We start from the raw sequence: 115,343 nt of genomic DNA on the forward strand, positions 1-115,343 counted from the left end.
CGGCCCGGCGGATACGTTCGTCGCCGCAATGAACGAAGGACTGCTCGCGCCTTATAAATCGCCGGCCGCCGAGAAGGTGGATGCCAAGTATAAAGACCCGAACGGTCACTGGACCGGCATTTATGTCGGTTTCCTCGGCTTTGCGTCGAACAAGAAGTTTCTGAAGGATCATAACCTGCAGGCGCCGCAAACGTGGGAGGATCTGCTCAATCCCGCGTATAAGGGACAAATCGTCATGGCGAACCCGGCTTCGTCCGGCACGGCCTACACCGCTCTTTATACGGTACTGAAAGTAAAAGGATCGGAAGACAAAGGATTCGATTACTTGAAAAAGCTGCACCCGCAGGTTCAGCAGTACACGACCAGCGGCTCCGCTCCGGGGCGTATGGTCGGGATGGGCGAAGCGGCCGTAGGCGTGCTGTTCGCGCACGACGTCATCAAGTACCAAGAGGAAGGCTTCGACACGATGGAGCTGACGATCCCTAAAGATGGGACAGGCTATGAAACCGGCGCTGTCGCGGTCATCAAAAATACGAAAAACCAAGAGCTGGCGCAAAAATTCGTCGACTGGTCGCTCGGCGCAAGCGCGCAAGAAGTCGGGCAGCGCACAGGCAGCTACCAGAACTTGACGAACCCGGATGCGAAAGAGCCGAAGAAGGCAATCAAGCTGTCCGACATCAACCCGATCCAATACGATCCTACGGAAGCGGGCAAAGAGCGCAAACGCCTGCTCGACAAATGGAATAGTGAAGTGAAGAAATAATACTCCGGGACGGTCTTTGGATTTTCTCGGGCACGGGAAGATATGTTTAGATTTTCTCTGCGAAAAAGTGGAGTATATCCCGGAGGAGTTTACGTCCGCCTTTGAAATCCGTGAAAATACTATAGAAAATCTAATCAGACTTTCACGGGTTTCAAGAGCGGCCGGAGGGATATACTCCACGGCATAGCCGAAGAGAATCCTACATCTCCTCGCCCCAAACCCAAAGACCGTCCCGGCCCCACCCAAGAAAGGAGCCTGTGGCCCATGTCATGGAACCGTACCGCAAGCGAGCTCCGCAGACTGACGCGGGAACCGCTGCTTCTGCTCTGCATCCTGCTCGTCATGGCGTGTCTGGCGGTATTTATCGTTTATCCGCTGTATCAAATCTTAAAAAGCAGCTTTATCAACCCGGACGGATCGGTTTCGCTCAGCGCGTATGTGGGCGTTTTGTCGGGCGGACAACTGTTCGAAGCATTGAGAAACTCCTTGCTCTTGGCTGTCATCGTATCCGTTCTGTCGACGGCCATCGCCTACATGTTCGCTTATACGTTTGCGTACGTGAAGGTTCCGTTCAAAAAACTGTTTAACGCCGTCGCGATTTTGCCGGTCATTTCCCCGCCGTTCGTCATCTCGCTTTCCGCGATTTTGTTGTTCGGCAAGCAAGGCTTCGTTTCCAAGCATCTGCTCGGTTTGGAAAACGCCAACATTTACGGCTTCAAAGGCCTGGTGCTCGTCCAAACGCTGACGTACTTCCCGGTCGCTTTCCTCGTGCTGGCCGGCTTGCTGCGCTCGATCAGCCCGTCGCTGGAAGAAGCGAGCATGAACATGGGCGCGGGTCGCCTGCGCACGTTCCTGAACGTGACGCTGCCGCTGACGATGCCGGGGATTGCGAATGCGTTTTTGCTCGTGTTCGTGCAGTCGCTGGCCGATTTCGGCAATCCGATGACGCTCGGTGGCAACTACACGACCGTCGCCCGCGAAATTTATCTGCAGGCGGTCGGCAGCTACGACATTCAAGCCGGCGCGGCGCTGGCGATGGTGCTGATGAGCATCACGTTCCTTATCTACGCGCTGCAAAAATTTTGGATTGGCAAAAAAAGCTACGTCACCGTGACCGGCAAACCTGCCCACGGCCGCCGTCTGATCGAGAAGGGGGCAACCCGGCAGGCGCTGTTCGTACTGTGCATGCTGCTGTCGGTTATCGTCATCGCGTTCTATTTGCTCGTGCCGATCGGCTCGTTCATCAAGCTGTGGGGCATTAACAACAGCTTCACCTGGGATCATTACAAGTACGTATTCTCGCTCGGCCAAAAATCGATGAAGGACACGCTGCTGCTGTCGATCATCGCGACGCCGATTGCCGGCCTGCTCGGCATGATCATCGCCTTCCTGGTCGTCCGCAAGCAGTTCATCGGGAAAAAAGCGCTCGAATCCGTCAGCATGCTGTCCATCGCTATTCCGGGAACGGTCATCGGGATTTCGTACATTTTGGCGTTTAACCAAGCTCCGCTTGCGCTCACGGGTACGGCGCTGATCATTATCGTCGCGTTCGTCGTGCGGGCCATTCCGGTCGGCATCCGGTCCGGGATCGCGTCTTTGCAGCAGATCGATCCGTCGATCGAAGAGGCGGCGACCAATTTGGGGGCCGGGCAGGCGCGCAACTTTTTCACCGTCGTCCTGCCGCTCATTAAGCCAGCTTTTTACAGCGGACTTGTGTATGGATTCGTCAAAAGCATGACCGCGATGAGCGCCGTCATTTTCCTCATCTCGGCCAAATACAACCTGATCACGGCTTCCATCCTCACGCAGGTGGAATCCGGACGGATCGGCGTCGCCAGCGCGTACTGCACGATTCTGATCGCGATCATGATCGCAGCCTTGCTGCTGCTTAATCTGCTGCTTCGCTTCGTCGGCGGCAGCAAAGAAAAAACGTTAATGTAGGGGGAGAAAGACTTGGCAGCCAAATCGGTCACGCTCAAACAGGTTACGAAAGCTTATGCGGGCTTGGGCACCAAGCAGTCGTCGAATGCGGTATCCGATGTCAATCTGGTTATCGAAGAGGGGCAATTCGCCACGCTGCTCGGTCCGTCCGGCTGCGGCAAAACGACGACGCTGCGCATGATTGCGGGCTTCGAAGAGATTACCTCCGGTGAAATTTTGTTCGGGAACCAGCCGGTAAACGAGATTCCGCCGAATAAACGGGATTGCACGATGGTGTTTCAGTCGTACGCTTTGTTCCCGCATTTGAACGTTTGGGACAATGTCGCCTACGGGCTTAAAATCAAAAAATTCGATCAAGCCGCCATTCGGGAAAAAGTGTCGCGCGTGCTCGAAATCATGAACCTGAATGAGTATAAGGAGCGCATGCCTTCCCAAATGTCCGGCGGCCAGCAGCAGCGCGTCGCGCTGGCCCGGGCGCTCGTGATGGAGCCGAGCGTGCTGCTGTTCGATGAGCCGCTGTCCAATCTTGACGCCAAGCTGCGCATCGTCATGCGCGATGAAATCCGCCGCATTCAGCGGACGCTCGGCATCACCGCGGTCTATGTCACGCACGATCAGAGCGAAGCGATGTACATGAGCGACGTCGTCATCGTTATGAATAAAGGGCGGATCGAGCAGATCGGCACGCCGCAGGAAATTTACCAAAGACCGAAGACGAAATTCGTCGCCGACTTTATCGGCTCGGCCAACTTCGTTGAAGGCAAGGTGGTGCGGGTCGTCGAGGATCGCTTGGAGATCGATACGCCAATGGGTATAATGGTAGCAGCGAACCATGCGGAAGTGACGGCTGGACAGCAGGTAGCGCTGGTCATCCGGCCGGAATCGGCCGTCGTCTTGAAGACGGCAAATAACAACGCGGTCATTACGAAAAGCGTCTTCATGGGACAAACGCAGGAATACGAGATTGATTTCGGTGGTAAAACATTTCAGGTCACCCAGCATAATCCGGTCGCAGGCTCAGTTTTCCCGACCGGAGAGCACGTGACACTCGAATTTCCCGAGCATTCGATTCAAGTCGTTCCGGCCTAATCTACAGACAGCGAGGGGGCAGCAGGCATGAACAAGAGATGGCGGGGAGCGTTAAGCCTTATCCTTTGCGCGGCCGTGCTGACCTCCTGCGCTTCCGAGCGCAAAGGAACGTTAACCATTTATGCAGGATTGTACGAAGACCACGCGATTAAAGTTGTGGAAGCGTTCCAGAAGGAAACAGGAATCAAAACCTCCTACGTTCGCATGTCGGGCGGGGAGATTCTGGCGCGCATACGCGCGGAGCGAGGCGCCCCGAAAGCGAGCGTCTGGTACGGCGGTCCCGCGGATACGTTCGTTCAGGCCAAAGCGGAGGGGCTGCTGGCTCCCTACTTGTCGCCGAATGCCAAGTGGATCGACGAAAAATACAAAGACCCGGACAACTATTGGATCGGCGTTTACGTTGGCGCTCTAGCCTTGGTCTCCAACCGCAAATGGCTGCAGGACGTCGGGTTGTCGGTGCCGCAAACCTGGGAAGACTTGCTCAATCCGAAGTACAAAGGGATGATCGTCATGGCCGATCCGAGATCCTCGGGTACGGCTTATACGATATTGGCCACGCTTGTGCAGCTGTGGGGCGAAGAGAAAGCGTTCGACTACTTGAAGAAGCTGCAAGGACAGGTCCGCAGCTATACGACGAGCGGGAGCACGCCCGGGCGCAGCGTCGGGATGGGCGAGGCGGGAACGGCCATCATGTTCGCGCACGATGCCGTCAAGTTTTACAAGGAAGGCTTTCGCGATCTGCTGATCCATTACCCGGGCGAAGGCACCGGATACGAAATCGGCGCGATGGGCATGATCCGGGGCGGTCCGAATGAGAAGGAAGCGCAGACCTTTATCGACTGGGCGCTGACGAAGCAGGCGCAGGAGCTCGGCAAGCAGGTCGGCAATTACCAGTGGCTGACGAACCGGGAGGCGGTATCTCCCGAGGATGCGGTCTCTTTGGACGCGCTGCGCGTCGTGCCGTACGATCAGACTTGGGCGGGAGCCAACCGGAGCCGACTGATCGAACGGTGGGTAAAGGAAGTGCAGGGCAGCCGATGAGCTGCCTCAGAACAAAAAACAAAACCCGGCGATTTGGCCGGGTTTCGCTCTAGTCAGGTCCGTTGACCTGGCTTTTTGCTATACGAATGCGTGAATCAAGAACAAAATGGCGAATGCCAGTCCAGACCGCAAATGCCACTTTCGGTCTATTCGCCTATATCTCAACAAGCCGGAAACCGGTACCGGCAGCAAGACGAACAGCGCAAGCAGCCCGCTTATATTATGGAAATCCAATTTAAAGCCATACATAAAGACGGCAACCGCATGAAGTAAAATAAGAGCAATGGCCACAATCGCGATAGGAGTATGCCACTTTCTCGCGAAGCGAAGCAGGGTAGCTATCCACTTTTTCGGGTTGCCCAATCGATCCCATATGCGCTGTTTGATTATAAAGGCAAGCACGTAATTCGCCAAAACGAAGAACAAAGCTATTCTCGCCATCGAGCCATAGTTCTTAAACGTATGCTGGAAACTCCGGCTATGCAGGGTTGACGACGGAAGATGCAGCATACTCCGGAGTTCCCATAGCACAAGCAGCACGGATACGGCAATTGCAGCTGCTACCCACAATCTATCTCTACGGGGGATCCATGGTTGCTTTATACCGTTGGCTTCCTGCGAGTACAATTCTATTTCCCCCTCTGATAGGATAGGCATACTATACTCTATTTTTCTTAAAGTCTGATGAAAAAATACGTTATGTCCAGAAAATAGAACGCTGCCAATTTTCCGCGTATGCAATTTCCTATTTGCCTGTAAGAATGCGCTATGTTACACTTTAATTGGTATGTTAACATAACAAGCAAGAGGGATGAAATGATGGGGACTCCGATCTACGAGAAAATAATCCAGCATTTGTTAAAAAAAATTGAACTCGGACAGCTTCAACCGAAAGAAAGGGTCCCGTCGGAGAAAGAACTGGCGGATCAATTCGGAGTCAGCCGGATCACTTCCAAAAAAGCGCTGGAGAAACTCGCACAGTACGGCGTCGTCACAAGAATTCGCGGCAAGGGGTCCTATGTTTCGGAGCATTTCGACAGCGCGCGCATCCCTGAATTTGGTCAGTCTACGGACAAGGAAGAGTCCTTCCATCAGAGCGGCCCTTCCGGCGGTGCCAAGGAGCAAGTAACAATCGGCATTATTGCTTCGTACTTTTCCGCTTCCTTCGGCCTCAACATTCTTCGGACAGTGGAAAAGACGCTTTCCGCGCGGAATTATCATTTGATCGTCAAATGCACGTACGGCAAGAAGGAGCTGGAGGAGCAATTCATCCGTTCGCTGCTCGACTACGGCGTAGACGGTCTGATCATATCTCCTGTCAACGGAGAGCATTACAACGAGGAACTGTTAAAGCTGGTTTATCGAAAGTTTCCCCTCGTGCTAATCGATAAATATCTCCCCGGGATTCCGGCTTGCTCCGTATATACCGATCATAAGCAGGCGGCTGGCGTGCTGACGGACTACTTGCTCGACCAGGGGCATGAGCAGATTGTTTTCGTTTCGGCTCCGGCCGAAAACACGTCGTCGATTGAGGAGCGGATTCAAGGCTTCACCAACGCCTTTTTGAAGCGGGGGATGGCGATCGGGGTAAACTCTATCTTCACGGACATGCCCGCCCTGAATACAATGGCGTACGACGCGGCCGATCCTATGGAGTGGGATAGCGGACCGCTGAAAGCTTTCTTGGACGAGAATCCTTCGATTACGGCCATATTCGCTTGCGAATACGACAACGCGATTCTCCTTTCCCATGTGCTTCGCCAGCTCGGCAGACATCGCGACTGCGAAGTCGTATGCTTCGATATGATCTATTCCCGCCATGGTTACTTTCCTTTAACCCACATTCTTCAAGATGAACGGGAAATCGGACAAAAGGCCGCAGAGCTTCTGTTGGCGCAATTGGAACGCCGGGAAGTCCCGCTGCTGAATCCGGTCGGCTTTAAGCTGAAGGTCAAATCACACGAGATCCGATATGAAAATGAATATTGATTCTATGATATGGTATGTTGGCATACCATATTTTTTGTGAAAAAATATCGGGAAAGATCGTTTCTTTAATAACGAGAGTCGGCAAAATATGCTAATTTTTATTGTTTTTTCATGGAAATCAATGAATTGACACAAATAAAAGATGATGTTAATATAATTAGTATGTTGATATGTCCAAGTTGATATATCAATGTGATTTTATTTTTTAGCAAAGGGGGAACTCGAAACAGAAAGAAGGCATCGTTCATTATGAAAGCCTTTACAGGTTGTGCAGCCGATTAACAAAATGGGGAGGCAGTCCGGTGAAACCTATGAACAAATGCTTAATAGTATCGTTCGCATCGTTGATAGCGCTTTCGACTGTTTTAATCGGATGTTCGTCGGGCAACGGGGATTCCGCAAACGGAACCGGCGCCAAAAAAACAAAGGTGACCTTTTGGCACGGCAACACGGATACGGAGAAAGAGGCGCTTGAGAGAATCGTCAAAGCGTTCCACGAGCAAAATCCCGATATTCAGGTTGATATGACTTATATCGCTCAGCAGGGCGAAGGCCAGAACGAGAAGCTTCTTGCCGCCATCGCGGGCGGAAATCCTCCCGATGCGGCTTATTTCGACCGGTTCGAAATCGGTTCCTGGGCGGCACGCGGATCATTGACCGATCTGACCGATAAAGCGAAGGCCGACCAGATCAACGCCTCCGACTACTATGAATTTGCAATGGCCGAAGCGACGTACAAAGGAAAGCTGTACGGGCTTCCGAACGACACGGACTCCCGGCTTTTATATTATAACAAAGATCAATTCAAGGAGGTCGGGCTGGACCCGGAGCACCCTCCGAAGACGATTGCCGAGCTTGAAGCCGCGGCAGAGAAGCTGACCAAAAAGACAGGGAAGCGGTTCGAGCGGATCGGATTTATCCCCTGGTACGATCAGGGCTGGATATACACGTGGGGCTGGGTCTTCGGTGGCGATTTCTATGACAAATCGGCCGACAAAGTAACGGCGGATCATCCAAATGTGGTCAAAGCGCTCGAATGGATGCGCGACTACGCCAAGAAATACAACATTGAGGATGTCGCCGCCTTTACCGATTCGGCAGGTTCGGGAGCGGATAATCCCTTCCTCACGGGGCAGCTTAGCATGACTGTCAGCGGGCCGTGGCGCATCGCCGGAATCAAAAAATACAAGCCGGATTTAAATTACGGCGTCACCCCGATTCCTACGCCAACAGGCGACAAGTTTACGAGCTGGTCCGGCGGATTCAGCTACATCATCCCCAAAGGCGCGAAAAATGCGGACGCCGCCTGGAAATTCATTAAATTCGCAGCAGGGAAGGACGGGCAAAAAATATTCAGCGAGACGACCGGAAATTTGGCCACGATCCAGTCGGTCAACGAAGGAATTAAAGATCCGGCTACGAAAAAATTCGCAGAGATCCTTCCGCAATCCCATAACCGGCCAGTCATTTCAGCAGGCTCCTTGTTGTGGAACGAGTTATCTAGAGCCAGGGACAGCGCGATTCATGATAAAGGGACGCCGAAAGACATTTTGCAGGAAGTTTCCCAAAAAGTGAACTCCGAATTACATAAATAGTATTGGAGAGGACACGGTAGGGAGCCGTCTTCCGGCTCCTCTATCGTTGTCGCCACAGGAGGTTCGGCGATGAAAAGACAAAGTGTGGAAGCGGGCGAAAGGTTGTATGGCTGGTTGTTTGCTTCGCCCTGGCTGATCGGCCTGCTGATCTTTTTCCTTCTCCCGCTGGCTGCTTCCATCTACTTCAGCTTTACTACTTACAGCATTTTGGAGCCGGGGGAGTTCATCGGTCTTCGCAATTACCGCGAGCTTATGCAAGATAAAGTGTTTTGGGCGGCAGTCTTTAATACCGTATATTTCGCCGTGTTCTTTGTTCCGCTCAGCATCGTCTTCGGCGTGGTGCTCGCCTTATTTTTGAACATGAAAGTGAAAGGGATGGCCATTTACCGGACGCTTTATTTTTTGCCGACGCTCGTTCCCCAGGTCGCTCTGGCCGTCTTATGGATGTGGCTGCTGAATCCCCATTTCGGCCTAGTCAACGGTATGCTGGATAAGCTGGGAATTGCCGGGCCCGCTTGGCTGGGAAGCGAATTTTGGTCCAAGCCGTCCCTCATCCTGATGTCTTTGTGGGGAATCGGTCAGGCCGTAGTCATCTATTTAGCCGGCTTGCAGGATATTTCGCAGGACTATTACGACGCGGCGGAAGTGGACGGGGCCAGTTGGCTGCAGAAAGTTCGAAACGTAACGCTGCCGCTGCTGACGCCGGTTATTTTTTTTAATCTGGTCATGGGCGTCATCGGGGCGTTTCAACAATTTACTTTGCCGTATGCGCTCACCAAAGGGCAAGGAACGCCGGCCCATTCACTCATGTTTTACGTGATGCATTTATATGATAACGGATTCAAATATTTCAAAATGGGCTATGCTTCGGCAATGGCCTGGCTCCTGTTCTTGGCGATCATGCTGCTGACCGGAATCTTGTTTGCGACCTCCAAGCGATGGGTTCATTATCAGGGGAAATGAGGGGGGCGAATCCACGGTGAACCGAAAATCGAAGAACAAGCTGGCAAACGTGTCGGCCCATATCGTTTTGCTTCTGGCTTCCGTCTTTTTTATTACGCCGTTTATATGGCTTGTCTCCACCTCGCTCAAGCCGTCTACGCAAATTTTCACCTGGCCCCCGGAATGGATTCCGAAGCCGTTTACTTGGAAAAATTACTCGGCCGCCATAGAGTACATTCCGTTCTTCACCTATCTCAAGAACACGATCCTGATTACCGTTCTTAGCACAGCCGGCGCCGTTCTGTCGTGTCCGCTCATTGCCTACAGCTTCGCCAAACTGAGATGGAACGGCAAAAAAGGGCTATTCGCCCTGACGGTAGCGGTGATGATGATTCCCGGCCAGGTGACGATGATTCCGCTATTCGTCTTGTTCAACAAGCTGGGCTGGGTCGGTACGCCGCTTCCTTTAATCGTACCACTGTTTTTCGGCGCTCCGTTTTTTATTTTTTTGCTCAGACAGTTTTTCCTGGGGCTTCCGGATGAATTGCTGGACGCAGCCCGGATCGACGGGGCGCACGAATTCACGATTTATTGGAAAGTGATTCTTCCGTTAGCCAAGCCCGCCATTTTATCGGTTGCGCTGTTTCAATTTATGAACAGCTGGACGGATTTTATCGGTCCGTTGCTTTACTTAACGAACGAAGCTTCGTATACGATGTCGCTCGGGCTGCAGCAGTTTCAGAATCAGAAGGGCTCGGAGTGGGGGCTCATGATGGCGGTAGCTACGATGATGACGATTCCCGTCGTGATTTTGTTCTTCTTCACCCAGAAAAAATTCATTCAAGGAATTACGTTTTCCGGAATTAAGGGGTAGCTGATTCAATAGGACATGTGCTGTTTAATAATAAAAAGATCGCTCTCGTTGGGAACGGAGCGATCTTTTCGGTTAAAGGTTATATAGATGAAAAGATTTTTACAATTTCATATTGCTGCTGTGGCCCGGGGACAGCTTGGCTGTCGGATCGATGTACACCTTCGCGTTGTTGATGGCGGTTGGCGCTTCGCCGAAACCGACGGCAATGAGCTTCAGCTTACCGGGGTACGTCGTAATGTCGCCGGCAGCGAAAATGCCTGGGATGCTGGTTTCCATCCGCGAGTCGACGATGATGGAGCCGTTGTCGATGTTGAGTCCCCATTCGGCAATCGGGCCGAGGGAGGAGACGAAGCCGAAGTTGACGATCACGGCATCGACATCGATGACGCGCTCTTCGCCCGACTTGCAGTCGGCCAGTACGACTTGCTCGATTTGGTCGCGGCCTTCGAGCTTCTTGATTTCCGTCGGAGTGATAACTTCCACCTTGGACTTCATCAAATTCTCGACGCTGTGCTCATGCGCGCGGAATTTGTCACGGCGGTGAATCAGCGTTACTTTCTCCGCGATCGGTTCCAGCATCAGAGCCCAGTCTACCGCAGAATCGCCTCCGCCGCTGATCAGTACCTTTTGGCCAGCGAAGCGGTGAAGGTCGCTGACGAAGTAGTGCAGGTTTTTCTTCTCAAATTGCGCGGCTTCCGGAAGTTCGAGCTTTCTCGGTTCGAACGCACCGACGCCGCCGGTAATGATGACCGCTTTAGATTGATGCACGCCTTTGTCCGTCGTAACTTCGAACAGGCGCTCGTCTTTTTTCTCCACTTTCAATACCTTTTCTTCCAGGCAGATGGAAAGCGGGAAATGCTTCATTTGTGCTTCCAAATTATTAACAAGCTCTTGCGCTGTTACCTTCGGAAAGCCGGCTACGTCATAGATGTATTTCTCCGGATAAAGCGCTGCGAGCTGACCGCCCAGTTGTGGCATGCTTTCAATCAATTTAACGGAAGCTTGGCGCATTCCTCCGTAAAACGCCGCAAACATCCCTGCTGGGCCGCCGCCCACGATAATAATGTCGACGATTTCGCTGCTCATGGTGGGTCAAACACCTCCGAAACATAGTAAGGTCCATTCTAATTATAATCGTACGGCTACGGCATTGAAAATATAAATTAGACTTTTCAATGAGTAATATAATTAATTAGCCTGATAAAGTTTTTATATGGCAAAAGGCAGCAGCCGAAGGAATCGAGAAACCCATCGTTAGTCTGGCGATTTTCCTAGGTTTTTAACCAAAATAAAACTTGCTATTTGCCTCGTATCATTATATTATTGCATTTGAATTGGTTAAAACTGTTGGTATAAATACACATCATTTGCTTATATTTTCAAACGCCGAAGGGAACCATGTAGGAAGAAAAACCATTTTTCGGCGTCGCTTGTGTAATTTTTCACAAACAGTTTTCAAACTCATATACTATATAGAAAAATATGTGATGGAAGGGATAGAACCATGAGTCGAATTCCAAGAATAGTCATTTTAGGCGCAGGCTACGGCGGGATCGTAACGGCTATTCGGTTGCAAAAAGAGCTGAATTATAATGAAGCTGACGTCACGCTTGTAAACAAACACGACTATCATTACATTACGACCCATCTGCATATGCCTGCTGCAGGGACGGATAATCCCGAAAATGCACGCGTGAACATTCTGAAGCTGATCGACGAGTTCAAGATCGATTTCGTGAAATCGACCGTCGTTCAAATTCGGCCGCAAGAGAAAAAAGTCATTCTGGAAGAGGGCACGCTCTCTTACGATTACTTGGTCATCGGCCTGGGCGGCGAACCGGAAACGTTCGGCATTCCGGGGCTGAAAGAATATGCGATGAATATTCGCTCCATCAATAGCGTCCGCTTCATTCGTGAGCACGTGGAGTACCAATTCGCGAAGTTCAAGCGCGAGCCTTCCCGTACGGACTATCTGACCTTCGTTGTCGGCGGCGCCGGGTTCACCGGGATCGAGTTTGTCGGTGAACTGGCCGACCGGATTCCGGAACTGTGCAAAGAATTCGACGTGGACCCATCCCTCGTAAAAATATATAACATCGAAGCGGCTCCGACGGCACTTCCGGGCTTTGACCCCGAGCTTGTCGAGTACGCGATGAACGTACTGAAAAACAAAGGCGTCACGTTCAAAATCGCGACCGCGATCAAAGAGTGCACTCCGGACGGCGTCGTGCTTGCGACCGGTGAAGAGATCAAATCCGCTACCGTCATCTGGACAGGCGGCATTCGCGGCAACCATATGCTGGAGGAAGCCGGCTTCGAGACGATGCGCGGCCGCATTAAGGTCGACGATACGCTGCACGCTCCAGGGCACGACAACGTATACGTGCTCGGCGACTGCTCGATCGTGATGAGCCCGGAAGGACGTCCATATCCGCCAACGGCGCAAATCTCGATGCAGCAAGCCGATGTGTGCGCGCACAATCTCGTAGCGCAAATCCGCGGCTCCGAACTAAAGAAGTTCGAGTATAAGCCGAAAGGCACCGTAGCTTCTCTTGGTCGCGGCGAAGCGATCGGGATCGTCGGCTCCAAGAAGATCAAGGGCGGTACCGCGGCCGTGATGAAAAAGCTCATCGACCTCCGCTACTTGTACATCATCGGCGGTATTCCGCTCGTGTTGAAGAAAGGCCGCTTCTAGACCGATGCGCAATTGCAGCATTCAGGTTCGGGGGTTGCTTACTCGGGAGGAGCTTGACCGGTACAACGCTCTTCTCGATGTAGGTCATTATCTCGAATCGCAGAACCGTTACGACCTGTCGTATATCGTGCAGAAAGAAATCGACATTCTCATTCTTCCGGCCATCGAGCGTCTGAAGGAAAAATCGCGGCAGCGCGACCGGGACACGGAAGAGTACTTGCGGCGCAAAGAGCTGGGGCTCTTGGATGAAGACGACGAATAAACGAGCAAACCCTTGCAGCTTTCGTTTCGGCGAATGCCAGCAAGGGTTTTTTCGGCGGGTTGGCCCGTTACAGCTTCAGCATCGAAGCCATTTTCTCTTGATTCAGCAAGTTGCCGACATAGAAATCGCCGAACTCCCCGAAGCGGGCGCTCGTTTCGTCAAAGCGCATTTCATGGACGATTCTCTTGAATTGCAGCGCATCGTCCGCGAACAGCGTAACGCCCCATTCCCAATCGTCCAAACCGATGGAGCCGCCGATGATTTGCTTCACTTTGCCGGCGTAATTGCGGCCGATCATACCGTGTCCGCGCATAAAGTTGCGGCGCTCTTCGGCAGGCAGCATATACCAGTTGTCATTGCCCTCGCGCTTCTTGTTCATCGGGTAGAAGCAAATATGTCCCGCTTTCGGCAGGATCGGTTTCAGACGCGCCACGACATCCGGGTCCTGCATCGGATCGGTTCCCGGCTTGGCCATATAAGCGCCGAGCTCGACTACGGAGACGTAAGAGTACGTCGGAATCGTCACTTGCGCGAACATGGTTTTGTTAAATTCGGTTTCCAGCTCGTTCAATTCTTCCAATGTCTCACGCAAATGCATGAAGACGAAATCGGCTTTTTGTCCGACAATGGAATAAAAGGCGGTGCTGCCTTGTTTTTGGTCCTCGGTGCTCTGATATTTGCCGAGCAGGGTGTACAGCTCGTCCTCGGCGCGCGCTCTTTCTTGAGTGGTCAAGCTTTTCCAGGCGTTCCAATCGATTGCACGGAAATCATGCAAGCTATACCAGCCATCCAATGGATGTACGACTTCACTCATTAACGGACACTCCCTTATTCCTTCAAAATGGGCACTGCTGCCAGCTGCTTGTTTTATTGTAGCGAAATCGGCCGCAAAGGGCAAATGCCGCTGCGTGACGAAACGGCAAACTTTTTGTGAACGGATTGCCGGAAAAATACTATTATAATTCGAAGCCCGTATGCCGATGTACCTGTTAAAGGAGGCGTCCGTCATGACAAACCGGTTAGCGCTAGGCATTTTGATGGGGACGCTTATCAGCATCCCGTTTTGGATCGCGGCGATCGGCTGGTACCGTTTTGTTTGTTCTCTTTTGTAGCTCGCGCCTGTGATTTTTTTCATATATCGTTCACAACGGCTCACTTTACCGCGCCTTTGTTTTTTTATACAATATAGGCATATGGAAAGGAGCTGTCCGCTTTGCTGCAATTGATCATCGTAACCGTGCTGCTGTTCGTGCTGTTTTTCGGGCTCGGTTTCATTTTAAACATGCTTATGAAAACGACTTGGTTCCCCATTTACGGATATATAGCGCTCATGATCGGCTTGGTCATTTATTGGGGCTGGGGCACCGGCTCGCTCGCTTCGAACCTGGCCGAATATTCCATCGCCGATTACGTCCCTGCCATCGGCGGCCTGATCGGCGCCATCCTCAGCGGCTCTACGATCAAATCCTTGCGTCAAAAAGGCTTTAAAATGTTTTAGTATTTCGGGTTTTTGGTTTTATGGTTTTTTGTTTTGGATTTTGCTTATTATTACTCTTTTCAAAGCAGGCTCTGCCGTTTGGCAGGGCCTATGTTTTTTTATGGGGGAACGGGGTGTGGAGCGGAGAGTCGTGTGACTTGCCGGAGAGTTTACGTGCCGCCTTTAAAATCGGATTCTTACCGCAAGGTAAATTTAATAGAATCCGATTTTAAGAGCGGCCGGAGGCAGTCAGCACGACTCGCAGCGTAGCTCCCCCAATGCTCTCTACCCCGAAAACATCTCTCTGCCAACCCAACCAAAAAGCCTGCTTTTTCCTCCTATCCTCTTTGTCGATTTGTGTGATAAAATGGAGGGTAAACACTTGAATCACGGATGGAGTTTTGACTGAATGCGGATAACGAATTTGCTGCATTTTTCCGAATATCACCGTTTCTATGTCGTGCGGGATTTCGCTTTAAGCAGCTTGGATTATAAGATGATGGCCGCAGTGTATCAGCCGATGATCGGCGCTTACGCCGTCAGCGTATACATGACGTTGTTCCAGCAGCTGCCTGCGGACAAAGTCGGGCATTCGGCGATGGAGCAGCAGCGCAAGCTGTTTCTGGCGCTGGAGCTGGAAGCGAGCGAGAATGGGCGGAAGCTGTTCATTGAGCAGACTTCAAGGCTGGAAGCAGTCGGACTGCTCAAGACGTCGCGTCGGTTTGCGGCCGCTTCGGACGATTACGTGTACGAGTACACGCTGTTTGCGCCGCTGCCACCGACGGAATTTTTCCGGAATCAGCATTTGACGCTGCTGCTGCGGGATAAGGTCGGTAAATATGCGGTGTTTGCGCTGCGGGACGAGCTGGTGCTGCCGCAAGCGCAGGAAATGGCGGACGCCAACACCGAAAATTTGTCCGTTCCGTTCTATGAGCTGTTCCGTCTGAATACGCAGGTGATCGATCACGAGCTGGAGAAGGCGTTCTTCGAATCGGCGGCGGCCAAGCCTGCCGAAGCGAAGCCGGAGGTCATGTACAAGGGCTACCAATATGCGGAGATCATTATGCACTTCCCGCGGGAGTCGGTAAACCGGGACTTCGTGGAGCGGCTCAAATACGAGCCGGAGCAGTTGGCGACGATCAATTTTGTGGCAAAAAAGTACAACCTGTTCCTGACCGACGTGTGCCGGCTTTTGGACGAAGACGGCGTGTTCGACGAAGACGGACGGATTGTACTCGAGCTGCTGCAGCACAAGGCGAACCAAGTGTTCCGGCAGGACAAAAAGCGGACCGAAGAGCGGACGCGATATATGGCGAGGATTGCGGACAAAACCGGCGAGGCGGAACGCGCAAGCGAGAGCCCGGCACCGGCGGGAGACAAAATCGTCGAGATGGAATATTACCTCGAAGTGCCCGACCTGTTTCAAGGGGAGTGCAACCAGCACCAATACAACTACATTTTGCGCAATGAGCCGTATACGTTTTTGCTGGAGAAGATTTTCAGCCAAGGCTCGATCCCGGACGGGCTGCTCGATACGCTGGCCAAGGTCGATTTAAACTACGGCCTGCGCGAGGAAGTCATGAACGTGCTGATTCATTACATGTATGTTAATAAGCGTTCCTGGTCGAGAGCGTCCATCGAGTTCAGCGTCACGGACATGCTGGCCAAGCAGGTCAATACGTTCGAAGAAGCGGTGCAGTACATTCGTGAGCAAATGAAGTTTCAGGAACAGCAGCGGACGCGCCGCAGCGGAGGCGCAAGCGGTACGAGCGCTCCGGCCCGGGGAGGCCGGGGGCGGCAGAAGCCGGTCATTCCGATCGTCAAGGATACACCGGCAGCCAAAACGCTGTCTTCGGCCGAGCGGGAAGCGCTCCGTAAAATGGCGCAGCAGCTCGACGGCAAGCTATAGAAGTCCTGTGAGAGGACTGTAGAGGACGCGATCGTACTAGAGAAGCAGCGTCAGCGATGCACGGCTGGCAATCAATGGGGAGGTGCAGCGGATGGAGTCGCTTGGGGAACTTTTGCGGGGCGGCCAGGGCCGTCAATTGCTGCAGCAGGCGGAAAATAAGGTGCGGGAAGTCGCATCCGATCCGCTGATCGTCAAGCTGAGAGCCAAACACCCGGAGCTCGACAGCCAGACGATCAAGCTGAATTTGAACAAGCTGCACCAATATATTACGGAATATAACAATTGCAACAATTGCCCGGGGCTGGATCGATGCCCGAACGATATGGAAGGTCATTACACATTGCTCAACGTCGAGCCAGGTGAAGATTGGACCCGAGTGTACGACCAGAAGGTCGCATGCAAGAAATTTATCGCCAAAGCGACGCAGGATTCGGTCCGCAGCCGCATTCGCAGCTTCTATGTGGACGAGCGGGCGCTGTCCCAAGGGTACTCGTCGCTCGAAATTTTCGATAAAGATCCGGACAGGGAAGAAGCGGTCGGCCGGATTATGCAATATATCGTAACCATTCGTCAGCAGGGGCTTCAGCCAACAGGCCTCTACTTAGCCGGTAACTTCGGAACGGGCAAGACGTTTTTGATGTGCTATTTGCTTTATGAGCTGGCAAAAGAAGGCTACAGCGGGGCGATCGTGTACATGCCGGATTTTGCCGAGGATCTGAAAACGATGTTCCAAGATCCGCTTAAGCTCAAGGAAACGATCGATGTGCTGAAGGAGACCGACCTGCTCGTCTTCGACGATATCGGGGCGGAAAATTTGAATCCGTGGCTTCGCGACCACGTGATGGGAGCGATCCTGAATTACCGGATGAACCGCAAGCCGACGTTTTTCACGTCCAATCACGATCTGGACGCGTTGGAGAAGCATTTCAGCTTCACGAGCAAGGACGGGGACGAGGAGTTCAAAGGACGGCGCATCATGGACCGGATTCGGCCGTTCGTCGACGTGGTCCTGGTAAACGGGTATAACAAACGGGGAGCGCGATCCTGATCCAGAAGGGCCGCGTTCCTTCAGCCAAACATGGAAAATGCACAAAAAAGCCTCTGCCGACCCCCGGAAACGGAGATCAAGCAGAGGCTTTTCGCAACGGTAGGCCCATCATTACTTCATCATAAGCGAAGCCGCTGTCGCGATGATGCCGACCACGAGCAGGATGGCGAAGAAGACGCCAAAGCCCGTCGCAACGTCGATAAAGTCATTCCGTTGTTCTTCGTACACGTGCAGTTCGGGATTTCTTGTCGAGTCGTTCATACAAGGTTCCTCCTTAGGGTTGTGCCGGGCAAAGCCGCCTGACGGCACAGCTTAGGCAGCTTAGCGATACTCATATACGGCTAGTATACCCAAAATCGCCTTCCATTGTAAAGGATGTAAAGTGACAATTGTGCAAACTTTGGCTCGGTTGAAAAAGGCTCTCGATGTGGTATACTTTACATGTTGACATTATTTCCGCAAAAGGAGAAATTGAATCATGGCTATCGTTAATGTGTCTGACCAATCTTTCTCAACTGAAGTAGAAGGATCCGGTACGGTTCTTGTAGATTTTTGGGCACCTTGGTGTGGACCTTGCAAAATGATCGCTCCCGTGTTGGAGGAGCTGGATACAGAAATCGGCGAAAGCGTGAAAATCGCGAAAGTGAACGTGGACGACAATCCGGAGTCCGCTTCCCGTTTCGGCGTAATGAGCATTCCGACGCTGATCGTGTTCAAAGACGGCCAGCCGGTCGATAAAATCGTCGGCTTCCAGTCCAAAGATGCGCTGAAAAACGTATTGAGCCGCCATCAATAATTTGGCAGCCTGCGGATCGCGTGAGAAAAAGCTCTTTTTCTGCTATGCTGGAAAAAGAGCTTTTTGCCGTTGGGAAAGGGGAGGTATTCGTTGACCGAATATACAGGGGAACCGGATCGCCAGGACCGGAAAAAAATACTGGAAGCGATTAAAAACAAGCTGTCGCTCGTCCCGGAGCAGCCAGGCTGCTACCTGATGAAAAACCGGGAAGGCACGATCATCTACGTCGGCAAAGCCAAGGTGCTGCGCAACCGGCTGCGGTCCTATTTTACCGGGAGCCATACGATCAAGACGCAGCTGCTCGTAAACGATATCGTCGATTTCGAGTACATCGTTACGGCCAATAACATGGAAGCACTCATTCTGGAGTGCAATCTGATCAAAAAATATTATCCGCGATACAACGTTCTGCTGAAGGACGACAAGTCGTTTCCATACATCAAAATTACGAACGAAAAGCACCCCCGGCTGGAAGTGACGCGCCGGGTGCTGAAGGACAAGGCCAAATATTTTGGCCCTTATCCGAACCCGTACGCCGCAGGGGCAACGAAGAAGCTGCTGGACCGACTGTATCCGCTCCGCAAATGCAAGACGCTCCCGGACCGCGTATGTCTGTACTATCATCTCGGCCAGTGCATCGCGCCCTGTGAGTACGAGGTCGAGCAGGAGACGTACGACAAGATGGTGCATGAAATCAGCCGCTTTCTCAGCGGGGGGCATAACGAGATCAAGCAGGAGCTGACCCGCAAAATGCACGAAGCGGCCGAGGAGCTCAACTTCGAACGGGCGAAGGAGCTGCGAGACCAGATTCAGCATATCGATACGGTGATGGAAAAGCAGAAGATCACGACGACGGATACCGTGGATCGCGACGTCTTCGGCTTCGCCGTGGACAAGGGCTGGATGTGCGTGCAGATTCTCTATATGCGCCAAGGCAAGCTGATCGAGCGCCATGCGTCATCCTTTCCGTACTACGGCGAAGCGTATGACGATTTCCTGACGTTCGTGACGCAATATTACAGCGAGAACCCGGCGCTGCCGAAGGAAGTGTTCCTTCCGGCATGGACGGACGGGCAGCAGCCCGCGGTGGGCTCGGAAGCGGCTGCAGCAGTCGAGGCGCCAACGATGGAAGACAGCGCTGCGCAACTGGGTATGGTGGCCGAAGCCGGAACAGCGTATTCCGCAGACGCCGATCCGGAGTCGGCCGATGATCCGACGGAAGCGGACGATCCCGCCGGATCGGGGTCCAAGGCCGATGTGAAGGAAGCGCTGGAAAGCTGGCTCAAAGTCAAGGTGCACATTCCGCGGCGCGGACTCAAGAAAAATATGGTCGATATGGCATGTGACAACGCCCGCGTATCGCTGGAAGAAAAATTCCGTCTGATCGAGCGTGATGCGGACCGGACGGTCAAAGCGGTCGAGAATTTGGGACAATGGCTTGGCATCGGAATGGTGCAACGGATCGAGGCGTTCGACAACTCGAACATTCAAGGGTCGGATCCAGTATCCGCGATGGTCGTATTTACGAACGGCAAACCGGACCGCAAGGAGTACCGAAAGTACAAAATTCGTACCGTCCAAGGACCGGACGATTACGAAACGATGCGCGAAGTGGTGCGCCGCCGGTACGAGCGGGTGCTCAAGGAAGAATTGCAAATGCCCGACCTGATCGTCATCGACGGCGGGCGGGGCCATATGTCCGCGGCGATCGACGTATTGGAGAACGAGCTCGGGCTGTACATTCCCGTCTGCGGGCTGGTCAAAGACGCGAAGCACAAAACCGCCCAGCTGTTGATCGGCGATCCGGCCGAAGTGGTTCCGGTGCCGCGCGACAGCCAGGAGTTTTACTTGCTCCAGCGCATTCAAGACGAAGTGCACCGCTTCGCGATCACGTTCCACCGGGAAACCCGCGCCAAGTCGATGACCGTCTCGCAGCTCGACGCGATCCCCGGCATCGGCGAGAAGCGGCGCAAGGCGCTGCTCAAGCATTTTGGCTCGCTTAAAAAAATAAAAGAGGCCGAAGTCGCTGACTTCAAGCCTCTGGGGATCGGGGAGAAACTGGCGGGCCAAATTTTAGCGGCGTTAAACGGCCGGGATCCGGATTCGCCTCCGGAAACGGGGGAGCTCCAGGAAGAGATGCAGCAGGCGGGCGCCGATGAAATCGGCCGTGAAGCCACGCAATGATCCATCCGACCGCTGCGGGTACAAGGAGATATAGCGCTCCGAGGGCAATCTGCAGCGGCTCTCCCGTATACATAAGCGATAGTCCCATCAGGATGCTGTCCATAGCGGCATGGGCGAACATGGCGGTCAGGAAGCCGTACCGCAGAAACGCCCATCCGAAGATCAAGCCGAGCACCGTTACCTCGATTAGCCGCGTGTACACCGGATAGATCGGATACTGCGTATGGCTCATGGCCCAGATCACGCTGGGCAACAGCACGGCCAGCACCCGGCTGCGGGTCATTCTGAGCACGAGCGCAATGCCGAGCAGCCGGTAGACGGCTTCCTCCGAAATCGCGGCAGCCCAAGCCATTAATGGGAATAAGCCCGGTACGCGCATATTGTAGATGGAATCCGCCGGTTCGCTGACCGCCCATACGTCGAACGCTTCGGAGGCGATGAAGAGCAGCACTTGCTGAACGCCAAGGATGAACAAGCAGATCAAGTAGCCGCGTACCATGGCCGTTCGCGTCTCGCTTCCGAACTGCGGATCGTGCCATACCGGCCACGCATTCCGGCCGCGGTTCAGCCAAAGCTGCCGCCCGGCCAGGAAGGAAAGGTAAGTCGAGCCGGCCATTAACGTAATGAAAATATTCATAATGACCAAATAGATAGCGGCCTCCGGTTCCGAGGGGCCGCTTCCGTGCATCGTACGGAAGGCCGGCAGCATATTGAAGTTGTTCGTCAGGTAGATGGCTAAAAACAGCATCGTCAGCACCGTACCGCGCCCGAAGCGGACTTCCTTCCGATAGCGGATGATAACGATCAGCGCGGCAAACGTCATCATCAGGGACACCGCCATGCTGATTCTTGTCATCAGGGCCGACCGCTCGTCTTGGGCTTGCTGCCAGGAAATAAAGCTGTCCGGAACCGGAAAAGCCGGTTTAAAGGACGCGATTTGTCCGCCGGACACGTCGAGCCGCAGCTCCAGCTTCGCCCCGCCAATTTGCTCCGTTTTGCTCACATAAACGAGAGCCCCGTTGCGCTCCTTGCCTTTTTCACTAGATAGTACAAATTGCTCTGGCGTGTAGCCCATATCCCGAATCGCGTGCTCCGCCAATCGGGCGAGGTCGGTTTCGGCCGAGCTTACCGTTTCGCTTTTCGCAACCGGAGATTTGCTGCGCGCCCAACCGAAGATTTGCAGCGTTTTGTAATTTACGGCAACATAATAAGTGGTTTCGTTCGGCTTGTCGTTGATCTCCACCTCGTAAAACTCAAGCGGATACTGGTCGCCGTAGCGCTTCGCGAATTCGTCGTACAGGTGTTCTTTTTGCAGATAGCCGCTAATGGCCGTGTACGCTTGATACAGCACGCTCGTCTGCGACTCCGGGGACAGCTTGAACTTGCCGCGAACAAAGTCGGTTGCCGCCGCGGCCGCTTGCTGTTTGGATACTTCCGGGACGTTTGTTGGGGCTTGGTTCGCCCGCTCCGTATCCCGAAAAAAAGGAGAGACGATAATGATGCCAAAGTACAACAGCAGACCGACAATGGCAAGCAGCGGAAGGGGAGTTGCGGAATTAAATCGTTTCGGCATAAGAGCTCCTTATCGGATCCGGAATAATAACAGTGTATTCTTTTAAATTAGCATACATGCTCCGGGAAAATCCATCGATATTGCGAGCATGTCAGGGGAAAAACGCGAAAAGCGAAGCGACATAGGTGTAAGAGCGCTTACATCTGTCCAAAGGTTCAAATTCTGGTGTCATTTCAGTCTAAAACAGCTTTGTACTTCCGCCGAAACGGGATTATAATTCATTCATATCAATTGAATAACAAGCCGAATTTCTTTACGAAAACGGGGGAACCATGATTTTAGGGGTGAATTCCGCAAGTCCTTGGAGGGCTTGTAGATAGGGTGCCTGTAAACCCGAATCCGTCAGCTAACCTCGTAGGCTTTTTTTGCAGGAACCTTTACAACGACACTAGGGTTTCCAGTGTCTTTTTTGTTGCCTGAAACCTGTTAACAGAGGTGTATGATGAAATCCATCGCCAAAAAAATCGAGCTGACGCCGCCGCAAATTTTAGTAATCGGCTTTGCGGCGATCATTCTGCTCGGAGCTACTCTTCTCTCCCTGCCGATCTCCTCAGCAAGCGGACAACCTACGCTCTTTATAGACGCGTTGTTTACGGCTACGTCCGCCACTTGCGTAACCGGATTGGTCGTTGTGGACACGGGCAGCCATTATTCCATGTTCGGACAAATTGTCATTATTTCCTTGATTCAGGTCGGAGGCCTCGGCTTTATGACCATGGCGACGTTGTTTGCTTTCGTGCTAAGAAAGCGCATATCGCTCAAGGAACGGCTTATCTTGCAGGAAGCGATGAACCAAGGGAGTATGGAAGGGATCGTCCGCCTGATCCGGCGCGTCATCGTCTACTCACTTACGATCGAATTCGTTGCGGCCGTTATTTTCTCCATTCGCTGGTCATTCGATTTAGGGATCGCCAAAGGCATTTATTTCGGCATATTCCATGCGATCTCATTCTTTAACAACGCCGGCTTCGACTTATTCGGCTCCGTCGTCGCTCCGTTCACGAGTCTGACGACGTACGCGGACGATTGGATCGTGAACATCGTATCGATGGGCCTGATCATATTGGGCGGCATAGGCTTCGTCGTCATATCCGACGTCGTCGATTACAGGAAGCATAAACGGTTGTCCTTGCACTCCAAGGTTGTGCTGTCCGCCACCGGTCTACTGATTGTGGTCGGGGCGATCGTTTTCTTTATTTTCGAGTTTACGAATCAGAAGACGCTGGGCTCGCTGAACTGGTCCGGCAAAATTCTCGCTTCGTTTTTTCAATCGGTTTCGCCGCGGACGGCCGGGGCGAACACGGTCGATATTGGTGCCATGCGCCAGGCGTCGCAGTTTTTCACCATCATTCTGATGTTTATCGGAGCATCTCCGGGATCGACCGGCGGCGGGATTAAGACGACGACGTTTACCACGCTGATCGGAGCGATGATCGCCATGATCCGCGGGAAAGAAGATATCGTATTGTTCCATTACCGGCTCGGCAAGGACCGCATTCTTAAAGCGATTACGCTGACGATGATCGCCTTGTTTCTGGTCATTTTTGTTACGATGCTGCTGACCACGACGGAGAACCAGTCGTTTCTGAAGCTGTTGTTCGAAGTAACCTCCGCCTTCGGTACGGTCGGACTTACGATGGGCGTTACACCAGACCTTTCTTTCTTTGGAAAAATTATGATTTCTCTCACCATGTTTGCCGGCCGTCTCGGACCGCTTACGCTCGCCTATGCGCTAGGGCCGAAAGCGGAAAAAGAGTTGTACCGATACCCGGAAGGAAAAATTACGATCGGATAGGGGAAGCTAACGAATGAAACGTAGTCAGTATGCAGTCATCGGCCTCGGCCGTTTCGGTTCCAGTCTTGCAAAGGAACTGATCAAGCTCGGTTATGAGGTGCTGGGCATCGACAAGGATGAAGAAGCGGTGGAGGAGATGAGCGACGAGCTGACGCACGTCGTGGTGGCGGACGCTACCGACGAGGATGTGATCCGCTCGCTCGGCATCCGGAATTTCGATTGCGTCGTCGTTTCCATCGGCGATAACATTCAAGCGAGTATTTTAACGGCGATTCTGTTAAAAGATAGCGGTGTCGGCATGGTGGTAGCCAAGGCGCTGTCCGAGCTGCACGGCAAAGTGCTGCAAAAGATCGGCGTGGACCGCGTCATTTATCCAGAGCGGGATATGGGCATCCGAGTGGCGCATCAATTGGTATCGCCCAACCTGCTCGATTACATCGAGCTGTCGAAGGATTATACGATTGCCGAGCTTGCGGTGCCGCGCAGCTTGAACGGCCGTTCGTTGAAGGAGCTCGATCCGCGAGCGCGGTACGGCTGCAGCGTCGTTGCTATTAATAAGAAGAACGGCGTCATTATCGCTCCGACAGCTGAAGACATGGTGGAAGAACGAGATGTGATGGTCGTCATTGGAACGAATGAGCAGATCGAGACGTTCGAGAATGAGGTTATCCGGTAGCAGACCGCGGTCGACCGAAGCAAGGCCGAGTTTTCAGGAGGCGAAGAGCACTAATGGAAAATAGCGTTATGATTGAACACGTACTCTTTCTTATTATATTTATCCTCCTCGTCGGCATGATTTCCGGAAAAGTAGCGAGCTGGCTGAAACTGCCGGACGTCGCTCTTTTTTTGATCGCGGGCGTTATCGTGGGGCAAGGGATGCATTTGGTCAATGAGCCCAGCAGCTCGTTTATGAACCAGTTTATTTTGACGGCCGGATCGGCGCTTATTCTGTTCGATGGCGGTCGGAATATCAAGTTGTCGGGGCTTCGCAAAGTATGGATCACTGTATCGCTGCTCAGTGTGCCCGGGGTTTTGATTACTTGTGCCGTCGTAGCTTTTGCCGCACACTGGCTGCTCGGCATCCCGATGATGTACGCGGTACTGCTCGGTGCAATCATCTCATCGACGGACCCGGCGACGCTTATCCCCGTTTTCAAGCAGGTGCGCATTCGTACGAAGGTGCGGGAAACGGTCGAAAGCGAATCCGCCTTTAACGACGCCACCGGCTCGATCCTGACCTTTTCGGTGCTCGGGGCGATCACTGGCGGACAAGCATTGTCGGTGGGCGCCGGCGTGATTGGTTTTGTGCAGACTGCCGTGGGCGGTATTGTCGTCGGTTTGCTTGTCGGCCTTGTTCTGGTCTTTGTCACGGCTCACCTCAAGCTCGGCTGGCTGCGGGATTATGCGACCATCGCCTTGATCGTTACGGCGCTCGGCGCCTATTGGCTCGGCGACGTGCTGCACGTCAGCGGGTTTATGGCGACCTTCGTTGCCGGACTCATCTGGGGCAATCACGAGCTGTTCAAGCTGGAGTTGGACGACAAGCTGCATGAAATGGGCCATTTTACCGAAAATATGACCGTACTTATGCGGATGCTCATTTTTATTATGCTGGGCAGCCAAGTGAATTTCCGGGTCATTTTCGATCATTTGTGGCCGAGTATTGCCGTGATCGTCGTGTTTATGCTGATTGCCCGCCCGTTGACCGTACTGGCATGCGCGCTTCCCGACCGCAAGGCCGGATGGAAGCGCAACGAGATTGTATTCATGTTCTGGGTGCGCGAAACGGGAGTAATCCCGGCGGCATTGTCGGGCATGGTTGTCGGGATGGGCGTGAAGTATGGGGACGTTATCGCGTCGGTCACGTTTCTGGCCGTGTTGCTGACCATCCTGCTGCAGGCCGGAACGACGGCGTATGTCGCCCGCAGGCTCGGATTAGAAGAGAAGGGGGACTGACGCTTCGTCCCCGGCTCTTATAATGTATATTCGTCCGCCGTATGGTAATGCCGGACCGCTTGATCGATGAAGCGGCGGATGGACGGTTCAAGAACGGCTTCCTCCGTGAACAGGAGGGAGGTCGTTCTTTTCGTTTGCTCCAGCTCGGGGATGAAACGCACGCTCAGCTCGTTGTCTTCGATCAGATTGCGGCGCAAATACGATTCGGGCAAAAGCGTTGCCGTTTTGCAGGTGGATACGAGCCGGGTAATCGCTTCGAACGAGTCGATCTCCATTTTAACGTCAGGGTGTACCCCGCAGCGGTGAAACATCTCATCCATCAAGACACGGTACCATGTGCCCCGCGAAAACAAGATCATCGGCAGCTCATGCAGATCTTGAATGAACAGCTCCTCCTTGTCGGCGAACGAATGCCCTTCGGGCAGCACAAGACAGAGCGGGTCGTCGAATAAGGGCACACAGACGATGGACGGATCTTCGATCATGGAGGCGACGAGACCGATGTCCACGCGTTTTTCTTTGATGAGCGGGACGATCTCGTGCGTTTTGCCGGTAACGGCCTTGATATCCGTATTCGGGTATTCACGGGTATAGATCGTAATCAGGTCGGGCAGTGTCGACTGAAGCGTCGTCAGGCTTGCTCCGATGACGATGCTGGCGGGCTTGACGTTTGTTTTGAACGCCTGCAGCTTCTCGTGCAGCCGGCGCTCCAGCCGCTTTTGCTCCAGAGCGAACTCGTAGCACACCTCACCGGCGCGGGTCAGTTCCAGCCGCTTGCCTTTGCGGACGAAGAGCTGAATGCCGAGCTCCTCCTCCAGCCGCATAATTTTACGCGACAGCGCAGGCTGGGAGACGTTGAGCAACTGCGACGCTTTATTCAAACTTTGCTGCTCGACGACAGTAGCAAATACATCAATAAGCTCCATAGAAAGTATCCGTCCTTCATATGTTAATAAGTTATAAGCATATATAAAAAATCAGCACTTCCATTATAAGCGATTCAGGAGTAGTATGGAATGTGTCACTTCTTGTTCACATTTTTTGCCGCAAACGGTATAAAAGCTTGTCGAAACATCGAAAATAGGCATAGCGTTTCTTGTTGACGCTCCCGATATGCGGGAGTACAATGGTAAATGGTTTTGACGAAGCGGTGACAAGCTTTAATTTGAGGGGGGAACTAGTTTCAATGTTTAAAAATTCTTACTTTTCACGGAAGCTGCATTCATTGCTTGGTGTCATTCCGGTCGGCTTCTTCCTGATCGAGCACCTGCTGACGAACTACAAGGCGTTCAGCGGCGGACATGCGGCTTTTTTGGATCAAGTGTTCTGGCTTCATGAACTGCCGCTCGTGCTGCTGCTGGAAATTGTCGGCATTTGGATTCCGCTCGCCTATCACGCCATCTACGGGTTGTATGTGGCTTATACGGCGCGCAACAACGTGTCCAACTACGGCTATTTCCGCAACCAAATGTTTTTCTTGCAGCGCGTAACCGGTGTCATTACGTTCTTGTTCGTGGCCTTCCACTTCTTCCAAACGCGTCTGCAAATCTCGTTCGGCAACGTGGAGCAAGCGGCGATTGGCGTTCACATGCATGGGATCGCTACCAACACTATTTACTTCATTATGTACTGTATTGGCATCGTTGCGGCCGTGTTCCACTTCAGCAACGGCATGTGGTCTTTCCTCGTCAGCTGGGGAATTACCGTGGGGCCGCGCGCGCAGCGAGTTTCGACTTACGTGTGGATGGCCGTATTCGTGGTGATGTCCGTCATGTTTATTTTGTCCTTGACGGCATTTATGAATCCGGATTTCAGTCAGCTGCCGAAAATGGCGAAAGGTTAAGGGGGAGGGACGATCATGGCGAATTCAAAAATCATCGTAGTCGGTGGAGGCTTGGCTGGTTTGATGGCCACCATCAAAGCGGCAGAGGCTGGAGTTCACGTCGACCTGTTCTCCTTGGTGCCGGTTAAACGTTCCCACTCCGTGTGCGCGCAAGGCGGCATCAACGGAGCGGTGAATACGAAAGGGGAAGGTGACTCCCCGTGGGAACACTTTGACGATACGGTTTACGGCGGAGACTTCCTGGCCAACCAGCCGCCGGTAAAAGCGATGTGCGAAGCGGCACCAGGCATCATCCACTTGATGGACCGGATGGGCGTTATGTTCAACCGTACGCCGGAAGGACTTCTCGATTTCCGCCGTTTCGGGGGAACGAAGCATCACCGTACGGCGTTTGCCGGAGCGACGACAGGCCAACAGTTGCTGTATGCGCTTGACGAGCAAGTACGCCGTTGGGAAACCGCCGGTCTGGTGAAAAAATACGAGCATTGGGAGTTCATGGGCGCTGTGCTCGACGACGACGGCGTATGCCGCGGGATTGCCGGACAAGACCTGCGCAGCATGGAAGTCAACACCTTCAAGGCTGATGCGGTTATTTTGGCGACAGGTGGTCCTGGGATCATCTTCGGTAAAACGACGAACTCGGTTATCAATACGGGGACGGCGGCCAGTGCGGTATATCAACAAGGCGTTTATTATGCGAACGGCGAGTTCATTCAGATTCACCCGACGGCGATTCCGGGCGACGACAAGCTTCGTCTCATGTCCGAATCCGCGCGCGGTGAAGGCGGACGCGTATGGACATACAAAGACGGCAAGCCGTGGTACTTCCTTGAAGAAAAATATCCGGCATACGGAAACCTGGTACCGCGGGATATCGCGACACGGGAAATTTTCTCTGTCTGCGTCGATATGAAGCTCGGCGTGAACGGCGAGAATATGGTGTATCTCGACCTGTCGCACAAAGATCCGAAGGAGCTTGACGTTAAGCTGGGCGGGATCATCGAGATCTATGAGAAATTCATGGGCGACGATCCGCGCAAAATTCCGATGAAGATTTTCCCTGCCGTGCATTACTCGATGGGCGGCATGTGGGTTGACTATAACCAAATGACGAATATTCCGGGGCTGTTCGCCTGTGGCGAGTGCGAGTACCAGTACCATGGTGCCAACCGTCTGGGTGCGAACTCGCTGCTTTCCGCGATCTACGGCGGTATGATCACCGGTCCAAAGGCCATTGAATATATCAAAGGCTTGGATAAGCATGCCGAAGACGTTTCGTCGACGGTTTATGATCGCGCGAAAAAGGAACACACGGACAAATACGAAGGCATCTTGAAAATGAACGGTACCGAGAATGCTTACGTGCTCCACAAAGAGCTGGGCGAGTGGATGACGAACAACATGACCGTCGTGCGCTACAACAAGCAGCTCCAACAAACGCTCGACAAAATCAACGAGCTGAAGCAACGCTACAAAAACATCAACATCAACGACTCGGCCCGTTTCAACAACCCGGGTGTGGCATTCACCCGCCAGCTGTGGAACATGCTTGAGCTGTCCCATGCGATGACGCTCGGCGCTCTGCTTCGCGACGAAAGCCGCGGCGCGCATTACAAGCCGGAGTTCCCGGATCGTAACGACGAGCAGTTCCTGAAAACGACGAAGGCGAAATGGACGCCGGACGGTCCGCAAATCGATTGGGAAGACGTTGACGTATCGCTGATCGAACCGAGAAAGCGTGACTACACGACCGACAAGAAGAAGGGAGGTCATTAATCATGGCCGAAGCAACTGCAGCAGCGAATAAAAAGGTCAAGTTCATCGTAACGCGTCAGGATTCTGCGGAAAGCAAACCGTACACGGAAGAGTTCGAGGTTCCTTACCGTCCGAATATGAACGTGATCAGCGCGTTGATGGAGATTCAGCGGAACCCGGTGAACGCGAGCGGCAATAAAACGACACCGGTCTGCTGGGAATCGAACTGTCTGGAAGAAGTGTGCGGCGCCTGCTCGATGGTCATTAACGGCAAGCCGCGGCAAGCTTGCTCCGCGCTCGTCGACAAGCTGGAGCAGCCGATTCGCATCGCGCCGATGACGACATTCCCGGTCGTTCGCGACCTGGTGATCAACCGTGAGCGCATGTTTGCCGCTCTGAAGAAGGTTAAAGCATGGATTCCGATCGACGGTACGTACGACCTCGGTCCGGGACCGCGGATGGCCGAGTCCAAGCGTCAATGGGCCTATGAGCTGTCCAAATGCATGACCTGCGGCGTGTGTCTTGAGTCCTGCCCGAACGTGAACGATAAAACGACGTTTATCGGTCCGGCAGCCGTTTCGCAAGTGCGTTTGTTTAACGCGCATCCGACAGGCGAGATGAACGCTCACGAGCGTCTGGAAGCTTTGATGGAGGACGGCGGTATTGAAGGCTGCGGTAACTCGCAGAACTGCGTGCGTTCCTGTCCGAAAGGCATCCCGCTCACTACGTCGATCGCGGCGATGAATCTCGATACGACGAAGCACTTGTTCAAGAAATGGCTTAGCGTGTAATCATACTCGTAATAAAATTCTCCCTTGCTGCGATCGCAGGGGGGAATTTTTTTGTTTGGGAATAGGCAGTTTAGATCATCTTTTTCCAATTTATGTCCTTGTCGAAATTTGTAAATGGAAGTATATTAATACAAGGTATAATCAGGGAAATTCTTTAAGATAGCCATTGTAGGAGCGCGGTTGCATTGGTCGATTTTATATTGTTCATGGTCTTTTCGATAATGGAAACAATGGCGATGTATTATTTGATGTTCCGTTTGTTCAAGTTCGATATGTACCCGGCTTCGATTGTATTTGCGAGCGCGATAGCGTCATTTATTTCGTATACGAATCGAAATGTATATGAGATCCAATCTATAGATGTTCTCGTGCAAATTTTTTTGATGTTTATGTTTGTTTGGCTGTTATTCAGAGTTCATCCATTTTACGCCGGGATTATGACATGCAGCACATATTTGGGGTATGTGATCATACAAGCTACTTGCTATTTTATCTTAGAGGCAATAGGTATATTTGAGATTAGAACCTTGACGAACAATATAGTAGGAACGAATCTTCTTCAAATCCTTACAGCTTTCTCTGCTTGGTTATTGGGATGGTGGATTAAAAAAGGAAGGAAAGGCTTTGATTTTGTTCCGCATTCACAATTCGTCATGGTTAAAATGAGCAAAATTAATATTATGTTTATAGGTATGAACGCATTGTCGGTTTTTGTCTTATCGTTTGTTTATAATTTTTTTGCAAATGATAATATGAAATTAGTCTATATATTTTTTGTGCTGATTCTAATTATGTACTGTATATTATATTTTTCGTATAAGAAGGACCGCAGTGATGATTAATAGGCCTGCTCGTGCAGTATCAGTTTGGATAAAGAATGCGAATCCGGAGAAGACGACAACTGTTGAAATTATGGAATATGCATTAAGTATTTTATTTAATACGTTGTCGATTGTGTTGATTACTTTATTCGTCGGTTACATATTTGGAAAGTTTTATGAAACGTCTCTTGTTTTGTTATCGTTCGCTTGGTTAAGATTTTTTTCGGGCGGAGTCCATTTTAAGTCTAGCATAGGTTGTATACTTGTTTCTGTTTTCATATGTACATCGTTACCCCATCTTCCAGAATTGACTGTTTCAATTGTGACGTTTGCTAATGTTACAAGTATTATTTTACTGCTTTTTTTTGCTCCAAATATCGATCAGGAAACTAAATTGAAGGCCGTTTATCGTCCTATATATAAATGTTTAGCTGTAGGCATTGTAAGTATCAATTTTATATACATGTCTTCGTTACTAGCTATTACATTTTTTGTTCAGTGTTTGACCATCATTCCATTAAAAAGGAAGGGGTAATTTTTTGAAAAAGCATATTGCGCAACTAGTTTCAGCTATTTTAGCCGTATGTGCTTCGGTTTTTATCGTTACTTTAAAACCAATGGTCTTCAGTCCCAAAGCCCCGAAAGAATTGATGGACAAAAATAAGGTTTAGTTTGGAGTTGGATTTACAATGCGAGTGCTTCGGGAGGACGGTTCGGGTTACGAACTTGACGACGATGAGATCGTTTTTTTCACCACTCATAATAATGTCATCAGCGTACATACCCGCACTGAACGATATATCGTTCCGACGACCCTCGACCAGCTGAGCAAAGCGTATCAAGACTTGTCGTTCGATAAGGTGGATCGATCTTATAGCGTAAGAATGGACCGGATCGAAGGTTACCATGCCGTTCGTAAGGCAGTTTATTTTGAGGAGGAGACGACGGACAATACGAAATTCGCTCCCGTTTCCGAGCCCAATATGAAAAAAGTGTTAAAGCATTTGGAAAAGAAAAAAGACCAACCTTGAAAGGCTAGTCTTTTTTCGGCAGCGCTCCGGGGATCGATTGACATCGGTTATGGTTGATGCGCTGATGAACGATGTCCTGCAGCAGATGCATGAACATCCAGCTGATGGAAGCGAACTTGCTTCGCTCTGTCGGGAAGTCATCAAAGTAGGCCTTCAAATGGTGTCCGACCCCTTTGACCTTCGACATGTTCACGACATTGGAGCCATCGAGCTGCCAGAAGTCTTCAATATGATTTTCCAGATCGTCCAAATCCGCGATAGCCCGGTATTCTCCGTGTAAAGTATGGAAAATAAGCCTTCCGGATTTATCCTTTTCGGTATAAAGAACATCGCTGTGGAGATCGATAACGGCGAGTCTGCTTTCTCCCGTTGGCAAAGTTTGAATAACCGACATGGGCGATTTCATGGAGGTTCTCCTTTTGTGTACTTTTTAACAAAAAATTAGATACTAAATAATGGTTAACCATGGAATTGTTTACTAAAAAGGATAACATAGATTTAGTAATTTTTTTACATTGGTTTAAAATTTAAATCCTCTATTGACAAAATAAGCCAAGCCTATCTATAAAATTCCGTTGACGAATCGGTAGGTTAGAAGGTAAAATAGACATTAATTTAAACGTTTAAATCATGTTAAAGAATTGGAGTGCCGGTTATGAGCAAAAAACGCCAAATTACGATCGTAGATCTGGCAGAGGCTGCCGGCGTATCGATTGCTACGGTGTCGAATGTGCTGAACCGACGGAATGTGCCGATGTCGGTGGAGACGATCCGGAAGGTGGAAGCGGCGGCAGAGCTTCTCGGTTACCGCCGCAATGTGATGGCTGCCAGCCTCAGCAGCAAAAAGTCCTACGAGCTAGGAATGCTCGTACCGAGCTTCGGCGGGTATTATGGGCGTTTTGCCGAAGAAATGCAGCGTATCGCTCACCAGTATGGGTACCATCTGTCGGTATTTTCAGCGGCGGGCTTCGATCCGGAGATCGAGAAGCGTCACTTGGACGTACTGCTGCAGCGCAGGGTAGACGGGTTGTTTTGCCACGGGTTGGCGATGTCTCAGGAAGCCACCAGACAGATCGTATCGGATGGCACCCCGTTGGTTCTATTTAACGCTTGGGGGTGGCCGAGCGACATCGCGGCCGGCGCGGTCAATCTCGATTTTCTGGAAGGCTGCGATACGATCGTGCGGCATTTGTACGAGCAAGGCAGCCGGAAGATGGTTTACTTGGCGAAAGCAAAATCGCTCGGAACGGACCGACAGCGCCGGATCGGCTTCCGCAATGGGCTGGACCGGCTTCCGGAATCGATCCCGTCCACAATCGTGGAGATGGATGATGGGCTTACGATGGATGAAGCGGTGGAGCAGGTGCTTGCTTTTTCGGACGGGGTACGGCCGGTCGGGGTAATGGGATTTGACGATAATGTGGCGTTGGCGTTCATGTTTGCCGTGTTGCGTCATGGCTACAAAGTTCCGCAGGACGTGCAGATTGTCGGGGTCAATAACGATCCGTTCACATCGGTCTGCTATCCGTCGATGACGACGATGAACATTCCTTACGACAAGCAGGCCCGACTGGCCATCCGCTTGATGCTGGAACAACTCGGGGAAAGCGATACGATGGTGCGGATCGATGAGAATTCCGATCGAGTCGAGATTACCGATGCGCACGAGGTTCGCGTTCCGATGCAGCTTGTCCCGCGCATGTCTAGCCAGTCGGTCTGACGATGGGCTTCATCGGCCTCCGGGCCTTACATAGACGACAACCAGAAAAAGGAGCTTGATCCTCATGAGTTTATGGCAAAAGGCGATTGAAGACGCGGTTCAAAAAACAAAAGCCAACATCGGCAAATTCGGCGGCCTGTTTCCTCATGTCAGCGAGAACGGAAAATATATCCTAAACGATAATTGCGATTGGACGGAAGGCTTCTGGTCCGGGATGCTATGGCTTTGCTATGAGCATACGAAGGACGAGGCGTTCCGCGAAGCGGCCGTGCGGACGGTCGAGAGCTTCAAGAAACGGCTCGAAGCCCATCGGGTGTTGGACCATCACGATATCGGGTTCTTGTACTCGCTTTCTGCCAAGGCGCAGTGGATTATCGAGCGGGACCCGGCTGGCAAGCAACTGGCGCTGGAAGCGGCCGATGTGATGATGCGGCGTTGGCGCCCGAAAGGCCGTTACATCCAAGCGTGGGGACCGGAAGGCGACCTGGAGAACGGCGGACGCATCATCATCGACTGCATGATGAACTTGCCTTTGCTGTACTGGGCTTACGAGCAGACGGGCAACCAGGAGTACTTGGACGTAGCGGTTACGCACGCCGACAAATCTCGGCGTTTCCTGGTCCGCGGGGACGATTCGTCGTATCATACGTTTTACTTCGACCAAGAGACGGGCGAGTCGCTTCGAGGAGGGACGCATCAAGGCTACCGTGATGCCTCTACATGGACCCGGGGTCAAGCTTGGGGCATCTACGGGTTCGCTTTGTCTTACCGGTATACGAAAAATCCGCTGTATCTGGAAACGTCCCGCCGTATGGCCCGTTATTTCCTGGAGCGGCTGCCGGAAGACGATGTGGTGTACTGGGACTTCGATGCGCCGGTCACCCCGGAGACGAAACGCGACAGCTCCGCGTCTGCGATCGCCTCGGCCGGGCTTGTTGAGCTCCTGTCTCATTTGGACGCTGAGGATGCCGACCGGGCCTTCCTGGAGGACGGGCTGCACCGTTCGATGAAATCGTTGGTGGAGAATTACTCCACGATCGGACAGCCGGATGCGGAAGGGCTGCTGGAGCACGGTTCGTACAGCGTGCGCGGTGGGTCAGCGCCGGACGATTATATGATTTGGGGCGACTATTACTACCTCGAAGCGCTGCTGCGTATGGAAAATGGCATCACGGGCTATTGGTACGAAAGAAGCTAGGATGAATGTGGAGGCTCCCTTACGTCGACTCGCTTAGGATGACGTGAGGGAGTTTTTTGCGTGAAAGGGGGAGACTCATCGTGAAAAAGTGATTGTTATTTTCGCAAAATGGCAGCGATTACAATTTTGTTACACAAATGAAATATTCCTGTTACGTATTTAACATGTTAGGGGTGTAATATAATAAGCAAGACCCCCTTTTTAATATATAAACCTTTGAAGACTCGCCCCGTTGGCGGGTCTCTTTTTTTGTTTTCAGTTGGGAAAATATATTTGCAACACGGATAAACAGGATTGAGGGAGTAGAACCAGGAGAGTTACAGTCTCTGAAATTCCTTGTTCCTACTAAAAAAATGTAAATTAGGGTAATTTGACTTAGACGTAAATGAAAAAATATGGTAATTTAATGTTGTTTTCGAATTTTTAATTAAAAAATGGGAGGCGCTATTATTGGATTGATGTCATCAAGTGTTTATGCATTTTGAGTTAGTTAGAATCGAGATCTAATTAAAGTGATTTAAAAATGACATTAAAAATTTCAAGCAGAAACAAAGATAACTAAAAGAGGTGAAAGTATGAAACGTTATTCTGTAGTTGGATTAATTTTTTTCTTGTTATTTAATATTTTACCCTTCAGTGCTTTTGCTGCAACAGCACCACAAGATATTTTAATGGACGCTAAGTTCAAACTGGGGAAATCTGTTACCGATTCATCTTTGGGGGAGGTTATAAATAGTTGGGGAAGCCGAAAAATGATCCCGCCTCTTTCGTATATGTGGTACGAATTACCATCGGTTGCAAATGTGGTTTTTTATGAATCCTTTGGTCCTTCGAATCCTGAGGGGTTTTTATTATTTAACGAAAATGATGAAGTGATTTATAAAGGACCTAGTTCAATATCAAAATTGACAATAAACGTTTTAGGGGTGAAAAAAGTAGCAATTTATAACAAGGAGACAAGCTCTCCGGTTCCGGTGGATTTTTTCCGATTATGGGTTACTGACGATGATTTAACTCCGCCCCCGGCTCCAAAAAATCTGCAGGTAACGCCTTTGAATGCTTCAGCTTCGTTGAGCTGGGATCCTTCACTGGCTGCCGATCTAGCTGGATACAACGTATACCAAAACGGGGTTAAGATAAACACTTCTTTAGTTGTAGACAACAGAACGACTGTGGCATCCTTGGCTAACAATACAACCTACACTTTTAAAGTAACTGCTATGGACAAAAGTGGAAACGAATCCTTACCTTCTAACGAGGTAAGCATCAACTTTGATACGCTTCCCCCAACAGCACCCATCTCGCTTACAGCGGTTACCGGTTCCCTTCAGGGTACTGTGGACCTGACTTGGAAAGCAAACAGTGAAGCGGATCTTGCAGGCTATAATCTTTACCAAGATGGTGTGAAGGTCAACTCAGCACCTTTAACGACGAATTCATATCAGGTCTCTGGCATCCAAGCAAATACGTCGTATACATTCACCGTTACGGCTGTTGATGCGTCGGGAAACGAATCCGCTCATTCGGAATCAGTCGTTTATTTCAATCGGGTCGCACCTGCGAAACCAACCCAATTGGAAGCTGTGGAAGGTAACGCAAAAGTAGATCTTTCGTGGAATGCTGTTGACAATGCAACAGGCTATAACGTGAAGCGCTCCACAAAATCGGGAGGACCATATACTACTGTAGCTGACAACATTTACGGCAACATCTATACTGACAGTGATGTAATTAATGGAACAACTTACTTCTATGTGGTCACCGCGCTTAACAAAACTGTGGAAAGCGAACCATCCAATGAAGTATCTGCGACGCCTCAAGTAACATCTACACCGACTTTAGTTGTAAGCATTGCAGAAGAGAAGGTAAAGGTAGGACAAGAATTTACATCGAACATCGCTCTAAAAAATGTGAAGAATATTTATGCGGAAGATTTTACACTTAATTATAATAACAAAATATTGGAATATGTTGGGTTCGAGGAAGTGCCCGGTTATAAAATCTACAATAAGCCAGTCGATCAAAATGGAAATCTCCGTTTTATTATCGCAAGTCAAGGTAAAGAGCATGGCATTAACGATGAAAAAACTTTTCTCAAGCTCAAATTCAAGGCAAAAACTGCGGGAACAGGTAAAGTTGATGCTCTCAAATGCAGAATAGCTGATACTGAACGGGAATTTGACTTGGACGAATCATTTTGTTCGGAAGACTCCGTAACTGTTGAAGGGGTTAAGGACGTCAACAGATCGGGGGAGTACACGCTGCTTGATCTTGCAATTGACGGATACTATTACGGTCAGTTGGCTTCGAATGCCGATCCCTCAAAGTATGATGCGAATCAAGCAGGCGACGAATTCGTAAGAGATGAAGACTTGGTTTATATTGTTAATCAAATGCTGTTAAATACGAACTATCCTCCGAATAAATAGGCAAAAATAAAGAGTCCCCACTAGCTTAGCTGGTGGGGATTTTCATTTGTTATGAAGCGAAAATCACTATGTATTTTTTCGTATATACCAAGAAGGAGCAAGCTATTTTCTAAAACTGCGTACTGGTTCCGGGCTAAGGATATATAGGATTTTTATTGATGGGAATATAAATTAATTTATGAATATTTTTTAAAAATTTACTAAATAAGGTTGAAAGTGCTTTGTTCATTGTATATCATACGGATATCCCCTACGAAATATTTGGAGGATGAAAGGGGGGACTAGCAGTAAATCGTGCAGTAGTGGTTTTTAAACAACATTTAGCAATTAAATGAAAGGGAGTGTATTTCATGGTTAAAAAAAGAACGGCAATCTTAGCATTATGTTCATTGATGGCTATATCGGCTTTATCTATGGATGTTCAAGCTGCAAGTGCGTCTCAAGCGGCTCCATCCTCTAGTGTTCAGCTGGAACCGCCATTTTCGAGTCCGTTCCCAACCCAATGGGTTATGGTCGGATCTCCTATTCCTGAAGGATGGGTTATTACAAAAGTGGGAGGAAACATGATCGAAATTACGAATGTCAAGAGCGCCACTTATGGCCGTGAAATTTGGGTGATGTTAGGCTCGCCTATTCCTAAAGGATGGGTAATTATTAGGCCGACAGGAAACATGAATTTAATCAAGTTTTTGGGATGATTTAATGCTATTATTATAAATCGGCATAGTTAAAGAACGAGAAATAGACCGTTACCTTTATCTGGGACGGTCTATTTTTTTTGTAACCTTTTCCGTACTTGAAAGATCTAATTATTGAACAGAGAGAAGAAGTTTGCAAAAGGGATCGTTTTTTATGGAAAGGTGGCTGTATTGGTGGATTTGAAAGAAGACTACGTCCTCAAAGCGCAAGCAGGGGATAGCGAAGCATTCATCGATCTGATGAAGGAATTGGAGCTGCCCATGTATCGAATGGCCTTGGCAATCGTCAAGCAGGAGGCAGATTGTGCCGATGTCGTGCAAGAGGCGATACTGAAAGCTTACAAGTCGCTGCATACGTTAAAAGATCCTGCTTTTTTCAAGACGTGGATCTACCGGATTTTGATTAACGAGTGCAATAAACTGCTGAAGAAGCGGATGCTGTTGATGACGGGCGACGAGCTTCCCAGCCGTCCTTCGGGTATGGCGGATTATGAAAATATCGATTTGCGAGAAATGGTGGACCATTTGGAGGAGAACCTGCAAATCGTCATTGTCCTGCATTATTTTCAGGATCTCCCTCTCTCGGAAGTGGCCGATGTGCTCGGGATATCGATAGGAGCGGTGAAGACCCGCCTGCACAGGGCAAGAAAGCAGTTATTATCTTGGTTAGGAAACGGTACGGAAAGGAAGATGAGCTGTGGCGCACAATGAGCTGGACAAAAACTTGATCGAATGCAGGAATAAGCTACCCGACCACATCACGGCAACGATGCGCTCCCGTTTAGACGATACGTATAGGATGATCCGTGAAATGGAGAGACCAGCAGACAAGCTTCTCAGTGAAACAACAAAAAGGCGGAAGCCACTTCGAAAAGGGTTAGTCATTGCCGTCGCCGCAGCAATTCTGGGATTATTGATCCTGAGTCCTGTACTGATCCCCCCAACGATGGCCGAATCATTGAATAAGTTGCCGATCGTGGGGAACATTTTCAAGCTTGCGGGAGATTTCGGGCTTCAGAAGGCCGAAGAGGAGGGCCTCACGACAACCGTAAATGAAAGTGCAAGCCATGACGGCTTCACCATAACGGCTACCAAGGTGTCCTATGACGGAATACGAATTGCACTGGAGTTGACAAGAACGGCCCCGGAGGGTACCGAAGGCGCGCTATATCATTTGCGTTCGATCATGAATGATACGGCGAAGAAGGGTTCTTTTGATAATATTCAGGTTTGGTTGCCTTCCGGTCATTATGGCAGCCTTAGCTTGGGAACGAACCAAGTCACAGAGCCTTCCGAATCCGTGCTTGTGGAGCTTAACGATTTATCGGGGGATATTCCGGATCAATTCGATTTGACGGTAAAAATGGGGCTAAAAGGGTATAAACGGCCGTTTGAATTAAAAGTGCCTGTCGTCAAAATGGCCGGACACACCGTACTCACATCCGAAGAGACGAAAATCTATAAGGGTGAGAGTTGGAAAATAGCCGCCAAAATTGACATCTCGCCTATCACAACCCATCTCGTTGTTAACATCGCGGACAAGCACCTCCAGGAAGAAATGGGGTTTGATCTCGCTGATCACGAGGGGAATGTACTGGAATCTCACGGCGGGCATGTATACCCTCTCGAAGGCGAAGCCGCTAAAAGCTACGAGGCTTTCCCGACCAGGCCGAAATCAATAACGGTCAAGCCGTATTTGGATAGGGGCATGCAAGGGAAACAGTATATCCCTGAACTGGAGCTTGTCGTATCGGTGCCCGAGAATCCCGAAGATGGAAGCAAATGACAAAAAAAGGCCGATCCGCTAAGGACCGGCCTTTTTACTCTCAGCAGCAGCGCGAAACTTTGCCGCCTTTGGCGTTGTATCGGGCTTCCTGCGCCTCGCGGAAAAACTCCTCCCGCGTCTGGATTGGCTCGCCCGGATGGCATTCCTTCCGATGCTCGACGTACCGCTCATAGTTCGGCACCCCGACGAGCAAGTCGAGGAACTGTCTGCGGTACTTGAGCACGTCCTTGACCGCCTCAAACATACTTTGGCACCTCCCGGACGCCGTCTGCGCCGCGCGCGACGTAAGGCGCTTCGCTTAGCCCGACGGGCAGGCCCTTCAGCACGCGGTACCAAGTCCGCAGCGATACGAGGAGTATGGCAAGCACGATGATCATAAACACGCCGCATAAGATGGCATCCACGTAATCGTTCGTGATGATCTGCTGCATTTGCGCGGCGGTTTTGGCCGGAGCGATTAGCTTCCCGGCGTTCATCGCGTCCTGATACTGCTGCGCGTGGGTCAGAAACCCGATTTTGGCGTCGGAGTGAAACAGCTTCTGCCAGCCGGCCGTCATCGTAATGGTGAGCAGCCAGACCGTCGGCACCAGCGTCACCCAGGCGTACGCTTTCTTGCCCATTTTCAGCAGGATGGTCGAGCCGAGAATGAGCGCCATGCCCGCCAGCATCTGGTTGGCGATGCCGAAAAGCGCCCAGAGCGAGTTGATGCCGCCTAGCGGATCGATGACGCCTTGGTACAAGAAATAGCCCCACCCGGCCACACAAAGCGCCGTAGCGATGACGTTGCCGAGCGTCGATTCGGTATTGCCGAGCGGCTTGGCGACGCTGCCGAGAATTTCTTGAATCATAAAGCGGCCTACCCGGGTTCCCGCATCGATCGTCGTCAAAATAAACAAGGCCTCGAACAAGATGGCAAAATGATACCAGAACGCCATCAGTGCCTTGCCGCCGATGACCCCGGACAAAATATGCGCCATGCCGATTGCGAACGTCGGTGCGCCGCCGGTGCGCGAAAGAATCGTCGATTCGCCGACGTCCTTGGCCAAATTGGTCAGATCGTCCGGCGTAATCGTAAAGCCCCATGACGTGAGTGTGGCCGCCGCTTTCACCGCATCGGTGCCGATGGCGGCCGCCGGCGAGTTAATCGCGAAGTAGGCGCCCGGCGTAATGACACAGGCGGCGATCAGCGCCATAATGGCGACGAACGATTCCATCAGCATCGCGCCGTAGCCGATCGGCCGGGCGTGCGTCTCCCGCTCCAGCATTTTCGGCGTCGTGCCGGACGAAATCAGCGCATGGAAGCCGGAGACGGCGCCGCACGCAATCGTGATGAACAGGAACGGGAACAGGTTGCCAGCGAAGACCGGTCCTGTGCCGTCGATAAACTTGGTCGTGGCCGGCATCGCGAGATCCGGCATGACGAACAGGATGCCGAGCGCGAGTCCCACGATCGTGCCGATTTTCAGAAACGTGCTCAAGTAATCGCGCGGGGCCAGCAGCAGCCAGACCGGCAGCGCGGAAGCAATGAAGCCGTAAGCGATCAGCATGATCGCAATCGTCTCGCCGCTGAACGTAAACATACCGGAAAGCAGCGGGCTTTCCGCCACGTACTTGCCCCCTACGAGAGAGCCCAGGAGCAGCACCAGCCCGATCAGCGAAGCTTCGGCGACCCGGCCGGGACGAATAAACCGCATGTAGATTCCCATCACGACGGCGATAGGGATAGTGGCTGCGATGGTGAACATCCCCCAAGGGCTGCCGATCAGCGCTTTGACGACAACGAGTGCCAAAACGGCGAGCAGAATGACCATAATGGCGAGAATGCCGACCATCGCGATCACTCCGGCGGTCGGGCCGATTTCGTCCTTGATCATTTCTCCGAGCGATTTGCCGCCCCGCCTCGTCGAGGCGAATAAGATGACGAAGTCCTGCACGGCTCCGCCGAGAATAACACCTATCACGATCCAGAGCGTGCCGGGCAAATAGCCCATTTGCGCCGCAAGCACCGGACCGACGAGCGGCCCCGCGCCGGCGATCGCGGCGAAGTGATGCCCGAACAAGACCCATTTGTTCGTCGGTACATAATCTTTGCCGTCGTTGTTGATCTCGGCCGGCGTCTTGCGGTTATCGTCTAAACCGAGCACTTTGCGGGCCAAAAATTTACTGTAGAAGCGGTAAGCGACGGCATAACATGAAACGGCGGCGACAATCAGCCAGACGGCGTTGACCGATTCCCCGCGGTTCAGCGCAATCGTCGCGAATCCGAAGGCGCCGAGTACCGATACGAGTCCCCATAAACCTATGGATTTCAAGCTTTTAGCCATGCGGTTCCCTCCACCTGTGAATCGCTTCCATCTTGGCAGCGTTTGCAAACAAGTATAATCGCTCTTTTGCCCGAGGGAAACCGCTTGGATCGCATGATGTCCGGAACCCGGTTCAAAATGTCAGATTTCCAGCTTCAAACGCAGCTCCTTCACATAATTCCGGCTGACGGGAACGCGGCTTCGCGCCGCATCGTCCATCCGTACGTCGTAAGCCCCGTTGACCCACGATTTCAATTCCGAGATCGCTTCCAGCCGGACCAGGTAGCTTTTATGACAACGGAAAAAGCCGAACGGCGCCAGCTTCTGCTCCAGCTCTTGCAAGGTATACGAGACTTCATAAGCCTTGTCGGCCGTATGGACTTGAACCCGCTTGCCTTCCTTGCTGATATAGACGATATGTTTCGGCGATACGTACTTGATGCCGTCGTCCAACTCAAGCGCCAGCTTCACGCAGACGTCTCTCGCCACGGGCTTGCGCGAATCCGGCGCAAGGCTCTTCTCCGCGGCCAGCCGCAGTTCCCGAAAGACCGCACCGAGATCGTCCTCGTCATACGGCTTCAATACGTAATGAAACGCGCGCAGCTTGAAAGCGTCGACCGCATAGTGATCGTAAGCGGTGGAAAAAACGATTTTGACCCCCGGGTCGAGCTCGCCTACGATTTGGGCCACCTGCAATCCGCTGAGGTCCGGCATCTCCATATCGAGAAACAGCACGTCCGGCGTCTGCTCCTTTACCTTGCGGATCGCATCCATTCCGCCGAACGCCTGCGTCACCTGTGATACGTCGGCGATCTGCTCCAGCAAATAGGCCAGCTCCTCCCGGGAAGGCGCTTCATCGTCGGCAATCACCACATTCCAACCCATTTTTGTCACCTCACCCAAAAGCTAACTTTCGTGCCTTTCCCCGGTGCGCTATCGATCTGCAGCGTCTTCTCCGTACCGTAATGGTAGCTGAGCCGCTGGACGATGTTGCGCAGCGCGACGCCCGCATGCTCGTCCGCCGCCCCCGCCACGCCCAGGCACATACCTGTGCCGTTGTCCTCCACCGTGATCCGGGCTCGGTATTGTCCGCCGTACGCCTCCTGCTTCACGCCTAGGCGAATGATGCCGGGTCTGCCGATGTTTTGGAGCCCGTGGACAATCGCGTTTTCCACCAGCGGCTGAATCGTAAACGGAGGAATGCGGCAGTCCAGTGCCGCTTCGTCAATATCCGTCACAAACTCCAGTTGGTCGCCGAGCCGCGCCTTGGTCAAGCTCAGGTAGGACGTAACAAGCTCAAGCTCGTCGCGGACCGAGACCAGCGTTTTGCTGCTGCCGTTCATATTTTTGCGGAGGAATTTGGACAGGTGCGTGATGAGCTGCCGCGCTTCCTCCGGCTTCGTGCGGATGAACGATTTGACCGTATTCAATACATTGAATAAAAAGTGCGGGTTCATCTGCGCCTGCAGCGAGCGGATTTCGGCATCGGCCAACAGTTGTCCCTGCCGCTCCGCTTCCACGAAAGCATACTGCTGCGAAATAAGCCTCGCCAGCGTTGTCAACATCCGCCGCCGGGACGGGGAATCCTCCTGCTTCCGCTCGTAAAACAACCGGAAGCGGCCGATCAGCTTCTTATTTTGCATTTCCATCGGCAGATCGACCCAATACGGTGTCTTGCGGCCTTCTTTGACCCATTCCATATCGTTTTTGTAAAAGTAAGCACCGACGGCCTTCGTCTCCTCGTGCAGCGTTCGCGTAACTTCCCGGACCGCCCGGTCAAAATCCAACCGCCACAGCGGCATCGTGAGATCGGCGATATGCAGCGCTTTGCGTGCGTGCTCCGTCCCGATCCGGTCCTCCTCGCTTTCCATCGTATGATATACGATGAAAAACAAGGATACCCCGATCCCGTTCGCAACAATTTGCGGAATCCCGATCAGCGCGACCAACCCGAGCGCTTCGTTCCATGGTTTCGCCAGCAGCAGGATCAACGCCATCTGGACCGCTTCTGCGATCAGGCCGACGGCAAACGCCGGCTTGGCCGAAGTCGCATGCCGGAACCGGCGTTTGACGGCATTGCGGCACATTCCCGCGAGGATACCTTGAGTGACGGGCGCCAGCATGCAGGCGACGGCGACGAAGCCGCCGAGGCTGTACCGGTGCAGGCCGGCAATGATGCCGACGACCAGCCCGCTCTTCACCCCGCCGAGCAGTCCGGCGATGACGACGCCGATCGACCGCGAGTTGGCGATGGCGGCCGTGGGGGAGACTTCGCCGATCCATGGCGCCGGCTGGTACGAATACGGGGTCACGGTTACCCCGGAATACGTGCCGAGAATCGCATACAGGCTGAAAAAAACGACGAAACGCCACGGATGAGCCTCCTCCCCTTGGTAGCTCATATAGCTTCGCATCCACCGGCTCCGCGAGAAGACGAACGCCAGCGCAATCAGGAAGCCGACGCGTTCCAGCATATCGACAAAAAGATGCAGCATCCTTACACATCCGTTTTAGAGGAATCTTGGTATTCGTTGTCTATTATATCGTATTTGCTGCGCATTGAATGCCGGGTTGATGAAAAAATGGGGTTATTTTGAAAATATTGTATTTCTTTTTTTGTTATAATAGAGTCGTTTCGGTTTCCGGAGAGGGAGTAGAGGGGATATGGGCGAAGCGTATAAATTGGATTGCGCGAATTGCGGCTACCATACGAACGTTTTTGTAGGAATCGGATTCATGTACGTGTATTTGCACTCCATCGCTTCATTCGTGCAGGACGCGGCGCTTAAGAAGCGGATCGCCGAGTTTGAGAAGGAACCGAGCACGCGATACGAGGCTTATGACGCCTTATACCGGTGTACGGCATGCCGTTCGCTCCGGAATGAGCTTTATCTGGAGATGAAGTCGGATCGCGATTATTTTGTCACCGCCTATTCCTGCGGGAAATGCGGGGAAGCGATGCATCCCGTGCCGGACGATCTGAGAGCGGTTCAGCTGGATTGTCCCGAGTGCGCAAGCGGCAAGCTGACGGCGACCTTTTACATGGACTGGGATTAGGCGATGGTCAATTCAACGTAAAGCAAGGCCACCTTCGTTGTGAAGGCTGGCCTGTTTGCGTTCAGGGAAGCGGTTATGCTCGGGGCTCCAACCCCTGAAGAACGGCCTGCAATAAGCCAGGGAAGCGAACATTCAGATCGTCGTAGCGCAGGGAAACAAACCGCTGGGTTCCTTCGATTCGCGTATGCGTAACCCCCGATTCTCTAAGCACCTTGTAGTGATGGGAGAGGGTCGAATTCGGAAGCGGGATGTCAAACTGGTTGCAGGCTTGCTCCCCGTGGTCCGCCAGGCTTTTGATGATTTGGAGCCGGATCTCGTCGCTGAGTGCATAGAGCACGGTAGATAAATTAATTTCATCAACTTGCGGGTGATAAAGCTTCCTCAAGATCGATCGCCTTCCATAAAAAAATTTTCGGTAGTTGAATTATACCAAAGGGAGTGCTATATTTCAATCATTCGAATATTTTCGAAATAACGAAATAAAGGAGCTATGAATCTTGAACAGGGTCATCGTGTTGTTTTTCTGCATCATGTTTATTATCGGCACCGATACGTTTATCGCTTCGCCTTTATTGCCGACGCTTCGGGAAGACTTCGGCGTCTCGGTCGAACGTTCCGGCTGGATTGTTTCTGCCTACGCCTTAGGCTATGCGCTGTTTGCGCTCGTTGCCGGGCCTCTCTCGGACGGGTGGAACCGGAAAAAAGTGATGATCGCGGGGATGGCCGGTTTCGGTGTGTTTACGCTGCTTTGCGGGGTTGCCGCCGACTTTTGGACTATGCTTCTCTTCCGCTTTTTGGCGGGGGTTAGCGGTGCGTTTGTGTCGCCGCAGGTATGGGCGGCTATCCCACAAGTCGTACCATCCGGCAAAGTATTAAAAGCGATGGGGATCGCGACCGCCGGACTTGCAGTTGCACAAATGCTCGGAGTGCCTATTGGCAGCTATCTTGCCGCTTACGGATGGCATACCCCGTTTATCGCGATCGGGGGCGCCTCGTTTATGATCGTGATGCTCATTGCTCTGATGCTGCCGTCGATTCCGGCGCCGCCGGCCGAGGGGGAAGCTCCTTCCATCGTCGGACGCTATCGTGCGCTGCTTCACGAATCCAGGGCGAAAAAAGCTTTCCTCGCTTATTTTGTGTTTCAGCTCGGGAACTTTGCCACGTTCTCCTTTATCGGAACCTGGCTTTCGGACAAATTCGGGCTGGGCGTCGCTGAGATTGGAACGGTGCTGCTGTTTCTGGGCCTGGGCAATACGCTCAGCAGCTTTTTTGGCAGCGGCGTGGTGCAGAGGATGGGGGGAAGAAGCTCGTTTATTTTGGGGATGGTAGCGCTCGTCCTGCTCTTTCCAAGCCTCTCCTTTATGGAAAGTCTTACATATATAAAGCTGGCTTACTTTTTGATTTATTTTATTATGGGCATGCTTTTCCCGCTCATCATGAGCTTGCTGCAAGGCTTGTCTTCTACGGCACGCGGAACGATCTCTTCCTTGGCGAATTCGTCCATGTATTTCGGAGCTACGATCGCTTCGTCTGTGGCCGGAGTTCTGTACACTAATTTTTCTGGGTTTGTTTCGGTCAGCCTGTTTACCGTTCTTTGTTTTATCGTCTCCTTGCTCTTGTTTCTTCGAAGCGGGGTACTGCCAGCCCGTTCGCGAAGCGAATCTCGCAGTGCCGCCGCCGTGAAATAAGCATATGAATTTCGCTTTCACCTCTCGAACGATTTCAGAACATTTTTTCGTGCCAACGAGCCTGATTTTCTAAAAAAAGTCGGACCTTCTGCCGATAATAATCTGGAAATCATAGGATCAGATAGTAAGATATTATGGCAATACGAAGAGATATGGGAGGAAGAGAGAAAATGTATTCGGGATTTTGGAAACGATTGTGCGCTTATATTCTCGATGGAATCATTCTTTATGTAGCCAGTGTGATTCTGGGCAGCGTATTTACAATGTTTGAATATCTGCTTATGATTCCATTCGCTCTTAAATCGACCCAATCCACTACTTCCATCGTATGGGTTGCCTTGGGAGCACGGGGCCTGCTCATCGTTGTTACCGGATGGTTGTATTTTGCGATCATGGAATCTTCAAAATGGAAGGCGACGTTAGGAAAGCTTGCGACAGGCAGCGTCGTGGTGGATGAAAGGAACGAAAGGATCTCTTTCGCGCGGGCGAGCGGCAGATATTGGAGCAAGCTGATTTCCGTGTGTACTCTGTACGTCGGCTTCATCATGGCCGGATTTACGGAGAAAAAACAAGCGCTCCACGATAAGATTGCAAAGACTTATGTGGTGGATAAGAATGCGCTCGAAATGCAGGCGAACGGTTATACGAATGTGAGGCAAATTTGAAAGCGAAGCTCTTGCCGGACCGAATCATCCTACGCCTTGTTCTCAGGGCTACCGACGGGCCAATGATCGATTTCGGGTTGTTCCGGGGTAGGGTCACAGCCCGTAAGATCGGAACGGAAGGCGGGCACACAGAAAACCCCGGCCGCTCGGCGGAGGTCCTGTAACAACGGACTTCCGCAGGCGGCCGGGGTTTTGTTTTTCGAGCAGTGCGAGTCTTATTTTTAAGCTCAAACTTTATTTATCCGCAGGTGCAGTTCAACACCGGCTTGCGGGCAGCCAGCGTTTCGTCGAGCCGTCTGACGACGGTCGTGTACGGAGCGTTCAGCAGCAGGTCCGGCTGCTCCTCGGCTTCCTTCGCGATCCGGATCATCGTATCGATAAACGCGTCGAGCGTCTCTTTGCTTTCCGTCTCCGTCGGCTCGATCATGATGCATTCCTCGACGTTGAGCGGGAAGTAGATGGTCGGCGGATGGTAACCGAAATCGAGCAGGCGCTTGGCGACGTCGAGCGTGCGCACACCGTACTTTTTGAGGCCGCGTCCGGACATGACGAACTCGTGCTTGCAGACGCCCGGATATGGCATCTCGTAATACGGAGCCAGACGGTGCATCATGTAGTTGGCGTTCAGCACCGCGCATTCCGATACTTCGCGGAGTCCCTCCGGACCGTACGTGCGGATGTACGTATACGCCCGGACGAGGATGCCGAAGTTGCCGTTGTAAGCCTTCACTCGTCCGATTGAGTCCGGACGGTCGGAGTCGAGATAGAACGTGCCGTCCTCGCGGCGGGCTACGATCGGCTTCGGCAGGAACGGAATGAGCTTGCTTTTCACGCCGACCGGCCCTGCGCCAGGACCGCCGCCGCCGTGCGGGGTGCTCATCGTCTTGTGCAGGTTGAGATGCACGACGTCGAAGCCCATGTCGCCGGGGCGCGTAATGCCCATGATAGCGTTGGAGTTGGCTCCGTCATAGTAGAGCAGTCCACCTGCGGCGTGGACGATCTCCGCGATCTCCACGATGTGCTCCTCGAACAAGCCGAGCGTGCTCGGATTCGTCAGCATGAGCGCGGCCGTGTCCGGACCGACCGCCGCGCGCAGCGCGTCCAGATCGACGAGGCCCTGCTCGTTCGACTTGATCGTCAGCGTCTCGAATCCGGCCGTCGTCGCGCTGGCCGGATTCGTCCCGTGCGAGGAGTCCGGCACGATGACTTTGGTCCGCGTCTCGCCTCGGCTTTCATGGTAAGCGCGAATCATCATGAGCCCCGTCCATTCGCCGTGCGCTCCCGCGGCCGGCTGCAGCGTCACCTGATCCATCCCGGTGAGCGCAGCGAGATCGTTCTGGAGCGTGTACAGCAGCTCCAGCGCCCCTTGAACGCTGGATTCCGGCTGATACGGGTGAATTCCGGCGAATCCGGGGAAACGCGCCGTATCTTCGTTAATTTTCGGATTGTATTTCATCGTGCAGGAGCCGAGCGGATAAAAGCCGTTGTCCACGCCGAAGTTGAGGCGCGACAGCTCGGTGTAATGCCGGATCACGTCGACCTCGTACACTTCCGGCAGGGCGGCGGGCTCGCTGCGAAGCAGATGGGACGGAACCAGCTCGGCGGCTTCCGTCTCCGGGACGTCGCAGGCGGGCAGCGAGTACGCGACGCGCCCTGGCTGGCTCAGCTCGAAAATGAGCGCTTTTTCCGGTTTCATACGAGTTCCCCCAATCGTGCTGCAAATTCGTCAATTTCGGCTTTGGTCCGTTTTTCGGTAACGGCGACGAGCATATGGTTCTGAAGCTCCGGATAATAGCGGCCCAGATCGAGCCCTGCGATAAATCCGGCTTCTAGCAGCCGTTCGTTCAAGTCTGCGATATTCGCGTTCGCCGGAAGGCTCACGACGAATTCGTTAAAGAAAGGCGCCGTGAACGGCAGCGACGGGCCTTCGAGCTTCGCCAGCTCGCGTGCGGCATAGTGGGATTTCTGCAGATTCAGGCTTGCCACTTCGCGGATTCCTTCCTTGCCCATTGTGGACAGGTAGACGGAGGCGCACAGTGCAAGCAGCGCCTGATTCGAACAAATGTTCGAGGTCGCTTTCTCGCGACGGATGTGCTGCTCCCGGGCTTGCAGCGTCAGCACGAAGCCGCGCTTGCCGTCGCGGTCGACCGTCTGGCCGACGATTCGGCCGGGCATGCGGCGCATCAGCGGCTCGGAGACGGCGAAAAATCCGCAGGTCGGGCCGCCGAACGCCGGATGAATGCCGAGCGGCTGGGCATCGCCCACGACGATATCCGCGCCAAGCTTGCCGGGCGCTTCCAGCAGTCCGAGCGACATCGGATTCGTGCTGACGACAAACAGCGCTTTGCGGCTGTGAGCGATCGGTTCGATCGCCGCCAGATCCTCAATGCAGCCGAAGAAGTTCGGCGACTGCACGATGACGGCGGCGGTATCGTCGGTCACCGCGGCTTTAAGCTGCTCCAGATCGGTCACGCCGTCCGCATAGTCGACCTCCACCACGTTCAGGTTCAGGCCACGCGCCGTCGTGCGCATAATTTCGCGCGCCTCGGGATGGACGGTCCGCGAGATGACGATCTCCTTCCGCTGCGTGGCTCCGCTGGCGAGAGCGCCCGCTTCGGCCAGCGCCGTCGCGCCGTCGTACATGCTGGCGTTGGCGACCTTCATGCCGGTCAGCTCGCAAATGTACGATTGGAATTCGAAAATCGCCTGCAGCTCCCCTTGGCTGATTTCCGGTTGATACGGCGTATAGGCCGTATAAAATTCCGAACGGGAAATCATATGATTGATGACGACAGGCACGTGATGATCGTACAGGCCCGCGCCCAGAAAGCTGGTGTATTGGCTCGTATCCGCATTGCGCGAAGCCAGCTGCTTCATATGCTTCAGCAGCGAGATTTCATCCAGCGCGCCGGACATCGGCAGCGTGCCGCGGTAGCGGATCGGTTCGGGAATGTCTCGAAACAGCTCTTCGACCGAGTCGACGCCGATCGTGCGCAGCATGTCGGCCCGATCCCGGTCGGTCATAGGCAAATACCGGTGTTTGACGCTCATTGTATGGGTTTCACTCCTTGTCGGTTCTCGCTTCTGTTAGGATTGTACATTGCGCCGATAGAACGGCGCTTTGATGACAACGGCCTTCAAACGGCTGCCCCGGATTTCCACTTCCACTTCGGTGCCCGGCTCGCCGTATTCCGCTTGAAGCAGCGCCAGACCTAGATTTCGCTTCAGCGTAGGAGACTGTGTTCCGGTGGTCACTTCGCCGATCTGCCGGTCGCCGGCATAGACGGGATAATGGGAGCGGGGAATTCCCCGGTCGATCATTTCGATGCCGACGAGCTTGCGCGGCACGCCTTCTTCCTTCTGGCGGAGCAGCGCGTCCCGGCCGATAAAGTCGTCCTTCGTCAGCTTGACGAAGAAGCCGAGGCCTGCCTCCAGCGGCGTAATCTTGTCCGAAAGCTCCTGCCCGTACAGCGGCAGCTTGGCTTCAAACCGCAGCGTATCCCGCGCGCCTAGTCCGGCGGGCGTTAGACCGAGCGGCTCTCCCGCTTCCATCAGCCCTTTCCACAGCGCGGGGGCGTCGTCCGCGGCGACATAAAACTCGAAGCCGTCTTCGCCGGTGTAGCCGGTGCGGGAGACGAGCGCGGTCACGCCGCATATCTTGGCTTCAGGAATAAAGTGGAACGGTGAGAGCGCATTCAAATCGGCGTCCGTGACGCGCGCGGCAATCGCTTGAGCGTTCGGACCTTGCAGCGCCAGAAGGGCCGTCGTATCCGACTTGTTCTCCAGAGAGACATCGCCGAGCAGATTCGATTCCAGCCAGCGGAAGTCTTTGTCGATATTGGAGGCGTTGACGACGAGCATAAATTGATCGGCCGACAGCCGGTAGACGAGCAGGTCGTCGACGACGCCCCCGTCCTCGTAGCACATCAGCGTATACTGCGCTTGGCCGTCGGCAAGCCGCGAGACATCATTCGTCGTGACCCGCTGGAGGAACGTCTCCGCGAAGGTGCCGGTCACGAGAAATTCGCCCATGTGCGATACGTCGAACAGGCCGGCCTGCTGTCTGACCGCTTCGTGTTCGCGTCCAATGCCGGTGAATTGGACCGGCAGCTCCCAGCCGCCGAAGTCGATGCAGCGGGCGCCGGAGTATTCGGCATACAAAGGGAACAGCGGCGTTCTTTTCAATGACGGATTCAATCGAATCACCTCGGTCGTGGTATTGGGATTACGATACATTTTCATGCCAAAAAAGGACAGGACGAAAAGGCAACTAAAGCATGCCAAATCGCATGCCTGCGCTGTCTTTTCGCTCTGTCCTTTGTACCTGAGAGTTACCTTGCAGCCGTCTTCCGGGATGGAAGCGGCCGTACAAGTTTCCCCTTGGGTGACCCTGAGCTTGCTTAAAGCAAGAAGGGTGCTCTCCAGAGTTGCGTCCGGTAGAGGTCCTTTTGCCTGAGAGATTCACCCGGCTCGGCGGGCTTACTCCTTCGGCGCTACCGTACGTTCCGGTAATCTCTCCCTTTACGTTCATCCGCGTTATTCGGTTGTATAGCTCTATATTCATTAATACTCTAAATAGCAGGCCTGTGTCAACCGTAAACGTCAGCCAACATTTTGATGCGGATTCTTGACATCCCTATCCGGTTGAATTACTCTTGAAGGAGATGTGAAATACAGCGAATGACGATGGTTGGGAGAGACCGGAGCGGCTGTGATAAGCCCGCGCAAGGCACCGAAGGAGCAAGTCGCCAAACCTGCCGAATGGCGATTAATCTCTCAGGTAAACGTACCGCCATCCGACGCGCCTCTGGAGAGAGCGTAAGCCACCAAAGGGGTAACGGCGCGACGAGCGGCCCTAAACTCTCAGGTACCCGGGACAGAGAACAAGGCGAGATGCCTTTTCCTGTCCTTTTTTGGCGTTTGCGAGCAAGCAGGCGCAATCGGATAATCCGAGTGGAAGCGCTTCAATCCGATCTTGGCGCTACCGGCGTTTCGGCTGGCGCGGATAAAGCGCCGGTATCGGCGGATACGCTAAGAGGAAGCAGACCGCTCGGCCGGACGGCATGCAAGGCCGGGCGACAACACGATAGGGGCAGAGCCGCCGTCATGCTGCTGCCCGCGTTTTCAAAGCGATAGGGATCTATTCATTCCAGGAGAAAAGGGTGCTGACGATGAGTGAAGTGAAAGCGGGATTGCGTTATACGGAAGAGCATGAATGGGCGGAAAAAATCGGGGCGACGTCCGTGCGGATCGGCATTACGGATTTTGCCCAGCATCAGCTCGGGGACATTGTATTCGTCGAGCTGCCGAAGCTCGGAGCCAAGCTGGAGGCGCATGCGCCGATGGGAACGATCGAATCCGTCAAGACGGTATCCGATCTGTTCAGCCCGGTCGCAGGGACGGTGACGAAGGTGAACGAAGCGCTGCTCGATTCGCCGGAGCTGGTCAACAGCGAGCCGTACGGCGCCGGTTGGATCGTGGAAGTGGAAATCGTCGGGGAAATCGACCAAGCGCTCGAAAGCTTGCTTACCGCCGAAGCCTACGGCGAATTCGTCGCAAGTCAGGACTAAACGACCGGCAAAGCGGACGAACCGTTGAAAGAAGGTATGTCCAATGCGCTTTAAGCATGTGTTTACGATTATCGGACCGGCGATGGTCGGTCCGTCCAGCTCCCACACGGCCGGTGCGGTTCGCATCGGCCGTGTGGCGCGGCAGCTGCTCGGCTGCAGGCCGGAAAAAGCACGCGTGCTCCTGTACGAATCGTTCGCGGAGACGTACTGGGGCCACGGCACGGATCTGGCAATCGCCGGCGGGCTGCTCGACTACGATACGGACGATCCCCGCATTCCGCATGTGCTGGAGGAAGCCCGGTCGCTCGGCATGGAGATCACGTTCGAGCCGAGCACCGGAGCCGCGCCTCATCCGAACTCGGCCAAAATCGAGCTGTGGGCGGGCGATCGCTATGCGGAGGTATTGGGCGCTTCCATCGGCGGGGGCAATATTGAGATTCATTCGCTGAACGGCTTTGATGTCAGCTGCACAGCGCAGTACCCGATGCTGGTGATCAAGCATTCGGACCGTACGGGAATTCTCGCTTCGATTACGAAGGTCGTCAGCGAGGCGGGAGTCAATATCGGCTTTATGGATGTCGACCGCAAGGGTCGGCAAGGCGAAGCGATGACGGTTATCGAGATGGATTCGGCTCCGCCGGAGGGCATGCTGGAGTCCATTCGTCTGCTGCCGGACGTGGCGGACGCGACGATCATCGATTTGGCGCAAAGGAGCGGGAAAGCATGAGATTTCAAACGCTGCGGCAGTTGGCCGAACTATGCCGCTCGGAATCGACGACGGTCGCACGCCTCATGATTGAGGAGCAGGTGAAAGAAACCGGCGAGACGAGGGAACAGGTTATTCGCCAGATGGCGGAATATTATCAAACGATGAAAGAAGCGGTGCGGCGGGGCATCGAACAGCCGACGGCTTCGCGGAGCGGACTGACGGGCGGCGACGCCGGCCGGGTCGCTTCCTTCGCGGCAAGCGGAGATCCTTCCTCCGGCCGCGAAGCGTCCACGGCGATGGCCTATGCGCTTGCCGTATCGGAAGTGAACGCTTCGATGGGCCGCGTGGTGGCGACGCCGACGGCGGGCTCCTGCGGCATTATTCCCGGCGTATTCGTCAGCTCGCAGGAACGGTTCGGCTGGCCGGACGAGAAACTGGTCGAAGGACTGTTTTGCGCGGGAGCGATCGGGTATGTCATCGCCAACAACTCGTCCATTTCCGGGGCGGAGGGCGGCTGCCAGGCCGAGGTCGGTTCCGCCATCGGAATGGCAGCGGGCGCGCTGGTCGAAATGCGCGGCGGCAGCCCGGAGCAGGCGATGCATGCGGTCGGCTTGGCGTTGAAAAATACGCTGGGTCTGATCTGTGACCCGGTTGCCGGACTCGTGGAAATTCCGTGCATCGTGCGCAACGGGCTCGGCGCCGTCAATGCGCTCGCCGCCGCCGACATGGCGCTGGCCGGCGTGCGCAGCGTCATTCCGTCGGACGAAGTGATCGGCGTTATGCTGTCGGTCGGCCGGGCGATGCCGCGAGAGCACCGGGAAACGGCGCTGGGGGGACTGGCGCAGACGCCGACGGGACGGAAGCTGACGGAGCAACTGCGCGCCCGCAAACGAAGCGGGTCAGACGAGCAGAAAGAGCCTGTTCAGCCGTGAAGCTGGCTGTAATATTCGATGCCCATCACTAATAGAAGAAACAGCAGCAGCGAGAACGCTTTCAATAAGCGGATTTGATAGTCTGACATGGACGGGCTCCTCCTTGAAATAAGAGAATCGACTTGCCATGTATTCCAACAATTCTATTATAACCTTATAAAGGTCAAAAATGTAAATGTATAGGTTTTTAAATGGACGATAGACGCATTCGCGCAGAGCGAGTTGCGTCTTTTTGTTTGTTGCGAAGATCGTTTTACCGTACTTTTCAGGATAGATGAGCAAAAAAATTCCATCCGTTCCAAAAGATAATTTACCGTTTGTTGTAGTTTTTTGTTTCATTCTGTAGTCCGAAAAGTAAAATAAAACACAGTTTTATAAAAGCGTTGAAAGCGTTTTCTGTAATGTGGTTGTAACGGGGAAATGCGCTTGACGGGGTAACGCAAGACCGATGGGAGCTCTCAGGGATTGCCAACGTTCGGATCGCCTGGGATGAACGGGTAAGGCATTGGCCGGAACTGCCAGATCAATGAGGACGGGCTGGAGCCTACGATTTAAGCAGACCGGATAGTTAAGGCTGAGCAAGCTTTAAGCAACACTTGATCGAAACGGATCTTGCGGGCACGCCTATGCTCCGATTGATCCGGCAGTGGGTGGCTGGCTGCACCCGTTTTTACGGGCCGCCCTTACCAGCCAAGGTATCGTTGCCGGGGTAAAGCTCTTGCAGCCTATTGCGTACATTGGGGTCCGGGTATTTTTAACATTCATTTGACACGAGGTGAAACTATGCAAGAATTGCTGCAGAGTATTGTTGGCGAAATCAACGAATTTTTCTGGGGTAAATTATTGATTGTGTTGCTTGTTGCTGCGGGACTTTATTTCACGTTTAAATTGAAATTCCTGCAGGTCCGCATGCTGAAAGAGATGGTTCGTGTTTTAAAGGAAGGGAAGTCCGGCTCCTCCAAAGACGATATTTCCCCTTTTCAGGCGTTCGCCATTGGGATGGCCGCCCGCGTGGGAACGGGCAACATTACGGGAATTGCCATTGCCATAGCGTTAGGCGGTCCAGGGGCGGTCTTCTGGATGTGGATTATTTCCATCATCAGTTCGGCATCGAGCTTTGTTGAAAGCACGTTAGCGCAGGTCTATAAAACGAAAGATAAACTTGGCTTCCGCGGCGGCCCGTCCTATTATATGGAGAAAGGCTTGAAGCAGCGTTGGATGGGCGTGTTCTTCGCCATTTTGATTACCGTTACGTTCGGTTATATTTTCAATTCATTGCAATCCAATACGGTTACCATTGCCTTTGAGAACGCATTCGGCACGAATCGTTTAACGTTGGGAATTCTCATGACCATTGCTTTCGCCGTGATTATTTTCGGCGGTGTAAAGCGTATTGCCAAAATGGCGGAATACAAGGTTATGATTCTGGCCGTATTATACATTGGCGTTGCATTGTTTGTCGTGCTGATCAACATTACCAAAATGCCGGAAGTGCTTTCGCTTATTGTTAAGAACGCGTTTGGCTTTCAGCAATTCGCAGGCGGTTCCATTGGCGCTGCTCTCATGCATGGAACGAAGCGGGGGCTATTTTCGAACGAAGCAGGTATGGGGAGCGCTCCGAATGTTGCCGCAACGGCAACCACAAGTCATCCGGTGAAACAAGGATTGATTCAAGCCTTTGGCGTATTAACGGATACACTCATCGTCTGTACAAGCACGGCGTTTATTATTTTGCTCTCCGATGCGTACAAACAACCGGGGCTAAGTGGCATTGCGCTTTCACAAGCGGCATTAAGCCAGCACATCGGCTCTTGGGCATCCGGCTGTCTTGCGATTTTTGTGTTCCTGTTTGCCTTTGGTGCGCTCATTGGCAACTATTATTACGGGGAAACGAATATTCAATTTTTAAGCACAAGCAAAAAATGGCTGCTGGTCTACCGGCTCGGCGCGATTGCCATGGTCGTCTTCGGTTCAGTCGCGAAGGTGCAATTGGTGTGGGACTTGGCCGATTTGTTTATGGGTCTGATGGTTATCGTAAACTTGATCGCGATCCTGTGGCTGTCCAAAATCGCTTTTGCAGCGTTGCAGGATTACATGAAGCAGAAGAAGGCCGGGCTTGATCCGGTGTTTTACAAGGACAGCATTGAGGGGTTAGAAGACGTCGAGTGCTGGGAGAACCGTCCGCCGGTTTCCCGGACACCTGAAGTTCGAGCTTCGGGCGTGCCTGTCGGTCATCAAACGCAGCGACTGGAAAACGTATAACAGCGATATTAAAATTTACCGGATAAAAGACACGTACCGTTGAACGCGGGGCGTGTCTTTTTTTTGCTTCCCGGGCGGAGGATCGTTGACAATCTTCAATTGGTGATATAGTGTATATATTAATATATACAGTTATACACCTTCAGAGGAGTGAGTATTGCATGATTGCTGAATTTCTGAAAGAATGGTCTTATCTTGCCGTTTTCGTTCTTGCGGTGCTGCCTTGGGTGGAATCGGCTTTTGTCGTAGTGCTAGGTATCGCCATGCTTGACTTAAACCCGGTTGCCACAACGATTTTGGCTTTTCTGGGGAATTGGATTACCGTGCTGCTCGTCGTTTTCTTGTTCGACCGCTGGAACGCATGGCGCAGCAAACGCAGTGGAGCAAGCGAAAGCAAGCGAAGCCAGCGGGCCTACCGTCTGTTTGTCCGGTACGGGCTGCCGGGCCTTGCCTTTCTCGGTCCCATCCTGATCGGGACGGAGATTGCGGCGGGATTCGCCATGCTGTTCAAAGCGCCGCGCGGCCCCGTCCTGTTCTGGATGACGTGCTCGCTGGCGTTCTGGACGATCCTGTTCGCCGCTGCCGCCGCTTACGGCGTCGATCTTTTCGGGCTGACCCGCATGAATCAATAATCTGGAGCGTGAGTGGACATGCGTGATGCTTGCCGGATTGCATGGAATGAGTTAAAACATAAATATATTGCGCTGCTGGCCAACGTTCTGTTCTCGGCCTTGATCGGATTCTTTTTGGCGTACGATATGGTGCGCGTGCTGGCGGGAGACGTGCGCGGCAATATGCAGCCGGGCGTTTCTTTTCCCGTGGATTTATGGCTGATTGCCGTCGTTCCTACGCTCGGCGCGCTTGCTTTTTCCAGAGAATATATCTCTTTCGGTTACTTGGTGTCGGAGGAGCCGTTTTTGAAGCGGCTGCGCTTTTTCCGGATGTGGGCCATTCCGCTTAAGGTCGTAGCCTGGAGCCGGATGCTGTATATGATGATGTGCCTTGGAATATCCCTGCTCGTCTGTGTTTCCGTTTTCGTAACGTTCAGCGGTTCCGCTCTGCTAGGCGTGCTGTCCGTGGGGGAGTATGCTGCCTTTGTGTTTGTCTGGGTCGGCTACGCCTTTGCGGTCAGCGGCATCAATCCGTATCTGGAATTCGGAACGAACGGCAAAGCGATACTTATCGGCTCTTTTACGGGGCTGCTGCTGATCGTTGCGGGAATCTTAACGTTCTACTCGTATTTTAGACAACCGGTTTATTTATGGGTGTTTGAATGGGCACGGGGAAATCCGCCGGTTGCCATGGTCTTGTCCGTACTTGTGGCCGTGCTTGGCGTGGCGGGGTTCCAACAGGCCTTAATGTACCGGCTTGCGCGCAAGGATCTTCCCTAGGGGCGGTCCGATCGCACAGCGGCCGGGCGTTCACCGGACTTCTCAGAAAGGAGGCGGCAGCGATACAGCTACCGATACACATCTCGGAACATAGCCGGGAGCCGATCTATCATCAAATTGAACAACAGCTGATATCGTTCATCGTGAGCGGCCAGCTCAAACCGGGGACGCCGCTTCCTTCGATCCGGTCACTGGCCAGCGACTTGGCCTGCAGCGTCATTACGGTGAACCGGGCTTATCAAAATCTGGAGCAGCGCAAATTCATCCAAACCGTGCAAGGAAAAGGAACGTTCGTAGCGGATGTGCAGGAGGGCGAAAAGAAGCAGGTCGCGGACGCCAGTCTGCATCAAGCGTTCCGCGCGGCGATTGAAATGAGCTTCCGGCTGCAAAACGATCCGAAGCAAACGCGGCAGACGTTCGAGCAGATCTTGGCGGAAATGCTGCAAGAAAGGAGGCGAGACGGATGACTTCCCTAAGTCCTCTTCGGCTGGAGCGCTTCGTGAAACAGCGAGACGACTTCCGGCTGGGACCGATCGATGTCGTGCTGGAACCCGGACTGACGTATGCGTTAGTAGGCCCGAACGGCTCGGGCAAAACGACGCTGCTCAAGTGCCTTATGAATCTGATGAAGCCGACCTCAGGCAAGCTGGAAATTTTCGGGCATACGTATGAGCTGGAGGAGCAGGCCATTAAGACGCATACCGCTTTTGTCCCCGATCCGCTGGACGGCTGCGAGCCCTTTACGCTGCAGCAGATGAGGGGTTTTATCGGCGGCTGGTACGCATCGTGGGACGATGACGATTTTGTGCGGCGCGCCGCGTCTTTTCGTATTCCGCTGGATAAAAGTTACGGCAAGATGTCGCAGGGGGAACGAAAGAAAGCGGCGTTAACGCTCGCGCTGAGTACGCATGCGCCTCTGCTGCTGCTCGACGAGCCGACGAACGGTCTGGATATCGCCAGCCGCAATCGTCTGAAGCAGATGCTCGTCGAGGATGCGGAGATCATGGAGCGGACTGTTCTGCTGTCCACCCATTCGGTCGAAGATATCCGGCAGTTTGCGGATTGTATTCTTTTGCTGAGAAACGGCGCTTTGGAAGGCCCTTACGAAAAAGATGCGTTAAGCGCCTCGTGGCGCAGGCTTTGGTTAACCGGAGAAGCGCTGCCCAGTCTGGCGGATATCCCGGGTGCGGTCGAATGGAGTGAGGTACCGTTTCCTCAACTGGTCACCTGCGACCGTACGGCAACTTTGGCTTTCCTGTCCGAGAACGGAATCCAAGTCACGAAGGAGCAGCCGCTGCCGCTGGACGAATTGTTGGACCGGCTCCTGGAGAAGAGCGCACGCTAGGCGAATCATACGCGAATCCCGATTTTTCTATTGACATTCCCGGGGTTCGGGGGTATGATTTTGATCAAAGCATAGTAATTTTATGGGAATAGTTAAAAATCTACCGGACTACCGGAGACACGTACCGCCTGCTGGGCGGAATGTGTCTTTTTTATTTTTATGGACGTCCGGCGAAGGGGGCGCACTCATACGGTTGCCGAATGGGCGGAGCGGAGCTCCTCCCGCCGGGACCTGCCTATCCATTGACCGGATCGCCGGAGATGAAGCCATTTTGCTTTTCAGAAGCAGGCGTTCATCTCCTTTTTTTGTATAGCTTGCTAACCTAAAGACAGAAGGTGGGACCTCGATGTTGTTCAAGGATGACTTTCAAGTATTCGACATTCACGCTCATTTGCCTTATCCGCTGCCGTTTATGTCGGCTAATCCGGTGATCCGAAGCCAGAACGCGCTGCGTTCCGAGCGGATGCGGCTGACGTGGGATTTTCCGGAGCCTCCGATACAGGAGGATAAGGATGCGGCCCGGCCGCTCATCGACCGTTGGGCGGACGAATTGGACCGCTACGGCCTCGGCGGCATCAATTTCCTGACCGCCTGGAGCAACGACGATCTGGCCGAGCAGATCGGCAAATACCCCGGCCGGTTTACCGGCTTCGCCCACCATTCCATCGAGGAGCCGAATGCGGCGGAGGAGCTGCAAAGAGCCGTGGACACGCTTGGCCTGAAAGGCTACAAGCTGTTCGGCCCGCTCGTGGAAATCCCGTTTCACGATCCGAAGCTGACGCCGGTGTGGCGGTTTCTCGCCGAGCGGAAGCTGCCGGTGCTCATTCATTTCGGGCTGCTCGGACATACGGGCGGCATCGCCTCGCACCTCAATATCAATCCGCTGGCGATCTTTAACGTGGCCCGGGAATACCCGGATATTCCGTTTATCATTCCGCATTTCGGCGCGGGCTATTTTCAAGAGCTGCTGCACTTGTGCTGGAGCTGTTCGAACATCTTCATCGATACGTCCGGGTCGAACCAGTGGATGCGCTGGACGCCGTACGAGTTGAACCTGGATATTCTGTTCCGCAAATGCTACGAGCTGATCGGTCCCGAGCGGATAATTTTCGGCACCGATTCCAGCAGCTTCCCGCGAGGGTTCGTCTACCGCTACTTGCAGGATCAGGTGCGCTCCTGCCGCGAGCTGCGGATGAACGAGACGGAGATCGAGAACATTTTCGGCAACAACGCGAGAAGACTGTTGAACTTAATATAGAAAAAAGGGGACTGGAAAACCATGAAGAGCATTCATCGTCAGCGTTATCGTTATACGCCTTGGAGCGCCGCAGCGCTTGCGCTTGGCTTAGCCGTGGGGCTGTCCGCCTGCGGCGGCTCCAAGGCGCCGGGGGGAGACGGCCAATCGGGGCAGGCCGCTCAGAAGACGACGGAATCCGGCCAAGAGGAGAAGGTGACCATCGAGTACTGGCAGTACCAGTACCCGGCGAAGGTCGAGCTGATCGCGGCGCTGATTGACGAGTTCCAGAAAAAGCATCCGAACATTACCGTCAAGCAGACGAACTTCCCGTACGACCAGTACAACGAGAAGGTGGCGACGCTCGTGCCCGCCGGGAAGGGACCGGACATTATTAACCTATATTACGGCTGGTTGCCGAAATACGTCTCGTCAGGCTATTTGCAGCCGCTGCCGGAGAGCGCCTTCTCCGAGGAGCAGATCAAGAAGGAGTTTTTCCCGTTCGTCGATACGGCCAAGCTGAACGGCAAATATTACGCGATTCCGACCGCCGTGCGCACGCTCGCCTTGTTTTACAACAAGGACTTGTTCACCAAAGCGGGGCTCGATCCGGGCAAGCCGCCGGCCACCTGGACCGAGTTGGTCGACACCGCGAAGAAACTGACGCAGCAGGACAAGAACGGGCAGTACGTCATCGAAGGGCTGGCCTGGCAGCCGAACGCGCAGCTTCATCACTGGTACCGCGACGCGCTCGTGTACCAGGCGGGCGGCAAAGATATCAGCGACGACCGGCGCAAAATATTGTGGGCGGATACTCCGGCCGGGCTGGAAGCGTTCAAGTATTTGATCGACCTGTCGCTGGTACATAAGGTCGGCACCAAGGACTTCTACAATGACGACATTACCGCCTTCAAGAAGGGCGTGGCCGCGATGAATATCGACGGATCGTTCCAGCTCGGGGGGATCAAGAAGGATTCGCCCGACCTCCAGTATGCGATTGCGCCTCTTCCTTCGTACAAGGACAAGGCGACACAGGTGTCCTTCTGGGCCAACTCGATTACGAAGGGCGTGAAGGGCAAAAAGCTGGAGGCGGCGACCGAGTTTCTGAAGTTTCTGACGAGCAAGGAAGTGCAGGAGCAGTGGGTGGAGAAGGTCGGGGAGCTTCCGGCGAAGCGAGAGGTCGCGCTGCAGGACAAATACGCGAAGGACGGGAAGCTCGGTCCGTTCATTCAGCAGCTGCCTTATGCGCATGCGCACTTCTTCGTGGACGAGAAGCTGGAGCGCGATTACTTCGTCGAAGCGGTCGATCAAGTGGCGCTGAAGCAGGTGCCGGTCGAGAAGGCGTACGACGAGCTGGTGAAGAAGACGCAGAAGCTGTTCGACGATTACTGGGCGAAGCAGGATAAAAAATAAGGCGGCGTGCGTGTTGCGAGAGAAAGGAGGACAGAAACGATGGAACGTGCCGAAGCGCTGCACGCTGTCAGAAGCCGGGCCCCTCAGAAGCGGAGGCTCGGCTTGAAAAAGCAGCGGTATGTGTTCGTATACACCAGCCTGCTGCTGCCGCTGCTTTTTTTTGTCTCGATCCGGATTTTGCCGATCCTGTATTCGTTTAACGTCGGCTTCCGGGAATGGGATATGCTGTCCGAAGAAAAGCCATTTGTCGGACTCGACAATTACGCCGCCTTGTTTCAGGACGAAGTGTTCCTGCAAGCGCTGAAAAATACGCTCGTCTACGTGCTGGCCGGCGTGCCAGGGCAAGTCGCCGCCGGATTGGCTGTAGCGCTGCTGCTGCAGCGCATCGGCCGGCTGCGCGGCTTGTTCCGCACGATCTATTTTATCCCGTACGTCACCAGCGTCGTGGCGGTCAGCTGGGTGTTCCGCTGGATGCTGATGAAGAACGGCGTCGTCAACGGTATTCTGCTCTCGCTCGGGCTCGATCCGCAGCTGTTCCTCGGCTCGCCGTCCCAGGCGATCTATCTGGTCATCGCCGCCATGATCTGGCAGGGCGTCGGCTTTCAGATGCTGATCTTCCTGACGGGGCTGGAGGGCATCCCGCGGCTGTACTACGATGCGGCCGCCATCGACGGTGCGGGTGCTTGGCAGCGGTTCGTGCACATCACGCTGCCGCTGCTCAACCCGGTGATCGTGTTTTCCGTCGTCATCGGCAGCATCGATTATTTGCAGTCGTTCACGCAGGTGCTCAACATGACGTCCGGCGGTCCGCTCAACTCGACCGTCTCGATTGTGCTGTACATTTACAATCTCGCATTTAAGCACTTCAATATGGGGCAAGCGGCGGCCGCTACTGTCGTTCTCTTCGCGTTGATCCTGCTCCTGTCGCTGCTGCAGCTTAAGGTGCTAAGCAAGAAGATCGAATATTAAGGAGGGGGAGATCGATGAGACTTGGCAGCTATGCACTGCTTACCGCGGGCACGCTCGTGATGGTATTTCCATTTTTTTGGATGGTCGCCACCTCGCTCAAGACTCCGCAGGATGTCTTCTCGCTCAGCCTCGTGCCGGATCGCGCGACGCTGGCCAATTATGCGGAATTGTTCGCCACGACGCCGTTTACGGAGTGGGTGTATAACAGCTTTGCGATCGCGGTGATCATGACGGCGAGCGTATGCTTGTTCGATACGGTCGCGGGGTATGTGCTGGCGAAATTTACGTTTGCCGGGAAACGGCTCATTTTCATCGTCATTCTCAGCACGCTGATGGTGCCTACCGAGATGCTGATCATTCCGTGGTATCTGCTGTCCGCCAAGCTCGGTTGGGTCGATACGTACGTCGGCGTCTTGTTTCCGGGGCTCGTCAGCGCCTTCGGTATCTTCCTGATGAAGCAGTTCATGGAGTCGGTGCCCTCGGACCTGCTGGACGCCGCGCGAATCGACGGTATGAACGAATGGGGCATCATGCTGCGCATCGCCGTGCCGCTTGTGAGCCCCGCGCTTGCGGCGCTGGCGATCCTGTCGTTTCTCGGCAGCTGGAACGCGTTCATCTGGCCGCTGATCGTGACGCAGACGGAGACGCATTTCACGATTCCGGTCGGTGTGGCGTTCTTCTCCAGCGAATTAAAGGACACGAGCGGCTGGGTGCTGATCATGACGGGAGCGACCGTCTCCGTGCTGCCGCTGATTCTGCTGTTTATCATCTTCCAGAAGCAGATTGTCCGCGGCATCGCGCTCACCGGGCTCAAATAGGCGGCCGCTTACAGAAACTTCCGCATCGAAGCCGACAGCTCACTGACGACCTTGCCGATCTCCTCGGGAGACAGATGAAATTCCTGCAGCGTCCACTCGATCAGCATCATGTGAAGGAGAGCCGAGAACGATTTCTGCCCGTACAGGCGGTAAATGTCGGACTGCGTGCCGCTTCCGCTTCGGCTTCCGCCGATAAACAGCTCGTCGTGGCAATCGCAGATGCTGCGGAAGATGAGCTGCCGGATTTTGCGGTCCTGGCCCTTGATGTTCAGGATCAGCGACGGGGGAATGTTGTCCTTCCAGGTACGGAACAGCAGCACGAACATCGCTTCCGTATACGGCTGCCCGCCGTCGATATGTTGCCACACGCCGCTCATCAACCGGGTCAAGTAATTCAATAAAATTTCGTCTTTGTCCTGAAAGTTCCGGTAAACCGTTTGGCGCGCAAGTCCTGCTTTATCTGCAATCTCCGTAATGGAGATGAGAGAGTAGGGCTTTTTTTCCATTAATTGAAACAGCGCAGTCTGAATCCATTCCTGCGACCGCAAGGAGAGCTTGCCCGTAGCCACGCCCAAGTGTGACACTTCCTTTCATCTGTCCATTTTCGCCCCTGGGGAGCGCCGAGGTTATTGCATAACCGGACGATTTCGTTTAATGTTACAAGTGTAACACAAGTGACAATTGTAACGCTTGTTTGGTTTATCGGCTGGATCCCGTCGGAACGGGAGTTTTTTCGAGTTTTCATTGATAATAATAATCATTATCGATAAAAGACCACTTGTTGATCGCTGAAAGGGGAAGTTATCGTTGTTGTTCAAGGGATTTGGGGGATTCGGGTTGAAAAAGATTTCCGTACTAGCGGTTGTGTTGGTTCTTGCTTTGGTCGCTGCGGCTTGCGGTGGCGGAGGGACCGGGAAGCCTGAAGCGGGGCAGCAGCCTTCGCAGCAGGAACCGGCGTCTCGCACGATTAAGCACGCTATGGGGGAGACGAAAATCACAGGCACGCCGCAGCGGGTCGTCGTTCTGACGAATCAGGGCACCGAATCGCTGTTGGCGCTCGGCATCAAGCCGGTAGCCGCTGTGAAATCATGGATTGGTGATCCGTGGTTTGAGCATATTAAGGAGCAGATGACCGACGTTAAGATGATCGGCGACGAAACGCAGCCGAATGTCGAGGTCATCGCGACGCTGAAGCCGGATCTGATTCTCGGGACGAAGGTGCGCCAGGAGAAAATTTACCAGCAGCTGTCGGCCATAGCGCCTACGGTATTTACGGAAAATCTGGGCGACAGCATGATCGACAACTTCAAGCTGTATGCCGCGGCGCTCAACAAAGAAGCCGAAGGCAAGGCCGTGCTGGACGATTACAACAAAGCGGTCGAGCAGACCAAAGCGCACTTGGGCGACAAGAAGAACATGCGCGTGTCGCTGGCCCGCTTCCAGCCCGGCAAGGTTCGCGTCTATTACAAGAACAATTTCGCCGGAATTATTTTGAGCCAGCTCGGCTTTGCACGTCCAGATGCTCAGAACAAGGACGATTTCTCCGCGGACATTACGCAGGAACAGATGACCGTGCTCGACGGAGACGTGATGTTCTATTTCGTCTCGGACCGTCAAGGGGACACTGGAGCCAAGAAAACGGCCGAGGAATGGCTGGGTAGCCCGCTCGCGCAAAACATGAACGTCGTCAAAACGAAACGGGCCTTCGTCGTCAACGAGCCGATCTGGAATACGTCCGGCGGCATTATAGCGGCCAAGCTGCTGCTTGAAGACATTCGCAAGCGGTTCGACAGTCTGTAGATTTGTGCAGGAGTTTTGATTGGAAACCGGTTTAAAAACTTGCCAAAAATCAGGCAAGTCTGCATGTTGAGAAAGTGATCAAATGGGCCAATAGAGGTTACGTGAGGGGTGGGGTATCCACTTCCGACCGCTGCTCCACCCCGCAAAGTGAAGTTGAATCAAGGAAGCTTAGTCCGATTACTTTGCGGGGACCCCGGGTCCTCGGGGAATTTGATTAAAGCCGCTTAGTAGCGGACATTTCCCGAAGACAAAGGCGGCCGCTATCGCTTCTCCAGTGGATACCCCACGTCCGTATGCATCTCTATTTTTGTAAAAGCCCACTTTTTCAACATTTTGACTTGCCAAAAATCAGGCAAGTTTTTTTGTTTTGGAATAAGCACCTTATATGGAATGATCATTATATCGAAATAAAGAACCTTGTTGGCGCTATCCCTTGGTTCGATTAATGTAATCAATAAAAGCCTTCAAAGGTTTTTTATTTGGCGGAAATATATCATCCGGCAGTTCATCAATATTAAACCACTTCAATTCTGTTGTTTCGTTGGTTTGTGATAACAAATCTCCTGAAAAATCTCTGCATACATAAACGATGCCGATAGTATAAACCTCATCACCGTTTGGATATGTATACAGCCTGTCTTCTCCCGAAAAAACACCTAAAAGCTCAAGATCATTAGCTATTAAACCTGTTTCTTCCTGTAACTCTCGTTTTGCGGCTTCTTCTACAGTTTCACCTATTTCAACAGCACCGCCGTGCATTGCCCAGCAATGATTGTCCCTGCGCTTTTGCAAAAGTACTTTTCCATCTTTATATATAAAGACACCAGCCGCAATAACGATTAATCTTTCATGTCCGATTTTTTTTCTAATGCTGCTAATGTATCCAGCCAAACGATTCACCCTCCCGAAATATAAATTAGCCACTTGCCTGATAACAGCACAAAACTACTCTTCCAATATCTTATCATTACCAATCCACAAAACCTATTTCTATTTAACAGATGCATTACATTGAACCGAACCATGAACAACGGTCTTGATCATTACGCTAACGGACAGGTTAATTGAAATAGTTGTAATTTAAAGTTATTTTTGTTATCATGCCTAAAAGTTAAGGAAAGGAGCATTATCATGAGTTGCTCATGTTTTCCAGTAATTGATAAGTGCCCTGAATCTAAGTGATAAATTTTAGATAAGGGGTTTTATAAATGTTTTTACAGAAACGAATCATCCAATCAGTTAAAGAGAATTGTGAACAAAACTCCAATGTAGCTTCATGTATGATGTATGGTTCCTTCACTAAAGGTGAGGGGGATCAATACTCTGATGTTGAGTTTTATATATTTATTAAGGACGATAAATTTGAAAATTTTCAATCAAGACAATGGACTGCCGAAATTGCTTCTTATGATTTGATGTTTCAAAATGAGTATGGAACAGAAGTTGTTATTTTTTCTAACTTGATTCGAGGTGAATTTCATTTTTTGCCAGAATCTAAAATAGAAGTAATAAAAACTTTCAAGCCCACTGGAGTTTTTCCCGATACAGATTCCATGTTTATTTACGACACTACAGGAATGTTGAAGCAATGTCTGGATCACTTAGGTGGGGATGGCCCAGAGCGAATGACAAATGAGAATGTGAATTTTGCTTTTAATAATTTTGTGAATGCTTGGTTAATGGGAATAAACGTATTGAAAAGAGGAGAATTAGCACGTTCTTTAGAAGTTCTGACATATGTGCAAAAGTATATTTTGCATTTATTAAGAATTAAGGAACAGAATGTAGAACGGTGGCTAAATAGCACTAAGAATTTAGAGAATGATCTGACTTCAGAAGGATATACAGATTACTCTTTAATAACCTCTAAGTTACAAAAAGACGATTTGGAGAACGCATATACTCATGCATTGATGGTCGCAGAAAAATTAATAGAGAGTTTAAGGCCTAAATACGATTTTGAGGTAGATATGCATATAATTAATAAACTTCGCCACTGTCTATAAATTAATAATATTCAAGAAAGCACTGCGCAGTTGATCAGTGCTTTCTTTACATTCCCCCAGGCCATAAGCTGCAAATTTTTTTGCAGAAATTCATCACACTTGGATTCGGATTCGACAGGGATATCGTCTTTTGTGGAGTAGGAAATCATCATTCCTTATGTCTTTTGTACTTTTCGCCAGTATTGACGCGTTTCTTCTTCACGTACGATATACCCGAGTTTTATAAGTTCTTTTCGAAGGTCTTTTATATCTTTAACGTCTTTCTTTTGCAATGCAATTTCTCTCGCCCTCATTAAAGCATTAGCAGTTGTTGATATATCAGGCGTATCAGGCACCCATCGTCTATACTCACATTTAAATGGATCCCCTTCCGACGACCAGGAATAACCGTGTCTCTTGAAACCATCAACGACCATTTTGGGGGATTCATCAATTTTCTCCCGTGCAAGTTCATATCCTGATTTCCCGAGGATCACCAGTTGTTTCTCATCTAAGAAAACAGTGTCGATCTCCTTTTGTCCGATTGTTTGCTTGAGTCCATCTTTATCAAGTTGAACTTCTTCATCAGTAATTGTTACAACAAGTGTCTCCTTCACCGCGATAGAGGCAACCACGAGACCTGCGATTAAACCCAGAAGCGCCAGAATCGTATCCAACAAAATGCCACTAAAGGAGTTGATTAGTTTCAAAGGTCCCTCAAATGGCACCCACGGAAGTTTTAATGCCCAGGCTGCCAGTTTCGGCAGGAAATAGCCCAGTACAAGTCCTGCTGCTCCAAATCCTCCATACAAGCTGATTCCTGTTGTTGCAGAAAAGCCTACAACAGTTTTTTTATTGTTTGGTGATATAGCTCCCGTCATTTAGTTCACCTTCCATTGTCTAAGGGTTTCTTTTCCTTTGGGCTGATGACGGCTGTCTCAACAATGTTTACGAGTTCGCTACTATATGTTTCCAGATCAACCTTCTTTGTTATTGGAGTGTTAAGCATATACTCTCCAATGGCACCTTGAATCAAATTGGACATAACATCAACATTAAATTTTCCAAAGACTCCTTGTTCTTGGCCATCGTGTAGTATTTGTTGAAGTTCATTCATGAGGAGATCTTCCTGGTCATCACTTAACTTATAGTACGGAATATTCTCGGGTGTTCTGGCATTAAAAATAATTTCTAACAGGGCTGTATTACGTTCATGATGGGTACCTTGATAAGCCAGGCTTGCCGATATAAATGCATTCAGTTTTTTCTGAGGAGTATCTTCTTTACCTACTCTCTCCAATATATACGCAGTAGATCTTTCTAAAAGGCTGTTTAGTAAATGATTCATCAAATCACTTTTATCCGAAAAATGATAAGAAATCAGTCCTGTGCTTATTCCCGCATTTTTTGCAATTTGAGCAAGGCTTGCTTTTACGTAACCAATATCATCAAGTGTTCTGATCGCGGCTTCTATAATTTGTTCACGTCTTGCTTCAGCGATAAACGACTGTTTTCCTTTTTCTTTGTTAGCTTCCTTCATTACACTCACTCCTTTGATTATTTTATTAACCATTCAATTTTTTGTTTAGTTGATCAATAAAATAATATCATAAAAAAATATGAAGTCAACGCATTCGGATAGAACAGCATCCCCCAGAATAGCTGTGAAGGTCCAAGCTCCTAGCCCCGTCAGTGCCTATCTATAAGTGGATCTTAACGTTGTTTCTCCATTTGCACGAGGAATCCAAAGGAGTGTCTAGTCCAGCAAAGTGAACAATTGTTGACTTCACGGTCAAGAATTGATATCATGGCGCTATGAGCAGACCAAGAGAATTTGATGTCGATCGTGCACTGCACCAGTCTATGGAAGTGTTCTGGAAGAAAGGCTTTAAGTCGACTTCCTTTGAGGATTTGACCCGTACGACGCAGGTTAAGAAGCAAAGTTTGTATTGCGTATTTGAAGATAAGCGGGCCTTGTTTTTAAAGGCGCTGGCGCTGTATCGCGAACAGAGTATATCCGTGCTGGAAGAACTGGCCTCTCGGGAGGAAGTGTCCCCCTTGAAAAAGCTGGAGGCCATACGCGATGCTAAGCTATGTCAAGGCAACGAAACCATTCGTAGAGGATGCCTCATAGTCAATTCCGTGCTGGAATTCGGAACCGACGACGAGGAGGTAACCCACGAAGTAGAGATGATGTTCGCCAAGGTCGAACAAATACTGGAGAAGATCATCCGCAGCGGTCAGGAACAGCAGCTCATTACGACCCGCCATACCAGCCAAGAGCTTGCTGCTTATCTGAACAATGCGCTTCTCGGTGCGAAAATCATGGAGAGATCGGGCGCTTCCCGAGAGCGGATCGATGCGGTCTTGCGTACGTCTTTTGCGATGCTTGAACGTTGATCTTTTTTTTGCGAAGTTTTTGACTACGTAGTCAATAAAGGATTTGGTTGGTAAACAATGGATGACCTAAGGGAGATTGGGGTAGATTAAAGGAGGTGGTTCTCCGGGATTATCCAAGTACATGAGTGAACATCCCAATTTGCTGCTGACTGTAATCTTTAAACGCTGATGACAACATGTAGGGTTATTTACATAATTCAATCCAATCTAATTAAATTTGGAGGTTATTATGAGTTATTCTCAATCTGTTCAGGCCTTGTTCGAACCGTTCACAGCCGGAAAAATGACTCTGTCTAATCGTATCGTGATGGCACCGATGACCCGGCAATTTTCCCCGGACGGCGTACCGGGGGCGGATGTGTCCGCCTATTACCGCCGCAGGGCCGAAAACGGTGTCGGACTTATCGTGACGGAAGGTACGGTGATCAACCATCCGGATGCGTCCAATTCCGCCAACGTACCGCATTTCTATGGCGAAGCTGCATTAAACGGCTGGGCAAACGTAGTGACTGAGGTACACAAGGCGGGCGGACGGATCATACCGCAGATTTGGCATATGGGAGCGCGAGGCCATGTAGGCGATTATTCGGAATCGGAAATCGCCGCGCTCGTCCAAGGCTTCGCACAGGCAGCATCCGAAGCCAAGCGGCTTGGCTTCGACGGCATCGAGCTCCACGGTGCGCATGGATATTTAATCGACCAATTCTTCTGGGAGAAAACCAATACGCGAACCGACAGCTATGGTGGCGACATGGTTGCGCGCACCCGCTTTGCAGTAGAGGTTATCGAAGCTTGCCGCCGCGCCGTCGGGCCGGAATTCCCGATCGTGCTGCGTTTCTCGCAATGGAAGGCGAGTGACTACACAGCGAAATTGGCTGAAACGCCGGAGCTGCTGGAACAGTTCCTGGCGCCCTTGATCGACGCCGGCGTCGATATTTTCCACTGCTCAACGCGCCGTTTCTGGGAGCCGGAGTTCGAAGGCTCGGACCTGAATCTTGCCGGATGGACCAAAAAGTTGACGGGGAAACCGACGATTACGGTTGGATCAGTTGGTCTCGACGAGGACTTTATGAGTCTCTTTACCGAAGGAAAGGGAGCTGATAATTCGAAGATCGACGGGTTAATCGAGAGGCTGGAACGTCAAGAATTTGATCTGGTAGCCATAGGTCGGGCGTTATTGGTAGACCCTACTTGGGCAAACAAGATCCGCGAAGGCCGAACAGCCGAATTGGTCCCCTTTACGTCTGAGGCAGTGAAAACACTTTATTAAGTAGCAGGAGTCCCTGCTATAGCGCAGCAAAAACGGCAATCCGAAGGAGGCGCTGCTTCCCGGATTGCCGTTTTCATTTGCTGCGGATCAAGAAGGGTAAAGGATGATGTTATGATACATCGTCTTCTGATCCGTTTTATTCGTATAAATATGGCTTTGGTCCGCCGTAAACCGAAGCGCGTCCCCCACCTTCAGCGTGTACGTCTTCTGCTGGATCGTGATGTCCAGCTCCCCTTGCATCATCAAAATGTACTCTTCGATCCCCTCGTTATGAGGCTCCGAAATGTGGGTGCAGTTCGCTTCCATTTCTACCGTATAAATTTCAAAGCGCTTCTGCTGGTCGAACGGAACGAGTGGGAACGCCCGGTACCGGCCCTCTTCCTCCACAAAAGGCTCCAAATTCTCAAAGCGGAAATGCGTGACCTTGGCCGGTTCCTCTTCGATCAGAGACGTAAACGAGATGCGCAGCCCGTTCACGATTTTCCACAGGATCGAGATCGTCGGGTTCGAATCGCCGCGTTCGATTTGTCCTAACATCGCTTTGCTGACCCCTGTCAGCTCCGCTACCTGGTCGAGGCTGAGCGAGCGGGCTTTGCGGATGGCCTGTAGGCTTTTGCCGATTTTCTTATGAATTTGTTCGTGCTCCATGATATCCTCCCATGCTGCTTTACTCTCTCCATTATAAACGAACGGCGGTAGCGCACAACGGTTCTGTTGGGATTTGCCGGCGGGAAGAAAATTTTTTTCCAAGGTGACGGTTTAACCTATGTACAATATCACGTACATATGTATAATATAGTGTAAGTACACCATAGCGCACAATGGTTTATTATATTATACAACATCCGGCGGAGGGATGCACGATGGGAACAACGATGATAGGGCTTGTGAAGGAAAAGCGGGCGTTCGGCGCGGTATTGAAGGAGGTTCCCGTTCCGGTGTGCGGTCCCGATGAAGTGCTGGTCCGGGTGAAAACGACTTCAATCTGCGGTACAGATTTACATATTTACCAATGGGACGCCTGGGCGGAGCAAACGGTGGTCACGCCTAACGTATTCGGCCATGAATTTGCCGGTGTCGTAGAAGCCGTAGGCAGCCGGGTCACGAACGTGAAGCTCGGGGACCGCATCTCGGCGGAAGGACACATCGTCTGCGGCGTCTGCAAGGCCTGCCGCACCGGCAACGCGCACGTCTGTCCGAACACGAAAAGCTTCGGCATTACCGCACCGGGCTGCTTCGCCGACTACGCGGTCGTCAAAGCGACCAACGTGATTCACAACGATCCGCAGCTGCCCTTCGAGCTCGCTTGCTTACAGGACCCGCTGGGCAATGCCGTACAGACGGTGCTTTCCGGCGACATCGTCGGCAAGTCGGTGGCTGTCATCGGCACCGGACCGATCGGCTTGATGGCGGTAGCGGTGGCCAAAGCATGCGGAGCGGGTACAGTGATGGCGGTGGACGTAAACGCTTACCGCTTGGGACTAGCCCGTACGATGGGAGCAGACGTGACGATTAACAGCAAGGAGACATCCATGGTGCAGGCGATTATGGAGCATACCGGCGGGGAAGGGGCGGAAGTGGTGCTGGAAATGTCCGGTCACCCGGACGCGATCCGCGGAGGTTTCGAAGCGGCGGCTCCGGCAGCCCGCGTTTCGCTGCTGGGTATCCCGACCCGGGAGGTTTCGCTCGACCTGTCGCGGCATATTATTTTCAAGGGGATTCGCGTGGAAGGCATTACCGGACGGCGCATGTACCAGACTTGGTACCAACTCAAAGGCTTGCTCGACCGGGTGCGGATCGATCTGAAGCCGCTCATTTCGCACACTTTTACATTGGATCAGTACGAGGAAGCTTTCGCGCTCGCGGCTTCCGGTCAATGCGGCAAAATCGTATTTCACCACGACGCGGATACACAATCAACCAATAAGGGGGAGCTAGTTCATGGTCAATTGGAACTCACTGCGGGATGAATTGGAGCAAGCGAAGCAGGAAGGACGGTATCGTCCGCTTACGGTCTGGGAGAGCCGCTCAGGCACTTGGATGACGCTGAACGGCCGCCGGCTGTTGCAGATGTCTTCGAACAACTATTTGGGACTGACCGATCACCCGGACTTGAAGGAAGCGGCCATTCGGGCCATTGAGCAGTACGGCGTCGGCAGCGGCTCGGTGCGCACCATTACGGGCACGCTCGACATTCACGACCGGCTGGAGCAGGAGCTGGCCCAGTTTAAGGGAACGGAAGCGGCGCTCGTATTCCAATCCGGATTTACGACGAATCAAGGCGTGCTCTCGTCCATTCTCGGTCCGGACGATGTCGTCATCAGCGATGAGCTGAACCATGCGAGCATCATCGACGGCATCCGGCTGACGAAGGCGCACCGGAAAATATTCGCGCACAAAGATATGGACCAACTGGAAGCCGTGCTCAAGGAAAGCGCTGGGTTTAAAAAGCGCGTCGTCGTGACGGACGGAGTATTCAGCATGGACGGCGACATTGCCCCGCTGCCGAGCATTGTGGAGCTGGCGGAGAAATACGACGCCTTCGTTTATGTCGACGACGCTCATGCGAGCGGCGTGCTTGGCAAGAACGGCAAAGGCTCGACTGACCACTTCGGGCTGAACGGGCGGGTGCACATTCAAGTAGGCACACTGTCCAAGGCTGTCGGCGCGGTCGGGGGCTATGCCGCGTGCGATAAGGTATTGAAGGATTATTTGATTCATAAAGCGCGTCCGTTTCTGTTCAGCACGTCGCAGACGCCTGCGGTGGCGGCTACTTGCCTCGCGGCGATTCAAGTGCTCAAACAAAGTGACGAGCTGATCAAGAAGCTGTGGGCGAACGCCTCGTATTTCCGCTCGAAGGTGCAGTCGCTCGGATTCGATACGGGCGGGAGCGAGACGCCGATCGTCCCGGTCATCGTGGGGGACCCGGCGAAGACGATGCGCTTCTCCGACCTGCTGCTGGAGGAAGGAATCTTCGCGCAAGGTATCGTCTATCCGACGGTTGCGATGGACAAAGGCCGGGTACGGTTTATTGTAACCGCAGGGCATACGCAGGAGGATCTTGATTTTGCGTTGAACGCACTGGAACGCGCGGGCAAGCAGCTGGGATTGCTGGGATAAAGGGAAAAAGGGCAAGCGGCCGTCTCTCGTGGAGAGAAGCGGCCGCTTGTTGTTTTCAACCTTTTTTATTTCAAACCCGCCGAGACGGCTTCCCAGAACCTTTGATCTTCCATGCCCATAGCGTATACCGATACGCCGGCAAGCCAGTAGGTTTCGGTATATTGCGTCTTTTGCTTGATCGATGCCTCGTCTTCGTACCAAACGACATGCTTGGAACCGTCCGTATCCGTGTAGTTGAAATACATCGATCCCGTCACGGCATCCCGTATCGGGGTGGCTTTGGTGGAAGCGATCAGATTAGGCATATCCTTCCACTCGATTAATCGATTGCTTTTGTTCGACGGATCGGACAAGTTCCAGTCATTGCCGTACGCCGGAAGCCCCATAAGCACCTTCTCCGAAGGAACGTACGTGATCGCGAAGTGGAGAGCGGCTTCGATCCACGGATTGCTTGCGACCGACCCCGGATCGCTCCATACGCCATGCTCGTCGTAGGTCATCACTTGAATGACGTCGGCGGCCTTGCCCAGCTCCTCAAAATCGAAAGCCCCCGTCCATGAATCCGACGGATCGTCCTCCGACTTGGCGGGAACCGAGACCATGGTCAGGAATCCGTTTGCCTTCATTTTGCCGGCAACCTCTTGAACGAATTTCGTCATCGCCGCGCGATCCTCGGGCAAAACCGCTTCGAAGTCGATGTTAATCCCTTTGTATTTATTTTTTTTCACCAGATTGAGCATATTTTTGATCAGGTTGTTTTTGGCTGTCGGGTTCGTCAGGACATTGTGCGCGATATTGCTGTCCCAATCGTGATCGCGGTAATTGGACACCAAGGCGTAAGGCAGCACCTTCACCGAATTGGCGTAGTTCATGGCTTGCGTCGGTACTTTGCCGATGATATTTCCGTTGATATCGGTATTAAACGTATCTGTGGAAATTTGATTCATGTAACTGTGAAACTTAGGAAAAGCTTCGGTAGAATCCTCCGTATAATAACCGAGAACCGTTGGGGCCGCCGCGTAAGATTTTGTCACGCTGACGGAGAGCGCGGATGCTAACAAAGCCGTGATGGCAAGAGCCTTCAGTGCCTTTCTGTAATTCATATCATTTTCCTCCTCTAGTGTCGTGCTTGATTTGCTGTTCATATGTAGGGCGTATGGGCTCTGCTAAAAATTTATAGCGTATCAGCTTCTGTTAAGGTTAAAACCAGCTTTTGCTAAGCCGATTTCCTTTATTATCCACTATTTTAATTCTAAAATATATTTCGACTGCACCTGATGAATAGTTTATAGCTTCACAAAAACGACATGAAACATCCAGTGAATATCTATGTAAAAATTTATATAGAGAACAGGGCTTTATTCATTGCGGGTATTTTAGGGGGAAGTGGGTTATATGCAACCGATTAACTATGGGCGGAATGAGCTTTGGCGACGAATTTGTCTTGCTGGCGATTTTACGTGGAATTGATGTGGATTTCCTTGTGATCGAGGTCCCCAAGGCAAAGGTGGTCAAGTCTTGGGGACCCTTCAAAACGACATTTCAGCGACATTATTCCGCGAAAAGTCCTTCCGGAAGCTTCGCTTCCCACGAGGCGGGAGCTTCGATGCCGAGCGCCCGGACGACGACGGCCGTCGTGTCGGTGATCGTCATCGTGCCCTGAAGCGAAGCGCCGCGCCGGATGCCCGAACCAACGCAGCCCCAAAAGATCGTCTTGTCCATCGGGTGATCGCTGCCGTGGTCCCGCGGGTCGGCTCCGCCGCCGCCATGGTCAGACACAAGGATGAGCAAGCTGTCATCCAAAAGTCCCGTTTGTTCGATCGCATCGAGGATAAATCCCGTATGCTCATCCGCTTCTTCGATCGCCCGCAGCTGTTCGGGCGTATTGTACCCGTGCCGGTGACCGGCCGCGTCCGGCAAATCCAGCTGAACGTACATCAGCTTCAGTTCGGGGTGCTCCCGGATATAAGCGGCTGCGGCCAGCGATAGGTCGCGGTCCTTCATCGATACTTTATGGACGCCGATGGACGGTTCGATAATGCCGTCGTTGATCGGGGACCACGCGCTGAATGCGGCCAATACGGCGTCGGGACAGGCCTCGCGTACGACGCGAAAGATCGACGGATACGGCGAGTCGTCCGGGTACGTGTGGCTGCTTGCGGCTTCGTTGGTCAACCCGTGTTTGTCCGGCGCGACCCCGTGCAAAAGCGATCCCCAGCATTGTGCGCTAATCGTCGGCGTCGCCGTCTGGGCTTGGAAGTCGAACGTTCCCATCCGGACGAGCCGGTCCAAATTCGGCGTATTCGCAGACGTTACGAAATTGCCTGCTCCGTCCCAGCCGATAATAATGACACGAGCGATTGGTTTCATGGATAAGCTCTCCCCTTTCGTTACGTTTATCATAATCCTCGTTAGGGGAAAAAGTCAAACTAAATCCAAGAAAACGCAACTAAATACACAACCCTTGTAGAGAAGAGGAACTCCTTTGAACAACAACGCTTCTATTGCTGCAGCATGGACTTCATTTGTTGGCGCCATGAATCGAAAAGCCGGCCGTTTCGACTGCTGTTTAAACGGCCCGGCCTTGCCGGAAGAAATTGCCGACATCGAGCGCCAAATGGGAATGGAGCTGCCTTCGGAGCTGAAACAGCTGTACATGCTGAATAATGGGCAGACTCACCAGTACGGCGTCGTTTACGGCTTGGATTTTTTGTCGGTTGAGGAAATGTTCCGCAGATGGAGCGAGTGGAAGGAGCTTATCGAGTCGGAAGGGGACGAAGGCTCGCGGGAACTCGGAGAGTTTTGCCAATCCCATCCGGTCGGAGTCATTCGCCCTTGATAATCCACCGTCTGCACGTTCCCCCGTACCAGGTATGTGATGGAGCACCATGTACCTAGTTTTCATTATTTGATTCAAAGTTCTTGACTATGACGTTAGGTCATAGCGCATAATTCTCTCTATGAATACATAACTAGGAGTGAAAGAAATGAATATAAGAACATTACGTTCAGACCAAATTTATCAAAAAATTGCCCAAGCTTCGCCCGAGGAAAAGCTTGAATTATTCAGAGACGAAATGATGGCTCCCTTTATGAAACAATGGCAAATCCAACAGATCCCTTTTAGAGCTGAAGAGGCGAACGGTTTTGACGTGATTACGATGAATAATATGATGCATCGATCCCCAGATCAGATTACCCAGCAACTCTTACCTGAGATAGAGTTGATTTCGTCAGATTCTTTTTGGTCAGAGTGTGAACACGCGGTAAGGAAAAGCCTCGGTCTATTTATAGAACATGAAATAAGTCTCCCCGTATCTGAATATTTGTTTTCCATTCAGCTAGGGAATCCGGAAAGCCGTGCCTTAACAATAAACGAAGGATATAGCGGCTTTGGGGGCATTCCCGGGTTTATCTGGGGTACACTCTTGCCAAATGAGTACACGATTCCTCGAATGAAGGCTGCGCTGGCGCACGAATGCAACCATAATGTGCGATATCAATTTATTCAGTGGGATCACACCGTTAATTTGGGCGAGCTAATTGTAAGTGAAGGATTAGCTGAAAACTATGCTACGTTCATGTTTGGAGAAGAATTGCTCGGCCCTTGGGTAACGAAAACAAACGCAGAAACACTTAACAGGCGCATAAAGCCTGTGCTTAGAGAGCAATTGCAATTAACCGGGTTTGATAAATTTGCCTCGTATCTTTACGGTGACGAGATCGCAAAACTTCAAAACTTTAAACCGGTTAATATGCCTTATAGCGCTGGCTACGCTTGCGGATATTATTTAATCCAATATTATTTAAGAAAAACAGGAAGAACGATCTTTGAGGCCACAATAACACCTGCTGCTCAAATACTAGACGAAGTAAAAGGATTTTGGGATGAAGAAACCATTATTAGCTGTTAAAGATATTGTTCAGATTACAGGCATTACAGGTCGGACCCTGCATTATTACGATAGAATTCATTTATTTAAACCGACACATCTGACGGAAAAAGGGTATCGCCTATATGATCGAAGCAGTTTGGAAAAACTTCAAACTATTTTGTTCTTAAAGGAATTGGATTTTTCCTTGAAAGAAATTGCGGACATTGTAAAGCTGACCAAGCAAGAACAGAAACAAATATTAAAGAAGCAGAGACAAACCTTATTATCGAGAAAACAAAGACTAGAAACAATCATGGTAGCTCTCGAAGAATACGTTTCGGGGAATGATATTAGTAATTTGCAAATATTCAATAGTTCTTTGCCATTGAAAGAACAATATGCAAATGAGGCAAGATTCATTTATGGTGAAACAGAAGCGTATAAAGAGTTTAATGAAACGTTGGAAAAATTATCACCAGATGATAAAGAGAAACGTTTTCAATCCATGGAGGAAATATTCAAACAAATTGCGTCTTGTGTCGATCAGGATCCTTCCTCCGATGAAGTTCAGCAATTAATCGAGGAGTGGAAAAAAAATCTAATGCAATTCATGACATGTGATGCAGAGTTACTGGCTTGCATTGCCAATACCTACAAATTCGATGCAAGATTCAAAAACTATTTTAATCAATATAGCAATGAGGATTTAGCAGATTTTCTTTACAGTGCTATAATGCATAATATCAATCGGTAAATATCTCAATGAATGGTAAATGCTCAACTGCCGGTCTTAAACCAACAACGTGATGGTACTCAAGAATTATATTATTCAGCGAATCACGTGAGTTTCAAATTCAATAAAGTATACATTCAACGGAGAACGTTAGTCGAATGACGACAGCGGCAGTCTAAGACTTTATTTATCAAGTCTTGGTCCGCCGCTGCTTTTTTTATTGGATCAGTCTAAAACTTATTTTTCAAAAGCTGACAATTCTTCAATTCTGGCGGTTGGATACGACCGAGGAGGACATTCAGACGTGGATTCTGCGAACGGATGAGGGTGAGGCATTGGAGCTTGAGTGGACTTGACGCCGGAGGAGGTAAGGCGCTGTCAGTCGGACTTGTGGCTGTCCCGATCCATTGAGCTGCGCGAGGATGGTTCGGGCACGATTCGCACAAAGATGAGCGCGTTGTACACGCCATGGGCGGTGCACCTCTTCCTGGGCTTCGGCACGGAGGCAAACGTGAAGCATCCCTCAGCGGTGCGAGAGCGAATACAAAGCAAACTCCATGAGATGTTTAATCAATATGCGATTCGAAATGATTATCATTATATTACCATAGAAGGAATTTATAGGAATCGTGTCGAAGGATGTTTAAAGAAAGGAAAAAAATCAATTCGCAGAAGAGAGGAGGAATGGCTTGGAACTAACGGAACGGCACTTTCGCTTGGTTCGGGGGAGGGAGCAGCGACTGAAAGCGCTGCCCTATCCCCTCGCACTATCCAGCGAAGCCTATTCAACGGTCAACAGCTGTTCCGTGAAACCGCCAATTTCAAGCTGCCGGTCGATAAAGTGGATCTCCAAGATCCAGTCCCGCGGACGGCCGTTCTGATCCGGGTCTCTCATGGGAACGTGATTGTCGGGATGAATGTAGTTCTCGACTTCTTCGCCCTGGATCTGCTCGTGAGGGAATTCGCCGATGAGATGTCCCGCGTGCGTGCCTCCGAATTCCCAGCCGTATTTTGCCGCAAGCCCGCTTACAAAAGCAAACAGCTCGCTGCCGGTAATCTGGGGCTGGGATTGGAAGAAGGCTTTCCCTTCCGCCCATGCCAGAGCGATGTCGCTCTGCAGCTTTAATTTGATCGGGTCGTCGCCCAGCACGTAGGTGCGGCCGAAATCGGCTTCCCAGTCTTCGAAGATCGGACCAAAGTCGAGAAACAAAATATCTCCCTCGGAAACGGTCAAGTCCGGGGGATTTTCCCGGTAAGGGTACAGCGTATTTCTGCCGGCCCGTACGATGCGCTTGTGCCAATATTTTTTGATGCCGAACATTTGGAACGCCAGCTCGTAAATTTCACGATTGATTTGCTTTTCGGTCACGCCGCTGCGCAGAAGGCCTTTTTCTTCGATCGCTCTGAACAGCTCGGCCGCTTTCGTCTCGGCCTCCCGCAGCGATAAGTGTCGTTGGGTCATATTAGAATTCATGCGCTAAGCTCCTTCAGCTTGGATATAATATTTTGTTCCACCCGGTCATCCATTGGAATTTGTTCTTTGGCGATACGAAGCAGAGGTGCGAATTCCCCGATGACGACGGAATGGAGGGCCTTTTCGAACAGCGGGAGATCGTTCATATCATTGCCCAGGCAAATAAACGGCTCCAGCTCAAGGCCGGTTTGCTTCAGGCCTCTCATTTTGTTGACGTTGCTCGAAGTAATATCCAGGATGCCTTCTGCCGAATGATAATGAATCGTCACATCCAGCCGGGAAATGGTGTCCGCCAGTTCTTCAAACCTGTCGCACGCCAACACGACAATTTTAACGAAAGCTTCGATCCGGGTCACGTCTACGCATTCCGCAAGCTTGTTCTGGTCCAGACTCATGAGCAGAGGATGAGGCCGATGCGACTTTAAAGCATAGTTCAGCTTGTCGTCAATCAAATATTCGGCCTGGAATTCATCCAGAATGGCTACGATTTCACGGGCCAGTTCGGCGGGAATGGCATTCAAGTAGAGAGGCTGTCCTCGGTAATGAGCCATCGCTCCGTTCGCTCCGATGAGAAGGTGGTCATGAAACCGCTCGTCCAGAACGGGCAGCATATCACGGTAAGGCCGAGCGGAAGCGAAGCCGATAAAATGGCCGGCTTCCTGCAATTCCAGCAAACAATCCAGAATGCTCTTGGAAATGGGCTGCCCTTTAAAGCAGATCGTCCCGTCCATGTCGAAAATAAAGTTCATCTGTCATTCACCTCGCTAGCAGTACTACTACCAATCATAATGAATTTGGGTGACAGCGAAAGGGACAGAATCACGAAAATCGGTGGGACAAGGCAATTCAAGCGGGGCCGAACCAAGCTTCGGTCAACCGCCGGATGCCCATGCGAATCTCATCGCAGCTCAAGGCTCCATAACCAAGCAGTATGGTAGGATACTCGCCTGTAGGATGAAGCCAGTATCTGGATGTCCCGTAAACCTTGACGCCTTTTTCCAACGCTGACGCAATGAGCTCCGATTCGGATTTCGTTGTTTTCACGGTTAGGATAGCGTGCAGCCCGGTATCTTTTCCCTCGACCTCCACAAAGTACGACTCGTACCGGGATATGGCTTCGAATAGAGCTTCCCGTTTCTCTTCATAGTGCTTCCGCATCTTAAGCAAATGCTTATGCCAATAGCCGTCGGCTATATAGTGAGCCAAGGTCAGCTGATCGAGCCGCGAAACAGGCTGGTCGTATTCCCTTACTTTCAAGCGAAATAAAGGCAGCATCGCCTTGGGAAGCACCAGATAGCTTAGATTGGCGACCGGCAGCAAAGTTTTTGAAAAGCTTCCGATGTACATGATCTTCTCGGGGGCCAGACTTTGAATGGACGGCAAATAACGATCGTCATACCTGAACTCCCATTCGTAGTCATCCTCGATGATGTATTTAACCGAACCCGCACCTGCGCGTGAACGGACCCAACGAATCAACTGCTGCCGTTTGTCTTGGGACATCGCCAGCTTGTTTCGGAATTGCTGGGAAGGACTCACATACACCACATTTGCCCTGCTCTTCTCAAGCTCTTCGATCGAAATACCGTCTTCGGCCAGCGGAATCGCACGGACTTGAAAGCCATGGTTGATCAACGTATTTCTTGCCCCGTCGTAGCCGGGGTTTTCGACACCGATGACATTCCGGTTCCTGTCCAGAAGCTGACTTAACAGGGATAAGAGCTGCTGAGGCGTAGAGCCGATAATCATCTGCCCGGGCCCGGACACCACGCCTCTGGACTCATACAGCAGCCGTGACAGCTCGTTTCTTAACAGGTACTCGCCTTGGGAGTTTCCTTCCACTTCATACTTGCTTTGATAATGAGCGATCAGCGTGTTGCGCGCTTTGTTCCATGAGTGGAACGGAAAAGCGGACAGCTCGATATTCCCGTATCGAAAATCGATTTGGATCTCTTTGTTCAAGGCGTCGCTTGAAGCCGATCCCGGATCAGGAACGAATGTTTCGGCTTGATGAACCACCTGATAGCCTTTTTTGGGAATGGTTCGGAGGTAGCCTTCCGAGACGAGAAGCTGATACGCGGTTTCAACCGTATTTTTGCTGACTTTCAGCGTGCGGGCGCAGCTTCGAATGGAAGGGAGAAATGATCCGTACGGCAACTGCCCCTGTCGGATCCCATCTTTGAAATAACCGTAAATTTGGAAAAATAAAGGCGCTTGATTTGGCAAAAGTTCTAAAGAAAGCTCACGCATCGGACACCCTCAACTTCAACAAAATCGTATGAATTGATGCTTTTTAGTTATAAATAGACATAAATAAATCTAATTATACGCAGGTCGAATCCGGGATGTAAACCTGACCTTCGAAGCGGATGTTATAAATGGCAAGTCCTGCATATAAATGATGAATATAGCAGGTCCTGTAAAACGAAAGGGAGAGAGACAATGAAGCTGGATCACTTGTTTCAGCCGATATGTTTGGGCCAATTGGAGCTTCCCAACCGTGTCCTTATGGGTTCTATGCATACCGGGCTGGAGGGGGAAGAAGCGGGCAGTCAAGCCTTGATTGACTTCTATAAGGAAAGGGCCGGTCAGGACGGTCCCGGCTTGATTGTGACGGGCGGCATTTCCGTCTCGCCCGAAGGGGACGGCGGCCATAACTTCATGGGATTTTACAGCGATGAGCATTGCAAGCATATGGAAAGCCTGACGGCTCAGGTGCATGCGGCCGGAGGGCGGATCGCGGCCCAATTGTTTCACGCGGGGCGGTACGCCTACTCGGATCTGACGGGCATCCTCGCCGTGGCGCCTTCCGCCATCCGTTCGCCGATCCATCGTCACACGCCAAGGGAGCTTACCAACGAGGAAATCGAGGAACTGATCGCCCGTTATGCGGTCAGCGCGAAGAAGGCGGCGGACCTCGGGTTCGATGCCGTCGAGATTATGGGGTCGGAAGGGTATCTGATCAATCAATTCCTATCCCCGGCGACTAATAAACGCACCGATGCATGGGGCGGCTCGTTCGAGCACCGGACACAATTTGCGCTGCGCATCGTTCAAGCGGTCCGCGAAGCGGTCGGACCCGGCTATCCGGTCATTTTCCGCCTATCCGGCGCCGATCTGGTCCCGGATAGCACAACGGAGGAAGAAACGCTGCAATTCGCCGGCATGGTCGCAGACGCCGGAGCGGATGCGATTAACGTGGGAATCGGCTGGCACGAATCCCAGGTGCCGACCATCTCCATGATGGTGCCCCGGGCCGGATATATTCACATCGCAGAAAAAATCAAACGGGCGGTGAACGTTCCGGTGATCGGGAGCAACCGGATTAACGATCCCCGGCTGGCCGATGAGCTGCTGCAGCGTGGAGCGTGCGATCTGGTATCGATGGCGCGCCCGTTCCTGGCGGACCCCGATCTGCTGCGCAAAGCCCGCGACGGGCAGTTCGACCGGATCAACACCTGTATTGCTTGCAATCAGGCGTGTCTCGATCAAGTATTTGACGGCCTCCCTGCCTCATGTCTGGTCAATCCGAGGGTGGGCCGGGAATCGAAGTGGAAGCCTTTTAGAGTGCAACGACCCCGCCATATCGCGGTCATCGGCGGAGGGGCCGCCGGGATGGAGGCGGCGCGGGCGTTGGCGGAGATTGGCGAGCGCGTCGTGCTGTACGAAAAGGATGACCGGCTAGGCGGGCAGTTGAATCTGGCGAAGCGGATTCCCGGCAAGCAGGAGTTTGCCGAAACGCTGCGCTATTATCAGCATGAGTTACACCGTTTAGGCGTCGAGATCCGCTTAAACCATAATCCGACGCCGGAGGAGATCGTCGCTCTTGCTCCGGATCTGGTCGTGCTGGCCAGCGGCATCAAGCCGCGAATCCCGGAGCTGCCGGGGACTTCGCTTCCTCACGTATTGACGTATCAGCAAGTGCTCCGGGGAGAGGCGGAGGTTGGAAAGCGGGTCGTGATCATCGGAGCGGGAGGGATCGGCTGCGATCTGGCGCATTACTTATCCGAGCAGGCAGAACGTGAAATTTATCTGCTTCGCAGAAAAGGCAAGCCCGGGGAAACGCTCGGCAAAACGACCCGATGGGCGCTCCTCTCGCATCTGCGGCAGATGAAGGTTCAATTTGTGACCGACTTAAGCTACGAGCGGATTGACGAAGACGGAGTTGTCATACAACTTCAGACGGATCGCGGACTGGAAACGAAAAAAATTCCCGCCGACACCGTCATTCTCGCCGCCGGACAACTATCCGAAGCGTGGGATGACCAGCTCGTGCAGCGGGCGGGCATTCTTGTCGTCAAGATCGGCGGGGCCCGATTCCCGGGAGAGCTGGATGCCAAGCGAGCCATCTATGAAGGCGCGTGCGTTGCTTACGAGGAAGGCAGGCTTGCGAAGACCGAATAACGATATGGAGGGGTAAGCATGGAAAAAGCATGGTACAAGGTGTGGCCTAAAGATGTTCCGCGGCATTTCATCTTTGAAGACAAGGTCCTGGAAAACTATGTGGAGGAACATGCGCGAACGAATCCCGACGATACGGCGGTTTACTTCTATGGCAAGACGATCACGTACGGCGAGCTGGCGGAGATGTACATGCAGCTCGCCGCCCAACTGCATGCAAGAGGCGTGGGCAAGGGCGACACCGTCGCCCTCTATATGGAGAATAGCCCGCAGTTTATCATTGCGTTTCTCGCCGTCCAGCGCCTGGGGGCGATAGCGGTGCCCATGAATCCGATGTTCAAGCGGGCGGAGCTGAGCCATTTGCTGGGAGACGCCGAGCCTAAGGCGATCTTCATTCAGGAGTGTTTGCTGAAGCATTTGTGCCCGATTTTGCCGGAGTTTCCCGGACTGCGGATCATTTCGACGGCGCTGACGGATTTTGCCCCGGATCATCCGGAGTTTCCGATGTCGTTCGGTCCTGTGGAGAGAACGATAAGCAGACTTCCGGGAGAGGAGCGTATTCTGGAGCTGATCCATTACAACGATCCGATTCCTCCGGCCAATGCGTGCTTGGACGATACCGCCGTGCTGCAATACACTTCCGGAACGACAGGCATGCCCAAAGGCGCGGAGCTCACGCACCGCAATATTGTGGCTAACGCGTTCTCGTTCAGGGACGGGGTGCGAACGAAGCCGCGCGATCGCCATTTGGCGGCGATGCCTTTGTTTCATGTTATCGGCCTGATCAACTGCATGGGGTCGCCGCTCTGCAATGGAGGCGAGATCATACTGTTTCACCGTTTTGTGCCGGACGTCGTTTTGGAAGCGATTCACAAATTGAAAATCCAGCATTGGGTAAGCACGGCTACGATGAATATCGCGGTCATAAACCACCCGAACGCGGCGAATTACGATCTGTCTTCCCTGTCGGGCTGCCTGTCGGGGGGCGCTCCGGTGCCAAGGCCGATCTTTGAGCGGTTCTACGAAGTCACCCGCACCCGGCTGCTGGAAGGCTATGGACTGAGCGAGACAACGGCCCAGATTACGATGAACTTTTTTGAAAACGCGAGGATAGGCTCAGCGGGCATCCCGCTGATGGATGCGGACGTTCGCGTCGTTGCCATAGACGATCCGACCGTGGAGGTTCCGCCCGGACAGCAGGGAGAGCTCGCTTTCAAAGGACCAATGGTCATGAAGGGATACTGGAAAAACCCGGAGGCTACGGCGGACGCGTTTGTTGACGGATGGTTTTTAAGCGGGGATTTAGGACACGTGGACGAGGACGGCTACGTCCATATTTCCGGCCGGAAGAAGGAATTGATCAAATCGTCGGGCTTCTCCGTCTTCCCTAATGAGGTGGAGAGTATCATGCACAAGCATACCGCGATTAAAGAAGTGTGCGTGGTGGGCGTAGCCCATGATTACCGGGGCGAGGAAGTGAAGGCGTATATCGTGCTCAAGGACGAAGCGGTCGGAAAAGTGACGGAGCAGGATATCGTCGATTGGGCCAAAGAGCATATGGCCGTATACAAATATCCGCGCAAAGTCGAGTTTTTGAACGAGCTGCCCAAGACCGGATCGGGCAAATTGCTGCGCAGGGTGCTGTACGAACGGGCGAATCAGATTCAAAAGACGTAGGCGGATGGAGAGAGCGGTTTTGTAGAATGCTGCAGAGGTCTTTTTGTTGATGAAGACCGTGCCGGGGCAGGCTGCCATGGAGACCTCTGCGACAGACTTAACTTTATAAAAAATTGACCAAAGGCTAATTGACACCAATGACAGATTACAGTATTCTAAAAAAAAGGAAAGCGGTTCCAAAATAGGCTAACGCGTGCAGACACCCAGGGGTGAGCCCGTTTTCGCTATGGTGAACAGCTATCCTTTTTTTGTTGTTTTCCCGATGCGGACATCTTGTTGTACTCGCATAGAGGCTTTTGTCTACCATAAAACCATGTAAGGAGGGATGAGTACTTATAGATTGACCGATTGCAGGCTTGGCTGGAAGTAAAATCGAACGATGGGAGATGAGATTCGTTATGAAAAAAGTGTTTACCGTCATTGCCCTGGGGGCCCTGATGACGACGGCTGCCTTGCCGGCAGGGGCAGCTTCGAACGCATCGAACGGTTCCGAAGGCGGGCTTGTGCCAACGGCTGCACCGCGATTTATCGGGGAAACGTGGATCGCTCCACAAGGCATGTCGAACGAGGATAAGATCTGGGGATATTTGGAGTCGAAGAAAGGCGCTCTCGGACTGGCCGGGGATACGAAGCAAAGCATCCGCATTACGCAGCAGGTGACCGATGCCGAGACTGGAACGCGACACGTCCGGCTGAAGCAGTATATCCAGGGAATTCCCGTATTCGGCGCGGACCAAACGCTTCATTTTGACAGGCAGGGCAATGTTACGTCGTATATCGGAAGCACCGTCCCCGATTCGGGGCAGCAATCCTTGGTCCCTCTGACGCCCAAAATTAGCGCGGAGAAGGCGATTGCAATTGCTAATCAAGATACCGAGAAGCGGATCGGCAAGCTGGGCAGCCAGCAGAGAGAGCAAACGGCGGAGCTGAATATTTACCCGTACAACGGGCAAAACTTGCTCGTTTACACGACCGAAGTCAACGTGCTGGAGCCTTCCCCAGAGCGCGTGCGTTACTTCATTAACGCGGACAACGGAACTATCGTCAACAAGTTCAGCATGCTCGATCAAGCTACCGGTACGGGCGTGGGCGTGCTTGGCGATACGAAGACCTTTACGACTACGGCAAGCGGGTCGCAGTACGTGCTTCAGGACAACACGCGCGGAAAAGGCATTATTACGTATTCTGCGAATTATAGCCAGTCGCTTCCAGGCACGCTGCTGACGGATTCGGACAACGTATGGACCGACCCGGCAGCGGTTGACGCGCATGCTTATGCCGAAGTCGTCTACGACTATTACAAAAACAACTTCGGACGGGATAGTCTGGATGGCAACGGGCTCGCGATCAAATCCAGCGTTCACTACGGCCGGAACTATAACAACGCGTTCTGGAATGGCGTACAGATTGCCTACGGCGATGGGGACGGCAACTTATTCCGCACCTTCTCCGGGGATCTGGACGTCATCGGCCACGAATTGACGCATGGCGTAACCGAGCATTCGGCCGGGCTCATTTACCAAGGCGAATCCGGCGCGCTCAACGAGTCGATATCGGATATTTTCGGCAATACGATTCAAGGGAAAAACTGGCTGATCGGCGACGACATCTACACGCCGAATATACCGGGCGACGCTTTGCGGTCGATGGAAAATCCAGAGCTGTACAATCAGCCGGACCATTACAGCAAGCTGTACCGGGGCTCTGACGATAACGGAGGTGTGCATATTAACAGCGGCATTAACAACAAAGCGTTTTATTTGCTGGCGGAAGGCGGCACGCATTATGGGGTGACGGTCAAGGGAATCGGTCGCAGTGACGCAGCAAAAATTATATATAAAACGCTTACATTATATCTGACTCCGTCCTCCAATTTTGCGGCCATTCGCGCTGCGGCGATCCAAGCGGCTACCGATCTGTTCGGGGCGAACTCCACGCAGGTCAACTCCGTAAAAGCCGCTTACGGCGCTGTAGGCGTAGGCAGTCCCCCGGCGCAAGATACGCAGCCGCCGACCGCGCCGACCGGCCTGATTTCGACGGGCAAAACGCATTCGAGCGTAACCCTGTCGTGGAACGCCTCCACGGATAACGTAGGCGTGACGGGCTACGATGTGTACAATGGCTCTGCGTTGGCCGTATCCGTGACAGGAACGACGGCCACCGTGAGCGGATTGGCGGCCGGAACGGCCTACACGTTCACGGTTAAAGCGAAGGATGCCGCCGGCAACGTATCGGCCGCAAGCAGCCCGGTCACGGTGACGACGTCCACGTCCTCCGACCCGGATACGCAGCCGCCGACCGCCCCGACCGGGCTGACATCGACCGGCAAAACCTCGACGAGCGTAACCTTGTCATGGAATGCCTCTACGGACAACATCGGCGTGACGGGCTACGATGTGTATAATGGCTCTGTCTTAGCCACATCGGTTGCAGGAACAACGGCCACGGTGAGCGGACTGACCCCCGAAACGTCCTACACCTTTACGGTAAAAGCGAAGGATGCCGCGGGCAACGTATCGGCTGCAAGCAACCCGGTGACGGTTACGACTGATACGACATCGACGGTGCAGCCATGGGCGCCCTTCGTAGCGTATAACGTCAATGACCTCGTATCCTATGGCGGCAAAACGTATAAAGCGCTTCAAGCCCATACCTCGCTGCCGGGCTGGGAGCCGGCGCTCGTGCCGGCGCTGTGGAGCTTGGTGGATTAACGTTTGGTGATAAGGGGCCGCACCTGGTAGCAGGTGCGGTCTTTTTGGATTTCGTACTAAAATTGCTAATTCCCTGCTACTTTGAAGGTGGGGATGGTGTATGTGTACTACAGTTACAGCTTTTCATAAATAAATCAAAAACGCACACAATTGGTACTAAGGACTTCACTGCTTTCTCGCCTTTATGGCAAATGAGTCATATTGCCTGTTTATTTTGACTCGGTGTAGATCGTAAGTATCAGTTGGATATTTCTAAAAAGAACTTTATAGAAAGAAAGAACTAATATACAATATCTTTTTTATTTGGTAAAATAATACTTGGTTTTACATCCAATCTCCTCCTAGTAACTTCAATAATTTTACTCTGGATTGTACTGGTTGTGAAAAAGTCCTAATTGTTGCATAGGTTTCTTCTATAGATAGTGGAAGATTTTTAGAAAAAAGGTTTACACTTTCCCGGATATCAATAATTTTTAAATTATAAACGACTTGATGTAGCTCTGGAGTCAATTGAATCGTTATCATGCGTACTCCCCTTATATGGCATATTCGTTAAAAAGAAGTATATCAAGAAAATTTACGAAAAGTAAGCATGTAGGAGAAATTTTCATGGGGAAAAAAATACAGTGTCTTTTGGTGTTAATCTTCATTGGATTACAGATTTGGTGCTCCTCTGTTACATTCAACTCTCCTTATTTAGGTATTTATCTTGGGCTGAACCAAGAAAGCGAATGGGTTGTTACAGAATTGGCCGAGGAAGGTGCTAGTAATAATCTGGACATTCAACTTGGGGATGTTATTAAAAAAGTAGATGGACTTCTTCCAGATCAAAATACAATAATCACCAATTGGAGCGCTGTAGAACAAGTACATAACATTGTACTATCTAGAGACGGATGGGAACATGAGATTTTTATTAGCGATGAAGATCTCTTCACTTATACGATTCTTCCGTTGTTAGAGGAAGGTTTATGTTTATTTATGGCGGGACTGCTTTTCTTGAAAATGCGTCGTTCGCCATCGGCCAAGCTGCTTGCTGTTGTCTTTCTAACTTGCGGAATTATATATATGTGTCAAGGGGCGTCTGTTAGAGGAGACACTATAGGCAAAATCCTAATGGGTACCTTTATGGTGCTACTTCCAATGGTTTTTTATCATTTTCTAGTTGTATTTTTTGAAGAAAAAGGAAGTGTTAGATTACCTGATTGGATTTTAAAGTATTTATATTCAATCGTGGGGATTGTATTTTTAATAAAACTTCTATATTTTTATCCCCCCATGGCACCAAAGATTTATGCATATGATGCCTCTGTTGTCATGAGCTTTTTTATCGCAGGATTTTTTACTAACATTACCATACTAACTTTCTTGTATCTTAAAGTTCGCAAGGAAAAATCATATTTGTTAAGTATTGTAAGAAATGTATGGCTCTCTTTGCTTATTTCGTTCTTACCGGCGATATCTTTATCGTTTCTTCCTTATTTGCTCGTCGGTACTCAATTTGTCAATGGCTTATATACAAGCTCGTTCATTTTATTTTTCCCGATCTCGTTCGCATATTTGATTGCCTCAAATCAACTATACGATATCGGTTTGGTGCTTCGGCGCTTTGGTTTTGCCTGTCTGCTTGCCCTTGTACCATCGGGGTTATTTACGGCAATCTTCGCATTCCTATTTCAGAATCTTGCCGATGAGAAGCAGATTTTGTTTGTTTTCGCGGGCTCCGTTGCCATGATTTCCTTCGTTCTGTACTCAGTTGAATATTTTACAACAAGACTTGAAGCGTTTTTATTTCCGAGAAAGTTCAGACTGCGTACCGCTTTGAAGAAAATTTCCAAAAATCTCGGGGTCATCTCAAGCTTTCGCGAACTGAAGGACATTGTGCTTGTCGACATTGTTCAGACGCTCGAAGTAATGGGCGGAGCCATTGTATTTCGGTACGAGCATGATACCGAGATCATCGCCGAAGGGGATATCGATGCGGCAGAGATTAAGCATTTGCTCCAATCATCGGCTTTGTCCGAGCACCCACTGTATACCTGTATCGAGATTCACCGGCATGAAGAATATACCAGCTATTTGGTCATCACGCGGAATAAAGCGAACACCTTGCTGGGTAAAGAAGAAATTCAATGGCTGCATTTGATTACCTCGTACCTGGAAGTCAGCCTGGAGAATGTTCATTTAATTCGCAAGCTGACTGCGAAGATGCAGCTTCTTGCCTCGCAGCTTCCGAACGAGCATTCGGCGCAGGATATTCAGTGGTTCAGAAAAGTCATGTTCGAATTGCAGGAAGAGGAGCGGCTGCGGATTGCGGCCGATCTGCACGATACGACGATGCAGGATTTGTTTTTCCTCAAACGGAGATTCATTTCTTTGCTGGACAAATATGCGATGAATAAAGAAGATAAAGAGCATCTGAACAACATCGTCAATTTCGTAGAGATGATCAACAACAGCCTGCGCCAGAGCTGCTTCGAATTGAACCCGTTTCTGCTGAAGGAAATCGGGCTAATCGAAACGGTAAGGTCGTATCTCGATAAGGAAGCGTACCACGCGCCGTTCGTGCTCAAGTTCAAGGAGGAGAGGTCGTCCGCCATCGAAGCAAAGGACTTGACGACGAAGAAGCATATTTTCCGAATCATTCAGGAACTGCTTAACAACGCGAAAAAACATTCGCAAGCTTCGCATGTAACGTTTACGATGACGGTCGCGGATCGTGCTTTTGTATTAACTTATGAGGATAATGGCGTCGGGTTCAATAGTACGGAAGCGCGCCGTATGGAGATTGGATCTTCCGGGATGGGCGTAGAGCAGATGAAGGGCCGCGTCTTGCATTTGAACGGGCAACTGCAGCTCGATTCGCGAGAGGGCGCCGGGACGAAGCTGGTCGTGACGATCCCGATCTGGGAGACGATGTCCGTGTGAATGGGAAGAGCAACGAAACCCGCCGGAACGGCAGTATTTGTCCGTTGGCGGGTTTTTGTTGTTTTATTTCCATACTATTTATCTACTACTAAGAACATCCCTGTCATGCCGGGCGAATGGTCTTGGAATCCGAATTTTTCATAAAATTCGTCTTTTCCATGCGAGGCGAATAGACCGACAAAACCAGCTCCAGAGCAACTATCTTTTATATAGTTCAGTAGTTTCTCGATGATTTGCTGGCCTATTCCCATATTCTGATACTCCGGTAATACAGCTACGTCTTGTATATAATAGTACATTGCTCCATCGCCAACAATCCGTCCCATACCGATTACGTTTCCATCGCTTATTGCAACTAAACAATACACAGAATTAGCAATGGATTGCTCGGTCATCTCTATATTGACTTTTCCCCAACCAACCGCCTCCCATAATGTTTTATGTTCCAGAACAGTGGGGGGACGTTCGATGATTTCGTATAGTTTACTTGACATATTTATCCACCTATATCTTTAGAGTTGGTGGCCGCTTGTATATGAACCACCTTATATTACTTGAGTTTTCCGATTGTGAACTCCATGTTTTCACGCTCCCTTCCATATTCCAAGTATATTTCTTATGCTTGAATTAAACAACGATGCAGAAAACGGGATGATAGGACTAAATAAATTATTTTATGCCAAGGATGCGGGATGATGAAATGAAGCTTAAAGGAAGTAAAACAGAACAGGACTTTAGAGTTCGATTGATTAATTCACATAAATCTTTATTTCAAGATCCTTCAAATGAAAGACTTTTAAATGTTTTGCGGAATTCGTTGCCCGAAATGAAGACGGCTTATTTTATAGGACACGTACCTGAGCAAGGAGAAGATTTTTACAGACTTCTAATTAATACGGATACTATCGCATTAATTGAATTAGATCGGTATAACTTCGATGCCAAGCCTATTGTTGATACAATCCCTCTACGAGATTATGTCAAAGGACTTAGTAAAATGAATCAAATAAAAATGGCTGTTGCTCTTGATTTAGCACAAAGAGACTTGGAATAGACAATGATTTAATACCCTTGATTGGTTCAGGCCTCTCGAGGTTTCTTTTTGAGCAGGGGATTACCTGATGCTGAATGAAAGGGACTTTCAATTATGTCTTGGATTCTATCTTCTGTTTTTCTACCTTTTTCGACTTCTGTCTTATAAAAGATGTGGTATAATTTTACTATTGAAACAACTCGAAAATTTATCTTGGACATGAATGTAGGTGCTCTAATGAAGATATATATAAGAAAAAATTTTGACAACGAAATTGCAAGCCATAATTTTTACGCAGCCTATGACGGATTTAAACAAATGGGACTTGAAATTAGTTATTTCAAAGATATAGCAGAATTATCTGATAGTAACAAAGAAGATATCGTTGTTAGCTATGTTGACGATGTTAGAAAAGCACTTTTTAAACATAATATAATTACACCTGAAATTGACTATCCAGAAGAATTAAAGAATTACCTAGGGAGAAAGGTTTGGAATTCCAAACTAAGCATAATCGCGAACAACCCCGAGAACTGGAATGTATTCATAAAGCCAGTAGAGGATAAAAAGTTTACAGGAGTAGTAGTCAGAAGTACTAAGGATTTAATCGGCTGTGGTACATTTGGTGAAGATCCAGAGATATTATGTTCGGAGGTTGTGAATTTTGTAGCAGAATGGAGATGTTTTGTTAGATACGGAAGGATTTTAGACATTCGAAGATATAGAGGCGACTGGAGAGTACAATACGATCATAAAGTGGTTGAAGATGTTGTCGCAGAATACAAAACTGCCCCTAAAGGATATGCAGTAGATTTTGGTTTAACAGATAAAGGGCAAACCCTATTAATAGAGGTTAATGACGGATATTCATTAGGATACTATGGATTATTTTCTCTGGATTATGCAAAGTTATTATCGGCCAGATGGGCTGAGTTGACCAATACAATAGATGAGTGTGATTTCTAATGAAAACGGAGTTCATGGGATTGCTGTATTTGGAAGGCTCGTATATGGAAATTTAAACCGGGAGATAAAGTAAAGTTGAACTATTCCATTATTGATGATGACAGTGACTTAACAATCGGATATTGCAGTGAAATCGTAGGTCTGAGCGGAAAGATCTATGAAGATGAGGATCATTTGTATCATAAAATCCAATGTAAACAGTTTGTTTTTTGCAACGAGTTTAAGGAATATCTTATAAGAAAAAAACAATCGATGAATAGATGTGTGTATGTCTGTATTCTCGATAATGACAAGAATCCCATAGGGAGCTATACATTCCACATATATGATGAAATTTATTATCATAAAATCGGATTTCCAGAGGATTTCCTGGATATTCAATTCAAAGGCTCTTTAGAATCGTTTGCAAATCGTACGGAAATAGAAATTTGGAACAAGTGGAGAATATCTCCTCCCGTACATATCAATGAATGGGCCGTTCTAGATTTACCAGAGAGGAGAGCATGGCTAAAAGCTGTCAAAAACTATAATCTGACTACACGAGAATGGAATAGATCTAGTGAAAAAGAGAACTTCTTTTTAGATGGAACATACGTGACGGATTATCCCTCCTTCTTTTGCGCAATGGGAGAAGCGATCAATGGCCCAGGAGGCTATTTTGGTTTTGATCTACCCTCGTTGGATGATTGCTTATTTGGGGGATTTGGTACTACCGGACCGTTCACTCTTATATGGAAGAATTACGGTGTCGCTCAAGAGTACTTAGATAAACATTCATGGAGGAAGCAAGTTAATTATAGACGACGGTTTATAAATAAACTTGTATACGAACCAGAGTTTTATTTTGAAGAACGGGCTAATAGGCCACTTATAGAGGCTCTTGTGGAAACACTAGAATACAGAGGTGTAAAAATAGTATTTGATTAATAGATTTTATGGGCCAGCGCCTTTATTCAGATAAAAGAAAGGAATATGGAGCATTTTATTGGAGCCGCGCTAAGGGAGTATTTTAAGTTGGACATAACAGATAAATTTATTCGCGCTTTACTAATTCTAATAACCATGTTCGTATTACGCTCTATTAATGAGTATCTCTTGTCCAATAATATAATTACTCCGAAACAATCCAAATTTTTGATATTTGTTTTACTTATATTGCTTATTATTCTAGTAGCAATCTCGATTTTGGACGGTGATCATTCCAATGCAAAAAATTAGTAGACAAAGAACAATAGAAGGGACTCGTATCCCGGGTATTATTAAAAATGTGCAGTATTACTATATAAATCTTGATGTATACGAAGATGGGATGATTAATTGTTGGGAATTAGTTGATTTAAACGGGCTCAAAGAAAAATTAGACATCAATTGGCTTGTTCCAAATGTCCCGAATGGAGAAATTCTATCGATATTTGGGTTAGGAGCATATAAAGTTAAATCAGCAAAATGGAATTATGACAAAAAAAGTTATTATAGGCACATAAAGAATACAATAGAAAAGCTAAATCCTAAAATGAGTAATATTTATACTATTTCAAAACACGAAAAGGAATTATTGGAAAAAAGGAAAGTTACATACTCACCCGAAGCAAAAGATTTTTATGTGAAAAGTGAAATGTTTTATCAAACAATTGATGGTAAAGAGTTCACGATCTTTATGAAGAACAAGGACATCAATTATTTGGTAAATTTAGTGGTTTATAAAGATGGGCGAGTGACTTGTTATAATTCGAGTTTTGAATGTAATTATGATTTATCTGAATTAGAACAATTGTTTAGAAATGGAACGTTCTTCACAGATTTCAATACTCCAACTGAAATTGTTTTGGATAATTTTGCGAAAGTAACGCTTGAAAAGGGGCTTTATGCAACGAAACAAGAAGAAAAGTATAAGGAACTAATGGATTTATACTCTAAACTGAATGACAAGAAATCATCATTAGAAAAATGTAGAGAAGCCTATTATAGATATCTTGAATATCCTTCTGACTATTCTAGGAAGAAACTTAAGGAACTGTACGAGCTTATTCCAGAGCATGAAAGAAGATACTTAGGTGATATGGATAATAAAGATTCAGATTATGTAAGAATCATTTATCGTCCTGAACATAAAAGAGAGGTTTAGACCGAACGAACTTCCTTGTGCTCGGGCCTTTCTGCTTCTATAGTGCTCCCCTAAATCTTAAAAATCGCTTAAATGGGATACTAAGCGAACGAAGGTAGCTTCAAGCAAAAACTGAAAAAGGAATTAAAACCAACTCTGAACGTTTTATGATCATTGCCAGGTTATAGGGGGCAATAGGACAGAGCGTCTTTCAGTTAACCTTAGTTCGCAGTATTCCGGACTAAGGTTATTTTAGTTTTTTCACTGTATCCGATGTGTGTCTGAATTTACATAAAATAGAACATGAATATGTCCGATATATATTAAGTTCAAGGCTCGGCAAAATGGGGCGGAAGTCTAATGTGAGGGATGATTCGTGTTAATAATACAAGCAATCGTTCTACTATTATTATCAATAGGATTTTTATTTTTTCCTAAATATATGAAGTCAAAGGAGAACCCATGCGAAAAACTAAATTGATCCTGATATCCGCTGCTTTAATTTTAGCGGCATATCTTTGCGTTCAAGAATTACCGGTTAAACATGCGGTATCCGCTGAGTTTGGTTACATCCCTAAAGGCGAGCTTCCTTTAGGTGAAATTGAGATCATTTCCGAGCATTCGGATGGATCGGGAGCCGATTGGAAAATACTAGGCTACAATAATCATTTATTTCCTTCCGCTAACGGCTACATGTATGTTGAAGGCGCAAATCCGATGGATGAGCTAAGCGAGTTTTTAACTATTTATGATCATGGGTCGTCAGGAGATAAGAAAAATCGATTTATCCTTAAGGGAGTGTTAGAGAAACGGGAAGGTCCCCGTTATCGCGAGTCCAACGAAAATTTGGTTCTTGTTTCCAAGGGGTGGGAGATTCTTTATCCGATTCGTGGAAGAGATGTTTTTAGACCTTTGGCTTCCGTATCCTATCTGTCGAAATGGGATTATAAGGACTCCAGCCGATAAGGGATACGGTTGAGGTGACCCAAAGAAAGCAGAGTAACCTTCGAAAGGCTACTCTGCTTACCAGTTCGTACTCATTCTCAACTTAACAATATCTTCCGGAAACTTCTTGTATGAAAATCGAGCCGATGTTGTTTTCGTTGCGGCGGTTGTCTGCATGGCTTGTTACTTCTCCTATTCCGGTCGCAATAAAGAACGCTTCCTGTTCGGAAAGGGGGGGGCTTCCAGCTCGGTGTGTCCTTCGTTATCGAATCTCTGTATCATCGTTTCCTGGTATCGCTCGAATTCGGCTTTTCGTGTTGCCAGATATACGAGGTCTTCGGGATAACCGAAGCTTTTTAAACGATCGGCTGCTCCTGCGCGGCAACCAGTTTCGGCGGCGGAACTTCCGCCTCCGATGCTGCCGCTGGCTTCGGTTTTTCCGATGCTGCCGGAGGTTGAGCTGGCGCTAGGGGAGTAGCTTGCGTCGCCATCTGGGTCGTTGTTCCTGATTCTATAGGCGCAGACGAAGTGACAGTCGTCGTTAATTTGCACCCCGAGCATAAAGCCAGTACCGATGCGATCATAGCCAGCTTGCGTAAAAATACGTTTTTCATGCTTCTCTCCGCCAACTTTTTCTAAAATCTGTATCCAACATGCACAATAGTACCAGTATATAGCGAAATGGTGTGCGGAAATAGGCTTTTCAGAAAAAATTCCAGTCCGCCAAGCTGTAGTGAAGAGTGGTTTTCTCTGGAAGAAAGCAGGTTGAGTTTGGTAATTTTGCAGGATTCCCATAAAATGCATTCCAAGGTAAGCTGGTAACTACAGAAGCTTAATTTCGCATGAATTTTGGGGAGAACAATGACGAAAAAGATCGAAACGGTAGTAACCAAGCAGAGAAAGACTTTTAAAGATTATGTGCATCTGACCATTACGGAAGGACCGCAGGTCTATATCCTGAATGTCATTAAAGGCCGGTTGTATCCCGATAAAAAGACGATGAATCCGACCTATGAGCCGTATCCCGCCAAGCAGGAAGCCGTCGACCGGTTAAATGTACTGGCTGATGAGTTGAGAGCCAAAGGCTTCGCCGAAGAACCGACGGACGTCTTGTTTCAGATCAAGGAAAAAGAGCTGTACGTGTTCGATAAAGCGAAGTGGTATTATGAAGGGGACTTTCCGCAAGAACTGGACGTATTTCAAGCTTATGTCCCGACCGGCATGTTCGTGGCGTGGGTGATCAAAAACGATTTGCTCCGTAAGCCAAGCCGGAAACGGGATCTGCCGGATATCGAGCTGGTGAAACGGGATGAAATGACAGGCGCCCAGTTTTTTCGCACAAACTGGGATGGCGTGCTGACCTCGAATGAACTGTCGGACGAAGCGGATGCGTTTGCGCGCGAATACTTGAATATCCATAACGATATTTATACGGCTACGGATTTCGCGAAAATATTGGCCGCCGGCCTGCCGACGATCTACCATGTGGAGGATACGATCGAGAATTACCGGATCATCGAGCCGGTCATTTCGGAACGCTACCGCGTCTGGAAGCGCGACAAACATACATAACGAAAGCTGTCCGCAGAGGCAGTCTACTAAGGAGAGCAGCGATGTCGCACAGAGTCTATTTATATAATGTCAGCACCGCTTCGGAAGCGCGGGATGACGATACGATGATGATGGAATGGGGCTATGAAATGCCCCTATTGTTACAGCCTCTCTTGGTCGACGGAGGGTTTATCGACGGCAATAATTATAACAACCATACGGAGCCTGACAACGCGGGGCTGTATTACAATGCCCGTGCAGGAATCGAAAACTTGAAACAGTTTTACGAGTTCCTGGAGAAGCAGGAAGGGCTGATTGCAGACAAAGCAGCCTTTGCCGAAGCGAAAATGAAGCTTATGAACTATCTCGAAAAATTAAACCTTACGTATTTCCATCTGGATGCTTGGGACGTATTCAATATGGACGATATCCCCCATGCCGAGCAGGCGGAAACATGGCGGGCGAATATTGCCCACAACAACGAGATCATCACCAAGGCGATGGACAACGATGACATTTCGCTGCTGCGCTATTCCGAATTCATGGATGTTAGCCCCGGCTTTACTTCGTTCGAAGAGCTGCTCAATTACCCGAATTACGAATACGGCTGGGCGTCGATTTGGGAGCCTTATGAAGACGAGACGGATGTGGAAATTTTTGAGGAAAACGGCTTGTGGGGCCTGAAAGATAAGGATGGCAGCATCCTGCTCATCCCGCAGTTTGACGAATTTTACGATTTCAGCTGCGAAGATCTCGCCGTGGTCTCCCGGGCCGGCAAATTCGGCTATGTACATAAGTCCGGGAAAATCGTCATCCCGCTCGTATGGGACGATGCTTTCGATTTTGAATACGGTACGGTTTCCGCCATTGTCAAACGGGACGATAAATTCGGACTTATCAATCTCGAAGGCCGGACGGTGACGCCGACCGAGTACGAGAGCTTGGAAGCGCTGGCCGGCATTTTTTTTACCGGGAAAAAAGACGGCGGCTGGGGCGTGCTGGATCAATCCGGCTCCGTCATCGTACCCTTCAAGCATGAAGAGGCCTTCCAGTTCGGCGGGGAGTTCTACCATACGGCAGTGAAAGGGAGAAAAAACCGCAAAATCTTCAACGAATCTTGGAGCTATATCGGAGACTTTCCGTTAACTGCGGTGGAGCCGATCGGCGAGGGGCTTATTCTGGTCAAGCCGCACAAGGATGCCAATCACCACACCTTGTACAAAAAAGACGGCACCGTCTGCGTGTCGGGCTTCGATAAGCTGAACCGGCAAACCCATTTCCCGAATCTGCTTATCCTGCGCAAAGGTAAAAAGCACGGTGCCTTCGGCAAGCGGCAGGAAAGCCTGCTGCTGCCTTATGAATACGATGCTCTGATCGATTTGCAAGCCGTCGTTGATTCCATGTCGAGCAACCTGGTGCTGGCGCAAAAGGACGGGCAAAAAGGTATTTTTAACGGGGACCCGGACGAGCCTTCGTGGTTATTTCCTTTGGACGATTACGAGGACATCATGTGGCTGCATGAGGGTGCCTTCGCGTTGAAGCGCAACGGGTTATGGAGCATCGCCTATTCGCCCGAAAAGCGGCTGAGCGACTATGAATTCGATCTTGTAGCGCGGAAAGCGCCGATTGACGGTTTTGCTTATGCCTTTAAAGGCTCTGAAGTTTATACGGTAGGGCAATACGGGCTAGCGAGGGCCGATAAAGCCGAGGTGCTGGAGGATGCCGAGGATACTTATTATAACTATTATTTTGATGCCGACGTACGCAAGCGCCTGCTGGCTTATGCCAAAGCGGGCAGCCCCGATCCCGGCGGCGTAGACGAATATACGTCCGTAGAAGTTTTGTACAGCCTGGGCGTGCTGGCCTATGACTCAGGCGATTATGACAAAGCGATCGAATACGATACCCTGGCGGCCGAGAAAGGCTATGCCCCCTCGATGAATAACCTAGCGCAGATGTATTATACGGAGGAAGGCTATATCGATAATGATAAAGCCTTTTACTGGTACGAGAAGGGGGCAGCGGCAGGTAATCTCTATGCGATGAACGGTCTGGGCTGTTGCTACCAGCAAGGCATTGGGACGGACCCCGATGCGGACAAGGCGCTGTACTGGTTTGGCCAAGCCGTAGAGCAAGGTCTTGGGCTGGCCCACAACAATCTGGGCTCCGTCTATTTTGAGGGGGAACTGGTGCCGCAGGATTTGGATAAAGCGCTCTGGCATTATGAGCAGGGCGAAGCCTTGGGCTCGCCGAATTTTGGGTGGCTTGGTTACTTGTACGATTATCAAGGGAATCACGAAAAGGCGCTGTATTATTACCGTCAGGCTTACGAAGCGGGCAGCAATGTGGGGGCCTATAACTTAGGAATCGTATACAGTCAAGGCTTGGGTGCAGCCAAAGATCCCGCCGCGGCTATCGGTTATTTTAACGTCGCTTTGGAAAGAGATTACCCGCATGCCCATATCGAGCTGGCTCGAATCTACCGGAACGAAAAGGAATTCGCGGATGAGAGCTTGGCGAAATACCATGTTCAACAGGCCGAGAGGGCCGGATTGGATATCCCGGACGACCTCTGACATGAAAATCCGGCCGCTTTCGCAGGCGCCATTGCCCGGAAGGCGGCCGGAACCCCGGCTCGCCTACATCTGCGTCCCCGACCGCCGGTACTCGCTCGGCGTAACGCCGGTAATCTTCTTGAACATCCGGTTGAACGAGTTCATGTTCTGGTAACCGACCTGCCCGGCGACATCCTGAATGCGCAGATCGGTCTGCCGCAGCAGTTCTTTCGCCTTGCCGATGCGCACATCGTTCACAAAATCGAGGAAGTTGATGCCTGTTTTTTCTTTAAAATAAGTGGACAAGTATCCTCCCGTAATGTTGAGCCAAGAGGCGACGAGATCCAGCGTAATATCTTCCGTATATCGCTCCGTCACATAAGCGGTCGCTCCGGTAATAATCGGGTCGGCCGCTTCCTTTTTATTGTTGACGCGCCGGCAGGCTTCGCCGATCATCGCTTCGAAATAACGGTCCAGCTTGGAGACGGTATGGAGCTGCTCAGGCTCAAGGTCCGTTAATTTTGCGCTGTCCAGCCCCATGCCATGCAGCAGCCGGGTCGTTTTGTGCGTAATTTCGCGGGCAAACTCGCGGTAGGCGAGTGCGTCGGCCTTTCTTTTCTCCATCTGCCCCATGAGGCGCCGCAATACCTGCAGCACGTTCGCGGCGTTCCCCGCCTGCAAGTTCGCTTTAATTTCCTGCATCAGCGCATCGGGCACAACGAACGGCTCTTGCGGGATGCTCGGGGCTTCAAGCACGACCGTCTCGTCGTCGAACGGCCGGTGGCGGATCATCTCCAGCGCCTCTTCGTAGGCGTCGGTCAGGTCAGCGGTGTGTGCATGCAGCGGGCTGACGGCAATCGTGACGAAACAGTAGGCTTTGTCCGTGCTCAGCACGCCAACGATGCCGTCCAGCGTCGTGCGCAAGCGGTCTTCTTCTCCCGGCTCAGGATGCACGATCGATAAAATCTGGTTTCGCTCGATTTGGAACGTGAGCGACCCTTCCAGCTCCTTCGTGACGACATGGTTGATGTATTCGCGAATGTACGAGGCGGCACGTTCCTCTTCCGCTTGAATTTCCGTGTGAAACGGGTGATTGAACGAGAGATGGAACAGAACGACCTGAAACGGCTTTTGTTCGCCTAATTGATCCGCACCGGTGACCGGCAGCCCGCGGATTTTTTTCAGCTTGTTCATATAGCTGTGATAGCGCAGCAGCGCATGCTTCTCCTCCAGATCCTGATGCCGCAAATGCCGCTGTTGGAGCAAAAAGCCAATATTGCCGCGAATGAGCTCGAATTCGTTGTCGTGCCGGGGCACGGTGTCCTGCTCGTTCAAGCTTTTGATCGAGTCGACGATGCGCTGGACCGGATTGTTGAACCGGACGGTGAACAAGACGGATACCGTGACACTGGCCGCGATGGCGACGAGCAGTACGGCGACGAAGGTCAGATTCAGCTTGATCAATTGGGACGAAATATGGCCGTCCGGCACGAGATTCACATAGGTGAATCCGGTTTTCGGTCCGGTGGTGTAGAAGAAGTACTGGTTATCCGCCTTCACCCAATCTTGTCCCGGGGGCAGAGCAGGCAGAGGCTCATCGGCTGCAGAGCCCGAAGCGAACAGCAGACGGCCGCTTGCGTCCAAGACGTAAAAGTTGTCGTTGACCGAGCGATGGAACGCTTGAAACATCCGGTCCGCATCGACAAAAGCCAGCATCATGAAATCCGGATAAAACCGGCTTTTGACCAGCATGGGCCAGACCGGACCGGTCGTATCGCCCGGCGAGTCGTTTCTCAGGTAGGAAGCAGCCGGATAGATCGTCATCGGGCTAGCCTGCTCGAATTGCTTTTTCCAGAAGGTATAGGTATATACGGGATTGACGTAATATTCGGTGAACATGGATTCGGGGCTCGCGCCTCGCGATTTTTCTAACAAAAGCGAATGCTTAACGTCGTACACGAACAGATTGTTCAAGTACAGCGCCTGATTCGATACGGTGTTGCTGAGATAGTCCGTCACCTTGTTGGCCGCCACGTAATCGAGATAAGGCTTGCTGTTCAGCTCCTGCAGCCGCGGGTTCAGGTACAAATTCAGCATCGTATTCTCCAGCAGCTCAAAATGCTGCTCGAAATCGTTTGTCGTGTTCGTGAGATTGACCGTGTTATATTTTATGATTTCATCGCGAAGGCTTTGCCGGAAAACTCCATAGGTCAGAAGCTCGAAGATGACCAGTAGAACGATCACCCCAAGAAAGCTGAGCAACAGCTTAAAGAAGACGGAACGCGCTTTCATTTTGATGCGGAGGATGCTTGGCAAAGGCGGTTTTCTCCCTTCGTGCAGTGGCTCGGATGCAAATATGTCTGTTTTTCGAATGCTTCACTGATTTACGAAAATCCCGAAAACTGTGATAAAACGGCAATAGCGACGGTTTTCGGAGACGAATTCTCACTATATTATAACATTACAACCCCGGGATGGGGGCAGGCCCATAAGTCTCAAAATAGACTGGAAGCGGTTCCAAGATAACGGATGCGAACCTGCCGCTAGTCTCAATGAAACCGAGAAAGGAGTTTTCTTATGGAAACGGAATTCACAGCCAAGGCATCGCCCGATCCGGGCTCTTCCCGCATGACAGCGGAGTCCTTATCGGGCAGCTCGCGCCGGCAACTGCTGTTGACCCGGATGTGGAAAGAGCGTTACTTGTATCTGCTGCTGTTCCCGGGCCTAGTGTATTTTATCGTATACAAGTACTTGCCCATGGCCGGAAATATGATGGCTTTTCAAGATTATAGCGCATTTCAAGGCTTCTGGGGCAGCGAGTGGGTCGGACTGAAGCACTTTGAACGCATCTTCCAGGACAAGGAAGTGCTGCGGGTGCTCTGGAACACGCTGTACTTGTCCTTGCTGCAAATTGCCTTCGCCTTTCCGGTGCCGATCGTACTCGCCGTGATGCTCAACGAGGTGCGCCGCGAATGGTTCAAGCGCCTCATTCAATCGATCGTCTACCTGCCGCACTTCATTTCTTGGGTCGTCGTGATCGGCATGGTCACGGTGTTCCTCCAGTCCGAAGGCCTGGTGAACAAGCTGCTGCACGTATTGTTCGGTATCGGACCCGTTGCCTTCCTGCAAGAGCCGGGCTGGTTCATGCCTCTCGTCGTGCTCGAAGTGATCTGGAAGGAATCCGGCTGGGGCACGATCCTCTTCCTCGCGGCACTGGCCGCCGTAGATCCGAGCCAGTATGAAGCAGCCGTCATCGACGGGGCCAACCGCTGGCGGCAAATCTGGCACATTACGCTGCCTGCGATTCGCAGCACGATTGTGATTTTGCTTATTTTGCGGCTCGGCAGCGTGCTCGATTCGGGCTTCGAACAGATTTTCCTGATGCTCAACCCGTTCAACAAATCGGTGGGCGACGTGCTCGACACGTATGTGTACGTCAAGGGCCTGACCGAATCCGACTACAGCTTCGCCACCGCGGTCGGTTTGTTCAAATCCCTCGTCGGCCTGCTGCTGATTATCGGGGCGAACCGTCTGGCTAAACGCTTCGGCGAAGAAGGCGTGTTCTAATCTTACCCGCGGCTGCGGCATAAAGCAAGATACGGAGGTGCAAACAACGCTATGATTCGTAATCGCACATGGCAGGAAAAAGCATTCGGGGCCGTCAACGGGGTGCTCCTCGTGATCATCGCGCTGCTGATGCTGTTCCCGTTCTACTATATGACAATCGTGTCGTTTACTTCCTATTCGGAGTACGTGAAGACCGAGCTGCTGCTCGTTCCGACCAGCTTTGTACTCGATGCGTACGCCTATATTTTTCAATCGGATTCGTTCGTGCGTTCGCTTGGCGTGACCGTCTTCGTCACCGTCGTGGGCACGTTCGTCAACCTGCTGCTGACTTCGATGATGGCTTACGCTTTGTCGCGCAACATTCTCGGTAAACGGGTGTTTCTGTTCCTCGTCCTGTTCACGTTCGTCTTCGGGGCGGGCATTATCCCGACGTACATGATCGTCAGCGCCACCGGCCTGATCAACTCGTACTGGGCGTTAATTCTTCCCGTCGCCATCAACTCGTACAATCTGATCGTCATGCGGCAGTTTTTTCTCAATATTCCGCACGAGCTGACAGAGTCGGCTTTGATCGACGGGGCCAACGACCTGCAAATTTATGCCCGCATCATTCTTCCGCTGTCCAAGCCGGCGCTGGCCGCCTTCGGGCTGTTCTCGGCCGTGGCCCATTGGAACACGTATTTCTCGGCGCTGCTATATTTGAACGATCCGGCCAAATGGACGGTGCAGGTCATGCTGCGTCAGATCGTGATTTTGAGCCAGGCGGGAAATATTTTGTCCGAAGGGGTGCAAGCGGCCCGGGGGCTGCAGGTTCCACCTGCGGAAACGATCGGCATGGCGGCGATTCTGGTGTCGACGATCCCGATTCTCGTGCTGTATCCGTTTCTGCAAAAGCATTTTGCGAAAGGGGTGATGTTGGGCTCGGTCAAAGGTTAGGGGGTTGGATATTCGGTTTGACTGATGTACCATAGCATTACACCTTAAGGAGGATATGCATCCATGACAATGAAACGGTCTGTTTCCGTTCTGCTTTCGCTCGCCGTAGCGGGTAGTATGACAGCTTGCTCCGGAGGAGCGAACTCGGGTGCGGCGGACGCCGGCAAAGGCGGCGCGGACGCCAAAAATAAAAAGATAACGATCACCTGGTTCTCGGGCACGTGGGAAAATCCGGTGCCGGGGCCGGACAGCGAAGCGGTCAAAGTGATCAACGAGAAGTTCAATGTCGACTTCAAGCCGCAGTATGTCCCCTGGGATACGTATGACGAGAAGCTCAGCGTGACGATGGCTTCCGGCGATATTCCGGACGTTATCGGCATGGAGCTGGTAGATGCGAATTATATGAAATGGGCGAAGCAGGGCGCTTTTCTCCCGCTGAACGACTATCTCGACAAATATAATTCGTTTAAGCCGGTGCCTTCCAACGTCTGGGATATGCTCAAGGTGAACGGCAAAGTGTATGCGGTTCCATACTTCTTCAACGCCAAGGGCGGCAAAAAGCCGGTCATCCGCAAAGATTGGCTTGATAAGCTGGGACTGCCGATGCCGACGAATTACGAGGAGCTGAAAAAAGTCGCCATCGCGTTCGCCAAACAGGACCCGGACGGCAACGGCAAGGACGATACGATCGGCCTCGGGTTGGCCAAAAACATTTACTACAGCCCTACGTTCAGCCCGTATTACGGCGCTTGGTACGAAAAGGACAAGAACGGGCAGTACATCCCCGACATCGGCGAAGGCAGTAAGGAAGTCGTCAAGTTTCTGTCGGATCTGTACAAGGAAGGCGCGATCAAGAAAGACTGGGCCGTTACGAACTACAACGACGTGTTCAAGGCGTTTAACGCCGGGAAAGTCGGAATCTGGTACGAGGAGCCGGGCGGCAATCTCATCAACTACAAGACGCTGGCCGAGAATGCGCCGAATGCGGTGCTTGCGCCGCTCCCTGCCTTCAAAGCACCGGACGGCACGCAAGGCATCCGCTCGCTGGCCGGATACTACAAGATGTATCTGCTGAGCGCCAAGCTGAAGAACGATCCGGAGAAAGTGCAGCGCATTCTCGAAATCATGGACTATTTCCGCGAATTCACGCCGGCGGACCAGCGCAACGCGAAGAATGAAAAGTACGATTGGCTGAACGGCAAAGAAGGCAAAGGCTACAAAATGGAAGACGGCGTGCCGATTCCAATTAAGGAAAACCGTTCCAACGTTGCGCCGAGCGCATACATCAACACCGAAGGCTGGGCGCCGAACGACCAAGACTTGGAAGTGTTCATCAAAGGCTCGAAGTCGCCGCTCGAAAAGCAGTTTAACGAATCGGTGGTCTCGTATCTCAAGACGTCCAAAATTTATCTCAGTCCCGTGATGGCCGTTCAGTCGCCGCTATATAACACGAAATGGACCGAGCTGTCCCAGTTCCTGAACGACGAGAAAACGAAAATGATCGTCGGCCAGCGGCCATTTTCCGATTGGGACAAGATGGTAGATGAGTTTATGGCGAAGGGCGGCAAGGAAGTCGTCGACGAAGTGAACAAGCTGATCAAGGACAACAACGCCAAGGTTGGCTGGCAGTAAGGTCTGAGGCCAGTTGATGAGTACGATATTCGGAAAAAGGAGCCCGAGAGCATGAAACCAATGACAGCCGTCTTGATCGGAGCCGGAGCGAGAGGGGCCGGCGGTTATGCGCGGTACGCGCTCGATTGTCCGCATGAATTGAAATTCGTAGCCGTCGCGGAGCCTAACGCCGAGCGCCGGGATAAGTTCGCAGCCGAGCACGGTATTTCCCGGGAAAACTGCTTCGAGACGTGGGAGGAGCTGCTCAGCCGTCCGCAGATGGCCGATATCGCCATGATCTGCACGCAGGACCGGATGCACTACGAACCGACGCTGCAGGCGCTGGATCTCAAATACCACGTGCTGCTCGAAAAGCCGATGTCGCCGGACCCGCGCGAATGTGTGGAGATGGAACGGAGGGCCTTGGCAAACAACCGGCTGCTGACGATCTGCCATGTGCTGCGCTACACGCCGTTCTGGGCAACGCTGAAAAAAATCATCGCGGAAGGCCGCATCGGCGAGGTCGTATCGATTCAGTTGAACGAAAATGTGGGCTATTGGCATATCGCTCACAGCTTCGTCCGCGGCAATTGGAACAACTCGGACAAATCCAGTCCGATGATTCTGGCAAAATCGTGTCATGACATGGATGTGCTATCATGGCTGATGGACCAGCCCTGCGTGAAGGTCAGCTCGTTCGGCTCGCTGATGCATTTTCATTCGGGGAATGCGCCGGCCGGATCGACGGATTACTGTATCGACGGGTGCGCGGTGGAGGCGGAATGCCCTTACTCCGCTCCCCGGTTCTACCTGGGTGAAGGCAAAGCCTGGGCGCGCCATTATACGGAGGAGCTGACGCGCGAGAACATCGTGAAAGGCCTGCGCGAGTCACCGTACGGCCGCTGCGTCTACAAGTGCGACAACAACGTGGTCGACCATCAGGTCGTCAACATGGAATTCGCGAGCGGAGCTACGGCGATGTTCAGTATGTGCGGCTTCACGCGGGAGCAGGAGCGCCGCATCCAGATCATGGGCACGCTCGGCGAGCTTCGCGGGGAAGAGAGCACCATTACGCTGATGGATTTTCTGACGCACCAGAAGACGGAGATTGAAATCCCGCCGCAGGTCAGCGGCCACGGCGGCGGAGACAGCGGCATCGTGCGCAGCTTCCTGCGCGAGGTGCGGAGCAATGCCGGCGGGGAAAGCCTGACCTCGGCCAGCGCTTCTGTGCGCAGCCATTTGATGGCTTTCGCGGCCGAGGAATCCCGCTTGAACGGCGGCAAGGCCATTCTCATCGATGATTACTATAAGCAGGTTGTAGCGGCGACATAAGTCGTCGGCTTTGCCGGGATGCATGCGCTGAGCTCCCCGTCGCTTGAGGGCTGTTGCCTTTAGGCGGTGGGGGGCTCTTGCGTTTTTGCGATGCGGGCGTTGTCCGCCTTGAGCTCTGCCCGCTTCTGATCGAGAAGCTGCTGCTCGATACGGGATAGCTTGCGGGAGATCGTTTGCAGTCGATAAACGACATAGATCGGAAAGGCCAGGAAAAGAAGAGCGAACAAAATCACATTAGGCCAATGAATTGCGTACATCGGGACAGCTCCTTTTTCGGTTCGTTTGGTGGAAGTGTTAGCACGACTTGCCGTGATGCTGTTGGAGCGGAGCTTTTTGCTCCATTTCGCAATTGGCCGCTGTAGATATCGTTCGCGGGCAAAGTTGTGCGCTCATAGGGCGGCGGGCTTGGGATTCGGATTCGGTGCACGCGAATCCCAAGCTTGCGTTTGGCGCTGCGCTGCTGTATGCGAGTTTGTTAAGCCCTGCGCGGCTTTGATTTCTCTTGGATGATGGGTCTTGGATGACGGATTGCAGGGAGAGACTTCCAAGGATAGAGGAACTGGCGTTCGTTATTTGGCTGTTTTGCTCGTTGCCGGGGGCGATAGAGGAACTTGGTGCCTCTATTCTGGCGAATGATGCCAGATTCACCGGCTTTTGCCGTCGAGCCGGGATAATTGCGCACCTGAGTTCCTCTATTTTTCAGAATAGGGCTATTGGAAGTATTTTAGCGCATCTGGGTTCCTCTATTGGTTTTGCGAAGGTCGCTACTGAGATAAAGATTGCAGCATTGCTTACGAATGGCCGCATGGAGTAGGTTTCCATCGGAGGTAATCGAGCACTGTGAGTTGAAAAGTCACTTCCAAATGCACATTGAGGTCACAGTGTGAAGTGTCATCGAGCGCCACATAGCAGCATTGTAGAGATGTTGTCATCGGGCATCTAGCGCATCATAGGCGTCAAAGAGCATCCGTCGGGCGTCTAGCGCATTATAAGAGCCTGGAGCCATTCAGCATCATCGAGAGCTCCTCACGCGCCATCCAGATCACCAGCGCTCTAATGTCCTCCGGCCTCAGAAGGATGTCCCTCGATTTCCCGACAGATCGATCCGACGCCCGACGCGTCATCCTAACAGTGGCGTCACTATGCTGCCGACCGGCTCGGGCCGAGGCCCGAGCAAGACCCGGTCTGCCGCCGCTCACAGAACAACCTGCGGCTCCTCCGTTACCCCGTACCGGTTCAGCGCCTTGGCCGCCGATTCCCGCATGCGCCGCTTGAGCTTGTCGCCTTCGACCACCCGGACCCGCTTGCCGAGAAAGCGCAGCTTGGACAAAACATATTCGCTCTCGTCCCCGAGGAATGTCAGCCGGATCGTGTAGCAGTCAGCTGCGTCGTCGTACCCGACCTGCTTTTCGAAGCACGAGAAGGCGTAGAGGATGCGGGAGAGCTCATTATTATACTCGCGCACCACCTCGATGACCGCCGATTCCTTCCGGCCCTCCAGCATGCGGTTGATGTCCGCTTCGACAGCAGCGGCTTCCTCTGCCGAAACCGGTTGTTCTACAAGCCCCACGATATGCTGCAGCTTTGTATTCATCAGCGCCCGATGCCGAAGATGATACCAAATCAAATACCATTCCCGCTTGACCATCGAATATTCCAGCTTGAACGGAAAGCCAAGCTGCTCCTCGAACATTCGTCCGTCTCTGATCCGGTGGTTGACGAGTATGCCGTTTTTCCTCAGCATGATCCGCCGCAAGGGGCGCAAGAGCGGATGGTAGACCTGATGCTCCCGGCTTTTGGCCTTTTCCCCGAAGCCTTCCTTCATATCCAGCGCCGAGTCGCCATCGAGCATACTTTGCAGCTTCTCCAGCGTCTCGGGTGTAAAAGCTTGCTCCGACGCCGGATGCTCCAGCATCGCTTTGAGCCATGTCCGCTCATGGGAGGTGACGGCGAGCGTGCCCGTTTCGTGGAGGCGGGACATGACCTGGTAATTAAAAATTTTTTCAAACGGATTCATAATACGCTGCGATCTCCTTCCACTCCTCAATCAGCTCCCGACGCAGATGCTCCGGCGCGAGTACTTCACAGCTGGAGCCGAAGCTGCGCAGCCAAGGCTTGATCTCGGTCGTCCCGTGCACCTTGATTTCATAGATAAAGGAAGCTTCGTCTTCTTCCGTAATTTGTCCCCACTGCCCTTGGAGCAGCACGCGCTCCTTGACAAAATTGGGCTGCGGAGCCTCCGGACTGAAAAACCGCACCCGCACCGTAAGCGGCTTTCCCGTATCGATAAGCCAACTGTAGCGGGTTTTTTCCTCCAACAGGTGCAGCTTCTCGCTGAACGTTTCCTCGGATACGGCCTCGTCTTCGTTCAGTTGTGTCAAGCCTTCCAAACGGAACTTCACGATCCCTTGCCGGCTTTCCGAGCCAAGCAAATACCACCGGCCGTATTGATGATCGTAGATCACCTTAAGCGGCAGGATCACGACCTCTTTTCCCTCGGTTTCGCGTTCGAACAGCGGATTCGTATTTTTCGAGGCGTAGCTTTTGCGCGTCCTGGGCGAGAAATAAAGGAACCGCACCTTTCGGCGCTGACGGATGGCTCCAAGCAAAGTGAACAAATGCGCTTCGTCCAGAATGCGCGAGTAATAATGGTACTTGTACAGAAAAGGCTCTCCGGTGACATTTTCCGCGTTGCCTGCTTGCTGCAAAGCCTTCTTCACGCTATCCCGCAAAAGATAGCCTTGAACGGACGGCACCTGCGTATTCGCCATAATGTCAACGTAATCGTAGAGATCGAGAAGCTCCTCGAAGGTCAGGTCTTTGACGAGCCGGTCGTGAACGCGGTACCGGTATGGCCTTCCTCCGTGCTCTTTTACGATAACGCCGACTTCCTCCAAATACTTCAGGTCCGAGCGAATCGTTTTCTCGTCGGGCAGCGGAAGCTCCGCGGGAAGATCGCTGCAGCACGCATCGAGCAGCTCCATGACGGTCCGCGCTTCCTCCTGCATGGCGGCGAGCAGCAGCGACAGCCGGTAGCTTTCCGATTCCTTGAGCGACTTGGCGCGGTATAAGAACAGCAGCATCGGGTCTGCGGACTCGTAGTAGCTGAAGCGGAGCGTTTCGGCGAATTCTTTGCCCTGCTCCTGCGGGAGCTGCTGATACACCGTGTTTACGATGTCCTTCAGCCGCCGGATCGTTTTGTCGAAGGTATGTACGGAGATGCCGAGCCGCTGCGCGAATTGCTGGCGGCTGTAGGCGCCGCTGGTCAGCACCAGCATGCGCAAAAACTGAATTTCTTTATCGAAGCTTTCTCTGGCCATGGACAACCTCCGCTTTCGTAGCTGTTCCTTTTATTGTAACAGGGAAGGGAATTGGAGAAAAAGGAAAACTTTCTCTCTCGTCGTAATACTTTCGCCATGTTCGCGGGGCGGAAAATAAGCGATGATAATACACGTAAGGCCGACGCCAAAAGGCAAAAGCTTTACGGCAAAAGATCACCGAGGCGCTTGGAAGGGTTACTTCGCCTCTTAAGCGACAGGTCGCCGGTTCGAGTCCGGCTTCCGCTATACGGCGGAATAGCTCAGATGGTAGAGCAGTTATTGTACCTTTCCGCCCACTTCCTCGGAGATCTTCAACATAGGAATACCGAAGCGAGGCGCTTGAAAGGGCTCCTTCGACTTTATGGGAAAAGAATTGACGGCAAAAGCCGGGCGTCAGAGACGCCATGCGCCTTTTCGTTTTTCCCTCGCTTCGATCTTAATAAGTTAATAGTACGGCGAGGCGCCGGGGAGGGTTCCTTCGCATCCAAGCGGCCAAAAGACTATTGGGCAATACGGCAGGTTCGAGTCCTGCGCCAACCTTCCTCACTTTTCCTCGCCGGGTCTATGATGAAGCCGTTTTTGCTCCGGCAAAAACTAAGAATATGCTTACGAAGCAGTTTTTTGCTACGCAAAAAGGAGGTCCCCAACCATGAGTTTCGCTAAAAAAATGTTCGGCGCGATGCTGCCGACGACACATAACAAAGACGGATTCCCTGCTTATGCGCGTTCGGCCGAAGAGCAGTACGTGCAGACGCTGTTGACCAATACGCTCGGAAATACGTTTTACGCCGATCAAAACGAGCTGCTGAAGGATGCGCTTGAGCTGCATCACGAAATGGCCCAGCAGAACCCGCAATTTATGGCCAAAGCGCTGGTGTTCGCCCGCAACGAGGGATTCATGCGGCTGCAGCCGCTGGTCGGACTCGCCATACTGTCGTCTTACCGTCCAGATTTGTTCGCCAAGGTATTTGACCAAGTGGTCCGGATTCCTTCCGATTTGTCCGACTTCCTGACGATCCTGCGGGGATTTGGCCGCGGGCAGGGCGGCCGGGCCGTGAAACGGCAGGTGGCCCGCTTCCTCTCCGGGGTGTCCGAATACTGGGTGCTGAAGTACAACGGCCGGGGACGCGGGTTCAGCTTGGGCGACGCGATTGCGACGTCGCATCCGAAGCCGGCCGATCTCAAGCAGCAGGCGCTGTTCCGTTACCTGCGCGGGCAGGAGACGAGTCTCGCCATGCTCCCGCAGGTGGAGGCGCTGGAGCAATTGAAGCGGGCGAGAAGCGAAGCCGAGCAGCTCGCCTGCATCGAACGCGGAAAGCTGCCGTACGAAACGGTGACGGGCGCGATCAAGCCGTCCAAGGCCGTGTGGGAGGCATTGCTGCGCCAGATGCCTACGTTCGCGCTGCTGCGCCATTTGAACGCGCTGGATCGCGCGGGCGTGTTCGAGAAGAAAGCGAACCTGGCGTTCGCGGTGGAGCGTCTGACGAATGCCGAGGCGCTGCGCAAAGCGAAAATTTTGCCGTTCCGGTTCGCCAAGGCGTTCCGGGAGGTAGAGCGTCCGGAGCTGCGCGACGCGCTTCGGGCGGCGGTGGAGCTGACGTTCGCGAACTTGCCGGAGATCGGCGAGAACACGGCGATTTTCCTCGATATTTCCGGTTCCATGCAAGGGGAATATTTGCAGATCGGGTCCGTATTCGCCTTGGCGCTGTACAAGAAAACACAGGGGAACTCGTTGTTCTGGTTGTTCGATACGGAAGTGACGGACGCCAAGCCGTCTCGTCACGACAGCATTTTGACGCAGGCGGAGCGCATCCGTTCCCGCGGCGGAACCGATACCGGCGCCCCTGTGCGCAAGCTGTTTTACGAAAACAAGCGGGTCGATCAGATCATCATCATTACGGATGAGCAGCAGAACAGCGGCAGCCCGTTTTACGCCGAACTGGCAAAATACCGCGCCAAGGTGAACCCGCACGTCAAGGCGTTCATCGTCGACATTGCGCCGTACCGCTATGCGATGGCGCCTCCGGCCGACCGGAACACGTTCTATATTTACGGCTGGAGCGATACGGTGTTGTCCTATATTGCGCAAGCGGTACAGGGCTACTCGGACATGACCGGGAAGATCGACGCCATGGAGCTTGGCGGAGGCGAAAAGTAACGATCCATTTTCATCTCATCGGTCCTATTCGGATGACATTTTACGCGCACACCGTAAAACCATCTATAAGAACATCGGGCCATGGACCGCTGAGGTCGATGGCTTTTTCCGTTACCACCATCTCGATCCAAGGAGGGAAAACCGCGATGACCGACTTTCGTCAACCTATATTAGAAGAACTGTGCCACATCGAGCGGCAGGAGCAGGTGCGCATCCTGTACGCCTGCGAATCCGGCAGCCGGGCGTGGGGATTCCCGTCAAAAGACAGCGACTACGATGTCCGTTTTCTATACGTCCGGCCTGTCGAGTGGTATTTATCCATATTCGATCAACGGGACGTGATCGAGCGGCCGATTAGCGACAAGCTCGATATCAACGGCTGGGATTTAAAGAAGGCGCTGAACTTATTCCGCAAATCGAACCCACCGCTGCTGGAATGGCTGCAATCGCCGATCCCGTACTTTGAAAAATATTCTGCGGCGGAGCGTATTCGCAGTATCTCACCGCTGACCTTTTCCCCGAAATCATGCATGT

At 51.6% G+C, this 115,343-nt stretch carries 102 protein-coding genes, 2 pseudogenes and 3 riboswitches (2 of these 107 cut by a window edge); of the genes and pseudogenes, 72 read left to right on the forward strand and 32 right to left on the reverse strand.

Annotation, left to right across the window (positions count from 1 at the left end):
- From QMG93_RS09265 to QMG93_RS09280, 4 genes are all read left to right on the forward strand, one after another.
- Positions 1-763: the 3' portion of an ABC transporter substrate-binding protein gene (locus QMG93_RS09265; protein WP_063178144.1), read on the forward strand. Its footprint begins 314 nt before the window's first position; 763 of the gene's 1,077 nt are visible here — the last part of the coding sequence; the start codon falls outside the window, past its left edge; it ends in the stop codon at positions 761-763.
- Between the two features lie 264 nt (positions 764-1,027).
- Positions 1,028-2,704 (forward strand): ABC transporter permease, encoded by a 1,677-nt coding sequence (locus QMG93_RS09270; RefSeq protein WP_281935678.1) that lies wholly within the window; start codon positions 1,028-1,030, stop codon positions 2,702-2,704.
- Positions 2,705-2,716: 12 nt separating this feature from the next.
- Positions 2,717-3,793 carry an ABC transporter ATP-binding protein gene (locus tag QMG93_RS09275; RefSeq protein ID WP_281935680.1) on the forward strand — a complete coding sequence of 359 codons (1,077 nt, stop codon included), beginning with the start codon at positions 2,717-2,719 and terminating at the stop codon, positions 3,791-3,793.
- 27 nt (positions 3,794-3,820) lie between these two features.
- Complete coding sequence (locus QMG93_RS09280) at positions 3,821-4,834, forward strand: ABC transporter substrate-binding protein (protein WP_281935682.1); 1,014 nt, start codon at positions 3,821-3,823, stop codon at positions 4,832-4,834.
- Between the two features lie 78 nt (positions 4,835-4,912).
- Here the strand turns inward: QMG93_RS09280 and QMG93_RS09285 are convergent, their stop codons facing one another.
- Positions 4,913-5,461 (reverse strand): hypothetical protein, encoded by a 549-nt coding sequence (locus tag QMG93_RS09285; protein ID WP_281935683.1) that lies wholly within the window; start codon positions 5,459-5,461, stop codon positions 4,913-4,915.
- Between the two features lie 189 nt (positions 5,462-5,650).
- Between QMG93_RS09285 and QMG93_RS09290 the strand changes: the two genes are divergently transcribed.
- The 4 genes from QMG93_RS09290 to QMG93_RS09305 all read left to right on the forward strand — a co-directional run bounded on the left by QMG93_RS09290 (position 5,651) and on the right by QMG93_RS09305 (position 10,234).
- Complete coding sequence (locus QMG93_RS09290; RefSeq protein ID WP_281935684.1) at positions 5,651-6,823, forward strand: GntR family transcriptional regulator; 1,173 nt, start codon at positions 5,651-5,653, stop codon at positions 6,821-6,823.
- Positions 6,824-7,134: 311 nt separating this feature from the next.
- Positions 7,135-8,418 carry an ABC transporter substrate-binding protein gene (locus QMG93_RS09295; RefSeq protein WP_281935926.1) on the forward strand — a complete coding sequence of 428 codons (1,284 nt, stop codon included), beginning with the start codon at positions 7,135-7,137 and terminating at the stop codon, positions 8,416-8,418.
- 69 nt (positions 8,419-8,487) lie between these two features.
- Positions 8,488-9,381 carry a carbohydrate ABC transporter permease gene (locus QMG93_RS09300; RefSeq protein WP_281935685.1) on the forward strand — a complete coding sequence of 298 codons (894 nt, stop codon included), beginning with the start codon at positions 8,488-8,490 and terminating at the stop codon, positions 9,379-9,381.
- A 16-nt stretch (positions 9,382-9,397) separates the two neighbouring features.
- A complete protein-coding gene (locus QMG93_RS09305) occupies positions 9,398-10,234 on the forward strand; it encodes a carbohydrate ABC transporter permease (protein WP_281935686.1) in 837 nt (278 codons plus the stop codon).
- Positions 10,235-10,333: 99 nt separating this feature from the next.
- Here QMG93_RS09305 and QMG93_RS09310 read toward each other — a convergent pair whose 3' ends face one another.
- On the reverse strand, positions 10,334-11,320 hold the full coding sequence (locus tag QMG93_RS09310) for an NAD(P)/FAD-dependent oxidoreductase (protein WP_281935687.1): 987 nt from the start codon (positions 11,318-11,320) through the stop codon (positions 10,334-10,336).
- 418 nt (positions 11,321-11,738) lie between these two features.
- On the opposite strand from QMG93_RS09310, the gene QMG93_RS09315 reads away from it, so the two are divergent.
- Entirely contained in the window at positions 11,739-12,929 is a 1,191-nt protein-coding gene (locus QMG93_RS09315) for an NAD(P)/FAD-dependent oxidoreductase (protein WP_216789067.1), read from the forward strand.
- Positions 12,930-12,933: 4 nt separating this feature from the next.
- Positions 12,934-13,191, forward strand: coding sequence for a hypothetical protein (locus QMG93_RS09320; RefSeq protein ID WP_090666405.1), 258 nt, complete (start codon positions 12,934-12,936; stop codon positions 13,189-13,191).
- 67 nt (positions 13,192-13,258) lie between these two features.
- Here QMG93_RS09320 and hemQ read toward each other — a convergent pair whose 3' ends face one another.
- Complete coding sequence (gene hemQ, locus QMG93_RS09325; RefSeq protein ID WP_281935692.1) at positions 13,259-14,005, reverse strand: hydrogen peroxide-dependent heme synthase; 747 nt, start codon at positions 14,003-14,005, stop codon at positions 13,259-13,261.
- Between the two features lie 399 nt (positions 14,006-14,404).
- Here hemQ and QMG93_RS09330 point away from each other — a divergent pair, with 399 nt between their 5' ends.
- The 3 genes from QMG93_RS09330 (at position 14,405) to dnaI (ending at position 17,625) form a co-directional block, all read left to right on the forward strand.
- Complete coding sequence (locus tag QMG93_RS09330) at positions 14,405-14,689, forward strand: YuiB family protein (RefSeq protein WP_253410077.1); 285 nt, start codon at positions 14,405-14,407, stop codon at positions 14,687-14,689.
- 388 nt (positions 14,690-15,077) lie between these two features.
- Complete coding sequence (locus tag QMG93_RS09335; RefSeq protein ID WP_281935695.1) at positions 15,078-16,577, forward strand: helicase DnaB; 1,500 nt, start codon at positions 15,078-15,080, stop codon at positions 16,575-16,577.
- A 91-nt stretch (positions 16,578-16,668) separates the two neighbouring features.
- On the forward strand, positions 16,669-17,625 hold the full coding sequence (dnaI, locus tag QMG93_RS09340) for a primosomal protein DnaI (protein ID WP_281935696.1): 957 nt from the start codon (positions 16,669-16,671) through the stop codon (positions 17,623-17,625).
- 111 nt (positions 17,626-17,736) lie between these two features.
- On the opposite strand, the gene QMG93_RS09345 is transcribed toward dnaI, so the two are convergent.
- Positions 17,737-17,886, reverse strand: coding sequence for a hypothetical protein (locus QMG93_RS09345; RefSeq protein WP_010493655.1), 150 nt, complete (start codon positions 17,884-17,886; stop codon positions 17,737-17,739).
- A gap of 217 nt (positions 17,887-18,103) precedes the next feature.
- Here QMG93_RS09345 and trxA point away from each other — a divergent pair, with 217 nt between their 5' ends.
- Together trxA and uvrC are read left to right on the forward strand one after the other, a co-directional pair.
- Positions 18,104-18,421 carry a thioredoxin gene (gene trxA, locus QMG93_RS09350; protein WP_010493653.1) on the forward strand — a complete coding sequence of 106 codons (318 nt, stop codon included), beginning with the start codon at positions 18,104-18,106 and terminating at the stop codon, positions 18,419-18,421.
- A 90-nt stretch (positions 18,422-18,511) separates the two neighbouring features.
- A complete protein-coding gene (gene uvrC, locus QMG93_RS09355; RefSeq protein ID WP_281935701.1) occupies positions 18,512-20,605 on the forward strand; it encodes an excinuclease ABC subunit UvrC in 2,094 nt (697 codons plus the stop codon).
- Positions 20,606-20,711: 106 nt separating this feature from the next.
- Here the strand turns inward: uvrC and QMG93_RS35205 are convergent.
- Positions 20,712-22,178 (reverse strand): annotated as a pseudogene (locus tag QMG93_RS35205) (CPBP family intramembrane glutamic endopeptidase); the annotation flags it as partial.
- A 231-nt stretch (positions 22,179-22,409) separates the two neighbouring features.
- Positions 22,410-22,554: riboswitch (cyclic di-AMP (ydaO/yuaA leader) on the forward strand.
- A 66-nt stretch (positions 22,555-22,620) separates the two neighbouring features.
- Here QMG93_RS35205 and QMG93_RS09365 point away from each other — a divergent pair.
- The 3 genes from QMG93_RS09365 to QMG93_RS09375 are packed head-to-tail and all read left to right on the forward strand — an operon-like array spanning position 22,621 to position 25,929.
- The gene (locus QMG93_RS09365; protein ID WP_281935928.1) at positions 22,621-23,973 is read left to right on the forward strand and encodes a TrkH family potassium uptake protein; all 1,353 of its coding nucleotides are present in this window, start codon (positions 22,621-22,623) and stop codon (positions 23,971-23,973) included.
- A gap of 13 nt (positions 23,974-23,986) precedes the next feature.
- Entirely contained in the window at positions 23,987-24,649 is a 663-nt protein-coding gene (locus QMG93_RS09370; protein WP_281935703.1) for a potassium channel family protein, read from the forward strand.
- 53 nt (positions 24,650-24,702) lie between these two features.
- Complete coding sequence (locus QMG93_RS09375) at positions 24,703-25,929, forward strand: cation:proton antiporter (protein ID WP_281935705.1); 1,227 nt, start codon at positions 24,703-24,705, stop codon at positions 25,927-25,929.
- A gap of 17 nt (positions 25,930-25,946) precedes the next feature.
- Here QMG93_RS09375 and QMG93_RS09380 read toward each other — a convergent pair whose 3' ends face one another.
- Positions 25,947-26,855, reverse strand: coding sequence for a LysR family transcriptional regulator (locus QMG93_RS09380; protein ID WP_281935706.1), 909 nt, complete (start codon positions 26,853-26,855; stop codon positions 25,947-25,949).
- 260 nt (positions 26,856-27,115) lie between these two features.
- On the opposite strand from QMG93_RS09380, the gene QMG93_RS09385 reads away from it, so the two are divergent.
- The 5 genes from QMG93_RS09385 (at position 27,116) to QMG93_RS09400 (ending at position 32,170) form a co-directional block, all read left to right on the forward strand.
- Positions 27,116-27,772, forward strand: coding sequence for a succinate dehydrogenase cytochrome b558 subunit (locus QMG93_RS09385; protein ID WP_216789039.1), 657 nt, complete (start codon positions 27,116-27,118; stop codon positions 27,770-27,772).
- 15 nt (positions 27,773-27,787) lie between these two features.
- Positions 27,788-29,548 (forward strand): succinate dehydrogenase flavoprotein subunit, encoded by a 1,761-nt coding sequence (gene sdhA, locus QMG93_RS09390; protein ID WP_281935709.1) that lies wholly within the window; start codon positions 27,788-27,790, stop codon positions 29,546-29,548.
- A gap of 2 nt (positions 29,549-29,550) precedes the next feature.
- Positions 29,551-30,318, forward strand: a complete 768-nt coding sequence (gene sdhB / locus QMG93_RS09395; RefSeq protein WP_036679356.1) for a succinate dehydrogenase iron-sulfur subunit — start codon at positions 29,551-29,553, stop codon at positions 30,316-30,318.
- An 834-nt stretch (positions 30,319-31,152) separates the two neighbouring features.
- On the forward strand, positions 31,153-31,674 hold the full coding sequence (locus QMG93_RS35365; protein ID WP_369077324.1) for an accessory gene regulator ArgB-like protein: 522 nt from the start codon (positions 31,153-31,155) through the stop codon (positions 31,672-31,674).
- A 154-nt stretch (positions 31,675-31,828) separates the two neighbouring features.
- Positions 31,829-32,170 carry a LytTR family DNA-binding domain-containing protein gene (locus QMG93_RS09400; RefSeq protein ID WP_281935712.1) on the forward strand — a complete coding sequence of 114 codons (342 nt, stop codon included), beginning with the start codon at positions 31,829-31,831 and terminating at the stop codon, positions 32,168-32,170.
- A gap of 4 nt (positions 32,171-32,174) precedes the next feature.
- On the opposite strand, the gene QMG93_RS09405 is transcribed toward QMG93_RS09400, so the two are convergent.
- The gene (locus QMG93_RS09405) at positions 32,175-32,576 is read right to left on the reverse strand and encodes a LytTR family transcriptional regulator DNA-binding domain-containing protein (RefSeq protein WP_281935713.1); all 402 of its coding nucleotides are present in this window, start codon (positions 32,574-32,576) and stop codon (positions 32,175-32,177) included.
- A gap of 249 nt (positions 32,577-32,825) precedes the next feature.
- On the opposite strand from QMG93_RS09405, the gene QMG93_RS09410 reads away from it, so the two are divergent.
- The 6 genes from QMG93_RS09410 (at position 32,826) to QMG93_RS09435 (ending at position 40,001) form a co-directional block, all read left to right on the forward strand.
- Positions 32,826-33,890 carry a LacI family DNA-binding transcriptional regulator gene (locus tag QMG93_RS09410; protein WP_281935714.1) on the forward strand — a complete coding sequence of 355 codons (1,065 nt, stop codon included), beginning with the start codon at positions 32,826-32,828 and terminating at the stop codon, positions 33,888-33,890.
- 64 nt (positions 33,891-33,954) lie between these two features.
- Positions 33,955-35,088, forward strand: coding sequence for a glycoside hydrolase family 88 protein (locus tag QMG93_RS09415; RefSeq protein ID WP_281935716.1), 1,134 nt, complete (start codon positions 33,955-33,957; stop codon positions 35,086-35,088).
- 575 nt (positions 35,089-35,663) lie between these two features.
- Positions 35,664-37,517, forward strand: a complete 1,854-nt coding sequence (locus tag QMG93_RS09420; protein WP_281935718.1) for a fibronectin type III domain-containing protein — start codon at positions 35,664-35,666, stop codon at positions 37,515-37,517.
- Between the two features lie 350 nt (positions 37,518-37,867).
- Positions 37,868-38,215: a hypothetical protein gene (locus QMG93_RS09425; protein WP_281935720.1), complete on the forward strand. Its 348-nt coding sequence runs from the start codon at positions 37,868-37,870 to the stop codon at positions 38,213-38,215.
- A gap of 174 nt (positions 38,216-38,389) precedes the next feature.
- Entirely contained in the window at positions 38,390-38,926 is a 537-nt protein-coding gene (locus tag QMG93_RS09430; RefSeq protein ID WP_281935722.1) for an RNA polymerase sigma factor, read from the forward strand.
- Positions 38,927-39,026: 100 nt separating this feature from the next.
- Positions 39,027-40,001, forward strand: coding sequence for a DUF4179 domain-containing protein (locus QMG93_RS09435; RefSeq protein ID WP_281935724.1), 975 nt, complete (start codon positions 39,027-39,029; stop codon positions 39,999-40,001).
- A 40-nt stretch (positions 40,002-40,041) separates the two neighbouring features.
- On the opposite strand, the gene QMG93_RS09440 is transcribed toward QMG93_RS09435, so the two are convergent.
- From QMG93_RS09440 to QMG93_RS09455, 4 genes are all read right to left on the reverse strand, one after another.
- A complete protein-coding gene (locus QMG93_RS09440; RefSeq protein ID WP_010493609.1) occupies positions 40,042-40,245 on the reverse strand; it encodes a YbdD/YjiX family protein in 204 nt (67 codons plus the stop codon).
- Positions 40,238-42,325 (reverse strand): carbon starvation CstA family protein, encoded by a 2,088-nt coding sequence (locus QMG93_RS09445; protein ID WP_281935727.1) that lies wholly within the window; start codon positions 42,323-42,325, stop codon positions 40,238-40,240. The genes QMG93_RS09440 and QMG93_RS09445 overlap by 8 nt, the downstream gene beginning before the upstream one ends.
- A gap of 120 nt (positions 42,326-42,445) precedes the next feature.
- Entirely contained in the window at positions 42,446-43,189 is a 744-nt protein-coding gene (locus QMG93_RS09450; protein WP_281935729.1) for a LytR/AlgR family response regulator transcription factor, read from the reverse strand.
- Between the two features lie 5 nt (positions 43,190-43,194).
- Positions 43,195-44,799, reverse strand: a complete 1,605-nt coding sequence (locus QMG93_RS09455) for a LytS/YhcK type 5TM receptor domain-containing protein (RefSeq protein WP_281935731.1) — start codon at positions 44,797-44,799, stop codon at positions 43,195-43,197.
- A gap of 169 nt (positions 44,800-44,968) precedes the next feature.
- Between QMG93_RS09455 and QMG93_RS09460 the strand changes: the two genes are divergently transcribed.
- Complete coding sequence (locus tag QMG93_RS09460; protein ID WP_281935733.1) at positions 44,969-45,361, forward strand: hypothetical protein; 393 nt, start codon at positions 44,969-44,971, stop codon at positions 45,359-45,361.
- Positions 45,362-45,434: 73 nt separating this feature from the next.
- Here the strand turns inward: QMG93_RS09460 and QMG93_RS09465 are convergent, their stop codons facing one another.
- The gene (locus QMG93_RS09465; RefSeq protein WP_281935734.1) at positions 45,435-45,746 is read right to left on the reverse strand and encodes an ArsR/SmtB family transcription factor; all 312 of its coding nucleotides are present in this window, start codon (positions 45,744-45,746) and stop codon (positions 45,435-45,437) included.
- A gap of 112 nt (positions 45,747-45,858) precedes the next feature.
- Between QMG93_RS09465 and QMG93_RS09470 the strand changes: the two genes are divergently transcribed.
- Complete coding sequence (locus QMG93_RS09470) at positions 45,859-47,049, forward strand: MFS transporter (RefSeq protein ID WP_281935736.1); 1,191 nt, start codon at positions 45,859-45,861, stop codon at positions 47,047-47,049.
- A 170-nt stretch (positions 47,050-47,219) separates the two neighbouring features.
- Positions 47,220-47,714 carry an RDD family protein gene (locus QMG93_RS09475; RefSeq protein ID WP_281935738.1) on the forward strand — a complete coding sequence of 165 codons (495 nt, stop codon included), beginning with the start codon at positions 47,220-47,222 and terminating at the stop codon, positions 47,712-47,714.
- Between the two features lie 238 nt (positions 47,715-47,952).
- On the opposite strand, the gene gcvPB is transcribed toward QMG93_RS09475, so the two are convergent.
- Genes gcvPB through gcvT form a run of 3 tightly spaced genes read right to left on the reverse strand, consistent with a single transcriptional unit; the run spans position 47,953 to position 51,911 of the window.
- Positions 47,953-49,410 carry an aminomethyl-transferring glycine dehydrogenase subunit GcvPB gene (gene gcvPB, locus QMG93_RS09480; RefSeq protein WP_281935740.1) on the reverse strand — a complete coding sequence of 486 codons (1,458 nt, stop codon included), beginning with the start codon at positions 49,408-49,410 and terminating at the stop codon, positions 47,953-47,955.
- On the reverse strand, positions 49,407-50,765 hold the full coding sequence (gcvPA, locus tag QMG93_RS09485) for an aminomethyl-transferring glycine dehydrogenase subunit GcvPA (protein WP_281935741.1): 1,359 nt from the start codon (positions 50,763-50,765) through the stop codon (positions 49,407-49,409). The genes gcvPB and gcvPA overlap by 4 nt, the downstream gene beginning before the upstream one ends.
- A gap of 36 nt (positions 50,766-50,801) precedes the next feature.
- On the reverse strand, positions 50,802-51,911 hold the full coding sequence (gcvT, locus tag QMG93_RS09490) for a glycine cleavage system aminomethyltransferase GcvT (protein WP_281935743.1): 1,110 nt from the start codon (positions 51,909-51,911) through the stop codon (positions 50,802-50,804).
- A 233-nt stretch (positions 51,912-52,144) separates the two neighbouring features.
- Positions 52,145-52,245: riboswitch (glycine riboswitch) on the reverse strand.
- Between the two features lie 150 nt (positions 52,246-52,395).
- Positions 52,396-52,515, forward strand: a riboswitch (glycine riboswitch).
- A gap of 152 nt (positions 52,516-52,667) precedes the next feature.
- Between gcvT and QMG93_RS09495 the strand changes: the two genes are divergently transcribed.
- The 13 genes from QMG93_RS09495 to QMG93_RS09555 all read left to right on the forward strand — a co-directional run bounded on the left by QMG93_RS09495 (position 52,668) and on the right by QMG93_RS09555 (position 64,357).
- Entirely contained in the window at positions 52,668-52,850 is a 183-nt protein-coding gene (locus QMG93_RS09495; RefSeq protein ID WP_281935745.1) for a hypothetical protein, read from the forward strand.
- 35 nt (positions 52,851-52,885) lie between these two features.
- A complete protein-coding gene (gene gcvH / locus QMG93_RS09500) occupies positions 52,886-53,284 on the forward strand; it encodes a glycine cleavage system protein GcvH (RefSeq protein ID WP_281935930.1) in 399 nt (132 codons plus the stop codon).
- 43 nt (positions 53,285-53,327) lie between these two features.
- Positions 53,328-54,011 carry an L-serine ammonia-lyase, iron-sulfur-dependent subunit beta gene (sdaAB, locus tag QMG93_RS09505; protein WP_281935747.1) on the forward strand — a complete coding sequence of 228 codons (684 nt, stop codon included), beginning with the start codon at positions 53,328-53,330 and terminating at the stop codon, positions 54,009-54,011.
- Positions 54,008-54,925, forward strand: a complete 918-nt coding sequence (gene sdaAA, locus QMG93_RS09510; RefSeq protein ID WP_281935748.1) for an L-serine ammonia-lyase, iron-sulfur-dependent, subunit alpha — start codon at positions 54,008-54,010, stop codon at positions 54,923-54,925. The genes sdaAB and sdaAA overlap by 4 nt, the downstream gene beginning before the upstream one ends.
- Before the next feature lie 783 nt (positions 54,926-55,708).
- Entirely contained in the window at positions 55,709-57,187 is a 1,479-nt protein-coding gene (locus tag QMG93_RS09515; protein ID WP_281935749.1) for an alanine/glycine:cation symporter family protein, read from the forward strand.
- Between the two features lie 161 nt (positions 57,188-57,348).
- Positions 57,349-57,819, forward strand: coding sequence for a small multi-drug export protein (locus QMG93_RS09520; protein ID WP_216788986.1), 471 nt, complete (start codon positions 57,349-57,351; stop codon positions 57,817-57,819).
- A gap of 18 nt (positions 57,820-57,837) precedes the next feature.
- Positions 57,838-58,578, forward strand: a complete 741-nt coding sequence (locus tag QMG93_RS09525) for a hypothetical protein (protein ID WP_281935751.1) — start codon at positions 57,838-57,840, stop codon at positions 58,576-58,578.
- A gap of 143 nt (positions 58,579-58,721) precedes the next feature.
- Entirely contained in the window at positions 58,722-59,045 is a 324-nt protein-coding gene (locus QMG93_RS09530; protein ID WP_413789278.1) for a GntR family transcriptional regulator, read from the forward strand.
- The gene (locus tag QMG93_RS09535; protein ID WP_281935753.1) at positions 59,042-59,923 is read left to right on the forward strand and encodes an ATP-binding cassette domain-containing protein; all 882 of its coding nucleotides are present in this window, start codon (positions 59,042-59,044) and stop codon (positions 59,921-59,923) included. The genes QMG93_RS09530 and QMG93_RS09535 overlap by 4 nt, the downstream gene beginning before the upstream one ends.
- A gap of 346 nt (positions 59,924-60,269) precedes the next feature.
- Entirely contained in the window at positions 60,270-61,181 is a 912-nt protein-coding gene (locus QMG93_RS09540) for an amidohydrolase family protein (protein WP_216788981.1), read from the forward strand.
- A gap of 21 nt (positions 61,182-61,202) precedes the next feature.
- Positions 61,203-62,570, forward strand: coding sequence for an extracellular solute-binding protein (locus QMG93_RS09545; RefSeq protein ID WP_281935756.1), 1,368 nt, complete (start codon positions 61,203-61,205; stop codon positions 62,568-62,570).
- 39 nt (positions 62,571-62,609) lie between these two features.
- Entirely contained in the window at positions 62,610-63,539 is a 930-nt protein-coding gene (locus tag QMG93_RS09550; protein WP_281935758.1) for a carbohydrate ABC transporter permease, read from the forward strand.
- A gap of 14 nt (positions 63,540-63,553) precedes the next feature.
- On the forward strand, positions 63,554-64,357 hold the full coding sequence (locus tag QMG93_RS09555; protein ID WP_281935760.1) for a carbohydrate ABC transporter permease: 804 nt from the start codon (positions 63,554-63,556) through the stop codon (positions 64,355-64,357).
- Between the two features lie 8 nt (positions 64,358-64,365).
- On the opposite strand, the gene QMG93_RS09560 is transcribed toward QMG93_RS09555, so the two are convergent.
- Positions 64,366-64,926 (reverse strand): TetR/AcrR family transcriptional regulator, encoded by a 561-nt coding sequence (locus tag QMG93_RS09560; RefSeq protein ID WP_281935933.1) that lies wholly within the window; start codon positions 64,924-64,926, stop codon positions 64,366-64,368.
- A 268-nt stretch (positions 64,927-65,194) separates the two neighbouring features.
- Between QMG93_RS09560 and QMG93_RS09565 the strand changes: the two genes are divergently transcribed.
- A complete protein-coding gene (locus QMG93_RS09565; RefSeq protein WP_281935761.1) occupies positions 65,195-66,157 on the forward strand; it encodes an ABC transporter substrate-binding protein in 963 nt (320 codons plus the stop codon).
- A 426-nt stretch (positions 66,158-66,583) separates the two neighbouring features.
- Here QMG93_RS09565 and QMG93_RS09570 read toward each other — a convergent pair whose 3' ends face one another.
- Positions 66,584-67,048, reverse strand: coding sequence for an NUDIX hydrolase (locus QMG93_RS09570; RefSeq protein ID WP_281935763.1), 465 nt, complete (start codon positions 67,046-67,048; stop codon positions 66,584-66,586).
- Between the two features lie 317 nt (positions 67,049-67,365).
- On the opposite strand from QMG93_RS09570, the gene QMG93_RS09575 reads away from it, so the two are divergent.
- Positions 67,366-68,163: a nucleotidyltransferase gene (locus QMG93_RS09575; protein WP_281935765.1), complete on the forward strand. Its 798-nt coding sequence runs from the start codon at positions 67,366-67,368 to the stop codon at positions 68,161-68,163.
- A 155-nt stretch (positions 68,164-68,318) separates the two neighbouring features.
- On the opposite strand, the gene QMG93_RS09580 is transcribed toward QMG93_RS09575, so the two are convergent.
- Positions 68,319-69,023, reverse strand: a complete 705-nt coding sequence (locus tag QMG93_RS09580) for a DUF308 domain-containing protein (protein ID WP_281935767.1) — start codon at positions 69,021-69,023, stop codon at positions 68,319-68,321.
- A 5-nt stretch (positions 69,024-69,028) separates the two neighbouring features.
- On the reverse strand, positions 69,029-69,682 hold the full coding sequence (locus QMG93_RS09585; RefSeq protein ID WP_281935768.1) for a TetR/AcrR family transcriptional regulator: 654 nt from the start codon (positions 69,680-69,682) through the stop codon (positions 69,029-69,031).
- A 275-nt stretch (positions 69,683-69,957) separates the two neighbouring features.
- On the opposite strand from QMG93_RS09585, the gene QMG93_RS09590 reads away from it, so the two are divergent.
- Positions 69,958-70,542, forward strand: a complete 585-nt coding sequence (locus QMG93_RS09590; protein WP_281935769.1) for a TetR/AcrR family transcriptional regulator — start codon at positions 69,958-69,960, stop codon at positions 70,540-70,542.
- 229 nt (positions 70,543-70,771) lie between these two features.
- Positions 70,772-71,812 carry an NADH:flavin oxidoreductase gene (locus tag QMG93_RS09595; protein WP_281935771.1) on the forward strand — a complete coding sequence of 347 codons (1,041 nt, stop codon included), beginning with the start codon at positions 70,772-70,774 and terminating at the stop codon, positions 71,810-71,812.
- An 87-nt stretch (positions 71,813-71,899) separates the two neighbouring features.
- Here QMG93_RS09595 and QMG93_RS09600 read toward each other — a convergent pair whose 3' ends face one another.
- Positions 71,900-72,460 carry a helix-turn-helix domain-containing protein gene (locus tag QMG93_RS09600; RefSeq protein WP_025849811.1) on the reverse strand — a complete coding sequence of 187 codons (561 nt, stop codon included), beginning with the start codon at positions 72,458-72,460 and terminating at the stop codon, positions 71,900-71,902.
- Between the two features lie 215 nt (positions 72,461-72,675).
- Here QMG93_RS09600 and tdh point away from each other — a divergent pair, with 215 nt between their 5' ends.
- Both tdh and QMG93_RS09610 read left to right on the forward strand, forming a co-directional pair.
- On the forward strand, positions 72,676-73,782 hold the full coding sequence (gene tdh / locus QMG93_RS09605; RefSeq protein WP_281935774.1) for an L-threonine 3-dehydrogenase: 1,107 nt from the start codon (positions 72,676-72,678) through the stop codon (positions 73,780-73,782).
- Positions 73,754-74,932 (forward strand): glycine C-acetyltransferase, encoded by a 1,179-nt coding sequence (locus QMG93_RS09610; protein WP_281935776.1) that lies wholly within the window; start codon positions 73,754-73,756, stop codon positions 74,930-74,932. The genes tdh and QMG93_RS09610 overlap by 29 nt, the downstream gene beginning before the upstream one ends.
- A gap of 65 nt (positions 74,933-74,997) precedes the next feature.
- Here QMG93_RS09610 and QMG93_RS09615 read toward each other — a convergent pair whose 3' ends face one another.
- Complete coding sequence (locus QMG93_RS09615; RefSeq protein ID WP_281935777.1) at positions 74,998-76,035, reverse strand: glycosyl hydrolase family 18 protein; 1,038 nt, start codon at positions 76,033-76,035, stop codon at positions 74,998-75,000.
- A gap of 448 nt (positions 76,036-76,483) precedes the next feature.
- Complete coding sequence (locus QMG93_RS09620; protein ID WP_281935779.1) at positions 76,484-77,302, reverse strand: alkaline phosphatase family protein; 819 nt, start codon at positions 77,300-77,302, stop codon at positions 76,484-76,486.
- A 115-nt stretch (positions 77,303-77,417) separates the two neighbouring features.
- Between QMG93_RS09620 and QMG93_RS09625 the strand changes: the two genes are divergently transcribed.
- From QMG93_RS09625 to QMG93_RS09640, 4 genes and pseudogenes are all read left to right on the forward strand, one after another.
- Positions 77,418-77,771, forward strand: coding sequence for an SMI1/KNR4 family protein (locus QMG93_RS09625; protein WP_281935781.1), 354 nt, complete (start codon positions 77,418-77,420; stop codon positions 77,769-77,771).
- Between the two features lie 148 nt (positions 77,772-77,919).
- The gene (locus tag QMG93_RS09630; RefSeq protein WP_281935783.1) at positions 77,920-78,846 is read left to right on the forward strand and encodes a DUF2268 domain-containing protein; all 927 of its coding nucleotides are present in this window, start codon (positions 77,920-77,922) and stop codon (positions 78,844-78,846) included.
- Positions 78,821-79,561, forward strand: coding sequence for a MerR family transcriptional regulator (locus QMG93_RS09635; protein WP_281935785.1), 741 nt, complete (start codon positions 78,821-78,823; stop codon positions 79,559-79,561). The genes QMG93_RS09630 and QMG93_RS09635 overlap by 26 nt, the downstream gene beginning before the upstream one ends.
- A gap of 325 nt (positions 79,562-79,886) precedes the next feature.
- A pseudogene (locus QMG93_RS09640) lies at positions 79,887-80,045 on the forward strand (YafY family transcriptional regulator); the annotation flags it as partial.
- A gap of 276 nt (positions 80,046-80,321) precedes the next feature.
- On the opposite strand, the gene QMG93_RS09645 reads toward QMG93_RS09640, so the two are convergent.
- The 3 genes from QMG93_RS09645 to QMG93_RS09655 all read right to left on the reverse strand — a co-directional run bounded on the left by QMG93_RS09645 (position 80,322) and on the right by QMG93_RS09655 (position 83,264).
- Entirely contained in the window at positions 80,322-81,014 is a 693-nt protein-coding gene (locus QMG93_RS09645; RefSeq protein WP_281935787.1) for a M24 family metallopeptidase, read from the reverse strand.
- Positions 81,011-81,763, reverse strand: coding sequence for an HAD-IIB family hydrolase (locus tag QMG93_RS09650; protein WP_281935788.1), 753 nt, complete (start codon positions 81,761-81,763; stop codon positions 81,011-81,013). Before QMG93_RS09650 ends, QMG93_RS09645 begins: the two co-directional genes overlap by 4 nt.
- Positions 81,764-81,860: 97 nt before the next feature.
- The gene (locus QMG93_RS09655) at positions 81,861-83,264 is read right to left on the reverse strand and encodes a PLP-dependent aminotransferase family protein (RefSeq protein ID WP_281935791.1); all 1,404 of its coding nucleotides are present in this window, start codon (positions 83,262-83,264) and stop codon (positions 81,861-81,863) included.
- A 192-nt stretch (positions 83,265-83,456) separates the two neighbouring features.
- Between QMG93_RS09655 and QMG93_RS09660 the strand changes: the two genes are divergently transcribed.
- The 3 genes from QMG93_RS09660 (at position 83,457) to QMG93_RS09670 (ending at position 89,803) form a co-directional block, all read left to right on the forward strand.
- The gene (locus QMG93_RS09660) at positions 83,457-85,418 is read left to right on the forward strand and encodes an NADPH-dependent 2,4-dienoyl-CoA reductase (protein ID WP_281935793.1); all 1,962 of its coding nucleotides are present in this window, start codon (positions 83,457-83,459) and stop codon (positions 85,416-85,418) included.
- Positions 85,419-85,436: 18 nt separating this feature from the next.
- Positions 85,437-87,092: an AMP-binding protein gene (locus tag QMG93_RS09665; protein WP_281935795.1), complete on the forward strand. Its 1,656-nt coding sequence runs from the start codon at positions 85,437-85,439 to the stop codon at positions 87,090-87,092.
- Positions 87,093-87,490: 398 nt separating this feature from the next.
- The gene (locus tag QMG93_RS09670; RefSeq protein WP_309299661.1) at positions 87,491-89,803 is read left to right on the forward strand and encodes a M4 family metallopeptidase; all 2,313 of its coding nucleotides are present in this window, start codon (positions 87,491-87,493) and stop codon (positions 89,801-89,803) included.
- A gap of 324 nt (positions 89,804-90,127) precedes the next feature.
- On the opposite strand, the gene QMG93_RS09680 is transcribed toward QMG93_RS09670, so the two are convergent.
- On the reverse strand, positions 90,128-90,328 hold the full coding sequence (locus QMG93_RS09680) for a hypothetical protein (RefSeq protein ID WP_281935797.1): 201 nt from the start codon (positions 90,326-90,328) through the stop codon (positions 90,128-90,130).
- Positions 90,329-91,507: 1,179 nt separating this feature from the next.
- On the opposite strand from QMG93_RS09680, the gene QMG93_RS09685 reads away from it, so the two are divergent.
- Complete coding sequence (locus QMG93_RS09685; protein WP_281935798.1) at positions 91,508-92,731, forward strand: sensor histidine kinase; 1,224 nt, start codon at positions 91,508-91,510, stop codon at positions 92,729-92,731.
- A 74-nt stretch (positions 92,732-92,805) separates the two neighbouring features.
- Here the strand turns inward: QMG93_RS09685 and QMG93_RS09690 are convergent, their stop codons facing one another.
- Positions 92,806-93,225, reverse strand: a complete 420-nt coding sequence (locus tag QMG93_RS09690) for a GNAT family N-acetyltransferase (protein WP_281935799.1) — start codon at positions 93,223-93,225, stop codon at positions 92,806-92,808.
- A gap of 206 nt (positions 93,226-93,431) precedes the next feature.
- On the opposite strand from QMG93_RS09690, the gene QMG93_RS09695 reads away from it, so the two are divergent.
- From QMG93_RS09695 to QMG93_RS09715, 5 genes are all read left to right on the forward strand, one after another.
- A complete protein-coding gene (locus QMG93_RS09695) occupies positions 93,432-93,785 on the forward strand; it encodes a hypothetical protein (protein ID WP_281935800.1) in 354 nt (117 codons plus the stop codon).
- A 216-nt stretch (positions 93,786-94,001) separates the two neighbouring features.
- Positions 94,002-94,730, forward strand: coding sequence for an ATP-grasp domain-containing protein (locus QMG93_RS09700; RefSeq protein WP_281935802.1), 729 nt, complete (start codon positions 94,002-94,004; stop codon positions 94,728-94,730).
- A gap of 75 nt (positions 94,731-94,805) precedes the next feature.
- Positions 94,806-95,657 carry a barstar family protein gene (locus tag QMG93_RS09705; protein WP_281935804.1) on the forward strand — a complete coding sequence of 284 codons (852 nt, stop codon included), beginning with the start codon at positions 94,806-94,808 and terminating at the stop codon, positions 95,655-95,657.
- Between the two features lie 277 nt (positions 95,658-95,934).
- Positions 95,935-96,855, forward strand: coding sequence for a hypothetical protein (locus QMG93_RS09710; protein ID WP_281935805.1), 921 nt, complete (start codon positions 95,935-95,937; stop codon positions 96,853-96,855).
- Positions 96,856-97,296: 441 nt separating this feature from the next.
- A complete protein-coding gene (locus QMG93_RS09715; RefSeq protein ID WP_281935807.1) occupies positions 97,297-97,800 on the forward strand; it encodes a hypothetical protein in 504 nt (167 codons plus the stop codon).
- A 171-nt stretch (positions 97,801-97,971) separates the two neighbouring features.
- Here QMG93_RS09715 and QMG93_RS09720 read toward each other — a convergent pair whose 3' ends face one another.
- Entirely contained in the window at positions 97,972-98,574 is a 603-nt protein-coding gene (locus tag QMG93_RS09720) for a hypothetical protein (protein ID WP_281935808.1), read from the reverse strand.
- Between the two features lie 66 nt (positions 98,575-98,640).
- On the opposite strand from QMG93_RS09720, the gene QMG93_RS09725 reads away from it, so the two are divergent.
- Both QMG93_RS09725 and QMG93_RS09730 read left to right on the forward strand, forming a co-directional pair.
- Positions 98,641-99,351 carry a hypothetical protein gene (locus QMG93_RS09725; RefSeq protein WP_281935810.1) on the forward strand — a complete coding sequence of 237 codons (711 nt, stop codon included), beginning with the start codon at positions 98,641-98,643 and terminating at the stop codon, positions 99,349-99,351.
- A gap of 41 nt (positions 99,352-99,392) precedes the next feature.
- Positions 99,393-101,906 carry an SEL1-like repeat protein gene (locus QMG93_RS09730; protein WP_281935812.1) on the forward strand — a complete coding sequence of 838 codons (2,514 nt, stop codon included), beginning with the start codon at positions 99,393-99,395 and terminating at the stop codon, positions 101,904-101,906.
- A gap of 63 nt (positions 101,907-101,969) precedes the next feature.
- Here the strand turns inward: QMG93_RS09730 and QMG93_RS09735 are convergent, their stop codons facing one another.
- The gene (locus tag QMG93_RS09735; RefSeq protein WP_281935814.1) at positions 101,970-104,201 is read right to left on the reverse strand and encodes a helix-turn-helix domain-containing protein; all 2,232 of its coding nucleotides are present in this window, start codon (positions 104,199-104,201) and stop codon (positions 101,970-101,972) included.
- Positions 104,202-104,462: 261 nt separating this feature from the next.
- On the opposite strand from QMG93_RS09735, the gene QMG93_RS09740 reads away from it, so the two are divergent.
- From QMG93_RS09740 to QMG93_RS09755, 4 genes are all read left to right on the forward strand, one after another.
- Positions 104,463-105,452: an ABC transporter permease gene (locus QMG93_RS09740; protein ID WP_413789279.1), complete on the forward strand. Its 990-nt coding sequence runs from the start codon at positions 104,463-104,465 to the stop codon at positions 105,450-105,452.
- Positions 105,453-105,503: 51 nt separating this feature from the next.
- Positions 105,504-106,388 carry a carbohydrate ABC transporter permease gene (locus tag QMG93_RS09745; RefSeq protein ID WP_281935816.1) on the forward strand — a complete coding sequence of 295 codons (885 nt, stop codon included), beginning with the start codon at positions 105,504-105,506 and terminating at the stop codon, positions 106,386-106,388.
- A gap of 63 nt (positions 106,389-106,451) precedes the next feature.
- Positions 106,452-108,020 (forward strand): extracellular solute-binding protein, encoded by a 1,569-nt coding sequence (locus QMG93_RS09750; RefSeq protein WP_281935818.1) that lies wholly within the window; start codon positions 106,452-106,454, stop codon positions 108,018-108,020.
- A gap of 51 nt (positions 108,021-108,071) precedes the next feature.
- The gene (locus QMG93_RS09755; protein WP_281935820.1) at positions 108,072-109,331 is read left to right on the forward strand and encodes a Gfo/Idh/MocA family protein; all 1,260 of its coding nucleotides are present in this window, start codon (positions 108,072-108,074) and stop codon (positions 109,329-109,331) included.
- A gap of 59 nt (positions 109,332-109,390) precedes the next feature.
- Here the strand turns inward: QMG93_RS09755 and QMG93_RS09760 are convergent, their stop codons facing one another.
- The 3 genes from QMG93_RS09760 to QMG93_RS09770 all read right to left on the reverse strand — a co-directional run bounded on the left by QMG93_RS09760 (position 109,391) and on the right by QMG93_RS09770 (position 112,651).
- Positions 109,391-109,588, reverse strand: a complete 198-nt coding sequence (locus QMG93_RS09760; RefSeq protein ID WP_216788928.1) for a hypothetical protein — start codon at positions 109,586-109,588, stop codon at positions 109,391-109,393.
- A gap of 938 nt (positions 109,589-110,526) precedes the next feature.
- Entirely contained in the window at positions 110,527-111,348 is an 822-nt protein-coding gene (locus QMG93_RS09765; RefSeq protein ID WP_281935823.1) for a WYL domain-containing protein, read from the reverse strand.
- Complete coding sequence (locus tag QMG93_RS09770) at positions 111,335-112,651, reverse strand: helix-turn-helix transcriptional regulator (protein ID WP_281935825.1); 1,317 nt, start codon at positions 112,649-112,651, stop codon at positions 111,335-111,337. Before QMG93_RS09770 ends, QMG93_RS09765 begins: the two co-directional genes overlap by 14 nt.
- 649 nt (positions 112,652-113,300) lie before the next feature.
- On the opposite strand from QMG93_RS09770, the gene QMG93_RS09775 reads away from it, so the two are divergent.
- Both QMG93_RS09775 and QMG93_RS09780 read left to right on the forward strand, forming a co-directional pair.
- The gene (locus tag QMG93_RS09775) at positions 113,301-114,809 is read left to right on the forward strand and encodes a TROVE domain-containing protein (protein ID WP_281935827.1); all 1,509 of its coding nucleotides are present in this window, start codon (positions 113,301-113,303) and stop codon (positions 114,807-114,809) included.
- Positions 114,810-114,955: 146 nt separating this feature from the next.
- Positions 114,956-115,343 carry the 5' portion of a nucleotidyltransferase domain-containing protein gene (locus QMG93_RS09780; protein WP_281935829.1) on the forward strand. The gene runs 401 nt beyond the window's last position, so 388 of the gene's 789 nt are visible here — the first part of the coding sequence; it begins with the start codon at positions 114,956-114,958; its stop codon lies beyond the right edge, outside the window.

This window comes from Paenibacillus tyrphae, assembly GCF_027925525.1.
GTDB lineage: Bacteria > Bacillota > Bacilli > Paenibacillales > NBRC-103111 > Paenibacillus_G > Paenibacillus_G tyrfis_B.

Coding starts and splice junctions, on each gene's coding strand:
- QMG93_RS09270 (WP_281935678.1), top strand. CDS start 1,028: ATGTCATGGAACCGTACCGCAAGCGAGCTCCGCAGACTGACGCGGGAA.
- QMG93_RS09280 (WP_281935682.1), top strand. CDS start 3,821: ATGAACAAGAGATGGCGGGGAGCGTTAAGCCTTATCCTTTGCGCGGCC.
- QMG93_RS09290 (WP_281935684.1), top strand. CDS start 5,651: ATGATGGGGACTCCGATCTACGAGAAAATAATCCAGCATTTGTTAAAA.
- QMG93_RS09295 (WP_281935926.1), top strand. CDS start 7,135: ATGAACAAATGCTTAATAGTATCGTTCGCATCGTTGATAGCGCTTTCG.
- QMG93_RS09300 (WP_281935685.1), top strand. CDS start 8,488: ATGAAAAGACAAAGTGTGGAAGCGGGCGAAAGGTTGTATGGCTGGTTG.
- QMG93_RS09310 (WP_281935687.1), bottom strand. CDS start 11,320: ATGAGCAGCGAAATCGTCGACATTATTATCGTGGGCGGCGGCCCAGCA.
- QMG93_RS09315 (WP_216789067.1), top strand. CDS start 11,739: ATGAGTCGAATTCCAAGAATAGTCATTTTAGGCGCAGGCTACGGCGGG.
- QMG93_RS09320 (WP_090666405.1), top strand. CDS start 12,934: ATGCGCAATTGCAGCATTCAGGTTCGGGGGTTGCTTACTCGGGAGGAG.
- hemQ (WP_281935692.1), bottom strand. CDS start 14,005: ATGAGTGAAGTCGTACATCCATTGGATGGCTGGTATAGCTTGCATGAT.
- QMG93_RS09335 (WP_281935695.1), top strand. CDS start 15,078: ATGCGGATAACGAATTTGCTGCATTTTTCCGAATATCACCGTTTCTAT.
- dnaI (WP_281935696.1), top strand. CDS start 16,669: ATGGAGTCGCTTGGGGAACTTTTGCGGGGCGGCCAGGGCCGTCAATTG.
- QMG93_RS09345 (WP_010493655.1), bottom strand. CDS start 17,886: ATGAACGACTCGACAAGAAATCCCGAACTGCACGTGTACGAAGAACAA.
- trxA (WP_010493653.1), top strand. CDS start 18,104: ATGGCTATCGTTAATGTGTCTGACCAATCTTTCTCAACTGAAGTAGAA.
- QMG93_RS09365 (WP_281935928.1), top strand. CDS start 22,621: ATGAAATCCATCGCCAAAAAAATCGAGCTGACGCCGCCGCAAATTTTA.
- QMG93_RS09370 (WP_281935703.1), top strand. CDS start 23,987: ATGAAACGTAGTCAGTATGCAGTCATCGGCCTCGGCCGTTTCGGTTCC.
- QMG93_RS09375 (WP_281935705.1), top strand. CDS start 24,703: ATGGAAAATAGCGTTATGATTGAACACGTACTCTTTCTTATTATATTT.
- QMG93_RS09380 (WP_281935706.1), bottom strand. CDS start 26,855: ATGGAGCTTATTGATGTATTTGCTACTGTCGTCGAGCAGCAAAGTTTG.
- QMG93_RS09385 (WP_216789039.1), top strand. CDS start 27,116: ATGTTTAAAAATTCTTACTTTTCACGGAAGCTGCATTCATTGCTTGGT.
- sdhA (WP_281935709.1), top strand. CDS start 27,788: ATGGCGAATTCAAAAATCATCGTAGTCGGTGGAGGCTTGGCTGGTTTG.
- sdhB (WP_036679356.1), top strand. CDS start 29,551: ATGGCCGAAGCAACTGCAGCAGCGAATAAAAAGGTCAAGTTCATCGTA.
- QMG93_RS35365 (WP_369077324.1), top strand. CDS start 31,153: ATGATTAATAGGCCTGCTCGTGCAGTATCAGTTTGGATAAAGAATGCG.
- QMG93_RS09400 (WP_281935712.1), top strand. CDS start 31,829: ATGCGAGTGCTTCGGGAGGACGGTTCGGGTTACGAACTTGACGACGAT.
- QMG93_RS09405 (WP_281935713.1), bottom strand. CDS start 32,576: ATGAAATCGCCCATGTCGGTTATTCAAACTTTGCCAACGGGAGAAAGC.
- QMG93_RS09410 (WP_281935714.1), top strand. CDS start 32,826: ATGAGCAAAAAACGCCAAATTACGATCGTAGATCTGGCAGAGGCTGCC.
- QMG93_RS09415 (WP_281935716.1), top strand. CDS start 33,955: ATGAGTTTATGGCAAAAGGCGATTGAAGACGCGGTTCAAAAAACAAAA.
- QMG93_RS09420 (WP_281935718.1), top strand. CDS start 35,664: ATGAAACGTTATTCTGTAGTTGGATTAATTTTTTTCTTGTTATTTAAT.
- QMG93_RS09425 (WP_281935720.1), top strand. CDS start 37,868: ATGGTTAAAAAAAGAACGGCAATCTTAGCATTATGTTCATTGATGGCT.
- QMG93_RS09435 (WP_281935724.1), top strand. CDS start 39,027: ATGGAGAGACCAGCAGACAAGCTTCTCAGTGAAACAACAAAAAGGCGG.
- QMG93_RS09440 (WP_010493609.1), bottom strand. CDS start 40,245: ATGTTTGAGGCGGTCAAGGACGTGCTCAAGTACCGCAGACAGTTCCTC.
- QMG93_RS09445 (WP_281935727.1), bottom strand. CDS start 42,325: ATGGCTAAAAGCTTGAAATCCATAGGTTTATGGGGACTCGTATCGGTA.
- QMG93_RS09450 (WP_281935729.1), bottom strand. CDS start 43,189: ATGGGTTGGAATGTGGTGATTGCCGACGATGAAGCGCCTTCCCGGGAG.
- QMG93_RS09455 (WP_281935731.1), bottom strand. CDS start 44,799: ATGCTGCATCTTTTTGTCGATATGCTGGAACGCGTCGGCTTCCTGATT.
- QMG93_RS09460 (WP_281935733.1), top strand. CDS start 44,969: ATGGGCGAAGCGTATAAATTGGATTGCGCGAATTGCGGCTACCATACG.
- QMG93_RS09475 (WP_281935738.1), top strand. CDS start 47,220: ATGTATTCGGGATTTTGGAAACGATTGTGCGCTTATATTCTCGATGGA.
- gcvPB (WP_281935740.1), bottom strand. CDS start 49,410: ATGAAACCGGAAAAAGCGCTCATTTTCGAGCTGAGCCAGCCAGGGCGC.
- gcvPA (WP_281935741.1), bottom strand. CDS start 50,765: ATGAGCGTCAAACACCGGTATTTGCCTATGACCGACCGGGATCGGGCC.
- gcvH (WP_281935930.1), top strand. CDS start 52,886: ATGAGTGAAGTGAAAGCGGGATTGCGTTATACGGAAGAGCATGAATGG.
- sdaAB (WP_281935747.1), top strand. CDS start 53,328: ATGCGCTTTAAGCATGTGTTTACGATTATCGGACCGGCGATGGTCGGT.
- sdaAA (WP_281935748.1), top strand. CDS start 54,008: ATGAGATTTCAAACGCTGCGGCAGTTGGCCGAACTATGCCGCTCGGAA.
- QMG93_RS09515 (WP_281935749.1), top strand. CDS start 55,709: ATGCAAGAATTGCTGCAGAGTATTGTTGGCGAAATCAACGAATTTTTC.
- QMG93_RS09520 (WP_216788986.1), top strand. CDS start 57,349: ATGATTGCTGAATTTCTGAAAGAATGGTCTTATCTTGCCGTTTTCGTT.
- QMG93_RS09525 (WP_281935751.1), top strand. CDS start 57,838: ATGCGTGATGCTTGCCGGATTGCATGGAATGAGTTAAAACATAAATAT.
- QMG93_RS09535 (WP_281935753.1), top strand. CDS start 59,042: ATGACTTCCCTAAGTCCTCTTCGGCTGGAGCGCTTCGTGAAACAGCGA.
- QMG93_RS09540 (WP_216788981.1), top strand. CDS start 60,270: ATGTTGTTCAAGGATGACTTTCAAGTATTCGACATTCACGCTCATTTG.
- QMG93_RS09545 (WP_281935756.1), top strand. CDS start 61,203: ATGAAGAGCATTCATCGTCAGCGTTATCGTTATACGCCTTGGAGCGCC.
- QMG93_RS09550 (WP_281935758.1), top strand. CDS start 62,610: ATGGAACGTGCCGAAGCGCTGCACGCTGTCAGAAGCCGGGCCCCTCAG.
- QMG93_RS09555 (WP_281935760.1), top strand. CDS start 63,554: ATGAGACTTGGCAGCTATGCACTGCTTACCGCGGGCACGCTCGTGATG.
- QMG93_RS09575 (WP_281935765.1), top strand. CDS start 67,366: ATGTTTTTACAGAAACGAATCATCCAATCAGTTAAAGAGAATTGTGAA.
- QMG93_RS09580 (WP_281935767.1), bottom strand. CDS start 69,023: ATGACGGGAGCTATATCACCAAACAATAAAAAAACTGTTGTAGGCTTT.
- QMG93_RS09585 (WP_281935768.1), bottom strand. CDS start 69,682: ATGAAGGAAGCTAACAAAGAAAAAGGAAAACAGTCGTTTATCGCTGAA.
- QMG93_RS09590 (WP_281935769.1), top strand. CDS start 69,958: ATGAGCAGACCAAGAGAATTTGATGTCGATCGTGCACTGCACCAGTCT.
- QMG93_RS09595 (WP_281935771.1), top strand. CDS start 70,772: ATGAGTTATTCTCAATCTGTTCAGGCCTTGTTCGAACCGTTCACAGCC.
- QMG93_RS09600 (WP_025849811.1), bottom strand. CDS start 72,460: ATGGAGCACGAACAAATTCATAAGAAAATCGGCAAAAGCCTACAGGCC.
- tdh (WP_281935774.1), top strand. CDS start 72,676: ATGGGAACAACGATGATAGGGCTTGTGAAGGAAAAGCGGGCGTTCGGC.
- QMG93_RS09610 (WP_281935776.1), top strand. CDS start 73,754: ATGGTCAATTGGAACTCACTGCGGGATGAATTGGAGCAAGCGAAGCAG.
- QMG93_RS09615 (WP_281935777.1), bottom strand. CDS start 76,035: ATGAATTACAGAAAGGCACTGAAGGCTCTTGCCATCACGGCTTTGTTA.
- QMG93_RS09620 (WP_281935779.1), bottom strand. CDS start 77,302: ATGAAACCAATCGCTCGTGTCATTATTATCGGCTGGGACGGAGCAGGC.
- QMG93_RS09630 (WP_281935783.1), top strand. CDS start 77,920: ATGAATATAAGAACATTACGTTCAGACCAAATTTATCAAAAAATTGCC.
- QMG93_RS09635 (WP_281935785.1), top strand. CDS start 78,821: ATGAAGAAACCATTATTAGCTGTTAAAGATATTGTTCAGATTACAGGC.
- QMG93_RS09645 (WP_281935787.1), bottom strand. CDS start 81,014: ATGAATTCTAATATGACCCAACGACACTTATCGCTGCGGGAGGCCGAG.
- QMG93_RS09650 (WP_281935788.1), bottom strand. CDS start 81,763: ATGAACTTTATTTTCGACATGGACGGGACGATCTGCTTTAAAGGGCAG.
- QMG93_RS09655 (WP_281935791.1), bottom strand. CDS start 83,264: ATGCGTGAGCTTTCTTTAGAACTTTTGCCAAATCAAGCGCCTTTATTT.
- QMG93_RS09660 (WP_281935793.1), top strand. CDS start 83,457: ATGAAGCTGGATCACTTGTTTCAGCCGATATGTTTGGGCCAATTGGAG.
- QMG93_RS09665 (WP_281935795.1), top strand. CDS start 85,437: ATGGAAAAAGCATGGTACAAGGTGTGGCCTAAAGATGTTCCGCGGCAT.
- QMG93_RS09670 (WP_309299661.1), top strand. CDS start 87,491: ATGAAAAAAGTGTTTACCGTCATTGCCCTGGGGGCCCTGATGACGACG.
- QMG93_RS09680 (WP_281935797.1), bottom strand. CDS start 90,328: ATGATAACGATTCAATTGACTCCAGAGCTACATCAAGTCGTTTATAAT.
- QMG93_RS09690 (WP_281935799.1), bottom strand. CDS start 93,225: ATGTCAAGTAAACTATACGAAATCATCGAACGTCCCCCCACTGTTCTG.
- QMG93_RS09695 (WP_281935800.1), top strand. CDS start 93,432: ATGAAGCTTAAAGGAAGTAAAACAGAACAGGACTTTAGAGTTCGATTG.
- QMG93_RS09700 (WP_281935802.1), top strand. CDS start 94,002: ATGAAGATATATATAAGAAAAAATTTTGACAACGAAATTGCAAGCCAT.
- QMG93_RS09710 (WP_281935805.1), top strand. CDS start 95,935: ATGCAAAAAATTAGTAGACAAAGAACAATAGAAGGGACTCGTATCCCG.
- QMG93_RS09715 (WP_281935807.1), top strand. CDS start 97,297: ATGCGAAAAACTAAATTGATCCTGATATCCGCTGCTTTAATTTTAGCG.
- QMG93_RS09720 (WP_281935808.1), bottom strand. CDS start 98,574: ATGGGAATCCTGCAAAATTACCAAACTCAACCTGCTTTCTTCCAGAGA.
- QMG93_RS09725 (WP_281935810.1), top strand. CDS start 98,641: ATGACGAAAAAGATCGAAACGGTAGTAACCAAGCAGAGAAAGACTTTT.
- QMG93_RS09730 (WP_281935812.1), top strand. CDS start 99,393: ATGTCGCACAGAGTCTATTTATATAATGTCAGCACCGCTTCGGAAGCG.
- QMG93_RS09740 (WP_413789279.1), top strand. CDS start 104,463: ATGGAAACGGAATTCACAGCCAAGGCATCGCCCGATCCGGGCTCTTCC.
- QMG93_RS09745 (WP_281935816.1), top strand. CDS start 105,504: ATGATTCGTAATCGCACATGGCAGGAAAAAGCATTCGGGGCCGTCAAC.
- QMG93_RS09750 (WP_281935818.1), top strand. CDS start 106,452: ATGACAATGAAACGGTCTGTTTCCGTTCTGCTTTCGCTCGCCGTAGCG.
- QMG93_RS09755 (WP_281935820.1), top strand. CDS start 108,072: ATGAAACCAATGACAGCCGTCTTGATCGGAGCCGGAGCGAGAGGGGCC.
- QMG93_RS09760 (WP_216788928.1), bottom strand. CDS start 109,588: ATGTACGCAATTCATTGGCCTAATGTGATTTTGTTCGCTCTTCTTTTC.
- QMG93_RS09765 (WP_281935823.1), bottom strand. CDS start 111,348: ATGAATCCGTTTGAAAAAATTTTTAATTACCAGGTCATGTCCCGCCTC.
- QMG93_RS09770 (WP_281935825.1), bottom strand. CDS start 112,651: ATGGCCAGAGAAAGCTTCGATAAAGAAATTCAGTTTTTGCGCATGCTG.
- QMG93_RS09775 (WP_281935827.1), top strand. CDS start 113,301: ATGAGTTTCGCTAAAAAAATGTTCGGCGCGATGCTGCCGACGACACAT.